We start from the raw sequence: 114,062 nt of genomic DNA, 5'->3' as shown, positions 1-114,062 counted from the left end.
CGTTCCTCGCGATGACGGGCAGCATGACGTTGAGCTCGAAGTTGCCGGCGGCCCCCGCGGCGGCGACCGCGGCGTCATTGCCGGTGACCTGCGCGGCGACCATCAGCACGGCTTCCGGAATGACGGGATTGACCTTGCCCGGCATGATCGAGGATCCGGGCTGGAGGTCGGGCAGGGAGATCTCGGCGAGACCGGTCCGCGGCCCGGAAGCCATCCACCGCAGATCATTCGCGATTTTCGTCAGCCCCACGGCGATGGTGCGCAGCTGCCCGCTCGTCTCCACGATCCCGTCCCGCGCGCCCTGCGCCTCGAAATGGTTGCGGGCCTCGGTGAGCGGCAGCCCCGTGACACGGGCGATCTCCTCGATGACGGCGGCGGAGAAACCGGGCGGCGTGTTGATGCCGGTGCCGACCGCGGTGCCCCCGAGGGGCAGCTCGGCGAGCCGGGGGAGCGAGGCGGCCAGCCGCTCGACCCCGTACCGCACCTGCGCCGCGTACCCCCCGAACTCCTGCCCGAGGGTCACCGGCGTCGCGTCCATGAGATGCGTCCGCCCCGACTTCACCACATCGGCGAACTCCGCGGACTTGCGTTCCAGCGAGGCGGCCAGGTGTTCGAGGGCGGGAACGAGATCGCGGGTGACGGCGGCGGTGGCGGCGATGTGGAGGGACGACGGGAAGACGTCGTTGGAGGACTGGGAGGCGTTGACGTGATCGTTCGGGTGTACGTCCCTGCCGAGCCGTTCACTCGCGAGGGTGGCGATGACCTCGTTGGTGTTCATGTTGGACGAGGTTCCCGACCCCGTCTGGAACACATCGACGGGGAAGTGGGCGTCCCACGCGCCCTCGGCGACCTCCGCAGCCGCGTCCTGGATCGCCTCGGCGACGTCCTTGTCGAGCACCCCGAGCTCGGCGTTCACCTTCGCGGCGGCACCCTTGATCCGCGCCAGCGCCTCGATGTGGGCACGCTCGATGCGCTGCCCGGAGATGGGGAAGTTCTCGACGGCACGCTGAGTCTGCGCCCGCCACTTGGCGTCCGCCGGAACGCGGACCTCACCCATGGAGTCGTGCTCGATCCGGTATTCACTCATGCCGGATACAGCGATCGGACGGGCGGTGTTGTTCCGATCCCTGCTCCGCCCGGGTGCAGGGCTTTCAGGCCGTCGGGTGTTTGGGGCGTGGCTGGGTGAGCAGTTGGGAGGTGGGGGCGGGGACCCGGTTCGTCCGGGGTTGGGGGTGTGGCTGTGCGGGTCGGCGGGGTCTGGGAATTCCAGCCGTCCGGTGCTTGAGGGCGCTGCTGTGCGGGCCGTCGGGGGGTCCGGGAATTCCAGCCCGTCCGGCGTTTGAGGACGAGGCCGTTCAGGCCGAACGGGGGTCCGGGGGGCGGAGCCCCCTGGGGCCGCGGGGGCCGGAGGCCGGGCCAGCTCACCCCCGGCCAGTCGGCCAGCCCCCCAACCGGCGGAGCCCTACGCGAGCCCGGGCCCCCGCACCGGAATCGACGTGAACGTCGGCGCCGGCGCCGGATCCTGGAAGAAGTCGTTGCCCTTGTCGTCGACGACGACGAACGCGGGGAAGTCCTCGACCTCGATCTTCCAGACCGCCTCCATCCCGAGCTCCTCGTACTCGACGACCTCGACCTTCTTGATGCAGTCCTGCGCGAGACGGGCGGCGGGACCACCGATGGAGCCGAGGTAGAAACCGCCGTGGGCGGAACACGCGTCGGTGACCTGCCTGCTGCGGTTCCCCTTCGCCAGCATCACCTTGGAGCCACCCGCCGCCTGGAACTGCTCGACGTACGAGTCCATGCGGCCGGCCGTCGTCGGACCGAACGAACCCGACGCATACCCCTCGGGCGTCTTCGCCGGACCTGCGTAGTACACCGGGTGGTCCTTCAGGTACTGCGGCATCTCCTCACCCGCGTCCAGCCGTTCCTTGATCTTGGCGTGCGCGATGTCCCGGGCCACGACCAGCGGGCCGGAGAGCGAGAGCCGGGTCTTCACCGGGTACTTGGTCAGCTCGGCGAGGATGTCGTCCATCGGCTGGTTGAGGTCGATCCGCACCACGTCGCCCTCGTCGAGGTGGGCGTCCGTCGTGTCCGGCAGGAACCGCGCCGGGTCGGTCTCCAGCTGTTCCAGGAAGACACCCTCCGCCGTGATCTTCGCGACCGCCTGACGGTCGGCCGAGCAGGACACGGCGATGGCGACCGGGCAGGACGCGCCGTGCCGCGGCAGCCGCACCACGCGCACGTCGTGGCAGAAGTACTTGCCGCCGAACTGCGCGCCGATGCCGATCTTCTGCGTCAGCTCGAAGACCTTCTCCTCCAGCTCCTTGTCCCGGAAGCCGTGGCCGAGCGGCGAGCCCTCGGCGGGGATCTCGTCGAGGTAGTGCGCGGAGGCGTACTTCGCGGTCTTCAGGGCGTACTCGGCGCTCGTGCCACCCACCACGATCGCCAGGTGGTACGGCGGACACGCGGCCGTGCCCAGCGAACGGATCTTCTCCTCCAGGAACTTCATCATGGAGGCCTCGTTCAGAACGGCCTTCGTCTCCTGGTAGAGGAACGACTTGTTGGCAGAGCCGCCGCCCTTGGCCATGAACAGGAACTTGTACGCGCCGCCGTCCGCCGCGTACAGCTCGATCTGCGCCGGGAGGTTGGAGCCGGTGTTCTTCTCCTCCCACATGGTGAGCGGAGCCATCTGCGAGTAGCGCAGGTTCAGCTTCGTGTACGCGTCGTAGATACCGCGGGACAGGGCCTGCTCGTCACGCCCCTCGGTGAGGACGTTCTGCCCGCGCTTGCCCATCACGATCGCCGTGCCGGTGTCCTGGCACATCGGGAGCACGCCCGCGGCCGCGATGTTCGCATTCTTCAGCAGGTCGAGGGCGACGAACTTGTCGTTGCTCGACGCCTCGGGGTCGTCGATGATGCGGCGCAGCTGGGCCAGATGGGCCGGGCGCAGATAGTGCTGGATGTCGTGGACGGCCTCCTCGGCCAGCTTGCGCAGCGCCTCCGGCTCCACCTTGAGGAACGTCCGCCCGTCGGCCTCGAAGGTGGAGACACCCTCGGAGGTCACCAGCCGGTACGGGGTGGTGTCCTCTCCCATGGGGAGCAGATCGGTGTACGCGAACTCAGGCATGTCGCCCATTCCTCACTTGACAGACAGCTGCCCGTCCTCCATTGGCGGGCGCCCACCAGCGTAGAACCTGCCACTGACGGCGAACCTGTGAGGTAAGGCTCAGTTCCCCGCACACAGGCACCCGCACCCCCCTAGGGGGTGTCGTTTGGATCATGCCGGCGTCGCGGGGTGTGGTGCGCACATCTGCGGCGTTGTCGTCGGTTGCCAACTCCCCCACTCTCGACTTCGCTCGAGCGGGGGGACCCCCATCGCGTTGACGCCCTCCTCCGCCTTGCAGCTGCACGCACCACACCCCGTTTTTCTCGGCTTGGCTGCAAGGCGCCGCTTCTCACGGCCAGCCTGATCCAAGCGACACCCCCTAGTCGCGATCTATCGCGTTTGGGTACGCTGCTGTCGTGGACCTTCAGAAGCAGACCGCGCCCGCCGTCTCCGAACTCCGCGCCTCGGACGCCGACCGCGACCGCATCGCGGACATCCTCCGTGAGGCCCTCGCCGAGGGCCGCCTGACCGCCGACGAGCACGCCGAGCGCGTCGAGGGGGTGCTGCACGCCAAGACGGTCGGCGAGCTGGAGGTCTTCATACGGGACCTGCCGGCCGCCCACCGCCGGTCCGCGCCGGCCTTCGCCTCGGCCCCCAACCGCCCCGCGGCGGCCCTGCCGGCCGACGCCGACGACAACGTCGTGGCCGTCTTCAGCAGCGCCGTCCGCAGGGGCCGCTGGCGCGCCGGCCGCCGTATCCACGCGTACGCGATCTTCGGCAGCGTCGAGATCGACCTGAGCGAGGCGCTCTTCGAGTACCAGCAGGTCGTGATCAAGGCGATCTCCGTCTTCGGCAGCGTCGAGGTCCGCGTCCCGGAGAACATCTCGCTGCGCGGCACCGGCGGCGGTGTCCTCGGCAACTTCGAGGTGGACACGCTGGATTCGGACGACCCCGAGGCTCCCGTCGTCTATGTCGACGGCTGGGCGGTGCTCGGCAACATCGAGGGCAGGCCCAAGCGGGGCAAGCTCGTGGCGGACATCCTCGACCGCGTCCAGCGCAAGGTCGACAGGGGTATGCGCAAGCATCTGGATCGTTGACGGTTGCGAATTCGACCTTCTCCGAAGGGAATTGGTTCACCCGCGGTCCCTTCGCGGTGTGCTCTCGGTGTGCCGCAACATCCCACGAAACCCAGCGGTTCGGAACTCAGTGCATAGGCACGCGCACAGCGGGTAGGCCTTGCTGCATCGTCTCTCGCTCGCGAAGCCGTCGTCAGGAGTAGACCGTGCTGCAACCGCCGCATTCGTCCCTGCAGGTAGCTGCCGTGCCGGCCCAGCGGGTGCCCGTGCGTGACAGGGACCAAGACGCACCGTGGCACACCGAGGCGGTGTGCCGGCGCGACGAGGCCGGCCTGTTCTTCGCACCTTCCAAGGAACCCACCGCCGCCCGGCTCTCCCGCGAGGAGGCGGCCAAGCGGGTCTGTGCGCGCTGCCCGGTGATGGTCGAATGCCGCGAGCACGCACTCCTGCAACCCGAGCCGTACGGCGTCTGGGGCGGCCTGACCGCAGCGGAACGCCGTGTGGTCCTGGCCCGCCGACGCCGCCGTGACGTAGAACTCCAGAAGGCCGCCCGAGCGACGAACCGCATAGCAAAGGCCGGCTAGTCGGCCCGTTCAGACACAGAAGGGGGCGCCCCCTCCGCACCGGGGACGCCCCACCTTCTATCACGCCGGGTCACCTCTGAGAAGCGGCCGGTTGACGTACCCGTGGGGCACGGGGAACTGCACGACCAGCCACAGACGACCCGCAGCCGCCTGCGCTCCGCAGCTCCCCGCCCCTCAGGCGTCTACTTCCAGTACTTCCAGGCGTCTACTTCGCGCGGTCGAAGTCGATCGCGCTGTACGCCCGCAACTTGCTGAGCCGATGCTCGGAGCTGATCCGGCGCACCGTCCCCGACTTCGACCGCATCACGATCGAGTCGGTCGTGGCCGTCTCCGACCGGTACCGCACGCCCTTCAGCAGCTCCCCGTCCGTGATGCCGGTGGCGACGAAGAAGACGTTCTCGCCGGACACCAGGTCGTCCGTGGTCAGAACGCGGTCGAGGTCGTGCCCCGCGTCGATCGCCCGCTGCCGCTCCTCGTCGTCCTTGGGCCACAGCTTGCCCTGGATGGTGCCGCCGAGGCACTTCACGGCGCAGGCCGAGATGATGCCCTCGGGCGTGCCGCCGACGCCGAGCAGCAGGTCGACGCCCGTGCCCTCGCGCAGCGCGTAGATCGAGCCGGCGACATCGCCGTCGGAGATGAGCTTGATGCGTGCGCCGGCCTCCCGGACCTCCTTGATGAGGCCCTGGTGCCGCGGCCGGTCGAGGATGACGACGGTGACGTCCTCCGGCGCGGACCGCTTGGCCTTGGCGATCCGGCGGATGTTCACGGCCACGGGCGCGTCGATGTCGACGAAGTCGGCGGCCTCGGGGCCCGTGACCAGCTTGTCCATGTAGAACACCGCGGACGGGTCGAACATCGAGCCGCGGTCGGCGGCGGCCAGCACCGCGATCGCGTTCGGCATGCCCTTGGCGGTCAGTGTGGTGCCGTCGATCGGGTCGACCGCGATGTCGCACTCGGGCCCGGTTCCGTCGCCGACGCGCTCTCCGTTGAAGAGCATCGGGGCCTCGTCCTTCTCGCCCTCGCCGATGACGACCACGCCGTTCATCGACACGGTGGAGACGAGGGTGCGCATGGCGCGGACCGCGGCACCGTCGGCGCCGTTCTTGTCGCCACGCCCGACCCAGCGGCCGGCGGCCATCGCCGCGGCTTCGGTCACCCGGACGAGTTCCAGGGCGAGGTTGCGGTCGGGGGCTTCGGAGGGAACTTCCAGCTCGGACGGCAGATGATGATTCTCGGTCATCGGAGCGCACCTTTCTGATACGACGACGGCCGGATGAGGGTATGCGCTCGACTCTATCGCCGGGCGGACAAAATGAGCAGTGGCCCCCACGGATGAGCGGAGCGGTGTACCTGCGACGATAGGGGCGTGGCAGGTTCGAACGGTAAGCAGAAGACGGTCCGGGACATGATCCTTTCCCTGGCCGTGATCGGGATCGCGGCGGCAGTCATCTATGTCTTCGTCCCGCACGACGACTCCGCTCCCGACCTCAAACGGGTCGACTACCGCGTCGAGCTCCTGACGGCACGACGGGCCGCGTCCTACCCGGTGGCCGCGCCGGAAGGATTGTCTCAGAAGTGGAAGGCGACCTCGGTCCGCTTCCGCGGCGACGAGTCCGACGCCTGGCATCTGGGCTTCCACACCCGCGACGGCGAGTACGTGCAGATCGAGCAGTCGGCAGCCCGCAAGCGGTCGGCGTTCATCGAAGAGGCGAGCCAGGGCTCGGAGGCGACGAAGACGACCCAGCGGATAGACGGCCGGACGTGGACGCGCTACTCGGGCGGCCGCTACGACGCCCTGGTGCTCACGGAGAAGGGCGCGACGACGGTCGTGGCCGGCACCGGGTCGTTCGCCCAGCTGACCGAGATGGCACGGGCGCTGAAGATGGCGTGAGCACACGGACGACGGACACGGGAAGGCCCCCGCGCCGGCAGCGCTCGGGCCGCCCGGCATCACCTTAGGTTCTAGTGGTCGTTATCCGGGCCGGCCGTCCCGCCCCTGCTCGGAGCCGTTCTCCCCGTCCTTTTCCTCCTCCGCGAGCGCCGCGTCGAGCCGCTTGCGCGCACCCTCCAGCCAGGTCCGGCACACCTTGGCCAGCTCCTCGCCCCGCTCCCACAGGGCGAGCGACTCCTCCAGCGTCGTACCGCCGGCCTCCAGTCGCCGTACGACCTCGATCAACTCGTCCCGCGCCTGCTCGTACCCGAGCGCTTCGTCCACGTTGCTGCTCATGCCCCCACCTTATGGATCGACCCGGACAGTGAACTCACCCTCGGCGACCCGCGCCCGGAGCGTCTCGTCCGGCGCCACCTCGGACGGGTCGCGGACCACGTGGCCGTCGGCCTTCTGCAGGACCGCGTAGCCCCGCTGCAGGGTCGCCGCGGGGGAGAGGGCCACCACGCGCGCGTGCGTGTGCGTCAGCTCCGAGTCGGCGCGGTCGAGGAGATGGCCGAGCGTGCGGCGCCCCCGGTCGAGCAGCGAGGCGACATGATCGGCCCGCTCGTCGATCATCCGGTGCGGATCCTCTATCGAGGGCCGGGCGAGCGCCTGGGCCAGCCCGCGTTCCTCGCGGTCCACGAACGCCACCATGCAGCGCCGCGCGCGGTCCCGCAGCAGCCGCACCCGCTCGTACTCCTCCCCGACGTCCGGTACGACCTTCTTCGCCGCGTCCGTGGGCGTCGAGGCCCGCAGGTCGGCCACATGGTCGAGGAGCGGGTTGTCCGGCTCGTGCCCGATCGCGGACACGACCGGCGTACGGCAGGCCGCGACCGCCCGCACCAGCTGTTCGTCGGAGAACGGCAGCAGGTCCTCCACGCTCCCGCCCCCGCGCGCAACGACGATCACGTCCACGTCATCCAGGGCGTCGAGCTCCTTGACGGCCTGGACGACCTGCGGCACGGCGTGCACACCCTGCACGGCGACATTGCGCACCTCGAAGCGGACCGCGGGCCAGCGGTGCCGCGCGTTCTCCAGCACGTCCCGCTCCGCCGCGGAAGCGCGGCCGCAGACCAGCCCGATGAGCTGCGGGAGGAACGGCAGGGACTTCTTCCGCTCGGGCGCGAACAGCCCCTCCGCGGCGAGGGACTTCTTCAGCTGCTCCAGTCGCGCGAGGAGTTCCCCGACCCCCACCGGCCGCATCTCGGCGGCCCGCAGGGACAGCTGCCCGCGCGGGGCATACCACTCGGGCTTGGCGAGGACGACGACCCGCGCACCCTCGCTCACCACATCGGCGACCGCGTCGAACACCTGCCGGTAGCAGGTGACGCTCACCGAAATGTCGTACGACGGGTCACGCAGCGTCAGGAACACCACACCCGCGCCCGGCCGCCGGGACAGCTGGGTGATCTGCCCCTCGACCCACACCGCGCCGAGCCGGTCGATCCACCCCCCGATGAGCCGCGACACCTCACCGACGGGCAGGGGGGCTTCTGGGGACGTGTTCACAGCCATGCCGCGAGCGTAACGGCCGCCGCCGACATCACGGCGCGCCCGAACCGGTCGCCGCTCCTGCCGGAACGTGACAGGTGCGCGATCTTCGGCGCCCCGGACGCGGCCTTACGATGGTTCGCATGACTGCTTCGCCTGGCCGCCGTGTCCTGCTCGCCGCCCCCCGGGGCTACTGCGCGGGTGTGGACCGCGCCGTGATCGCCGTCGAGAAGGCCCTGGAGCAGTACGGGGCCCCGATCTATGTCCGGCACGAGATCGTCCACAACAAGTACGTCGTGCAGACCCTGGAGAAGAAGGGCGCCGTCTTCGTCGAACGGACCGAGGAGGTCCCGCCGGGGAACATCGTCATGTTCTCGGCCCACGGTGTCGCTCCCGTCGTGCACGAGGAGGCCGCGCAAGGCCGGCTCGCCACCATCGACGCGACCTGCCCGCTGGTCACCAAGGTCCACAAGGAAGCCGTCCGCTTCGCGGGCGAGGACTACGACATCCTTCTGATCGGCCACGAGGGCCACGAGGAGGTCATCGGCACCTCCGGCGAGGCCCCCGAGCACATCCAGCTCGTCGACGGGCCCGGCGATGTCGCCAAGGTCGAGGTCCGCGACCCCTCCAAGGTCGTGTGGCTGTCGCAGACCACGCTCTCCGTCGACGAGACCATGGAGACCGTCGACGCGCTCCAGGAGAAGTTCCCCCAGCTGATCTCCCCGCCCAGCGACGACATCTGCTACGCCACGCAGAACCGTCAGCTCGCGGTGAAGCAGATGGGCGCCGAGGCCGAGCTGGTGATCGTGGTCGGCTCCCGCAACTCCTCCAACTCCAAGCGGCTCGTCGAGGTCGCCAAGCTGGCGGGCTCCCGCGAGGCCTACCTCGTGGACTTCGCCGACGAGATCGACGAGGCCTGGCTGGAGGGGGTGTCCACGGTCGGCGTGACCTCGGGTGCCTCGGTGCCGGAGGTGCTCGTCGAGCAGGTCCTGGAGTGGCTGGCCCGGCGCGGCTTCGAGGACGTCGAGCTCGTCAAGGCGGCCGAGGAGTCCATCACCTTCTCGCTGCCGAAGGAACTGCGCCGCGACCTGCGCGAGGAGGCCGAGGCTCTGGTCGCCGAGCGCGGCGGTTCCGGCGCCTCCGAGGAGTGACCGGGCCCCTCGGCAGAGTGACTGTCAGTCGTCCGTCGTAACGTAGGGCCATGCAGATCTTCGGCGTGGACATCGGTGGATCCGGGATCAAGGGCGCCCCGGTGGACCTGGACAGGGGCGACCTGGCCAAGGAGCGCTTCAAGGTGCTCACCCCGCGCCCGGCCACCCCCGAGGGCGTGGCCGACGGCGTGCAGCAGGTCGTCGATCACTTCGGGTGGACGGGACCCGTCGGACTCACCTTCCCCGGCGTCGTCACCGGCGGCTCCACGATCCGCACCGCCGCCAACGTCGACAAGAGCTGGATCGACACCGACGCGCGCGCGTTGTTCAGCAGCCGGCTGGGCGGCCTCCCGGTGACGGTCGTCAACGACGCGGACGCGGCCGGCGTCGCCGAGGTGAACTTCGGCGCGGGCCGGGGCCGCCGGGGCACCGTCATCCTGCTCACCTTCGGCACCGGCATCGGCAGCGCCCTGTTCATCGACGGCACCCTCGTCCCCAACACCGAACTGGGCCACCTGGAACTGCACGGCCACGACGCGGAGAAGCGCGCCTCCAGCAAGGTCAAGGACGACGAGGAGCTGACGTGGGAGCACTGGGCCCACCGGGTCCAGAAGTACCTCGACCATGTGGAGATGCTGTTCTCGCCGGAGCTGTTCATCATCGGCGGCGGCGTCAGCCGCAAGTCGCAGAAGTTCCTGCACCTCATCGAGGGCATCAGGGCGGAGATCGTCCCGGCGCAGCTCCAGAACAACGCGGGGATCGTGGGCGCGGCGATGCGGGCGGCCGAGGGGGAGTAGCCGGTCCCGGGGCCGACCGGTGAAGGGGCAGGTCAGACGCGTGAGCGTTGCTGGGCGGCCCGGCGGCTCATCAGGCGGATCTTCCGCACCGTCGCGATGACCCCCGCGACGAGCGTCCCGCCGTAGAGCCACCCGGCCTGCGTCGCGAGCGCCGTGAAAAGGCCCATCAGGCTGCCGAGGAACCCCCCGCCCTCGTCCGCCAGGGGAAGCAGCCCCACGGCGAATGCGATCGGTACCACCACGGGAGCCGTCACGAGATCCCCCCGCCGGATCCAGCAGGCGGTCAGCGCGCACACCGGCAGGAACAGCACCCCGTACACGGTCAGCGACGCCCCGAACAGCACCTGGTCGAGCCACCCGAGCACGACCATCACAGCCCCGCAGAACAGACCGCCGCCCAGCCCGGTCAGCCGCGGATTCGGCAGCCGCCGTACCGTCGGACGGGCCGGGGCGGGCGGGGGTGCGGGCCGCCGTACCGCCGCCGGACGGCGCTGCGCCTGCGCGGGCAGCGGCGGCCTGCCGCGCGGCGGTCGGTACTGCCGGGGTCGCGTCCTGTGTTGCTCCACTGGACCAACCTAGGTCGGTTTATGTGCCCAATCGCCCCTCAGACACGCCGTGGGGCGCAGCCTGGCCATGCGTTCGATACGTCGCCGGGGCGGGTCCCGGCACGCCGTAGACTGGGGGATCGGCCCGCGCATCGAAGAAGGACCGGGCCCCGCCCCAGCCCCAGTCCTCTCACGTACGGGAAGTCGCAACGTGTCGCTCACGATCGGAATCGTCGGTCTGCCGAATGTCGGCAAGTCGACCCTGTTCAACGCCCTGACCAAGAACGACGTGCTGGCGGCCAACTACCCGTTCGCCACGATCGAGCCGAACGTCGGCGTCGTCGGCGTGCCCGACGCCCGCCTGGAGAAACTGGCCGGAATCTTCGGATCCCAGCGCATCCTCCCGGCGACCGTCGACTTCGTCGACATCGCGGGCATCGTGCGCGGCGCCAGCGAGGGCGAGGGCCTGGGCAACAAGTTCCTCGCGAACATCCGCGAGTCCGACGCGATCTGCCAGGTCATCCGCGCCTTCCGGGACGAGAACGTCGTCCATGTCGACGGCAAGGTCTCGCCCAAGGACGACATCGAGACGATCAACACCGAGCTGATCCTCGCCGACCTCCAGACCATCGAGAAGGTCCTGCCGCGGCTCCAGAAGGAGTCCCGGATCAAGAAGGACATCGCCCCGAAGGTGAAGGCCGTCGAGGAGGCGAAGGAGATCCTGGAGAAGGGCGACACGCTCTTCGCCCACGGCATCGTCCAGGGCACCGAGCGCAACGAGCTGCTGCACGACCTGCACCTGCTCACCACCAAGCCCTTCCTCTACGTCTTCAACGTCGACGAGGACGAGCTGACCGACGACACCTTCAAGGACGAGCAGCGTGCCCTGGTCGCCCCCGCCGAGGCGATCTTCCTGAACGCCAAGCTGGAGGCCGACCTCGCCGAACTCGACGAGGAGGACGCGCTGGAACTCCTCCAGTCGGTCGGCGCCGACGAGCCCGGCCTCGCCACCCTCGCGCGCGTCGGCTTCAACACCCTCGGCCTGCAGACCTATCTGACGGCCGGCCCCAAGGAGTCCCGCGCCTGGACCATCAAGAAGGGCGCGACCGCTCCCGAGGCCGCCGGTGTCATCCACACCGACTTCCAGAAGGGCTTCATCAAGGCCGAGGTCATCTCCTTCGCCGACCTGGTCGAGACGGGCTCGGTCGCCGAGGCCCGCGCGAAGGGCAAGGCCCGCATGGAGGGCAAGGACTACGTGATGCAGGACGGGGATGTCGTGGAGTTCCGCTTCAACGTCTGAGCGGATGAAATAACACCACGTTGCTCAACGTGGCAAAAACGCAGGTCAGAAGGGGTCGGACTCGCGAGAGGCCGGCCCCTTCGTCCATCCTGTGCTGGATCGGTGCTGGATCTTCTGACCCGACGTCAGGCGTACTCAGGTGTCGTACACAGTGGAGCGATGCCCGACGTGCACGACCCACACCACCAGCTCGCCGTTGTCGATCGTGTAGATCACGCGGTAGTCGCCCACGCGTAGGCGGCGGCGGTCGGGTTGGGAGACGAGGGCGGTGATGTTGAACCCAAGAGGGTCACTCTCCAGCTCGGTCAACTTGGCCAGAATGCGGAGGGCCATGTCTCGCGGGACCTTGCGGAGTTCGGCCTGAGCCTCGGGCCGGAAGGCGGTGCGGTACTCACTCACTGCGCGCCAGCGTCTCCCTCATGATGTCCTCGATCGGGATGCCGGGCGCCGGATTGGCCATGCGCTCGTCGATGATCCGGTTGATCTCGCGCTCTTCCCACTCCTGGTACTTGCGCAGCACCTCTATGGAGACAACGGCGGCGACCTGCTTGCCGCGTCGGGTGATCACGGTGGGTACGTCGTCCCGGTCGGCCCGCTCCACGACCTCGGCCAGGTGCGCCCGGACATCGCGGATGGACTCTATGGGCAGCGGCTGCGTCATGCACCCAAGCGTACCGAGTGTCTCATGTGTACACAACGCAACGGCTTCGTGATCGCTCGGAGGTGCCGGGTAAACCGCCACCGTGCTGGATCTGTGCTGGATGCGATCGCTTCGACCTCGAACAGGATGTCGGGCATGGCCAAGCCGGCGACCCCGATGACGGTTTGCGTGGGCGGCTTCTCGGCGCCGCCGCTCGCCACGGCCTGGCCGATTGACTTGAGCTTGTCGAAGTCGGGGTTCACCACATACGTCCTGAGCTGGGCGACGTCGGTGAGGTCGAGCCCGTGGGCCGCAAGGGCCGTGCCGAGGTTGCTGAACGCTTGCTGCACCTGCTCGTTGAAGTCGTTCGAGACAACCATGCCGTCCGGGCCCGATCCGTACTGACCCGAGACGAACACCAGCTCCGTGCCGGCCGGGACGCCGGCGGTGTGGCTGTAACCGAACGGGCCCGGGTCGTGCAGACCGTCGGGATTGACGATCGTGTGCGCCATGTGGATTACCTCTCTTGTGGGATGGGTGTTTCCTGCGCAGGCAATCAGCCGGTTGCGGCCGAAGTGTTTCCTGACGATCGACGCGTTCGCTGCTGGTTTTCGCCGTAGTGTCGTCAGTCCTTGGCCCGATTCAGCACCGTCGGGGGCAACAGGTCGGCGGTCGCAGAAGGGGCCCCGGACCTCCAGTCCGACGGCCATCCAAGGAAACATCTCGTCCGGGCGCGTCCCGAGTCGTTTCGAGTGTTGGCGGAGAGCGGAACCAGTCGGTGTGATCCGTATTACAGTTGACCTGTGCCGGTGAAGATTTTCTTCGGGGGGCCGGCACGAGCGCCGCTTTTCTCCCCCGGACAGGTGTGGGGAGGTTGGGTTGGACGCGGATTTCATCCAGTCGGTGGCCCGGGTCGGTGACTCCATCGAGATCGTGATGACCACCGGAGACCGCTTCGAGGGCGTACTGGAAGGGCTCACCCTCAGTCGCCTGAATCTGCGCAAACCCGATGGGCAGGTCATCGCGGTGGCACTGCCGACGGTGGCCTTCGCCCAGCTGAGTCCTGCCGCATCCGCCGTGCCCGTTGCGTCCGGCAGCCCCGAACCCCCGACTCAGGTACCTCCCGCGCAGGAACCGCCCGCGCAGCCGGACCCCGCGCCGGACCACGCCCCGCAACTCCCGTCGCCACGCGGACCGCAGCCGTCCGTGCCCGCGGCGTTACGCGGCGACGATCCGGCCTGGCGCGCGGAAGCGCTCGCCGCCATCGCCCAACTGCCGGTCGCCCCGCTGGACATGGGGATCTACGTCAGTCCGCAGAACCGCAAGGAACTGGAGCGGATCCGGAACTCGTACGAGAACGCGCAGAAGATCGGCGAGCTGGAGCCCCGCTTCGGCCGCGTCGGCCGGCTGTACGGCAGTGCCCGCCACCTGTGGAACGTCGAGCGGGGCAATCCCGAAGTCACGCGCCTGGTGGGCGCCTTGGCGCTGCTCAAGGACGACGCCGAGGCGGCGCATCACTTCCTCACCCAGGCCGCCGAGGCGGACGACGTCGTGGCCCGTCGGCTGATGGCCGTCAGCGCGGCCCACCTCGGCGACGCGGAGACCGCCCGGTTCGCGCTGCTGCGGTACTTCCACGACACGGCCCCCGACGGCGACCCCGAGGCATGGTCGGCACTGCTCGGCTTGCTCGACACGTACGGCGGCCGCGGACAGCTCGGCGAACTCATCGACGCCCCCGCCCACGACGACACCGCACGCGCGGCGGTGCGTGCCGCGCTCGGCGGTGCCGCACCGGCGGCGGCACCCGCTGCCCGGCCGCCGGGCGCCGTTCCCGCGCTGACCGCCCGGCGGGTGGTTCCGCCGGAGCCCGCAGCGCCGAAGAGCAGACCGCGGCCCCTGGCCGGCGACCCCCGGGGCAGGCCCGAGCCGACGGCAGCGCGGTCGTCCGGCGGGCAACGGGGCTGGGAGAACCAGTATCAGAAGGCCAAGTACCTGGAGCACCGCGAGAAGAACCTCGAAGCGGCGAAGGCCGCCTACCGGCTGGCGATCAAACAGAACGTGAAACGGGAGAGCGCGGCCAAGGACCTGGCCTGGCTCACCCGCCGGGTGGACGGCGCCGAAGCCGCGCTCCGTGTCATCGAGCACGAGTGCGCGGGCATGATCCAGCCCGGCCACGCCCTCGACAACATCCTCATCGACTTCTACACCGGGGCCAAACGCTACGCCGAGGCGCTGGAGGTGCTGGACCGTCAGTTCCGCCGTACCGACCTCACCAGCAGCAGGCGCTACCACGTCTGCCATCAGATCGCCTATGTGAAGCTCGCGCACGGCCAGGACTCCACGGACGAATGGCAGACGCTGCTGAAGCTGTCCCCGGACAACCAGAACGCCCAGCGGGGTATGGCGCTGGCCCTGGTGAGACGCGGTACCACGGAGGACCTGGAGGAGGCCGAGAAACTGATCGGCCATCACACCGACGACCGGTCCGTCCGCATCCTGCGCCAGATCGTGGCCCTGCGGCAGAGCGGGGGGACCGGCACCGACTCCGGCTGGGTGGAGCGGCTCCTCGAGGAGGTCCCGAGGTTCGTCGACTCGACCCCGCCGCTCGTCACCTTCGTGATGCAGAACTACTCGGAGCTCGCCGCGCGAAGGAAAGAAGACCGGGAGCGGCCGGTCACCCGAAGAGACCTGAACGTCATCGCGGAGACCGCTCGTCAGATGAGCGGCAAGCAGCCGGTGAACAGCGCCCAGGCGTACATCTCGGCCGCGGTGCTCGCAACGGAGCTGGGCGAGGAAGGAGCGCAGCGCTATCTGTGCCTCGGGCTGACCACACTGGCCGGCATTGTCCTCGACAAGCAGGAATACGAGTCGGCACAGGATCTGTACTGCGCCGCGCTGGCCGTGGCGGACGAGCGGGACGACCGGGAACTGACCCTCGACGTCAGGTCCGCGCTGATCGGCTACTTGCGTTCACCGGACGGCCGCCGGGCCGGGCCCACCCGGCACCGGGACCGCGATGAGGCCACCAGCCTGCGCGACGAGGTCGGCCGGGTGCTGTGGGACGGCATCGGCCGGCGCGAGCCCGGAGTGATCTTCTCGCTGATTCCGCCGCTCTTCGCGGACACCAGTGTGGCCCGTGATCTGGTGCTGGACGCGATGTGCGCCAAGCCCGAACTGCTCGAGGCGGCGGCCAGGCACCTGGGCCTCGCAGAGGCCGACCGATCGCCGGCGGACCAGCGCGCCGTGCGGGAGGCCTGGCAGCAGGCGGGCGACAAGTGGTCGCGGGACCGCCGGCGGCTGGAGCACAGCCTGGCCGAACTCCAGCAGCTGTCGATGTCGGAGAACGATCTGGAGTCGGCGCTCGACCGGCTCCGGGGCCAGGACGCCCTGATCTCCCCGTCCCTGCACGAGGCTCTGGTACGGATCGAGGAGGCCCTGTCCGAGCTGCGCAGGTTCATCAACGAACGCAGCTTCGAGGAGCGGGAGAACTGCCTGCGGCTGGCCGACCAGAAGGCCCGCGCGCTGAGTGCCGACATCCGGCGGGGCCCGACCAGCCTGGCGGTCGGGCTCGTCGAGCCGGTGGCGGCGCGCATCCGGGCACTCGTCGCCGACACGCAGCAGAATCTGCTGGCCACTCAGCAGCCCCAGCCGGAACTGAGCCTGGCGCTGGAGGAGAGCAGCGGCGGACAGAACGGTGTGGTCACCGTGCAGATCAAGGTGGCGAACGCGCTCGGGATGGCACCCCTTGAGTCCCCGGAGCTGACAGTGGGCGCCGACGCCGACCTGTTCTCCGTGGGGGAGCCGAGCGTGCAGCTGCCGACGGCGGTGCGCGGTGGTGAGCACCGGATCGAGCAGGTCAAACTGCGGGTCACCGACAAGGGCTTCGCAGCGGGCGCCTTCACCCTGCCGGTGACGCTGCGGTTCCGGCGGCGCTCCAGTGACGACTACGCCACGTTCGAGGCCACGCTGCCGGTCCGACTGGCACGCCAGGAGGAGTTCGAGCGCATCCCCGACCCGTTCCAGGACGGAGCCACCGGGCGTCCGGTCGTCGACCCCAAGATGTTCTTCGGCCGGGACGACCTGATCGAGCGCATCCGCACCCGGCTGCGGGAGGTCTCCTCCCCGGGCGTGGGAGTGGCGATCTACGGCCAGAAGCGCGCCGGGAAGTCCTCCATCGCCCACCATCTGGCGCGGCGGCTGAACGAGGACGGCCTGCCCGTCGTCGACGTGGGCAACATCGGAGACCTCTCCCCGGAGTCCGACGACCTCACCGGCACGCGTCTGCTGGCCCTGCTCATGTGGCGCGTGCTGGAGGGCGCCCATGACGCGCTCGCCCGGCTCGACGCGGCCGCCGCCACGGCGCCGCTGATTCCCGAAGGACTGACGCGCCAGGAGTTCCTCACCAGCCCCGAACCGGTCCACGACTGTGCCAGGCTCATCGAGCGCCACCGTGAGGGGATGCGGGGCAGCGCGCCGCCGCTGATCGTGCTGATCGACGAGTTTCAGTACATCGACCGGTGGATCAGGATGGGACTGCTGTCGCCGTCCTTCATGCAGGCGTTCAAGGCACTCATCGAACGGCGGCTGTTCCATCTGGTGATCGTCGGCCAGGACGCGCTCGACCGTCTGATCAAGGGGGACCCCAACGTCTTCGGGGTGTTCCACAAGGAGCGCGTGACCTACCTCGCCGAGCCCGACGCCCGCGCCCTCATCGAGAAGCCGATCCGTATCGAGGAGGGGGACCGGCCGACCAGCAGATACCGTGAACACGCGGTGGGCCAGATCATCGAGCTGACCGGCGGCAGCGCCTTCTACATCCAGCGGTTCTGCTCGCATCTCGTCCAGTACATGAACTCCGAGCGGGCGCCGGTGGTGACGGAGGCCGATGTCGAGCGGGTCCGCGACGAATTCCTCGGCACCCTGACCCGCCAGGACTTCGACAACCTCGAATCCCCCGGCTACACCGATCCGGACGCCTTCACCAGCGAGCAGTACCAGCCCGTCCTGCTGGCCGTGGCCCGCGCGTCCCGCAACCAGCCGGCCACGCTGCAGGCGATCCGGGAGGAGTACCGGGGAGAGGGTCTGGAGGAACTCCTCGACGACCTGGTCCTGCGCGATGTGGTGCGGCGCGAGTCCGGCGCCTACCGCATCGTGGTCCGTCTCTACCCGGAATGGCTGCTCAAGTACCTGGGAGCCAGCTCGAAGGCGGGCACGCCGTGACGGCCCCGGCCATCGGTGAGCGACACCCCCCGGCCAATCCGTACCGCCAGGTCGGCCGGGTCGCCGAGGGCGACCGCTTCGTCGGCCGGGACGGACTGGTGCGCCTGATACAGAGTGCGTGGCAGGAGCAGGGCCGCCCCTCGAACGTACGGGTGCTCGGATATCACCGCACCGGCAAGACCAGCCTGGTCCGCCGGGCGCTCCAGGCGTGCCCCGTACGGCGGACCGACCTCGTCAGCGTCTGGCTCGACGTCGGCACGCACGACTCCGGGGCGGACCTGTTCCGGTCGATGACCCGGCAGGTGATGGCGGAGTTCCGCGAGCGCGCCCGTCGCGGTGAGAAGGGTGCCCCGGACGAGCTGGGGGCGATCAACGCCGCGGTCCAGCAGGACGGGAACTGGGGCGATCTGCGGGAATCGGTACGGGACTTCTTCAAGGCCCTGTGCCGGCACGGCCATCATGTCCTCGCCGTGCTGGACGAGTTCGACCGGGCCACGAACACGTTCACCCGCCTCGCGGAGTTCCAGCTGCTGCGCAGTCTCGCGAGCGACCCCCCGTACTCACTGGGGCTGATCACGATCTCGCGCCGGGACATCGAATCCATCGAGGTCGACGCCGCGGGCGGTTCGATCCTCGGCGGTGTCGTGGCGACGCGCCGTCACGTCGGCATGTTCACCGACGAGGAGGCCGATCTGATGCTGGCTCGTGCCGCGGCCGTCGGCATCGGACTGGCCGCTCTGCGCGAGGAGATCATCGCGCGCACCGGGCTCCATCCCTTCCTGCTGGAACTGCTCTGCAACCGGATCGTCGACCTGCACCGGACGACGGGCCGGCTGGACGTACGGGCGGCGTACGAGCAGGAGGCGCCCACCTTCGACACACAGTTCGCCCAACTGCGGCAGAACATCGAGGCGGACAGCGAAGGCCGGGCCACGGCACTGCTCAGAAAGCTCGCGGTGGGCCGTCCCGCGGAGCCCGAGTCCCCGGAGCTGAGCCGTCTGAAGCAGATGGGCGTCGCGTCGTCCGGGCCGGAGCGGGTCACGCTGTTCTCACGGGAGTTCGCCCACTACATCCAGATGTCGGCACTGGACCAGGCGTGAGACGGCGGGGGCAGCGGGGGCAGCAACCGGGACCTGTCCGCCGGGGAAAGCGCTAGGACTCTCGGGCGTCGCCCCGCCGAAGCCACCGCAGCACCCGCTGTGCCGCCTCGCTGCCGGGCGTCGACCGTTCGAGCCGGGCCGCCGGCCCGTAGTGCCCCTCGCGGCGGAGCCGGGTCACGAGGTCCCGGACCGCTTCGGCGTCGCCCGCTTCGGCCAGGCTCAGGCGCAGCTCCTGCGCCTCCTCGTAGCGGCCGGCCCGCAGCAGTTCCTGGATGCGCGGGCGGGCGTGCTCGGCGAGCAGTGCGGGTGGGCGTACGGCCGCCTGTGCGGGCTCGGACACCTGCGTTTCGGCCGGCTTCTGCGGGGCGGTGTTCCTCGCCAGCACCAGCTCCGACCCGGCCCCCGAGGTGGCGAGCTGCGGCCGGGGCCGGTTCTCGCTGCCGAGCCGGTGGGCCAGGCTCCGGTAGAGGGTTGCGACGTCGAGTTCGGCGGGCCCGCCGGGAAGGCCCTCGTCCAGGATCCGCGTCAGGGCTCCGGTGAACGCGGTGCAGTCCTCCCCGGGAGGGGAGAGGGCCTTGGCGGTGGACGCGCAGGCGGTGAGTACGGCGGTGCCCTTGACCGCCGCGGCGGCCGCGAGGTCCTCCGCACCCATCGTGCCCTTCAGGGCCCTGCCGCTCCAGCAGCAGTCGAGGATCACCACCTTCTGCGGCACCGCCGCGGCACGCAGCAACTCGGCCCGTACGTGGTCGTAGTCCAGGGCGAGGTGGGTACCGGCCGGCTCCGGGCTCCTGGGCAGGGCCAGATACAGTCCGTCGCCCGCGAGGGGGTCGATGAGCCCGTGGCCGGCGTAGTAGAAGAGCAGCGACGCCGTTGCCTGCCCGGCAGCCGTCCGCAAGGCGCTGATCACCGAGTCGGCGTCCTCCGGCTGGTGCAGGACCGCGCAGTGCTCCGGGCGCAGACCCCAGATCCGTGGGTCGCCGAGGAGGGCGGCCAGCCGGTGCAGTCCCGCCTCGACCGCCGGCAACTGCCTTTCCGAGGACAGCTCGTGGTACCGGGACACGCCCACGAGCACGGCACGCGAGGTGGCGGCGGGCGGCAGCCGCGAGGGTGTCACGGGGTGGGGGGCGTCACCCCGGAGGACGCCTGGGCGGATCCGAGGGCCTGAGTGAGCTGCCGTACGGCGTCTGTGCCGTCGCCGTCCACGACGACCACCACGTTCGACTGGCTGATGGTCACGTTCGGCGCCGTACCCGTGCTCTGCTGCAGCTGGAGCCGGTAGGTGGCGATCGAGACGACGAGGCTGCCGAGGGCGATCAGGTTGGGGATCACCAGATTGAGGACGTCGAAGCCGATCCCCATCTCGCCGCCGGCCGGATCCATGGCCGCGGGGGTGGCACCGGCCGCGTGGGCGCCGGCCTCGGGGTCCTCCAGAAGCCAGCGGTAGAGATCGGTGCCGGCGCCGTGATCGGTCCGGATGCTCAGTTCCATGTCGCCCCCCGACGTGGTCAAGTGCCCCGGGAACGCGGGCATGTTCGCGGATTGTAGTGGTTCCCGCACCGGGCCTTGTGCAATTCCTTCGCAGGCCTCAATCTTTCGGCTGACACACAGTCAAGGCACAGGCGGCGCACGGATGTACGCACGGATGTGCGCGGTGAAATTGACATGATCGCGTCACTAAGTCGCGCACCAAGCGCACCGCACCAAGCCCACCACCAAGCGCACCAAGCGCACCAAGCAACGCCTGCTCTGTGCACCCCCCACGGCACCGCACCACCCCCCCACCAGCGCACCACCGATCGAGGAGGACCCCTCAGATGGCAGTGATGCGTCACCGAAGACTGGCAGTGACCGTCGCGGCAGCCACGGCCGCGCTCTCCGCGGGCCTCGTCTCCGCGCTCCCCGCCGGTGCGGCCCCCGCCGCCCCCGAAGGCCGTGTCCAGTACGAGGGCGCGGCGAACGCCGTCGCCGGCAGCTACATCGTGACCCTCGAGCCGGCCGAGGCCCGGTCCAGCTCAGCCGAGGGCCGCGCCGTGGCCGCACGCCATGGCGCCACGATCGAGCGGACGTACAAGAAGGCCCTGAACGGCTACGCGGTCAAGGCCACCGCCACCGAGGCGAAACGTCTCGCCGCCGACCGTGCCGTCGCCTCCGTCGTCCAGAACCGCACCTTCCACATCGACGCGACCCAGCCCAACCCGCCCTCCTGGGGCCTGGACCGCATCGACCAGAAGACGCTCCCGCTCAACAGCTCGTACACCTACCCGGACTCGGCCGGGACAGGCGTGACGGCGTATGTCATCGACACCGGCGTCCGCATCACGCACAGCGACTTCGGCGGCCGCGCCTCCTACGGCTACGACGCCATCGACAACGACAACACCGCCCAGGACGGCCACGGCCACGGCACCCATGTCGCGGGCACGGTCGCCGGCACCTCCTACGGCGTCGCCAAGAAGGCGAAGGTCGTCGGTGTCCGTGTGCTGAACAACTCGGGCTCCGGCACCACCGCGCAGGTGGTCGCGGGCATCGACTGGGTCGCCCAGAACGCCGTGAAGCCGGCGGTCGCCAACATGTCCCTCGGCGGCGGGGCGGACTCCGCCCTCGACACCGCCGTCCGCAACGCCATCGCCTCCGGTGTCACCTTCGCGGTCGCGGCCGGCAACGACGGTGCCAACGCGTCGAACTACTCGCCCGCCCGGGTCGCCGAGGCCATCACGGTCGGCGCCACCACGAGCAGCGACGCCCGCGCGAGCTACTCCAACTACGGCTCGATCCTGGACATCTTCGCGCCGGGCTCGTCCATCACGTCCTCCTGGAACTCCGGCGACTCCGCCACGAACACCATTTCCGGTACGTCGATGGCGACTCCGCATGTGACCGGCGCGGCGGCGCTCTACCTGGCCGACAACCCGTCGTCCACGCCCGCCCAGGTGGCATCCGCGCTGGTGAGCGCCTCCTCCACCGGTGTGGTCACCAGCCCGGGCACCGGCTCGCCCAACCGGCTCCTCAACGTGGGCGGCGGCACCACCCCGCCCCCGCCCGGCCGGCGCTTCGAGAACACCGGTGACTACGCGATCAACGACTACTCGACGGTCGAGTCCCCGGTCACCGTGTCCGCGGTCTCCGGCAACGCGCCAGCGGCCCTGCCCGTCGAGGTCCACATCGTCCACACCTACATCGGTGACCTCCGGGTCCAGCTGATCGCCCCCGACGGCACGGCGTACACCCTCAAGTCGTACGGCACCGGCGGCAGTTCGGACAACATCAACACCACGTACTCGGTGAACGCCTCCGCCGAGGCAGCCAACGGCACATGGAAACTGCGGGTCAGCGACAACGCGGGCCTGGACACGGGCCGCATCGACGCCTGGGCGCTGCAGTTCTAGCCGGGGTGCGGTTGTAGTCCGGTTTCAGTAGTGGTCGTCCTCGCGGAAGGGCTTCGGGTCGGTGACCCAGCCCGCCGCGAGGACGAGCCGTGAGTGGCGGTGCAGGGCCAGGAAGGCGAACGGGCGGTCGAAGGTGGCCCTGATGGTGGTGGTCACATGGCGGAAGTCGGGTATGCCCCCGGCCGCCACGGCCCCGAAGGCCGTCACCACACCGGCGCGGAAGCCCTGGTCGCCGAATGCCGCCCTGGTGGCCTGCTGCGCCGAGCCGACGGCCAGCGGGAAGGCGCTGATGCCCGGGAAGTGGCCTTGGCCGGTGTCCATCGCCGTGGTCAGGCCGAACAGACGGTGCAGCTCCAGCAGATCGTGGCGGGCCGTCATGTCGAAGGCCACGGTGGTCACGTCGAGGGTCGGCGGCTGCGGGCGCATGCAGCGTTTCTTCTCGACGCGCAGACCCGGACCCACCTCCCCGTACGGGAGCTGTGGTCCCGGGACGACCGGATGCCGGCGGGCCAGGAGATCGATACCCGCCGTCAGCACCTGACCCGGTGTCATCCGCTCCTCGCCGAGCAGGAGATGGACATCGACGCCGGTGTCGCCCAGCACCTTCAGTTCGGTGACGCAGCCGTCGGGCGTGTCCGCCACGCCGACCCGGTCCAGCAGGGCGCTCTTCCGGTGCAGGCCCTGCAGCGTCCGGCGCTGCCAGGGCCCGTCCTCCGGGCTCAGCGGCCGGTCCCGGAAACGGCTCAGCCACTTCGTCCGCAGGGCGAGTGCGCTCGCCAGCACCAACTCGGTGTCGTCCCGCAGGCGCAGCGGCATACGCTCGACCAGCCCGCCCGTGCGCTTCCGCGCCCACGCGTCCAGAGTCGCCCCGTCGGCAGCCAGGTCCCCGGTGAGCACCCCGTGCGCCTCCGCGGGCAGTCCGGCCTCCCACTCCTCCCGCAGCTCCAGCGTGCGCTTCGTCCACAGCCCGAGGGCCGAGTCCAGGCCCCGTATCTCCGCCATCGAGGCGAGCAGGTCCCGGGCGGCGGCGGCCGACTGCTCCGCGGGCATCCCGAGCGCCTGAGCCAGCTCCGCCCGCGCGGGGCCCGCCGCCCCGTCCGCCAGGAACGCGAGCAGCGGCCAGACGCCCGGCGCCGAGAAGACCGTACCCACGGCCGATTCCCGCGCCCAGCGCGCCGTCAGCCCGTTCACCGCCTGAATCGTCGCATTCGCGACCGTCATTCGTCCCCCGCTCGTCCCACGCTTACCATGCGCCAAGTCGTACGTCAGTTCTGCACCGTCACGTCATCGCCGGCGCCGCCGTCCGAACCAGGAGCACGGTACCCGTGTCCACACCTCCGCCCCCTGGGCCCCACCAGCCCCCGGAGCCGTACTCGCAGGGCCAGTATCCGGTGCATCCGCCGGGGCCGTCCCAGCCGCAAGGGCCGTTCCAGGGAACCCCGTCGGCGCCCTACGGCCCGCCCTACCAGCTCTGGGGGCAGGGCTACAGCCCGTACAACCGCCCGGCCCCCGTCAACGGCGTCGCCATCGCCTCTCTCGTCCTCGGCCTCCTCTGCTTCGTGCCGGCCGCGGGACTGGTCCTGGGGCTGATCGCGCTGGCGCAGATCAAGAAGCGGGGCGAGCGCGGCCGGGGGCTGGCCGTGGCCGGGTCCGTGCTGTCCTCGGTCGGGCTCGCGCTGTGGGCCGTGTCGCTGTCCACGGGCTTCGTCCTCGACGTCTGGGAGGGGGCCAAGAACGCCGCGAAGGACAGCGCCTCGATGAACAAGGGCACCTGCTTCGACTCGCCCAGCGGTCTGGAGGGCGCGGCCTACGACTTCGACGAGGTTCCCTGCGCCGGCGCGCACGACGGCGAAGTGTTCGCGGTCGTCACGCTGCCCAGCGGCGCCTACCCCGGCGACGACGAGGTGACGGACACCGCCGACGACAAGTGCTACGCACTTCAGGCGAGTTACGCCATGGACGCCTGGGCGGTGCCGGAGGACGTGGACGTCTACTACCTCGTGCCGACCCGGCAGAGCTGGCGCCTCGGCGACCACGAGATCACCTGTGTCTTCGGCAACACGGAGGAGGACGCCGGCCTGACCGGGTCGCTGCGCAACGACGAGACGACCCTCGACGCCGACCAGCTCGCCTATCTCAAGGCGGCCAACACCCAGGACGCGGCGCTGGATTCGGCCCCCGACGCCACCCCCGACGACGATCTGTCCGCGAACAAGGAGTGGGCCCGGCGAGTGTCGGACGCGATCAGCGAGGAGGCCACGATGCTGAGCGGGCACCGGTGGCCCGCCAGGGCCAGGAAACCGGTCGCCGCCGTCGCCGGGGAGCTGGAGGCCCTCCGGAAGGCCTGGGCGCAGGCCGCCGGCGCCCAGGACGTGGACACCTTCTACGAGCACTACGACCACGCCGTGACGATCGAGGACCCCGGAACGGCGGTCACCGCCCGCAAGGCTTTGGGCCTGGACACGACCCCGCCGTCGTACGAGGACGACTACGCCGACCCGGGTGCCGGACGGGCGGGCGCCGAAGCGGAGGTGTGACGGCGTCCATAGCGGGGAGAAACCGCCTGCGTAAAGCCCCCTGCGGGCACAAGTCATCACATCGAGTGATTCTCTGGCCCTTGCTTGCACCGGACAACCCACGGTTGCCACGCTGTTGCTGTCTGTACAACCTGATGGGAGCGGCCAGTGACATTCGGTGAGCAGCCGGCGTATCTGCGCGTCGCGGGTGATCTCCGCAAGAAGATCGTCGACGGTTCACTGCCACCGCACACCCGCCTCCCCTCCCAGGCCAGGATCCGCGAGGAGTACGGCGTCTCGGACACCGTCGCCCTCGAAGCGCGCAAGGTGCTGATGGCCGAAGGGCTGGTCGAGGGCCGCTCCGGGTCCGGGACCTATGTGCGCGAGCGGCCCGTGCCCCGGCGCATCTCCCGCTCCGGATACCGGCCCGTCGGCGGTTCCACGCCCTTTCGTCAGGAGCAGTCGGAGGGCGACGCGCGCGGCACCTGGGAGTCCAGCAGCGCCCAGGGCGAGGCGAGCGGGGCCATCGCCGAGCGGCTCGGCATCCGGCCCGGCGACCGCGTGATGTGCACGAAGTACGTCTTCCGGGACGCCGGCGAGGCGATCATGCTCTCCACCTCCTGGGAACCTCTGGCCGTCACGGGCCGTACACCCGTGATGCTGCCCGAGGAGGGCCCGCTCGGCGGGATGGGCGTCGTCGAACGCATGGCGGCCATCGACGTGATCGTCGACAACGTCACCGAGGAGGTCGGCGCCCGCCCCGGCCTCGCCGAGGAACTCCACGCCCTGGGCGGCGTCCCCGGCCATGTCGTCCTGGTCGTCCAGCGCACGTACTACGCCTCCGGCCGTCCGGTGGAGACGGCCGATGTGGTGATCCCCGCCGACCGTTACCGCGTCGCCTATCACCTTCCCGTGAGGTAGCGCACACCGCGCCCCACCACCGCACACGCGCCTGGCAGTTGCCCCGGGCGTTGCCCCCTTCCGCGCCCCTTCACGCTGCGGTGGAATCCGGCCGTTTTCGCAGGTCGCCCCGTGCGTGCACGCCATGCCGCTGACCGGATGCGTCATGGTGGGACGACGGCGCATTCGACGACGTGCGCCCCCGGAGTGCCGGTCCGGCCTGGCTGGTTGCGTACCTCTTTGTGAAAACGCGTATTCGCTGCGTAAAGGTAGGGCGTAGGCTCGGGCATATGCGGATTGCGGTTTCCTTATCGGGCGGGGCGCGGTGCAGACCGCGGGCGGGAAGTGGAGGGGCGCGATGAACGACGGCACGATCACTCTTCCCTGGCTCGTCATTCGACAGGACGACAACGGCAATCGCTACCGCGTGGGCAGGTACGCGACCCGTGCCGAGGCCCAGAAGATCGCGGACAGCCTCGACAGCCGCGGACACAAGCAGATGTACTGGGTCGAGCGGATCGGGCAGAACGGAACGAGCGTCGACGGCTGACCTCCCCCCGTACCCTCTCCCGCGCTCTCCCCTCCGCTCTCCCTCCATGTCGCCGCGCCGCTCCCGTAGGCTCCGGGACATGACGGAACGGATCGTGGTGGTGGGGGCCGCCCTGCGCGAAGACGGCCGGCTGCTCGCCGCGCGCCGCAGCGCACCCCCGGACATGGCCGGCCGCTGGGAACTGCCCGGCGGGAAGATCGAGCCCGGCGAGAGTCCCGAGGCGGCCCTCGTACGCGAACTGCGCGAGGAACTCGGCGTGGAGGCCGAGCCCGTCGAGCGTGTCCCGGGGGAGTGGCCCCTGCGACCGCCGTACGTCCTGCAGGTCTGGACGGCCCGCCTGCTCCCCGGTTCCGGCGACCCCAAGCCCCTTGAGGACCACGACGAACTGCGCTGGCTCGCACCCGATGACATCTGGTCCGTGGACTGGCTGGACCAGGACGTGCCCGCGGTGCAAGCGGCGCTCGCGAGGCTGGAACCGGGGGCTTGAACCGGAGGCGGCAGGCCTCTGGGCCCCCGTGCGACTGGGCGCCGCCCCCGACGGTACTCGCGACTGGATATCGGGTATCTGACCATTAACCCCATGAAACCGGACATGGGTGCGTCGCCTGGCCTGGGAAGTGATCGGCGTGATCGACACCGGAGGCGACCGCGCCGAGTGGACCTTCCCCGCCGAACCCGGCGCCGTCCGTCGCGCCCGCACCGCCGTCCGCACCCGGCTGCGCGAGTGGGACCTCGACAGCCTCGCCGACCTCACGGCCCTGCTGGTCAGTGAACTGGTGACCAACGCGCTGCGGCACGCCACCGGCCCCATAGGCGTCTGCCTGGTCCGCCCGGCAGGCCTGGGCGACGTCCTGCTGGTGGAGGTCTCCGACCCGATCCCGGACCCGCCCCGCGAGCGCGCTCCCCGGCCCGAGGACGAGAGCGGCCGCGGCCTCCAACTCGTCGCCAACTCCTCGCGACGCTGGGGTACCCGCCCCGGCGAGGCGGGCAAGACGGTGTGGTTCGAACTCGCGGTTCCCGGCTGAACCGCGACCGCCGCGGGGGGCCTTGGGCCTGTACGGGCGTGTCCGCGCTGTCGAGCAAGTGGTTCAGGCCAGTGGTGGTTGTCGAAAGACGTGATTCGACGAGGTGTCTCCTGGTTAGAAGACTGTAGGTGTTGTCGCGGGCCGGACCGAAAACCATCGGGACCGTGCTGTGATCGTGAACACCGTGTTGTGCGGCACCGTAGTGCTGGATACTGCGGGCAGCCGCCTTCGGTGACCGGTGCCGGACGCGGTGAGCTGGAGGGGACGGTTCGCGTGAGCGAGATACCAGCGAAGGCCACGGAGTCCGAGGACCCGTCGGGTGGCGCTGGGACGGAGGCCGCGGATGCCGCCGCGGCGGCCATCCGTTCCGGTGAGGCGTCACCCGGTGACGCCCTGTGGCAGAGCAGTCCGCCCGGCTCGATGTACGACTACATCAAGGTCGCGTCCTTCTCCATCGGCCCCGACGGGCTCGTCGACCAGTGGAGCCTGCGGGCCGAGCAACTCTTCGGCGTCCCCGCCGCGCACGCCGTCGGCCTGGACCCCATCGAGGCGTTCATCGACCCGGACCGCCGAGAACAGGGCCAGCGCAAGATGGCCGAGATCCTCGACGGCCGCGAGTGGACCGGCGTGGTGCCCTTCCGGCTGCCGGACACGCCCGACGGCGAACGCGGTGAGGAAGGCCTCGCCGAGGTGTACGTCATGCCGACGCGGACGGAGGAGGGCGAGAAGGCCGCCGTCTGCATCGTCGTCGACGTCCGCACCCTGCGCAGCATCGAGACCGACCTCGCCGCCTCGCAGGCGATATTCGGTCAATCCCCGTTCGGCTTCCTGCTGATCGACCCCGACCTGCGGGTACGGCGTGCCAACCGGCGGTTCGCCTCCATCTTCGGCGGCACACCCGACGACCACCGCGGCCGCGGCGTCCACGACTATCTGCCGCGCCCCGAGGCCGAACGGGTCGCCGCGACCCTGCGCCGGGTGCTGGAGACCGGCGACTCCATCACCGACATGCATGTCACGGGCTTCCTGCCGGGCTCCGAGGAACGCCGGCACTGGTCCATCAACCTCTACCGCGTGCACAGCGGTTCCGGCCGCCCCATCGGCATCGCCTGGCTCGCCACCGACATCACCGCACGCCGCGCCGCCGCCCGCGAGGCCGCCGCGGCACGGCGCAATCTCGCCCTCCTCAACGAGGCCGGGGCCCGCATCGGCAACTCCCTCGACCTGGAGACCACCGCCCGCGAACTCCTGGACGTCGTCGTCCCCGGCTTCTGCGACCTCGCCACCGTCGACCTCTACCAGGGCCTGCTGGTCGGCGACGAGACCCCGCCGGGTCTCGCCGACGGGAGCGCGGAACTGCGCCGGGTCGCCTTCGCCAGCGCCGTCTCCGACGTGCCCTTCGCCGAACCCGGGACGGCCGTGGCGGTCGGCGCCGTCCACCACTTCCCCTTCAACTCGCCGTGCGCGGACGCCCTGCGCACGGCCCGGACCCAGCTCCTCCCCGCCGAGGAGGGCGGACTCGTCCAGTCCACGCTGGCCGTGCCGATGGTCGCCCACGACACCGTCGTAGGACTCGCGCAGTTCGCGCGCACCAAGGGCAGCGAGCCGTTCGGGGACCGTGACCGGGATCTGGCGGTGGAGCTGGCGGCCCGTGCCGCCGTCTGCATCGACAACGCCCGTCTGTACCGGCGCGAACACGAACGCGCCCTGATACTGCAGCGGTCGCTGCTCCCGCCCGGTGACCCGGTGGCCTCCGGCCTGGACATCGCCTGCCGCTATCTGCCCGGGAACTCCTCCGCCGACCGGCCGAGCGAGGTCGGGGGCGACTGGTTCGACGTGATCGAACTTCCGGGCCACCGCACGGCGCTGGTGGTCGGGGACGTGATGGGCCGGGGCCTGCGGGCAGCCGTCGCGATGGGCGAACTCAGGTCCGCCGTACGCACCTTGGCCCTTCTCGACCTCGAACCGGCGGAAGTCCTCTCCGCGCTGGACGAGATCGCGCGCGGCCTCGGTGCGCCCGGCGGCGTCCAGCAGGCCACCCGCGCCGCCCGTCGCCCCCGCGAGGCGGACCTGTCCGAGGTGTACCTCGCGACGTGCGTGTACGCCGTCTACGACTCCGTGACCCGCAGATGCACCTTCGCCAACGCCGGCCACCTGCCGCCCGTCCTGGTCGAACCGGGCGAGGACGCGCTGATGCTCGACGTACCGCCGGGCATGCCGCTCGGCGTGGGGGGCGAACCCTTCGAGGAAGTGGAGGTCGAACTGCCCGAAGGCGCCCTGCTGGCGCTGTACACGGATGGACTGGTCGAATCGCGCGACCATCCACTGGACGAGGGCCTCCAGGCCTTCGTGGGCGCCCTCACGGATCCCTCCAGCCCCCTGGAGGACGTCTGCGACCACGTCCTCAACACCCTTGACACACACCATGGCGAGGACGACATCGCCCTGCTGATGGCGCGGGTCCAGGGTCTGCCCGAGGACTCCGTCGGCGACTGGACGCTGCCGCGCGAGCCGAGAAGCGTGGGCCGCGCCCGCGAGTACGCGCGCGGCCGGCTGCTGTCATGGGACCTGGAACCGCTGGTCGACACGACAGAGCTGCTGGTCAGCGAACTGGTCACCAACGCCCTGCGCTACGGCGAGGGCGAGATCAGACTCCGCCTCCTCCTGGACCGCACCCTGGTGTGCGAGGTCTGGGACGCGGGCCTGGTCCAGCCGCGCCGCCGTCGCGCCCGGGACACCGACGAGGGCGGCCGGGGCCTGCAACTCGTCGGACTGCTCAGCGCGGCGTGGGGCTCGCGGCGCACCCCTCGCGGCAAGACGGTGTGGTTCGAACTCCCCCTGCCGGATGGTGAGCACGGCCTCGCCGACCCCGCGGAGGCGTTGCTGAGCCTGTTCTGAGAGCGGCTACGCGGGGGCCGGGCCGCGCCTCGCCCGGGTGCCCGGGCCGCCGAAACTCGCGGACGGCCCGCCGGCCGGGGCCCCACCGAGGAGGACCCCGCCGAGCACGGCCCCACCGAGCCCGCTCGCGTGCTCGGCCGCGCCCGCGACGGGATTGCCGTGCACCCGCACATCCTGCTCGGCGAGTTCACGAGCCTGCCGGGCGAGGGCGTCGGCCCGGAGGTCTGCCGCGTACGTCCCGCTGCGGAGAAGCCGTTCCGCCTCGGCCAGCCGGGTACGGGCCGCCCCGCCCACGGCACCCCGGTGCGTACCGACGAACCCGTCCGCGAGCGCAACGGCACTCCGCGCGGCAAGCGAGGCAACGGCGCCCATCACCCCGGCCCGCCCGACCCCGAGCGGCGACACGGTCCCGAGGATCCGCCGCAACGCACGGAGCGGGTCGTACGGCCCGGCCGTCAACTCCTCCCGCACGGCGGCCAAGGCGACGTCCGCATGCAGAATCCGAGCCCGCAACTCCCCGGCCGGGAGGGCTGCGGGGGAGAGGGCGCTGGGGGAGCGCGGGGGTGCGTCGGGTGGGGAGGCGGGCGGAGGGTTGCCGGGGGTGGTTGGGGGTGCGCTGTCCGGGGTGGTCGGCGGCGCGTTGCCAGGGGCGCTCGGGGCTGGTGGAGCGTCGTGCGGGGGCTCGTCGGCAGCGGCCGTGTCCTTGGCGTCGTCCGCCGCCTGACCGGCATCCGGCGGCTCCTGACCGGCCTCCGCTCCCGCGGATGTCCGATCGGCGCGGACGACTGCCGCGGACGTCCGGTCGCCTGCGGGCGGCGGCTCTTGACCGGCTTCTCGAGACGCCGGCCCGGCCTCCGCGGATGCACGACCGGCCTCCGCCGTCCCCGCTTCCGCCGCGTGACCTGTCTCTTCGGTCGCTGGGCTGGCTCCCGTGGGAGCTGGGCCGGACTCCGGCGGCGTCTGGTCGGCCTCCGTGAACGCGGGCGCGGCCGCTGTCGTTGCCTGCTCGGCGCTGTCCGGCGCGTGGTCGGCTTCCGTCGTCGTTCGACCGGCCTCGGTCGGCCTCTCTTCGGTTTCCTTCGGCGTCTGGTCGGCTTCGGGCGGCCCCTGGCCGGATTCGCTCTGCCCCCAGCCGGATTCCGTGGACGTCCGACCGGCCTCCGCCGTGCCCTGACCGGCTGCCCTGGGCGCCCATCCGGCCTCCGTCGCCCCCTGCCTGCCTTCCGCCGCCACCCCGCCGGCCCCCGCTGTTCCCTGACCGGCTTCCGCCGTCACCCAGCCGCCCCCCGTTTCCCCCTGGCCCGCCTCCATCGACGCCAGGGCCAGTTCCTTTCGCGCCCCCGCGATCTCCGTCTCTGCCCCCGTCAGCGCCGCCGGGACCAGAGCCGCGGCCGTCGTCAGGGATGTTGCGAGGTGGTCGATGTCGTCGACGAACGCCGCGGCCTGGGTGATCGCGCCCTCGGCGGCTCGTAGATGACGGGCCGCGTTCTCCGGCTCGCCCAAGTCCGTCGCCTGGCGGGTCTGGTTGAGGCGGAACGTGGCGAACACCAACCGGTCCTTGGCCTGTTCGGCGTGGCCCGTGACATCGGCGGTCGCGCCGGAGCCGTACCGTCTGCCGAGATCGGCGAGGGTCGCATCCGTGGCCCCGGTGCGGCCGGTCAGCTCGCGGAAGCGGGCCTCCGCGAGTTCCAGCGCCTCGCCGATGCCCTCCTCCAGGCCACGGAGCCCGTCGAAGCCCGCGGCCTCCGTGTCCAGCCGCCGCCCCGCCTCCTGGCACCGCCCGACGATCCCGGCGAGCGCGTGCTGCCGGGCGGACGGGTCCGCGGGGACACCTTCGTCGTACTGCTGCCGCATCCGGAAGGCGGCCGACAGCTCGGCCTCCGCGTCCCGTACGGCCCGTGCGTACGGGGTTACGGCCGCCGTCCCGAAACGGGCCTCGGCGAAGCCGAGTTCCTCACGACTGGTGCGGACGCAGTCGTCGGCCTCGGCGAGCAGGGCGAGGGACCTGGCGTCCAGCTCCGCGGGCGGCGCAGCCAGCGGCCCGGCGACGGGGGCTCCGGCAGCGGGGTGCGTCGTCCGGGCCCTGGTCCGGGACCGCCGGACATGCCGCACGTATCCGTATCCGGCGACGGCACCCACCGCCGCGACCGCGAGGAGCGGCAGGACGAGGCCGGTGGTGGACGTCTCGTCCTGCTCCTGCGCGGCCGCGACCGGGACCGGCCCCGGCCCGACAGCCGGGGCCGGAGGCTCGGTACTGATCGTGACGCCGGGCAGCACCAGCCATACGACCCCGACCGCGGTCCCCAGCACGGCATGCGCCACCCGCACGGATATGTGCGAGGTCGCGCGCCGCGGCCGGCCCCGGATCAAGGATGACGTCACATTCCGGAGCGTATGAGCAGGAATCCGGCAGCGCGAGCGGGATGGGCCAGGGGTGGGGACGGACGTGCCGTGCCTTCTAGGACCGTCTCCTGATCTTCGAGCCCAGCCAGACCAGTGGGTCGTACTTGCGGTCCACCGCTCGTTCCTTCAAGGGGATCAGTGCGTTGTCCGTGATCTTGATGCCCTCGGGGCAGACCTCCGTGCAGCACTTGGTGATGTTGCAGTAGCCGAGGCCGTGTTCGTCCTGCGCGGTGGTCTTGCGGTCCAGCCCGGACTCCGCGGCCGCGTCCAGCGGGTGCATGTCCAGTTCCGCGACGCGCATCAGGAAACGAGGTCCGGCGAACGCCCGTTTGTTCTCCTCGTGGTCCCGCACCACATGGCAGGTGTCCTGGCACAGGAAGCACTCGATGCACTTGCGGAACTCCTGTGGACGGTCCACGTCCTCCTGCATCATCCGGTACTCGCCGGGGCCGACCCCGGCCGGCGGCACGAAGGAGGGGACCTCCCGGGCCTTTTGGTAGTTGAAGCCGACGTCCGTCACCAGGTCGCGGACCACGGGGAAGGCCCGCAGCGGGGTGACCGTGATCGTCTCCTCCCGGGTGAACACCGACATCCGCGTCATGCACATCAGCCGGGGCCGCCCGTTGATCTCCGCGGAGCACGAGCCGCACTTGCCGGCCTTGCAGTTCCAGCGCACGGCGAGATCGGGGGCCTGGGTGGCCTGGAGGCGGTGGATGATGTCGAGGACCACCTCGCCGTCGTTGACCTCGACCTCGAAGTCCTCCAGGCCGCCGCCCTGCACATCGCCCCGCCACACCTTGAAGCGGGCCTTGTAGCTGCTCACTCGTAGAGCTCCTCTTCGGCGAGGTACTTGACCAGCTCGTCCTTCTCGAAGAGGGCGAGCAGGTCGGGGCGGATGGGGTCGGTGGTCTCACGGGTGAGGCTGATCTGGCCGCGGACCGGGTCAGTCGCCGCCAGCCCGCCCGTCGGGTCGGTGAGCGCGCACAGCAGATTGATACGACGCCATGTGCGGTCCATCGTCGGGTGGTCCTCGCGAGTGTGGCCGCCGCGCGACTCCACGCGCTCCAGCGCTGCCCGGGCCACGCACTCGCTGACCAGCAGCATGTTCCGCAGGTCCAGCGCGAGGTGCCAGCCGGGATTGAACTGCCGGTGGCCCTCGACACCGGCCCGCCGGGCCCGTACGCGCAGGTCCGCCAGTTTCTCCAGCGCCTGCGCCATCTCCCCCTCGCGACGGATGATGCCGACCAGGTCGTTCATCGTCTGCTGGAGTTCCTGGTGGAGCGTGTACGGGTTCTCCGGCGGCCTGGTCCCCTCGTCGTCCGGCGTCGGCCCCTCCGCCGAGAACGGCCGCAGCGCCTCCGCGGCCGCTGCGTCGACCTGGACGTCGTCCACGGGCGGGCGTCCGTCGGAGAGGCCCGCCGCGTACTCGGCCGCGTGCCAGCCCGCCCGCCGGCCGAACACCAGCAGGTCGGAGAGCGAGTTGCCGCCGAGCCGGTTCGAGCCGTGCAGGCCGCCGGCCACCTCACCGGCCGCGAACAGGCCCGGCACCCCACGCGCGGCCTCGGTGTCGGAGTCGACCGCGATGCCGCCCATCACGTAGTGGCAGGTCGGCCCGACCTCCATCGGCTGCGCCGTGATGTCGACGTCCGCCAGCTCCTTGAACTGGTGATACATCGATGGCAGCCGACGCTTGATCACCTCGGCGGGCATACGCGTCGACACGTCCAGGAACACCCCGCCGTGCGGGGATCCGCGGCCCGCCTTCACCTCGGCGTTGATCGCGCGCGCCACCTCGTCGCGGGGGAGCAGCTCGGGCGGACGCCGGTTGTTCTCCTGGTCGTCGTACCAGCGGTCGCCCTCCTCCTCGGACTGGGCGTACTTCTCCTTGAAGACGTCGGGGACGTAGTCGAACATGAACCGCTTGCCCTCGGAGTTCCTGAGCACCCCGCCGTCACCGCGCACCGACTCGGTGACGAGGATGCCCTTCACTGACGGCGGCCAGACCATGCCCGTCGGGTGGAACTGCACGAACTCCATGTTCATCAGGGGCGCCCCGGCCAGCAGCGCCAGCGCGTGCCCGTCACCTGTGTACTCCCACGAGTTCGACGTCACCTTGAAGGACTTGCCGATGCCGCCGGTCGCGATCACCACGGCGGGGGCTTCCAGGACGAAGAAGCGGCCGGACTCACGTTCGTACGCGAAGACTCCCGAGACCCGGTCACCCGCGGCGGAGCCGCTGTCGGGCACAGTCTTGAGGACCCGGGTGACCGTGCACTCCTGGAAGACCTTCAGCCGGGACTCGTAGTCGCCGGTCTCGCGATGGTCCTCCTGCTGCAACGACACGATCTTCTGCTGGAGGGTGCGGATCAGCTCCAGGCCCGTACGGTCGCCGACGTGCGCGAGACGCGGATACTCGTGGCCGCCGAAGTTGCGCTGCGAGATCTTCCCGTCCTTCGTACGGTCGAACAGCGCGCCCCAGGTCTCCAGCTCCCACACCCGGTCCGGTGCCTCCTGGGCGTGCAGCTCGGCCATCCGCCACTGGTTGAGGAACTTCCCGCCGCGCAGGGTGTCGCGGAAGTGGACCTGCCAGTTGTCGTGCTCGTTGACGTTGGCCATCGCCGCCGCGATGCCGCCCTCGGCCATCACGGTGTGCGCCTTGCCGAACAGGGACTTGCAGATCACTGCCGTACGGGCGCCCCGCTCGCGCGCCTCGATCGCGGCGCGCAGTCCGGCGCCGCCCGCGCCGACCACGACGACGTCCCACTCCTGGCGGTCGACCACGGACATCAGAAGGCCTCACTCATCTAGAAGAACCTCGGATCGTCGAAGACCCCGGACGCGACGAGATAGACGTAGAAGTCGGCGAGCGCCACGCTCACCAGCGACGCCCAGGCCAGCTCCATGTGGCGGGCGTTCAGCTTCCCGACGACCTGCCATGCCTTGTAGCGCACGGGATGCCTGGAGAAGTGCTTGAGCTTGCCTCCGACGATGTGCCGGCAGGAGTGGCAGGAGATCGTGTACGCCCAGATCAGCACGATGTTGACCAGGAAGACCAGGGTGCCGAGACCCATGTGGCCCCACGCGTAGTGCTCGTCCCGGAAGGCGAGCACTGTGTCGTAGGTCAGCACCCCGGCGACCAGGATCGCGGCGTAGAAGAAGTACCGGTGGATGTTCTGCAGGATCAGCGGGAAGCGCGTCTCACCGGTGTACTTCCCGTGCGGCTCGGCCACCGCGCAGGCCGGGGGCGACATCCAGAAGCCGCGGTAGTAGGCCTTGCGGTAGTAGTAGCAGGTCAGACGGAAGCCGAGCGGGAAGATCAGGATGATGATCGCGGGGGAGATCGCCCACCAGCTGCCGAAGATCTCCCAGTTGGGCCCGGCGCGCATGGTCTCGCACCGCTCCGCCAGACACGGCGAGTAGAACGGCGAGACATACGGCGCCGCGTAGTAGTCCGTATCGGCGAAGGCCCGCCAGGTCGAGTACACGATGAAGGCGAGCAGGCCCGCCGCGGTGGCGGCCGGCGCCAGCCACCACCGATCGGTGCGCAGATGCGGCGCGTCGATCGCGGCGCGCGTACCGGTGTGTACACCGCCGCGGAGCGTATGGGGTTCTGTGTCCGGTGGTTCCGTACCAGTGGCCAACTCAGTACTCCGGTTTCATGGCTCCGGTCGGGTCAGGGGGCGTGCCGGTCGCGGGCGCCGAGCCCCTCGTCGTCCGTGTCCACCCACAGGCTGTCGTCGTACGGGGTGTCGGGGATGGTGACGAGTTCGGGCTTGCGTGGTGTCGCGGGGCCCGCGGCCGTCTCACGCAGGAGCGCGACGCTCTCGCGCAGGTGGTCGGCGTCGGCGCGGACGCGGCGCATCTCCAGACCGCCGCTGCCGAGCTGCTTCTCCAGGCGGCCCAGGGACCGGGACAGGTCGTCGAGGCAGCGCTGGACCGATGTCAGGTCGTCGTGCACGGACATGACGTGACCTCACTTCCGCGGGCCCTGTGGCCCCTGGGTGGCAACGTTCATGCGCCTGCGAGTGTTGCGCGTCACACCTGCCGATGTGAAGCCATGTGCAGCGATTGGCGGATTGCACTCCTCCAGTGCACGCCCGCACGCGCTCTGTGTGCGCCGGGGGATCGCGTTGCTCCGGACGGGTGACCTTGCGCGACCCTGTCGCCGTGTCGCTCCCGGCGGCCGGACTCTTTCCTCTTCAGTGATGCCGTAGATCTGATCAACACCAAAATACCGCCAAACGTGATCAAAACGCACCCGGGTCACTCCGGCGGCACTGGCTCCTCGGAGGTACCAGAGATGTCCCACGACGGCGTCGGACCGCGCGCGGTCATGCGCTCGGTCGCCTTCCTCACCGCGGGCGCGCTCGCGGTGACAGCGCTGGCCGCCTGCAGCTCCGAGGACAAGGCGGGCAGTCCGCTCGCCGGGCAGGACATCGCGCCCGCCGCCCGCGATCTGATCGCCGACGGCGGCACTCTGCGCTGGGCCGTGGACGCGGTGCCGGAGACCCTGAACACCTTCCAGGCGGACGCCGACGCGACGACCACCCGGGTCGCACAGGCGGTGCTGCCGTCCATGTACCGGCTCGATGTGAACGGTCGGCCGCAGCGCAACGCCGACTATCTGGAGTCCGCGAAGGTCGTCGAGACCGAGCCGAAGCAGGTCGTCCTGTACAAGCTCAACCAGCAGGCCGTGTGGAGCGACGGCCGCGAGATCGGCGCCGCCGACTTCGCCGCCCAGTGGCGTGCCCTGTCCGGCAAGGACTCCGCCTACTGGACCGCCCGCAACGCCGGCTACGACCGCATCCAGAAGATCGAGCGGGGCGCCAATGACCTGGAGGTCAAGGTCACCTTCGCCCGGCCCTACGCCGACTGGCGATCGCTGTTCTCGCCGCTGTACCCGAAGGAGGTCATGGGCACCCCGGACTCCTTCAACGACGGGGCCCGGAGCAAGCTGAAGATCACCGCCGGGCCCTTCGCGGTGAAGAAGGTCGACCACAAGGCGGAGCGGATCACCCTCGTCCGCAATCCGCGCTGGTGGGGCCATGAGCCCAAGCTGTCCGAGATCGTGCTGCGTGCCGTCCCCCGCGACGAACGGGCCGCCGCACTGGCCGCCGGCGCGGTCGACCTGGCCGAGATCGACCCGTCCGCCGCCCGGAGCATCGCTCTCGCGGGCCGCGCCGGGGGCAAGGGTGCCGGCACCCCGCTCCAGGGATCGGGCTCCGACGAGAAGGCGGCCACGCGCGAGGACGCCCTCCAGGGCTACGAGGTCCGTAAGTCCCTGGAGCCCGCTCATACCCAGCTCGCCCTCAACGGATCCACGGGGCCGCTCGCCGACGAGCGGGTCCGCAGGGCCGTCGCCCGGGCCCTGGACCGGGGGGAGCTGGCCCAGGCCGTACTGAAGCCGCTGGGACTGCCCGCGGTGCCGGTCGGCAGCCATCTCGCGCTGTCCGGCCAGGCCGCGTACGCCGACAACAGCGGGGCGCTCGGCGACCAGAACACCGCGGAGGCGCAGGCGCTGCTCGCGGACGCCGGCTGGGTTCCCGGCGGGCCGGTCAAGGAGCAGAAGAAGGCCGAGAAGGCCGCCGGCGCGGGCGGCAAGAAGACCGAGGACAACTCGACGGGCGATTCCACCGGCGACTCCGGCGGCTCCGGCGACGAGGAGGAGACCTACGTCGTCGGTGAGGACGACGAGACGGACGGCAAGGCGCACCACGAGGCCGACCGGGAGCAAATGAAGGACCCCAGGGACCACACCGGTCTGCACCACGAGTCGGCCGGGAGAGCGAGCGGGACGAGCGAGGAGGCCGCGCGGCCGCTCGCGCAGGACGGCAAGCAGTACCTGCAGCCGGGCGGCGCGCCCGGCGCCTACGCCCCCCGGGGCACCGCCGCTCCGGCGGGCGCCGCGGCCGGGCCGCTGGCCAAGGACGGCAAGCCGCTGGCACTGCGCTTCGTGCTCCCCTCGGGCCCCGGCTCTGAGCCGCTGCGCACCGTCGCCGACCGCATCAGCCGGATGCTGGACCGCGTCGGCATCCGCACGGAGATCACCAAGGTCCCGGACGAGAGCTACTTCAAGGACCACATCGCGTCCGGTCTGTACGACCTCGCCCTGTACTCGTGGCCCGCTTCCGCCTTCCCGGCCACCGACGCCCGCCCCATCTACGCCAAGCCGGTCCCGGCCGCCGACGGCTCCTTGAACGTCGAGCAGAACTACACCCGTGTCGGCACCGACCAGGTCGACCAGCTCTTCGACGAGGCGGTGTCCACGCTCGACGAATCCAAGACCCGGAGCCTCATCCGCAAGGCGGACGCCCGCATCTGGGCGGCGGCGGGCTCGATCCCCCTCTACCAGCGCCCCCAGCTGACCGCGGTGCGAAAGAGCCTGGCCAACACGGGCGCCTTCGGCTTCCAGACCCCGGTCTACGAGGACATGGGCTTCCTGAAAAAGGGTGCGAAGCCCGAGGTGAGCCCTTCCGCGAGCCGGTAGGGAGACCCAGGCCACTGGGCCCTGCGGAGGCTACCTCCCGCAGGGCCCCGTACCATGGGGTGAGGCCGTGGCGTGTCCAGCCCGGCAGGGTCCGCGTAACACAGACGTACGCGCAGGCCATCCTCACACTCCGGGAGTACGCCACACCATGCCTGTGACTGCTACGCGTCACGACATCCGCAACGTCGCCATCGTCGCGCACGTCGACCACGGCAAGACGACCATCGTCGACGGCATGCTGAAGCAGGCCGGTGCCTTCGCCGCCCACCAGCTCGACCAGGTCGACGACCGCGTGATGGACTCGAACGACCTGGAGCGTGAGAAGGGCATCACGATCCTCGCCAAGAACACCGCGGTGAAGTACCACCCGAAGGACGGCGGGGACCCGATCACCATCAACATCATCGACACCCCCGGCCACGCCGACTTCGGCGGCGAGGTCGAGCGCGGCCTGTCGATGGTCGACGGCGTGGTGCTGCTCGTCGACGCCTCCGAGGGCCCGCTGCCGCAGACCCGCTTCGTGCTGCGCAAGGCCCTCCAGCAGCGCCTGCCCGTCATCCTGTGCATCAACAAGACGGACCGCCCTGACTCCCGTATCGACGAGGTCGTCAACGAGACCTACGACCTCTTCCTCGACCTGGACGCGGACGAGGAGCAGATCGAGTTCCCGATCGTCTACGCCTGCGGCCGCGACGGCATCGCCTCGCTGACCAAGCCGGAGAACGGCACGGTCCCGGCCGACTCCACCAGCCTGGAGCCGTTCTTCTCCACGATCCTGGAGCACATCCCGGCCCCGGTCTACGACGAGGACGCGCCGCTCCAGGCCCATGTCACCAACCTCGACGCCGACAACTTCCTCGGCCGTATCGCGCTGCTCCGTGTCGAGCAGGGCGAGCTGCGCAAGGGCCAGACGGTCGCGTGGATCAAGCGTGACGGGTCGATCAGCAACGTCCGCATCAGTGAGCTGATGATGACCGAGGCGCTCACCCGCAAGCCCGCCGAGAAGGCCGGCCCCGGTGACATCTGTGCCGTCGCCGGCATCCCGGACATCATGATCGGTGAGACGCTGGCCGACACCGAGAACCCGATTGCGCTCCCGCTGATCACGGTCGACGAGCCCGCGATCTCCATGGTGATCGGCACCAACACCTCCCCGATGGTGGGCCGCGGCGGCTCCGGCAAGGGCGCCGACGCGAAGGCGGCCGTGAAGGACCGCAAGGTCACCGCCCGCCAGGTCAAGGACCGTCTCGACCGCGAGCTGATCGGTAACGTCTCCCTGCGGGTCCTGGACACCGAGCGTCCGGACGCCTGGGAGGTCCAGGGCCGTGGTGAGCTCGCGCTCGCCATCCTCGTCGAGACCATGCGCCGGGAGGGCTACGAGCTCACGGTCGGCAAGCCGCAGGTCGTCACCAAGGACGTCGACGGCAAGGTCTACGAGCCGGTCGAGCGGATGACGGTCGACGTGCCCGAGGAGCACATGGGCGCGGTCACCCAGCTCATGGGTGTGCGCAAGGGCCGTATGGACAACATGTCCAACCACGGTTCCGGCTGGGTGCGCATGGAGTTCGTGGTGCCCTCCCGCGGTCTGATCGGATTCCGGACGGAGTTCCTGACCCAGACCCGCGGCACGGGTATCGGTCACTCCATCCACGAGGGCTTCGAGCCCTGGTTCGGCGCCCTGCAGACGCGTAACAACGGTTCGCTGGTCGCCGACCGCTCCGGTTCTGTCACCGCCTTCGCGATGACGAACCTCCAGGAGCGCGGTGTGCTGTTCGTGGAGCCGGGCACCGAGGTGTACGAGGGCATGATCGTCGGCGAGAACTCCCGCTCCGACGACATGGACGTCAACATCACCAAGGAGAAGAAGCTCACGAACATGCGGTCGTCCACGGCCGATGTGGCGGAGTCGATCGTCCCGCCGCGCAAGCTCTCCCTGGAGCAGTCGCTGGAGTTCTGCCGCGACGACGAGTGCGTGGAGGTCACCCCGGAGGCGGTGCGCATCCGCAAGGTGAACCTGGACGCCCGCGAGCGCGCCCGCGCGGCGAGCCGGGCGAAGCACGGCTGACCGGCCGGGCGGCCACGGCAGCGTTCAACCGAAGAGCCAGGCCCTCTTGTGGGGGGCCTGGCTCGCTGCATGTTCACAGTTCCTGCCTGGCGGAGGCATAGGGATAACCCTCTGATTCGGCCGGCGGGCGCCCGGTGGCCCACGATCGGTACTAGCCTCGGGGCGGCGCGATGTGCAGGCAGGCCCGCGCTGTCGGCCAACTGTAGTGAGGGCGCAGCCCCTTGGCACGTCGGCCCGCGGACAAGTGCACCGAGTGCACCCCCCGCACAGCGGCCACGGTGGCCGCAACTCATTTTCCCTACCGGTGCGTCCGGAATGCGGACACTCGACGCCGATAGATGTGTAACAAGTCCGTTTCGCAGGGATCTTCCCTCTATCCCTTTGTCCGGATTTTGGAAGAAGTTGGCCGCAGGTGTGATCGAACCGAGACCTTGATGGTGTGGTTCGGCGATAGCTCATGCCAGATAGTTAGGCGCGTAGAGCTCGGATCAGACGGGTCGCGCCAACCAGAGGCGCAGGCTCTCGAGCGCTGGGGGCACCGACACAGTTTCACGCGCCGGCAACGGTGTTGTGTCCAGTGCTGTCCCGTGCAGTGAACCTATGGATTCTTGAGGAGGAACCCATGCGCGGTGCCAGGAGTGCCAAGTGGGTTGCGATAGCCGCGGTGGTGGCACTTGGAGCGACCGCCTGCGGTGGTAGCGGCGATGAGGGCAGCGGCGACAGCAAGGCCGCGATCGACCCGAACGGTACGTTCACGGTCGAGTCCGGTGAGCCGCAGAACCCGCTGCAGCCGGCCAACACCATGGAGTCCTACGGCAGCATCGTGATCAAGTCGCTGTTCACCGGCCTGGTGGACTACGACAGCAGCGGCAAGATCGTCATGATGAACGCCGACTCCGTCGACACCACGGACAGCAAGACCTTCACGGTCAAGCTGAAGTCGGGCTGGAAGTTCCACGACGGCACCCCGGTCACCGCCGAGTCCTACGTCAAGGCCTGGAACTGGGCCGCCACCCCGGAGAACAAGCAGACCAACAGCTTCTGGTTCTCCGACATCAAGGGCTACTCCGAGGTCGCCCCGGAGTCGGGCAAGCCCAAGGCCACCGAGCTGTCCGGCCTGAAGGTCGTCGACGACAGCACCTTCACCATCGAGCTGAGCACGGCCATGCCGTACTTCATCTACAAGCTCGGCTACGAGGTCTTCTCGCCGCTGCCCGAGTCCTTCTTCAAGGACCCGGAGGCCGCCGGTCAGAAGCCGATCGGCAACGGCCCCTACAAGTTCGTCAGCTGGGAGCACAAGAAGGCGATCACGGTCGCCAAGAACGCCGACTACAAGGGCTCGAACGCGGCCAAGAACGGCGGCGTGACCTTCAAGAACTACTCCACCCCCGAGACGGCGTACGAGGACCTGAAGTCCGGCAACCTCGACGTCATCACCCAGATCGCTCCCAAGGACCTGCCGGTCTACAAGACCGACCTCGGTGACCGCGCGGTGGACCAGGCGTACTCCGCCGTCCAGTCGATCGTCCCCGCCTTCTACACCAAGCAGTGGAAGGACATCGACCCCAAGGTCCTGCAGGGCCTGTCGATGGCGATCGACCGCAACACCATCACCAAGACCGTGCTCCAGGGCACCCGTGAGCCCGCCACCGGCTGGGTCGCCAAGGGCGTTCTCGGCTACCAGCCGAACGCCGCGGGTGACGTCACCACGTACGACCCGGCCAAGGCCAAGGCGCTCATCAAGGAGGGTGGCGGCGTTCCCGGGAACGAGATCACCATCCAGTTCAACGCGGACGGCGGCCACAAGGAGTGGGTGGAGGCGGTCTGCAACTCCATCACCAACGCCACCGGTGTGAAGTGCGACACCGACTCGAAGGCCGACTTCCAGGCCGACCTCGACGCCCGTGACGCGCACGAGGTCAAGTCCATGTACCGCGGCGGCTGGGTGCTGGACTTCCCCATGAACGCCAACTTCCTCCGCGACCTGTACGGCAGCAAGTCCTCCGGCAACACGAGCGGCTTCTCCAACAAGGACATCGACAAGGAGATCGCCGCCGCCGACAGCGCCACCACGCTGGACGACTCGGTGGCGAAGTACCAGGCGATCGAGAAGCAGCTGGCCGACTACATGCCGAGCATTCCGCTCTGGTACTACAAGGTCAACGCGGGCTACGGGGAGAAGGTCTCGGGCGTGAAGTTCGCCCAGGACGGCGACCCGATCCTGACCGGCGTCCAGGTCAAGAAGTAACCGCAAACAGCCCGTTCCCCCAGGGCGCGACGCAGACGCGCCCCGGGGAGCGGCTGGGGGGCCCTTTTCCCGAGCACCGTCAAACGGTGCTCGGGAAAAGGGCCCGTCGGCTGCCGCTGTGACTTATATGGAGGCACGATGGGGCGCTACGTTGCACGGCGACTGCTCCAGATGATTCCGGTGTTCATCGGAACAACTCTGCTTATTTTTCTCATGGTCTACGCCCTGCCCGGCGACCCGGTGCGGGGGCTGTTCGGCGACAAGGGCGGCAGCCCGCAGGTCGTCGCCGCACTGAGACATGAGTACGGTCTGGACCAGCCGATCCTGGTCCAGTACTGGAACTACATGAAGGACATGATTCTGCACGCCGACTTCGGCACGCAGATCGCCAGTGGCCGCCCTGTCACCGATGTGCTCGGCGACGCGTTCCCGGTGACCCTGCGCCTGGGCGGCTTCGCCTTCGCCATCGAGGTCGTCCTCGGCATCAGCCTCGGCGTCTTCGCGGGCCTGCGCGCCGGACGCTCCGCCGACACCGCGGTCCTGCTGATCACGCTGCTGCTGATCTCGGTTCCGGTGTTCGTCCTTGGCTTCCTGCTCAAGTGGATCTTCGCCGACGAACTGCAGTGGCTGGAACCGAATGTCAACGACCCCTCGAACTACGGGCAGTTGCTGATGCCGGCCATTGTGCTGGCCACCGCGTCACTCGCCTACGTGTCCCGGCTGACCCGTACGTCGATAGCCGAGAACATGCGCGCCGACTACGTCCGCACGGCCATCGCCAAGGGCCTGCCGCGGCGCCGGGTGGTGAGCGTCCACCTGATGCGCAACTCGATGATCCCCGTGGTCACTTACCTGGGCACGGACATCGGCGCGCTGCTCGGCGGCGCCGTCATCACCGAGGGCATCTTCAACATCCAGGGCGTCGGCGGCACGATCTACCAGTCGATCGTCCGCAGGGAAGGCACCACCCTCGTCGGTCTGGTGACCATCCTCGTGCTCGTCTACCTTGTCGCCAGCCTCCTTGTCGACCTGCTTTACGCGGTCCTTGACCCGAGGATTCGCTATGCCTGACATGACCAAATCCGGCACCGTCACCGCCGCCCCGGACGCCGTGGGCGCCGCCGCCCCCGCCCCCCAGCCGCTCAAGGCCGAGAAGGCCCGCGGCCTGTGGGGCGACGCCTGGCAGGATCTGCGGCGCAACAAGATCTTCATCGTCTCCTCGGTTCTGATCCTGCTGCTCCTGACGATCACCTTCTTCCCCAGCTGGTTCACCAGCGCCAACCCGGCCTACGGCGACCTGGCCAAGCACTACCTTCAGAAGCCGCAGCTCGGAAAGGTCTTCTCGGCCGAGTGGCTGGGATACGACCAGCAGGGCCGCAGCGTCTACGCCCGGCTCATCTACGGCGCCCGGGCCTCCATAGCCGTCGGCTTCGGCACCACCATCCTGGTGACGATCGCCGGCGGCCTGGTCGGCATGATCGCCGGCTACTTCGGCGGGGTCGTCGACTCCATCCTGTCCCGGCTCGTGGACGTGTTCTTCGGCATCCCGTTCCTGCTGGGCACCATGGTCGTCCTCAACTCCTTCCCGAAGCGCACCACCTGGGTCGTCATCGGCGCCCTGGGCTTCTTCGGCTGGACCCAGCTGGCCCGTGTGATGCGCGGTGCGGTGATCACCACCAAGCAGGCCGACTACGTCCAGGCGGCCAAGGCGCTGGGCGCGAGCACCACTCGCATCCTGTTCCGACACATCCTGCCGAACACCCTGGCCCCGGTGATCGTCGTCGCGACCATCTCGCTCGGCGTCTACATCGGCGCGGAGGCCACGCTGTCCTTCCTGGGCCTCGGTCTGAACGGCGTCTCCTGGGGCAACGACATCTCCGACGGCGGCGCCCAGATCCGGGTAGCACAGTGGATCATGCTCTACCCGTCGATCATGCTCACCATCACGGTGCTGGCATTCATCATGCTCGGCGAAGCGGTCCGCAACGCCCTCGACCCGAAGACGCGCTGAGGGAGGCGTACGTGACCATCATCGAAGAAGCCTTCGTGCCCTCGCCGCGTGAGGACAACGGCGGCCCGCTCCTCGAAGTGCGCGACCTGCACGTCGAGTTCCGCACCCGTGAGGGTGTCGTACGGGCCGTCAACGGCGTCAACTACAGCGTCAAGGCCGGCGAGACGCTCGCCGTGCTCGGCGAGTCCGGCTCCGGCAAGTCCGTGACCGCGCAGGCGATCATGGGCATCCTCGACATGCCCCCGGCGACGATCCCGCAGGGCGAGATCCTCTTCCGCGGCCAGGACATGCTGAAGATGTCCGGCGAGGAACGCCGCAAGATCCGCGGCCAGCGCATCGCCATGATCTTCCAGGACGCGCTCAGCTCGCTCAACCCGGTGCTCAGCGTCGGCTACCAGCTCGGCGAGATGTTCCGCGTCCACCAGGGCATGTCCAAGAAGGACGCCAAGGCCAAGGCGATCGAGCTGATGGACCGGGTGAAGATCCCGGCCGCCGCGGCCCGGGTGAACGACTACCCGCACCAGTTCTCCGGCGGTATGCGCCAGCGCATCATGATCGCCATGGCGCTGGCCCTGGAGCCGGACCTGATCATCGCCGACGAGCCCACAACGGCTCTCGACGTGACGGTCCAGGCCCAGGTCATGGACCTGCTAGCGGAGCTGCAGCGCGAGTACAACATGGGCCTGATCCTGATCACCCACGACCTCGGCGTGGTCGCCGACGTGGCCGACAAGATCGCCGTGATGTACGCGGGCCGGATCGTGGAGCGGGCCCCGGTCCACGAGCTGTACAAGCGCCCGGCGCACCCGTACACCCGTGGTCTGCTGGACTCGATCCCGCGCCTGGACCAGAAGGGCCAGGAGCTGTACGCGATCAAGGGTCTGCCGCCCAACCTGCTGCGCATCCCGTCCGGTTGCGCCTTCAACCCGCGCTGCCCGAAGGCCGAGGACGTGTGCCGCACCGAGGTCCCGGACCTGCTGGGGGTCACCGAGCAGGACGGCTCCGAGCTGGTCGGCCGTGCCTCGGCGTGCCACTTCCGGAAGGAGACGATCCATGGCTGAGACCGACGAGCCGCAGGACGCCACGCCGAACGTATCCGACGTGGAGGTCGTGGACGCCCATTCCGAGGCGGAGGCGGTCGCCGCGATCGACGCCCCTGTCGAGCGCGGTGAGCCGATCCTGCAGGTGCGCAACCTGGTGAAGCACTTCCCGCTCACCCAGGGCATCCTGTTCAAGCGGCAGATCGGCGCGGTCAAGGCCGTCGACGGCGTCTCCTTCGACCTGTACCAGGGCGAGACCCTGGGCATCGTGGGCGAGTCCGGCTGCGGCAAGTCGACCGTCGCCAAGCTTCTGATGAACCTGGAGCGGGCCACCGCGGGCGAGATCTTCTACAAGGGCCAGGACATCACCAGACTGTCCGGGCGCGCCCTGAAGGCCGTACGCCGCAACATCCAGATGGTGTTCCAGGACCCGTACACCTCGCTCAACCCCCGTATGACGGTAGGCGACATCATCGGGGAGCCCTTCGACATCCACCCCGAGGTGGCCCCGAAGGGCGACCGGCGCCGCAAGGTCCAGGAACTGCTGGACGTCGTGGGCCTCAACCCCGAGTACATCAACCGCTACCCGCACCAGTTCTCGGGCGGTCAGCGCCAGCGCATCGGCATCGCCCGCGGCCTCGCACTCAACCCCGAGATCATCATCTGCGACGAGCCGGTCTCGGCCCTGGACGTGTCCGTCCAGGCCCAGGTCATCAACCTGATGGAGCGACTGCAGGACGAGTTCAACCTCTCCTACATCTTCATCGCGCACGACCTGTCGATCGTCCGGCACATCTCGGACCGTGTGGGGGTGATGTACCTCGGACGGATTGCGGAGATCGGCTCCGACGAGCAGATCTACGACCACCCGACACACCCCTACACCCAGGCGCTGCTCTCCGCGGTGCCCGTGCCGGACCCGGAGGCCCGTGAGCACCGCGAGCGGATCATCCTGACCGGTGACGTGCCCTCGCCGGCCAACCCGCCCTCGGGCTGCCGCTTCCGCACCCGCTGCTGGAAGGCGCAGGACAAGTGCGCCGAGGAGGTCCCGCTCCTCGCGATCCCCGAGAGCTTCAAGGGCTCGGACACCCCGGCGGCCCACGAGTCGGCATGCCACTTCGCCGAGGAGAAGGACGTCGTGCACGTAGCCTGATCCGCCGCATCGGTACGACCACCGGTTCCCGGCACCCCCAACAGGGTGCCGGGAACCGGCATTTCCTTGTGCCGCGGTCACTCCGTGATGGTCGCCCGCGCCCAGTGGCAAGCCACCTGCGCCTCCCCGCCCCCGTCCAGCACCCCGGGATCCTCGTCCCGGCACGCCTCCTCGACCCCGGCCCGTTCCGCCTCTCCGCTCCCCAGAATCTGGCACCGCGCGTGGAAGCGGCAGCCGGAGGGGATGCGGGATGGGTCCGGGGGCTCGCCGGTGAGAACGACAGGGTTTCCGGGGGCCTCCGGCAGGACCGACAACAGGGCCTGCGTGTAGGGGTGCCGGGGTACCGTCAGAACCTGCTCCACATCACCCGTTTCCACGATCCGGCCCAGGTACATCACCGCGACCCGGTCGGCGATGTTCCACGCCAGGCCCAGGTCGTGGGTCACCACCAGCGCGGACAGGCCCAGTTCGGTGCGCAGGCGCAGCAGCAGGGCCAGGATCTCGCCGCGTACGGAGGCGTCCAGGGAGGCCACCGGCTCATCGGCGACGATGAGTTCGGGTTCCAGGACCAACGCGCCCGCGATGACGACTCGTTGGCGCTGACCGCCGGACAACTCGTGCGGGTAGCGGAGAAAGAAGGACTCGGGAGGCCTGAGGCCCGCCCGCGACAGGGCCTCCGCGACCGCCGCCCGCTCATCGCCGCCGTACCCGTGGATCCGCAGACCCTCCGCGACTGCGTCGTACACCGTGTGCCGTGGGTTGAGTGATCCGGTCGGGTCCTGGAGGACCAACTGGACGCGTTTGCGGTACGTCTTCAGGGCCCGAGAGGAGTACTCCAGTGGCCGCCCGCCGAAGCTGACGCGGCCCCGCGTCGGCCGTACCAGACCCAGCAGCGCCCGGGCCAGCGTCGTCTTTCCGCAGCCGGACTCGCCGACCAGGGCCACGATCTCCCCAGCCCCGACGTCGAGTTCGACGCCGTCCACCGCGCATGCTGGCGGGCCGCCGTGCCGGCCGGGGTAGGTGACGTGCAGTCCCACTGCCCTCAACAGCGTCATGTACCGTTCCTCGCGTCCTCGGTCGTCGGCCCCGGCACCGTCGCCGACACGTGCACACAAGCGGCCCGCCGCCCCGGTCCCGCCACCCGCAGAGCCTGGTCGTCCACGGCGCAGGAGTCCAGCGCGACCGGGCAGCGCGGGTGGAAGGCGCAACCGGAGGGCAGCGCGGCCGGGTCGGGCGGGTCGCCGGCCAGGCCGCGCGGGGTGAACCGGGAGGCACGGTCGCCAATGCGCGGGAAGGCAGCCGACAATGCCTTGGCGTAGGGGTGCCGGGCTCCCTCGTGGACCTCTCGGGCAGGCCCCTCCTCGACCACCCGGCCCGCGTACATCACCGCGAGCCGGTCGCAGGTGTCTGCGAGGACCGCGAGATCGTGACTGATCATGATCAGGCCCAGGTTCTGCTCGGCGACGAGCTGTTCGATCAGCCGCAGGATCTGCGCCTGGATCATCACGTCCAGGGCCGTCGTCGGTTCGTCGGCGATGATCAGCCTGGGTGCGCAGGCAAGGGCCATGGCGATCATCACGCGCTGGCGCTGCCCGCCGGAGAGTTCGTGCGGATACGCCGCCGCCCGCGCCACCGGGAGACCCACGTGCTCCAACAGCTCCCCGGCCTGCTGCTTCGCGGCCGCCGGGGTGGCCTTGCGGTGCAGCAGGACCGGCTCGGAGATTTGGTCGCCGACGCGGTGCACGGGGTTCAGCGAGTGCATCGCGCCCTGGAAGACGATCGAGGCGCCCGCCCAGCGGACCGCCCGAACCTGCCCCCACCGCATGGTGAGTATGTCCTCGCCGTCCAGCAGGACCTCCCCGCCGACCCGGGTCCCGGTCGGCAGCAGCCGCAGCAGCGCGAGCGCCAGCGTGGACTTGCCGCAGCCCGATTCGCCCGCGATGCCGAGCTTCTGCCCGGCCGCCAGCAACAGGTCCACGCCCCGCACCGCGGCCGCCCCACTCGGGTAGGTGACGTCGAGGTTCCGGACCTCCAGCAGTGTCAACGGTCCACCCCCAGCCGGGGGTTGAGCACCGACTCCACCGCACGCCCGCACAGCGTGAACGCCAGCGCCACCGCCGCGATCGCGATACCGGGCGGCACCAGATACCACCAGTCGCCAGAACTCACCGCACCTGCCTCCCGCGCCTCCTGGAGCAGCCCGCCCCACGACACCACCGTCGGATCACCGAGCCCCAGGAAGGCAAGCGTCGCCTCGGCGAGGATCGCGCCGGAGACCATCAGGGTCGCCTGCGCCAGCACCAGCGGCATCACATTGGGCAGCACGTGCCGGGCCATGATGTGCCGGTGCCCGCCGCCGAGCGCCTTCGCGCGTTCGATGTACGGCCGCGACTCCACTGCCAGCGTCTGCGCCCGCACCAGCCGGGCTGTCGTCGGCCATGAGGTCACGCCGATCGCCAGGATCACCGTGCCCAGCGAGCGGGACATCACGGTGGCCAGCGCGATGGCGAGCACCAGCGTCGGCATCACCAGGAACCAGTCCGTGACCCGCATCAGCACGGTCGCGTACGCGCCCTTGAAGTGCCCGGCCGTGATGCCCACCAACGTGCCGATCGCCACCGACAGCACCGCCGCCAGCAGCCCCACCAGCAGCGAGACCCGCGACCCCCAGACCAGCAGGCCCAGCAGATCGCGCCCGAACCGGTCGGTGCCCAGCGGGAACTCGCCGCTCGGGCTCTCCATCGGTCGGCCCGGAGCGTCGGTCACCCCGGCCACGTCGGATCCGACAGTCAACGGCGCGGTGAGTGCGACCAGTGCGAACAGGGTGAGCGCGGTCATGCCCACCAGTCCCGCGCGGTGGGTGCGGTACTGCTTCCAGAACCGTACGGCGGAACGCCGGCGGCGCTGCCAGGCGAGGCGGCGCGGGCCCGCCCCGGCCGCCGGGGCGGGGATGTCGGTCTTCACCGGCCCACCCGGGGGTCGAGCAGGGGATAGACCAGGTCAGCAAGAGTGTTCATGATGATCACCGCTGCAGCGAAGAAGAGGAACAGGCCCTGGACCAGGGGCAGGTCCGGCACGCTCAGGGCCTGGTAGAACAGGCCGCCCAGACCCGGCCAGGAGAACACCGTCTCGACGAGGATCACGCCGGCGACCGTCCGGCCGAGGTTGACGAAGACCAGCGTCACGGTCGGCAGCAGCGCGTTCGGCACGGCGTGGCGGCGCCGGACCAGGTCGTCCCTGAGGCCCTTGGCCCGGGCGGTGGTCAGATAGTCGCTGCCCATCTCGTCGAGCAGCGCCGAGCGGGTGACCAGCAGGGTCTGCCCGTACTCGACCGCAACCAGCGTGACCACGGGCAGGATCAGATGGTGGGCGACGTCGAGGACGTACGCGAAGCCCTCCTCGCCGCCCGATTCCATGCCGCCGGTGGGGAACAGCCCGGGGATCGGCCCGGTACCCACCGAGAACACGATGATGAGCAGCAGGCCCAGCCAGAACGACGGCACGGAGTAGAGGGTCAGCGCCAGACCGGTGTGCAGCCGGTCCACGAGCCGGCCGTGGCGCCAGGCCGCACGGGTGCCGAGAAAGATGCCGAGCGCGGTGTAGAGGACGAATGCCGTGCCGGTCAGCAGCAGCGTGTTCGGCAGGGCCTCGCTGATCTTGTCGATGACCGGGGCGCGGAACTGGTACGAGGTGCCGAGGTCGCCGGTGAGTGCCTCACCGCAGTAGTCGGTGAACTGCTGCCACAGCGGCAGGTCGAGCCCGAACTCCTTTCGGTAGGCGACCAATTGCTCGGTGGACACCGGACGGCCACCGGTCATGGTCTTGACCGGGTCGCCCGGGATCAGCCGGAACAGGAAGAAGCCGGTGACGAGCACGGCGAGCAGCGAGACGGCGGCGCCGCCCAGTTTGCCGACGCCGTACCGGAGGTACACGGCGGTGGTGTATGCCCAGGGGCCGTGTGCCGCCGGTCCGGCCGGGGCCGGACCGACGGTCTTCCCGGCTGGTGTGGGTGATGCGTCGGCGGTCATCGGCTATTCACGGTCGTCGACCGTGGACCGGCGGCGCAGAGCGAAGAAGACGCCGGCGCCCACCAGCACCGCGGCTCCCACGACACCGCCGACGATCACGCCGGTCGCTCCGGCGTCGTCGGAGGATCCCGTCCTGTCCGCCGGAACAGCCGACCACCAGCTCCAGTAGCCGTCCTGGCCGTAGATGTTGCCCGCGTCGCTCGGCATCGTCCGGATCGACTTGATCTGGTCGGTCCGATACGCCTCGACGGCGTTCGGGTACGCCATGACGTTCATGTACCCCAGGTCGTACAGCCGCGACTCCATCTGCTTGACTATGGTGGCCCGTTTGGCGGGGTCGTACTCGGAGAGCTGGCGCGTGTACAGGTCGTCGTACTGCTTGTCGCAGACGAAGTTGTCCGTGGCGCCGCTGTCCTTCGGGGTGGCGGGCAGGGCCGCGCAGGTGTGGATCGACAGGACGAAATCGGGGTCCGGGTTGACGGACCAGCCGTCGAAGGCAAGGTCGTAGGTGCCCGCGAGCCACGGGTCGCTCACGTTGTCCAGGCAGTCGAGGGTGACACCGATGCCGAGTCTGCCCCACCACTCCTTGAGGTACTGACCGACCGCCTTGTCGTTCGGGTCGGTGGCATGGCAGAGGATCCGGTACGTGATCGGCTTGCCGTCCTTGCCGAGACGTTTGCCGGAGCTGTTGTTCCTCCGGTAGCCGGCCTCGTCGAGCAGCCGGGCTGCCCGCTGTGGGGCGTAGGCGAGTTCCTGGCTCGCCGATGGCTTCCAGAAGTACTGCGAGAAGCGCGGCGGGATGTAGCCCTGGCCCTGGACTGCGTGGCCCTGGAACACCTTGTCGATGACGGCCTTGCGGTCGACCGCCATGAACAGGGCGTGCCGCACCCGTACGTCCAGCAGGGAGGGGTCGCCGTCGCCGAACTTCTGGCCGTTCCTCGCCTTGGCGCCAGGGTTGATGGCTAGGGCGTAGAACCGGCGGCCGGGAGCGTCGTTGACGTGGATGTCCTTCTCGCTCTCGAGGGAGGCCGCCTGAGCGGGGGTCAGCGAGGGGGAGCCCGCGACGAAGGAGACCTCGCCCTTGCGCAGGGCGGCCACGGCGGCGTCCTGGTCCTTGTAGTAGCGGAAGACCATCTCGTCGAACTTCGGCGTGCCCCGCCAGAAGTCCTTGTTCGCCTTGAGGCGTACGTAGCTGTCGGGCTTGTAGTCGGTGAGGACGAACGGCCCGTTCCCGACGACGGGGAAGCTCTTGTCGTTGTTGAATTCGGAGAAGTCCGTGACCTTCCCCCAGACGTGCTTGGGGACGATCGGCACGTCGAGGGCTGTCATGGTGGCCTGCGGCGTCTTCAGTTCGATGACCAGCTTGGCGGGGCTGAGTGCGGTGACCTTCTTGAAGTTGGTGACGAAGCTGCCGTTGGCGGTGGCGGCGCCCTCGTCGGTCATCATCTTGTTGAACGTCCATGCCGCGTCCTCGGCGGTGGCCTGCTGTCCGTCCGACCACTGGGAGTCGGAGCGGATGGTGTACGTCCAGGTCAGTTTGTCGGGGGACGACTCCCACCTGGTCGCCAGGCCGGGGATGGCGCGGGCGTCCCTGGGGTCGTAGTTGGTCAGGTATTCGTACATCAGCCGGTGGATGCTGGTGCTGAGCAGCCGGGACGCCAGGAACGGGCTCAGCGAGTCCACGCTCTGCGCGACCGCGACGGTCAGGACGCTGTCGCCTTCCGCGGCCGCGGCCCGGTGGGGCGCCGGGTTGAGCGGGGTCGCGAGCCCGGCCGACAACGTCAGGGCGGCTGCCCCGACCGCGGCGAGGAGCCTGCTGGCCCGGGATCGTAATCTCCTCGGGCCCGAGAGCCCATTGCCGTGGACTTGTGTGCTCATAGGTCGTGACCTCGCGTCATCGCTCGCACAGGGACGGCTTGTCGGACTGCTGGACCGGACCGGACGGGGTGTCGCCGACGGGAATGATGAGTGTGTCTACCAGCGCTGCTCCACACCCGTCAACGGTGCGTGAACAGCCTGTGGCCTGCGGAAATGAACCTGAGACGGGAACGAGACAGCCATTGGTCCACACCGGTGAAGCTGCCCTGGTGACGGCCTGACGATGTCCCCCGACCGTATCTGCCCCTCTTGCCGGTGACGGCTCGGACGACCGTGCGGCCGGTGACCCGTACCGCCCGTGCTTGCGTGCATCATGGGCACTCTGTGCTGATATTGGCCGGTAACGGTTCAGTATTCCGGCGCTGGCTGCACTGCGCACTGCACGGGGCACTCACGAGGAGTCACTCCATGCGTGGAGCCAGGCACCCAGAGGGGCCGCATGCGCGGCGGGGTCAGCTACGCGACGCACGGCGAGATCCTGTTCCAGGGACGGAGCTGTGAGATGTTCGTAGTACATCGGGCTTCCGGCGCATCACAGTGCTTCGGCGTTTGAGGCGAGGAGACGGCACGGAACAACATCCACCTTGACATCATTTTGAATGGATGAAAGATAGTTGAAAGACCTGGGAAAGCTCGTTCGGAGAGGGTGTTCCTGAGGTCGGAAATCCCTCGCGGGGTGGCCGACGAGTAAACCGGATGAGGAGAATCTCGATGGCCAAGACGCTTCGTGGCCTGTTTGGGCGCGTTGCCGACAAGCTGCTTCCCCAGACGATTGCAGCGGCGGGCTGTGCACCGGACTGCTTCTACGTATACAACGACTACGGGCCTGTCGGTAAGTGCTGCTACGGGGCGGACTGCAAGGTTCACTGTTAAGCGGGATACAAAGCGGCCGCCGTGGTCCGGAGCGCGGCGGCCGTCTCGCGCATCAGCCAGACACGACTCGGGGAACAATGAAAGCTGTCGAAGCCTTCGGACAGTTGTGCCTGACCGCAGTGTTCTTATGGTCCGGCCTGTCGAAAATCCGAGACATCCATGAATTCCGTCGACATTTGGCGGTGACTATCCCAGGGCTCCTTCGATTCTCGGGTGTGCTGGCGGCAGCGGTTCCCGCAGCTGAACTGTGTATTGCTTCGCTTATTCTGCTGTGTCCACTGCGGTGGATCGGATTTGCTGCGGCCATGCTTCTCCTGTTCGCCTTCACCGCGTATCTGCTGAGCCTCATTTGGTCGCGGTCCGAAGCGTCCTGCGGCTGCGTCGGAGCGAGTGGCACTCCTACATCGGGCGCGCACGTCGTGCGCAACGTTTTCCTGCTGGCCACATGTGCCACCACATGGTGGGCGACCGCTCATTCGGCAAGCCCGGGTCTGTCTCACTATGCCATCATCGCAGCACCCGCAACTGTCGTTGGAATCACGCTTCTCTACCTCGGGGAGCTGTCCTCCCTTTTCCGTACCACGCATGTGAAATGAGAAATGGAGTGCGCATGGGGATCGTGCTTTCCGCCTTCGCTTTGCTGGCGGCCTCGGTAGCGTGCGGTCTTTCCCTGGCCGTTGCGCTGCGTGTGAAGAAGCTCTTGGATCCGTTGACCGAGGAGGGAGTCATGAGTCGCCGTCGGGAAGAGGGTCCACGTGAGGGAGCCGTCGTTCCGCGAACTCCTACCCTGATCGATGCGGATGGGATGGAAGTCGACTTGCCCTTTGCCGGCCCGGATCCCTGGGTTCTCACCTTTCAGGCGGTTGGATGCAGCGGCTGTAAGCTTCAACTTCCGGCTTATAAGAAGTTCCTGCGCGACACGGGAGTCGACAGAGATCGCGTGTTCTCCGTAATTGTCGGAGATGTGGAGGGAGTCTCGTTCTATAATGACGAACTTGGTGAACTCGGTCGTGTCGTTCACGCATCCGGCGACGCTTTCAAGCTCGTACAGGGGCTTGGCGTCTCGGTATTCCCCACATATCTCGTCGTGGACGGTGGCGGAAAGGTGATGGTCTCCTCCCAGAGTTCCTCCCTGCTCGCGGACGTCGGAGTGGCGTCCCTCACCCCGGCTCTCGTGGGCGGTTAGCGGGGTCATGCGCGCAGAGAAGTCATCGCACTGTGCCGTTGAGCCCGATCTGTCGGCAAACGGCTTGGATCGTCTTCGGGCCGCTCTGTCCCTCGGTTTTGAAGCCGCCGCGCCGAAACTGCTTGCTTACGCCGTACTTGATCTGACCAGCGGTGTCGTTCCAGTTGCCATCGGCTGGCTCACCAAGATCGCCCTCGATCGGCTGAGCACTCAGGCCTCGGCGCGCACCCTGGTCCCCCTGGCTGTCGGGTTGGCTCTCGTCGGAATCGTCCAGGCAGTCATCCCCCACGCCCTCAAATACCTCCATGCCGAGCTGGAGCGTGGCACCGGAACCCTCGCCCAGGGCAGGCTGTTCAGTGCCATGGCCCGGTTTGTGGGGCTCGGGCCTTTTGAGGATCCGGCCTTCCTCGACAAGCTACGCCTGGCTAAACAGTCAGGGAGAAACGCACCCGGCTCCGTGGTGAAGGGAACGCTGGGAGCTGTGCGAGCGGGCATCACCATCGTCGGGTTCCTGGGTTCGCTGCTGGCACTGGCCCCGCTGCTGGCTTTGTTCATCTTGGCCTTTGCGTTTCCCGTCCTGGCCGCGGAAATCGTGCTGTCCCGTCACCGGACGGAGATGATGTGGCGCATCAGCCCACGGGAAAGGCGCGAGCTGTTCTTCGACCAGTTGCTCTCCGACGTCCATGCCGCCAAGGAAGTACGCCTGTTCGGTACGGGCGGGTTCCTGCTGAGCCTCATGCAGGAGGAACGTCGGGTAGCGGACGCCGCCCGACGTGGGGTCGACCGCCGAGAGCTCTCCACCCAGTCGCTTCTGGCCCTACTAGCCGCACTAGTTTCCGGGACCGGTCTGATCTGGGCCATCCACGGCGCCCTGTCCGGGGCGCTCACTCTGGGCGACATCGCCATCTTCATCGCCGCCGTTGCGGGGGTTCAGGTGTCGGTCGCGCAGTTGGCGGCGAGCGTTGCCCAGGCACACCAGGCTCTGGTGCTGTTCGGGCACTACCAGGACGTGATCGTTGTCAGGCCGGATCTGGAACGAGCCTCCCACCCGCACCCCATGCCTCCCTTGGAGCGTCGGATCGAACTCCGTGATGTCTGGTTCCGTTACGGCGAGGATCAGCCATGGATTCTCAAGGGCGTCGACCTCGTGATTCCTCACGGGCAGAGCCTGGCCCTGGTCGGGCTGAACGGGGCGGGGAAGTCGACGCTGGTCAAACTCCTCTGCCGGTTCTACGACCCGACACGCGGCGCGATCCTCTGGGACGGCGTCGACATCCGCGAGGTCGCTCCCGAAGAGCTGCGGCTGCGGATGAGTGCGGTGTTCCAGGATTTCATGCACTACGACCTCACCGCACGGGAGAACATCGCACTCGGTGACCTGAGCGCCCGGGAGGATAACTCTCGCCTGATCGAAGCGGCTCGGAAGGCGGGAGTGCACCAGACGATCGCGGACTTCCCGCTCGGGTACGACACGCTGGTCACGCGCATTTTCTTCCCGGACGCTGACGAGAACGACGCGACTACGGGCGTCCTCCTGTCCGGCGGCCAGATGCAACGGCTGGCTTTGGCACGCGCCCTGGTACGCGGTCGGCGTGACTTTCTGATCCTCGATGAACCCACTTCGGGCCTCGACGCCGAGGCCGAGTTCGAACTGCACGCGGGACTCAGGGAGTTCCACTGTGGTCGGACGAGTCTGCTCATCTCCCACCGGCTCGGGTCCATACGGGAGGCGGACCGGATCGTCGTCCTGTCCGAGGGGCGGATCGTGGAAGAGGGGGATCACGGCGCGCTGATGGCACACGGTGGCGTGTATGCACGTCTGTTCGCTCTGCAGGCATCCGGCTACACCGAGGAGCTGGTGCCGCCGTCCGTGGAAGGTGCCGCGTTGTGATCAGCGTCGGTCTTCTGACCGGGATGACCCTCGCCTGCCTCGCCGGCGCGGGGCTCCGGGTCCTGCGCAGACGGCTCGTGTCGGTCACGGTCTTGGGACACAGCATGCTTCCCGCCTACCGGCCCGGTGATCGCGTCTTGGTCCGGCGCGGAAAGGTACCGGAACGCGGGGGTGTGGTCGTCGTGGAACAGCCGAGCACGGAACGTAGAGCCTGGGACCTGCCCCCGGCCGGACTGGGCAGCACCCGACAGCCTGTCACCGAGCGCCAATGGCTCGTCAAGCGGGTCGCCGCCACGGCGGGGGACACGTGGTCGACGGAGGCGGGCGTGATCCACGGTGTTCCCCCAGGTCATCTGCTGCTGCTCGGAGACAACGCCGCCGTCAGTTTCGACTCGCGCCAGATGGGCCCTTTCCCGGTGGACAGGGTCCTCGGCGCCGTGTGGCGACGACTGTGACGCGCGGGAGCGGCGCCGGTCGTCCATGGACTTCCGCATCCGCGGCAGAGAGGTACGGCAAGAGAGGGAGGAGGACCGTGCAGGACAGCACCCACGTCATACAGGACGAGGAACTGGTCGCGTTCGGCGAGGCCGAGGCGACGGGGCAGACCGAGTACATCGAGATCCGTCTGCTCGACAAGATCGAGACCATCCAGAGCAAACAGATCGATTCGTAGTCCGGTCCGTGCCGGTGGGCGACGCGCGCACCGGCACGGACCTCAAGAGGCGAGGTGGTCGTGAGACAACCACGGGTGAAGCCCGAGCACGCAGCCCATCGGTTCGACGACGAAACCATACGGATCGGCGGCGAACTGTACGGAATCGCGGCGGAGATCACGGACCCTCACGGCTGGATCTGGGAAGCGCTGAGCCTGATGGACGGAGCCACCCCGGTCGAGCATGTCGAGGCCGAACTGGCCGAGCGCCATCGGCGGTTGGGCGCCGACGGCGCACATGAGGTGGTGAAGGCGCTGCTGAACTCCGGATACCTTGAGGACGCGGCCGCAGATGGCCGCCCCGAGGGCTTCACCGACGACGAGCTGGAGCGCTACAGCCGCAACCACACCTACTTTCGCCGTGTCGACCTGCGGCCGGGCATCGATCCCTGGGCGCTGCAGCTGCGGCTCAAGAAGGCGTGCGTGGGCATTCTGGGCGTCGGCGGCACCGGCAGCCATGCGGCCTGGGCACTGGCTGCCATGGGTGTCGGCAGTCTGCACCTGGTCGACCCGGACCGTGTCGAGGTGTCCAATCTGACCCGGCAGGTCCTGTATGGCGAAGCCGACCTTGGCCGGCCCAAGGCCCAGGTCGCCGTCGACCGTCTGCGTGCGGTCAACTCGGCGGGCTCGTTCAGCTGCGACATCCGGAAGGTGGACACCGAGGACGCGCTCGCGGAACTCGTATCGCGCTGCGACGTCTTCGCCCTGTGCGCGGACGAACCGCGCAACGATCTCATTGCCAAGATGACCAGCCGGGTGTCTGCCGCCCTGGGCGTTCCCTGGGTGGTCGCCGGATACAACGGCCCGCTGGTGACCGTCGGCGTGTACGGCCCTGAAGGTCCCTGCTTTGAATGCGTCGGAGCGGGGGAGGAGGCGAAACTCAAGCCCGGCTGGCACCCGGACCTGGGGAGCACGGGGGCGCTCGCCCCGGCCGCGGGAATCTCCGGACAACTCATCGCCTACGAGGCGATCTCGCTGCTCACGGGAACGGGCAGGCGCTCACCGGGCTATGTGCGGGGCGTCAATCTGATCGCCCCCGACCACCTGGTCGACGTACGACATCCGGCCCGGCCGGAGTGCTCGCTGTGCAATCCGTGACGGGACGACGAAGGTGACACCGTCCACGAATGACCGAGAGGCGAATGTCGTCCTGCGCGCACTGGAATTCCGCCGTGACAGAGGCGAGTGGATCGTCGGCACGCAGGGCGGCGAGCAGATCGTCGCCCTCCCCGAGATAGGTATGGCCGCCGTTCGACTGCTGGCGGCCGGGCACACGGTCGAGGAGACGAGACGCAGCCTGCGTGCGGACACCGGCCGTGACGTCGACGTCCGCGCCTTCGCGGAGCGGCTCGCGGCGGCCGGACTGGTGGCCTCCATCGGCGACCGGCGGTTCGCGGCGGAGGCCCCGGCCGTGTCCTTCCCCCGGCTGCGCCCGCACCACGTGCGCTGGATCATGAGCCCGGTTCTGCAGGGCTTCGTCCTGCTGGTTCCGGTCGTCGCTCTGCTGACCGCGCTGTCCCGTCCATGGGCGCTTCCGGCCTGGGGAGAACTGCTGTGGACCGAGTACGGCACGTTCACGGTGCTGGTGCAGAGCACGGTCGCCGTGTGTCTGATCGCTCTGCACGAGATGGCCCACCTCATGACAGCCCGTGCCGCGGGTGTGTCCGGGAGGATCCGTCTCGGGACCCGTCTGCAGTTCCTGGTGGCGCAGACGGAGGTGTCGGGGATCTGGCTCAAGAGCCGCAGAGAGCGACTCACGGTCTACCTGTCGGGGCTCGCCCTCGACGGAGTGATCTGGAGTGGTTGTGTCATGGCTCGTTGCTTCGGTGTGAACTGGGTCTTGATTCCCGTGGTCGCGATGACCTTGGTGACAGCGCTGGCGAACCAGTGTCTTGTGTTCATGCGCACTGACCTGTACTTCGTCATCCAGGACCTGACGGGTTGTCGGAATCTGTACGCCGACGCCGGACACTATCTGCGCCACGTCGCAGCGCGCCTGTTCAGGCGCCACCCTAAGCACCCACTTCGTGTGCTGCCAGCGGCCGAGCGTCGTTTCCTCAAGGCGTACGCCCTTGGAACGGTCATGGGTACTGTCATCTGCGTGTTCATCGGCTTCCGGATCCTTATCGACGTCACCTGGCCGTTGTTCCACCGCTCCCTCGCCAATCTGGTGGACGGCGCCGATCCGTGGATCCAGGTAGACGCGCTGGCCACCGCCGTCATTCTGGCCGGACTACAGGTTCTGTGGGCACGCCTGTGGTGGAATCGTCACGCCGACCGGGTACGGCGCGTGGTGCATTCCATACGTACACGGCTTTGTGGAGGCTGAGAGGCCCCTCAATTGTCCTGCCGGGTGACGCTGGTCTACTTTCTGCTAATGCTCACCCCCACACCTCGGTTCCGCCTGCTCGGCCCTCTCGAGGTCCGACTCGACGGACGCGTCGTCGTCCTCACCGCGCGGCAGCGTGCACTATGTGCGGTACTGCTCCTGCACACCAACCACGTCGTGTCCGTCGACCGGCTGGCCCAGGGGCTTTGGGACGAACGCCTGCCCAGCGCTGCGGCGGCCCGGGTTCGCGCGCTCGTCGCCGAAGTCCGCCGCGCTCTCGGACCCGCGGGATCCAGCCTCCTGGCAACTCAGAAGCCTGGTTACGTCCTGCGCGTGATCCCGGCCGAAGTCGACGTGTTCGTCTTCGAGGCCATGGTCAAGGACGGATCGCGATTCGCGGCAAACGGCGGCTGGGCAGAGGCGTATCGTTGCCACGACGACGCCCTCTCACTGTGGCAAGGCGATCCCCTTCCGGACCTCCCGACGATGGAGGCGGAACGTCGACGCCTCACTGAATTGCACATCGCCGCGCTGGAAGGCAGGGCGGAGGCGGACCTGGAACTGGGCCGCCACCGCACCGCCATTGCCGAGCTGGTCCGTCTCACTTCCGAGTACCCGCTCCGTGAGGGCCCGCACGCGTTGCTGATGCGCGCCCTGCAGCGAGATGGCCGCACTCCCGAAGCCCTGGCGGTCTACGCCGCGTTGCGCACACGCATGGTGGACGAACTCGGTGTCGACCCCTCGGACAACCTGGGTGCCCTCCAGCGGCGCCTGCTGAGCGGCGACGGCGCGGCCCAAATAATGGCCCTGCCAAGTACCCCTCAAGACCGCCGAGTTCCCCGCCAGCTTCCCCGAGCTTCCCGCCGCTTCGTCGGCCGGAGCACGGAGCTGCGCCTACTTGACATGTGCCGACAGCAGGCCGAGGCGCTAGCCCTGATCGTGGGCCCGGCGGGAGCCGGAAAAACCGCGCTCGCACTGCACTGGGCCCACCGGATCGCGGGCGACTTCCCCGACGGGCAGCTCTTTCTCGATATGCGTGGCTTCGACGACGCCGAGCCGATGACCCCAGAGGAGGCGCTCCCTCTACTGCTGCAGGGACTTGGATGCGCACCGCGTGACATCCCCCTCGGCCTGGAGGCACAGACTGCGCTCTACCGCACGCTCCTGGCGGAGCGCCGGGTACTCATCGTCCTCGACGACGTGGCCCACGCGTCCTCCGTACGATTCCTGCTCCCTCCCTCCAGCGGTTCGGTGACCCTCGTGACGAGCCGGCACAAGCTGAGCGGGCTGGTGACCATGGACGGGGCTTACCGGGTGTCCTGCGACGTTCTGGAGAGCAGCGAGGCTCTGGAGCTGATCAGCCTGACGGTGGGGGCCGACGCTGTCGCTGCCGACCCGGAGGCTGCGGCCCGCTTGGTCGAGCTATGCGACCATCTGCCGCTGGCGTTGTGCGTGGCCGGCTCCTGGATCGGCGACCGGCCCGGAAGCATCACGGCCTACGTCAACGACCTTGCGGAGCGTGGCCGCTTGGCGCGGCTGCATGTGGAGGGGGAGGAGAGCGTCGCTGTGAGGGCCGCGCTGGACCTGTCGTACGGGACGCTGCCGGAGGAGGCCAGGAGGGTGTTCCGGTTCCTCGGGCTGATGCCGGGCACTGGGCGCTCGGTCGGCGCCGCCGCGGCGGGCGCGAGACTGGACGAGCCGAGGACGGCCGACCTCCTGAGCCTCGCCCAGAGCGTACATCTGCTGCGCGATGTCGAGATCGGACGTCCGATCTGGCACGACCTCGTGCACGAATACGCCAGGGAACGCGTGATCGCGGAGGACACCGAGGCGGAGCGAAGCTCGGCCGTCGAGCGTATCCTCGACCACTATCTGCAGAGCACCGCCAACGCGGCAATCACGTGTGGCCTCTACGCCTCGCAGATGCTCCCGGACACCGTCGACGGGGCAGCTCCCAGGATCTTCGACACACCGGAAGAAGCCTTCGCGTGGTTCGACGGTGAGTGGGACGACATCGCGGCGGCGATCGGGTACGCAGCAGAACATGGCCCCTTCCACTACGCGTGGCAGCTTGTGGACGCTTTGCAGGACCTGCTCCATCACCGGCGCCCGCTCTCTGACTGGATACGGCTCGCCGTACTCGCCCGCAAGGCGGCCGAACGGGGCGACGACCAGATTGGTCGGGCCGCCATGTGCATCTCGCTGGGGCACGCCCGCTGGAGAGACGGGGATCTGAGAGGCGCCCTGGGCGAGTACGAGAACGCGGAACTCCTGGCCCGCCGCACCGGTTGGCTCTTCGGAGAAGCCAAGAGCCTCCAAGGCAAGGGAGTGACCCTGAAGCTCCTGGGCGAGCCCCAAAAGGCGCCCCCTTGCTACCAACGCTCCCTCTCCATCTACCGCATCCTCGGCATGAGCAAGGCCGAAAAGACCATGCTCACCAACACGGCCTCCCTCTTCCTCGCCCTGGGGCGACTCGCCGAGGCCGAGGACGCGGTGACCGGAGCGCTCTCGCTGTACGGCGAGGCAGGGGATCACGGCCACTCGATGGCCCTCGTGAACCTCGCGCTAGTGCGCCAGAAGCAGGCCAGGTTCGGGGAGGCGACGGCCGCCCTGCGGAAGTCCTTATTCGTGTCCCGAGAGGCAGGATCGGTCTATGCGGAGGCCGTGGCGCTGGAGACGCTGGGCCGGGTGCGCGACGACACTGGGCAGGATGCCCGGGCGATCCTCGCCTACGAGGACGCGCTGGTCCTCTCCCAGCGGGTCGGCAACCGCAACTGCGAGGTCGACTCCCTGGTGGGCCTCGCGGGGGTGAGGCTGCGCATGGGCCTAGTGGACGAGGCGGCCGGGAAACTTGACGCCGCTTGGGCCATCGCCCAGCGGACCGGGCACCGCACAGGGCTCGTCGAAATCCTGCTCACTCGGGGTGCTCTGTCTTGCGCGCGCGAGCAATACGGTGACGCGGTCACACACCTGGAGAGAGGCGCCGGACTGGCGGTGAACGGCAATCCCCTTACGCTGCCCCGCATCCGCACTCTCGCTGCCCTGGCCATGCTGGAGAACGGCGAGCCTGACGGAGCTCTGAACGCGGCGGAGGAAGCCGTCGACCTTGCGCGGGACTCGGGCCAACGGCTGGTGCAGGCCAGGGCCCTGACGGCCCTGGCGATGGTCAACGAGACCATCGGTGACCTCCCCCGCGCCCGAGCTTGTCGAGACGAGGCGGATGCCCTTTTCACCGGGCTCGGCATCCCGATCCCTTACAGGACGGCTGCTCTGTGGCACAAGGGAACGGCAGCTCCGGGCTCGGGCCCCCTACGACGACGACCCCGGCCAGAACTGCCCGCCGAGGCGCAGGCCCGTCTCGACCTGTATCTGGCCGAGCATTTCGACGACGTCACCGAAATCTGATCCGCCGTCTCATGATGCCAGGGCGTCCTGCGGAGAATAGTCAGAGCGGATTTTCTCGTCCCTGCGCAGGATCTGCTCGTGCAGAGCGCGGAGATCGTGTCCGGGCTCGTCACCGAGTTCATCAAGCAGTCTGGACCGAATCAGGCGGAAGCATCGCAGCGCCTCGTCCTGACGCCCGCTCCGGTACAGCGCGAGCATCAACAGACCTGTGACCCTTTCGTCGAGCGGGTGCGCACCTGCCAACTGATAGAGGTGCGGTACGTATTCGTCATGGCGTTCCAGGTGCAGACCTATTTCCGCGCTCTTCAGCATTGCTGTCCGCCTTTCATGACGCAGTGTCACGCGTGCGGCATCCGCCCAAGTCGTCTGCATGCCCGACAGCGGGTCGCCATGCCACAAGGACAGTGCCTCGTCATAGAAACTCAGGGCATGTTCGTCTTCTCCCCGAGACGCGGCACTCCTGGCATGGCGAACCAGAAGGCGGAAGCGGAAGGCATCGACAACTTCCTCGTCGATCGCCAGAACGTAGCCGCCTCGTCGCCGGATTACATCGCAGTCGACACCAGTGGTGCCAACGCTCTGCAGAGCCTTGCGCAGCCGGGTAGCGAGCGTGTAAAGCGCGTTGCGCGGGTGAGCCGGCCGTGTTTCGTCCCAGACGCGGTCGATGACGTCCTCGTCGGCCACGAAGGCGTTGGGGGACCAGGCCAGCGCGGCCAGCAGGAGCCCGACCGCCGGGGACATCGACACCCTGTCCCCGACAGCCGTGCGCAGCTCGACACACCCGAGGAGTTGAACGTTCATGCAGGCCCCCGTCGATCTCTTCCCAGTGATGTCCACCACTGTGCGGGCTGAGTGTTCGGGTCCTGCATGGATTACGCATGAACGCTGCTGCTGCTGCGGTGCGTGCGGAAGCGGGAGCGTCGGTTAGCTCGGCTGTCAAGGCTCACAGCGGGCTTAGCAGGAGGGTGTGTAGCAGCAACGGTAGATACAGGGAACGCCCGCTATGGTCCGGTACTGGTACCAGCAGCCCGGTGAACAGGCAGCTGCCGCCGCCGCGCGTGGGAGCAGCGGGTCGGCTATGCGCCTGGCTGTGGTGTGAAGCAGTTTGACCAACACAGCGGTCCTTCCGTGACATGGTCCCTGAGCGAGAGCCGCGGAGCCGCCAGGATGGCGTAGTGGGCTTTCCGGGACCTTTCATTCAGCAAGGACCGGAGGCCTGTCCATTTGCGAAGCCCGGGGTGGTGGCACGCCCTCAGATACGTGTCGTCGTCGGCGATCTCATGTGTGCAACGTCAGAAATTCTCGCGTCGCCCGCTGGAGATCCATTGCGCTGGGTGTCGAAGATCTACTCCGAGGTCCTGTGTGAGTGCATCCGGGTGATGCATCTCGCCGAGGAGCCCGAAAGGGTGGAGTGTGTGTGCGATGAGCCCTTAATGGGTCGATATTGACCGATAAAGGATCAATGCACCGGTGCTGAAGGCCGGCGTCCTCAGGAGGAGGCACTCCATGCGTGGAGCCAGGCATGGCAGATGGGCCGCGGGCGCGGCGGCGGCAGCCCTCGCGGTGACGGCCTGCGGCGGCGGGGGAAGCGGCGGCGGGGACGGCGGCGCGATGCTCAGCTCCTCCTGGGGGGACCCGCAGAACCCGCTGGAGCCGGCCAACACCAACGAGGTGCAGGGCGGCAAGGTCCTCGACATGATCTTCCGGAGCCTGAAGAAGTACAACCCGGGCACCGGCGAGGCCGAGGACATGCTCGCCGAGAAGATCGAGACGACGGACTCGCAGAACTTCACGATCACCATCGAGGACGGCTGGACGTTCAGCAACGGCGAGCCGGTCACCGCCAAATCCTTCGTGGACGCCTGGAACTACGGCGCCAGTCTGAGGAACAACCAGAAGAACGCGTACTTCTTCGGCTATATCGAGGGCTACGACAAGACCCACCCGGAGGACGGCGGCAAGCAGACCGCCGACACCCTCTCCGGCCTCAAGGTCGTCGACGACCGGACCTTCACCGTCAAGCTCAGCCAGAAGTTCTCGACGTTCCCCGACACCCTCGGCTACCCCGCTTTCGCCCCGCTGCCCCGCGCCTTCTTCGACGACCACGACGCCTGGGTCCGCAAGCCGGTCGGCAACGGGCCGTACTCCGTCGACTCGTACACCAAGGGCGCGCAGATGGTCCTGAAGAAGTGGGACGGCTACCCCGGTACGGACAAGGCGCACAACGGCGGGGTGATCCTGAAGGTCTACACCGACAACAACACCGCCTACACCGACCTGATGGCCGGCAACCTCGACCTCGTCGACGACGTACCGGCCGCGCAGCTCAAGAATGTCCAGAGCGATCTGAGCGGCCGGTACATCAACACCCCGGCCGGCATCATGCAGACCCTCGCCTTCCCGTACTACGACGAGGACTGGGGCAAGCCCGGCATGGACAAGGTCCGCAAGGGCCTGTCCATGGCGATCAACCGTGAGCAGATCACGGAGACGATCTTCCAGAAGACCCGCACCCCCGCCACCGACTGGACCTCCCCGGTCCTCGGCCAGGACGGCGGCTTCAAGGCGGGCCTGTGCGGGGACGGCTGCGAGTACGACCCCGAGGAGGCCAAGCGGCTGATCGAGGAGGGCGGCGGGCTGCCCGGCGGACAGGTCAAGATCACGTACAACACGGACGCGGGCTCCCACAAGGCGTGGGTCGACGCGGTCTGCAACTCCATCAACAACGCGCTCGACAACGACAAGGCGTGTGTCGGCAACCCGATCGGCACCTTCGCCGACTTCCGCAACCAGATCACCGAGAGGAAGATGTCCGGGCCGTTCCGGGCGGGGTGGCAGATGGACTACCCCCTCATCCAGAACTTCCTCCAGCCGCTCTACTACACCAACGCCTCCTCCAACGACGGCAAATGGTCCAACGCGGACTTCGACCGGCTCGTCGACACTGCCAACGCCGAGAGCGACACCGCGAAGGCGGTCCAGGCGTTCCAGCAGGCCGAGGACGTCCTCCGCGATGCCATGGCCGCCATTCCGCTCTGGTACCAGAACGGCAGCGCGGGCTACTCGGAGCGGCTGTCGGGCGTCAGACTCAACCCGTTCAGCGTCCCCGTCTACAACGAGATCAAGGTCAGCTGAGCCGCCATGGGACGCTACGTCGTCCGGCGCCTGCTGCAGATGGTCCCGGTCTTCTTCGGTGCCACGCTGCTGATCTTCCTGATGGTGAACGTGATGGGCGACCCCATCGCGGGCCTGTGCGGAGACCGGCAGTGCGACGCGGCCACGGCCGCCCGGCTGAAGCAGGAGTTCGGCCTCGACAAGCCGGTCTGGCAGCAATACCTGACCTACATGGGGAGCGTCTTCACCGGCGACTTCGGCACCGCGTTCAACGGCCAGAAGGTCACCGAGCTGATGGCGACGGCGTTTCCGGTCACCGTCCGGCTGACGATCGTGGCGATCCTCTTCGAGATCGTCATCGGCATCACGCTGGGCGTCGTCACCGGCCTGCGCCGCGGACGGCCCGTCGACACGTCGGTCCTGCTGTGCACCCTCGTCGTGATCTCCGTCCCCACCTTCGTCACCGGTCTGCTGCTCCAGCTTCTGCTCGGCGTCGAGTGGGGCTGGATCAAGCCCTCGGTGTCCACGGAGGCCACGTTCGGCGAACTGCTCGTGCCGGGCCTGGTCCTCGCCTCGGTGTCGCTGGCCTATGTGACCCGGCTGACCCGTACCTCCCTCGCGGAGAACCGGCGGTCCGACTACGTCCGTACGGCCGTCGCCAAGGGGCTGCCGAGACACCGCGTCATCACCCGGCATCTGCTGCGCAACTCGCTGATCCCCGTGGTCACGTTCATCGGAACGGACATCGGCGCCCTGATGGGCGGTGCGATCGTCACCGAGCGGATCTTCAACATCCATGGCGTCGGCTACCAGCTCTACCAGGGCATCCTCCGCCAGAACACCCAGACCGTCGTCGGGTTCGTGACGGTCCTGGTGCTGGTGTTCCTGGTCGCCAACCTGCTCGTGGACCTTCTGTACGCCGTACTCGACCCCAGGATCCGCTATGCCTGAGCAGCCCTACGATCCCGACGGCGCGATCGCCCCGACCGGCATGGGCGGCGGGGTGGACCTCGCCACCAGCGAGGGCGAGACGCTGGAGAAGGCGCCCGGTGGGTGGTACGACACCGGCCCCCAGGACAAGCCCCGCTCCCTGTGGTCCGACGCGTGGCGCGACCTGCGCCGCAACCCCGTCTTCATCGTCTCGGGGATGGTGATCGTCTTCCTCGTCGTCATCTCCCTCTGGCCGTCGCTGATCGCCTCCGGCAACCCCCTCCAGTGCGACCTCGCCAAGGCCCAGGAGGGCTCGCAGCCCGGCCATCCCTTCGGGTTCGACGGCCAGGGCTGCGATGTGTACACCCGCACCGTCTACGGCGCCCGTACGTCCGTCACGGTCGGCGTCTGCGCCACGCTCGGGGTCGCGGTCCTCGGCTCGGTCCTGGGCGGCCTCGCCGGGTTCTTCGGCGGGCTCGCGGACTCGTTCCTGTCCCGCATCACCGACGTGTTCTTCGCGATCCCTGTCGTCCTCGGCGGTCTGGTCCTGCTGTCCGTGGTCACCGGCAACACGGTGTGGCCGGTGATCGGGTTCATGGTGCTGCTCGGCTGGCCGCAGATCTCCCGGATCGCCCGTGGCTCGGTCATCACCGCCCGGCAGAACGACTACGTCCAGGCCGCACGGGCGCTCGGCGCCTCCCACTCCCGGCTGCTGCTCCGCCATATCGCGCCCAACGCGGTCGCCCCGGTGATCGTCGTGGCGACCATCGCGCTCGGCACGTACATCGCGCTGGAGGCGACCCTGTCGTACCTCGGCGTCGGGCTGAAGCCGCCGACGGTCAGCTGGGGCATCGACATCTCCTCGGCGTCCCAGTACATCCGCCAGGCCCCCCACATGCTCCTCTGGCCGGCCGGCGCACTCGCGATCACCGTGCTGGCGTTCATCATGCTCGGCGACGCGGTCCGCGACGCCCTCGATCCGAAGTTGAGGTGAGCGGTCATGCCGGCGCACGTGCGTGGGGCCTCTCCGGCGTGGGGGCGATCACCGCACCCGGGCCCATCCCGCTCGGCGACGCCGTGCGCGACGCCCTCGATCCGAAGGTGAGGTGAGGTGTCGTCATGCTGCTCGAAGTGCGTGATCTGCATGTGGAGTTCCGGACCCGGGACGGTGTCGCCAAGGCCGTCAACGGCGTCAGCTACGGCGTGGACGCGGGCGAGACCCTCGCCGTGCTCGGTGAGTCCGGCTCCGGGAAGTCCGTGACCGCGCAGGCGGTGATGGGGATCCTCGACGTCCCGCCCGGGCGGATCACCCACGGCGAGATCCTGTTCCAGGGCCGGGACCTGCTCCCGCTGAAGGAGGAGGAGCGCAGGAGGATCCGTGGCGCCGGGATGGCCATGATCTTCCAGGACGCGCTGTCGGCCCTGAACCCCGTGCTCTGCGTGGGCGACCAGCTCGGCGAGATGTTCGTGGTGCACCGGGGGATGTCGAGGAAGGACGCGCGGGCGAAGGCCGTCGAGCTGATGGACCGGGTCCGCATCCCCGCCGCGGCCCAGCGGGTGCGCGACTATCCCCACCAGTTCTCCGGCGGCATGCGCCAGCGCATCATGATCGCCATGGCGCTGGCCCTGGAACCGGCGCTGATCATCGCCGACGAACCGACCACGGCCCTCGACGTCACCGTCCAGGCCCAGGTCATGGATCTGCTCGCCGAGTTGCAGCGCGAGCTCGGCATGGGGCTCGTCCTCATCACCCACGATCTCGGCGTGGTCGCCGACGTGGCGGACCGGATCGCGGTGATGTACGCGGGCCGGATCGTGGAGTCGGCCCCGGTCCACGACCTCTACAAGGCGCCCGCCCACCCTTACACGAGGGGGCTGCTGGACTCGATCCCGCGCCTGGACCACAAGGGGCGCGAGCTCCGCGCCATCAAGGGTCTGCCGCCCAGCCTGATGCACATCCCGCCGGGCTGTGCCTTCCACCCCCGCTGTCCGACGGCCCAGGACGTGTGCCGCACCGATGTGCCACCCCCGTACGAGGTGGACGAGGACCGTCGCAGCGCCTGTCACTTCTGGAGGGAGTGTCTGCATGGCTGAACCGATTCTGGAGGTCAGCGGGCTGGTCAAGCACTACCCGCTCACCCGGGGGATCCTGTTCAGGAAGCAGATCGGGTCGGTGAGGGCGGTCGACGGCGTCGACTTCACCCTGGGCCGGGGCGAGACCCTCGGCATTGTCGGCGAGTCCGGCTGCGGCAAGTCGACGGTCGCGAGGATGCTCGTCCACCTGGAGCAGCCGACGGCCGGGACGATCCGGTACAAGGGCGAGGACATCACCGGACTGTCCGGCCGCGCACTGAAATCCGTACGGCGTCGCATCCAGATGGTCTTCCAGGACCCGTACACCTCCCTCAACCCCCGGATGACGGTCGGCGACATCATCCGGGAGCCGTACGACATCCACCCCGAGGCCGCGCCCAAGGGCGACCGCGCGAGGAAGGTCCGGGAACTCCTCGACGTCGTGGGTCTCAACCCCGAGCACATCAACCGCTATCCGCACCAGTTCTCCGGCGGCCAGCGCCAGCGCATCGGCATCGCGCGGGCACTGGCGCTGCGCCCCGAGGTCGTCGTGGCCGACGAGCCCGTCTCCGCGCTCGATGTGTCGGTCCAGGCCCAGGTGATCAACCTGATGGCGGCTCTGCGGGACGAGTTCGACCTGTCGTGCCTCTTCATCGCCCACGATCTGTCGATCGTGCGGCACATCTCGGACCGGGTCGCGGTGATGTATCTCGGGCGGATCGTGGAGACCGGCGGGGACGCCGAGATCTACGACCGTCCCACGCACCCCTACACCCAGGCGCTGCTGTCCGCGGTGCCGGTGCCCGACCCGGAGGCGCGCGAGCACCGGGAGCGGATCATCCTGGCCGGCGATGTGCCGTCCCCGACGGACATCCCCTCCGGCTGCCGTTTCCGCACCCGCTGCTGGAAGGCCCGGGAGCGCTGCGCCTCGGAAGTGCCGGAGCTCGCGGTGCCCGCCGGGTTCCGGTTCGCGGGCGGCCCCGCGGACCATGCCTCCGCCTGCCACTTCGCGGAGGAGAAGCAGATGGTTTCGGCGCAGGACATGACGGACGATCACCCGGCAGGGCTGGTCTGACCCGTGCAAACGCGCGCGAACTGCGTTAACACGCAGGCAACTCGGCCGACCCGGTTCCGATATACGGACGCGTCAGGCTGAACAGCGTACGGCCGTGCGGGTGCCGTGAACGGGCCGGGGCGCTTGCCGCCCCGGCCCGTTGCTTTGCCAGTGCCCCGGCACTAGACCAGCCCCAGCGAACGCTTCAGGAAGTCCACCTGGAGCAGCAGCAGGTTCTCCGCCACCTGCTCCTGCGGGGTCATATGAGTCACCCCGGACAGCGGCAGCACCTCGTGCGGGCGGCCCGCCGCCAGCAGCGCGGAGGAAAGCCGCAGGGCATGGGCGACCACCACGTTGTCGTCGGCCAGGCCGTGCACGATCATCAGCGGGCGGTGGGGCGCGGCGGGCGAGGACAGGCCCTCGTCCGTGACGAGGGAGCTCTTCGCGTACGACTCCGGGTGCGCGGCCGGGTCGCCCAGATACCGCTCCGTGTAGTGCGTGTCGTACAGGCGCCAGTCCGTGACCGGGGCGCCGGCGATGCCCGCGTGGAAGACGTCGGGGCGGCGCAGTACCGCGAGGCCGGCCAGCCAGCCGCCGTAGGACCAGCCGCGGATGGCCACCCTCGACAGGTCGAGAGGGTGGGTCTCGGCCAGAGCCCGCAGGGCCTCGATCTGGTCGTCGAGGGAGACCGTGAAGTCGTGGTGGACGGCCTTCTCCCAGGCGGGTGAGCGGCCGGGGGTGCCGCGTCCGTCGGCGACGACCACCGCGAAGCCCTGGTCCGCGAACCACTGCGAGGTGAGATGCGCGTTGTGTGCGGCGACCACGCGTGGACCGTGCGGGCCGCCGTAGGGATCCATGAGGACCGGGAGGGGCGTGTCACCGGGGTAGTCCTTAGGCATAAGCACGGCGCACGGGATTCGACGTGCGCCCCCCTGGGTGAGGGTCACGCGCGGGGACAAACCGGGATCTTCGGCGTACGAGGTGATGGTGGCCGTCTGCTTGCCGTCGCGCAGCACCTGTGCCTGGGCGCCCGGCCGGTCGAGCGTGGCGGAGACCAGTACCGTCACGCCCCCGGCGCGCACCGCAGAGTGCACGCCCGGCTCCTGCGAAACGCGCTCCACACCGAGCTCGTTCACCCGGTACACATGCACCTCGCCGGTCTCCGGGTCCGCCGCGCGCTTCCCGGCCGACGCCGAGACAAGCACGTCGTCTGTCCCCACGTCCAGCAGGGCGCGGACGTGCAACTGCGGTCCCGTCAGCGGGCGTTCCCCCACCGCGAGCACCCGTGCGCCGCCCTCGTCGGCGATCCGCACGAGCTGTCCGGAGGGGCTCCAGCAGGGCACCCCGGTGAAAAGTTCCAGCCAAACCGGATCTTCGTCGGCATGCACCATCCGGGTGGCACCCGTCTCCGGGTCCACGGCCAGGAACAGCTGGCTGCGCTGATCGCGCGCCTGGACGAGCAGTAGCGGCGCACCCGCGTCCGACCAGTGCACATGTGCCAGATAAGGGAAGCGTGTCCGGTCCCAGAGGACCTCCGTGCGCACCCCGTCCAGGCCGAACACGAACAGCCGTACCTCCGCGTTCGCGGTGCCCGCCGCCGGATAGGCGACGTGTTGTGGCTCACGTTCCGGGTGGGCCGGGTCGGAGATCCACCAGCGCCGCACCGGTGTGTCGTCCACCCGTGCCACCAGCAGCCGGTCCGACTCCGGAGCCCACCAGAAGCCCCGTGACCGGCCCATCTCCTCGGCCGCGATGAACTCGGCCAGGCCATAGGTGACCCCGGTCGATTCCGGCAGGGCGACCGCCCGGTCGTCCTCGCCCTCGGCGCCCGTCACCCGCAGGGCGCCCTCGGCGATGTACGCGATGTGCCGGCCGTCGGGGGACGGGCGAGGGTCGATCACCGGGCCGGGGACGGCGAGTTCACGGGCTGTGCCCGCCCGCAGTTCGGCCGTGAAAAGCCGCCCTGACAAGGCGAAAGAGGCCAGTTCTACGGCCGTGTCGGTGGCGTAGCCGACGATGCCGGCCCCGCCCTCGCGGCTGCGCTCGCGCCGTGCCCGCTCCGCGGGCGGGAGGTGCTCCGCGGCGCCCCCCAGGAGGGCGCGCGGCTCGGCGGCCACGCGCTCCCCGCCCTCCGTCAGATCGAGCACCCACAGGGCGTTCGCCCGGTCCGTGCCCGATGAAGAGCGCAGGAACGCGACACGGGAACCGTCGGGCGCCACGGTGAACGCGCGCGGCGCTCCGAGCGTGAACCGCTGGGTACGGGCATGGCGGCGGGGGAAGGAGTCGGACGTCGTCGTCATGCCCTGACCATATTGGCCATGCGCCCCCTTGTGCGGCCGTGCGCCGACCGATGCGCGAGCGCGGATAGTTATGATCACTAGCGCATAGTGGGTATGAACCCGCTGGCTCCAGTTGTGGATTTATCTGCCCCCTGAGACCGACCCCCCCGCGTCCCTGGGACCTTTGGAGGTGAGCCGCCGTGGCACTCTCGATTTCGGCGGTGGTGCTGCTGGCGATCATCGTCTTCTTGTTGATCAAGAAGTCGGGTCTGAAGGGCGGGCATGCGGTCGTGTGCATGCTCCTCGGCTTCTACCTGGCCTCGTCGACGGTCGCCCCGACGATCAGTGAGCTGACGACGAACATCGCGGGCATGATCGGCAGCATCAAGTTCTGACCCCGCCGGGGACCGCCGCCCTGGCCTCGTAGGGTGGGCACATGACGGAACTGCCCGCCCGTCGTCTGCTGCTGGTGCACGCGCATCCGGACGACGAGTCGATCAACAACGGCGCGACCATGGCCAGGTACGCGGCCGAGGGTGCCCGGGTGACGCTCGTCACCTGCACGCTCGGCGAGCGGGGCGAGGTCATTCCGCCGCGTCTCGCCCATCTGACCGGTGCCGCCCTCGGCGCACACCGCCTGGGCGAACTCAGGGCCGCGATGGGCGAGCTCGGCGTCGAGGACTTCCGTCTGCTCGGCGGCGCGGGCCGCTACGGCGACTCGGGCATGATGGGCCTCGCCGACAACGACGATCCCGGCTGCTTCTGGCAGGCCGATCCCGACGACGCCGCGCGGCTCCTTGCGGAGGTGATCCGCGAGGTACGCCCCCAGGTCCTCGTCACCTACGACCCCGACGGCGGCTACGGCCACCCCGACCACATCCAGGCCCACCGCGTCGCGATGCGCGCCGTGGAGCTGGCCGCCGCGGACGGCTGGGAGATCCCCAAGGTCTACTGGAACCGTGTTCCGCGTTCCGTCGCCGAGGAGGGCTTCGCCCGGCTCCTGAAGGACCTGCCGGACCTTCCCTTCGGCAGGACGGCCACGCTCGACGACGTACCGGGCGTGGTGGACGACGAGCGGATCACCACCGAGATCGACGGCACCGCGCACACCGCCGCCAAGACCGCCGCCATGGGCGCGCACGCCACCCAGATCGAAGTGGCGCCCGGCAGGCCGTACTTCGTGCTCTCCAACGAACTCGCCCAGCCCGTCCTCACTACCGAGTACTACGAGTTGGTCCGCGGCGAGCGCCCCGACGGTGCCCGCGAGACCGACCTGTTCGCCGGCATCGGGGAGGCGTCATGAGCGACCGCGGCTCGATGCTCGCCCAGCCGCTGCGGCGCCCCTCCGGCGTACGGATCGCCGCCTACCTGGGGCTGTTCGTGCTCGGCGCGCTGGTCGGCGTGGCCGGGGCGCTGGTGCAGGCGGGCTGGTTCCCGGGCGGGCTGCTGCTCGCGCTCGCGGGCGAGGCCGGGCTGTGCCTCGGGGCGGCGCGGGCCGCGCGCAGCCGGGGCGGGTCCATCGCGTCCGCGGGCGGCTGGATGCTTGCCGCCATCCTGCTCACCACCAGCCGTCCGGAGGGCGACTTCGTCTTCGCCGCAGGAGTCGGCTCCTACCTCTTCCTGCTCGGAGGCATGGCCGTAGCTGTGATGTGCGCCACGCTTGGGCCGGGGCGGCAACCGGACGGAGACACCGTCCGACTTGGCAAGTGACGTACCACTTCGCCATATCTCGCGCGTGCGAGTCCGGTGCCGGTTTCCCCGGCGGTCATGGGATACGCGCCAGAGGTGGCCAGTATGGTGGTGCGCGCCGCCGAGCCGCCCGACAGAGGTCGAAACGGGCGGTGGAGCCAACCGGGAGAACCTGCCTTGAGTCGTGAAACTGACACTCCGTCCTCCGGGCCCAACGGGCGCGGCGGAGCCGCATACCCCTCGGGGACCCCGCCGTACGGAACCCCCGTGGTTTCCGAGGCCGGTGCGGACGCGGGCCGTCCGGCCGCGCAGCCGGAGGAACGCAAGACCGAGACCACGCTGACGACCCGGATCCGGATCAACATCCCCGGATCGCGGCCCATTCCGCCGGTTGTCGTCCGCAAGCCCGTCGCCGAGGCGGAGGTCTCCGCCGACGACACCACGGAGTCCGAGCCGCCGACGTCCGGTGCCGCCGCGCCCACGGGCGCCGTGGAGCCCCCCGCCGAGCCTGCGGGCACGGCCGAGGAGAAGACGAGCGACTGGTTCGCGCCCCGCAAGTCCTCTCCGGGCAAGGGAAGTCAGGGCGGCGGCGCCACCAACGGGGCCGGTACGCCCGCCGCTTCAGGGACCCCGGGCACCGCGAACGGAGCGGGCACCGCGAACGGTGTGAGCGCTCCCAAGGGTGCGGGTGCTCCCGGTGGTGCGGGTGTCACCGGCGGTGCGCGTCCGAACGCCGGCCGTCCCGGTGGCGTGGTCGGCTCGATGGGCCTGCCGGGCGGGGCCCGCTCGGGCGGCACGAACGGCGCCGGGCTCCCCGGCGCCACCGGTGGGCCCGTGGCCCCCGGACACGGCGGCGGCACCGGCTCCTTCGACGTCACCGAGGCGCTGAACGTGGTCCCGCTCGCGGGCGGCCCACGCCCCGGCACGGGCCCGGGTGCCGGCGAACCGCGCCGCGACGACCTGCCGTACTTCTCGGAGAACGGCGCAGGCGGCCAGGGCGGCATAGGTGACCAGCCCATACAGAACACCCAGAACGGCCAGAACGGATACGGCGGTCAGGGCGGCCCGAACGGCCTCGGCGGCCCGAACGGTCCCCGACCGGGGCCCGCGGGCCCGACCGGCGGCCCCGTCACGGGAGACGGCCCGCTGGCGCCGCCACCGGTCGGCGCCGGACCCAGCACACTGCCCGGCGTACCCGGCACGGTTCCCGGCGGCCCGGGCACGCCCCCCGGCGCCCCCCGCCCCGGCGGTCACGCCGCCGGCGCCCCCGGCGGCGGCCTGAGCGACGACACCGCGATCCTCACTCCGCAGAAGCCCGCCCCCGAGCCCGGTCCCGGCACCCCCGGCTACGGTGCCGCCGCGGACAACGTCTCCGGGCACACCGTCACCAGCGGCATCCCCGTCGTACCGCCGGCCGCCGCTCAGGGCACGCCGTTCGGGCCGGGCGCCCGCGGCGACGGGCCGCTGCCGCACACGCCGCCGAAGCTGCCCGAGCCGGTCTCGCAGAACGTGCCCCCGGCCGCCTCGGCCAAGAAGAAAAAGAAGGGCCGCAACAAGCTGGTGCTGCTCGGCGGCGGCGTGGTCGTCCTCGGCGGTCTCGCCTACGGCGCCGGGCTGCTGATGAACCACTCCGACGTGCCCAAGGGCACCACCGTGCTCGGCGTCGACATCGGCGGCGGCACGCGCGACGACGCGGTCAAGAAGCTCGACGACGCCTTCGGCGACCGGGTGAACAAGGCGCTGAAGCTGTCGGTCGGCGGCGACACCGTCTCGCTCAAGCCGGACCAGGCGGGGCTGCAGTTCGACACCCAGGCAACGGTCCGCGTGGCCGCGGAGAGCGACTACAACCCGGTCTCCGTCATCGGCTCGCTGTTCGGCAACCACCGGGTCGTGGAGCCGGTCATGCCGGTCGACGAGGAGAAGCTGAACGCCGAGCTGGCGGACGCCGCCGGCGGCTCCGGGTCGGTGAAGGACGGCACGATCAAGTTCGAGGCCGGGAAGGCCGTCGCCGTGTACGGCAAGGCGGGCAAGAGCATCGACGTCGACAAGTCGACCCAGGCGGTCGAGGACGCCTACCGCGCCCAGGTGGAGACCGGCACATCCGCGGCGGTACCGGTCGCGACGACCACCAAGCAGCCGGCGGTCTCGAACGCCGAGGTCGACCGGATGATGAAGAAGTTCGCGCAGCCCGCGATGTCCGCCAATGTCACGGTACAGACGGACGCCGCGCACTCGATCGCCTTCAGCCCGCAGAACTCGCTGTGGAAGTTCCTCAGGGTCACGGCCGTCGACGGCAAGCTCGTCGACGACTACGACGAGGCCGCGCTGAAGGGGCTCTACGGCCAGACCTTCGACGATGTGCTGATCACCCGGGCCAACGGCAAGAAGACGGCAGTCACCGTCGAGGACGTGTACGGCGCCCTGCGTCTGGCGCTGATGAGCAAGTCCGACCGGTCCGCGGTCATCGAAACCGACCCGAGCTGACCCGAGCGGGGCTTCGCGGGCGGCGCGGCGTGGTTGTACCGGAAGGACACCGCTGGTCTTCCGGAACATGGGCGCGGGCCCGTTCCCCCGAAGGCCGTCGGCGGCCTGATCGTCGCCCTCGGTGCGCTAGCGACCCTGCTGTGCCTCACGCTCGGCTCGTCCTGGCTCGGCCTCTACTGCTACGTCTCCGTCGCCTGCGGCGCGACCCTCCCGCTGCGGAAGGCCTACTGGGCGATCCCGGGAACCGCCGCTCTGATGCTGCTCGTCGGGCTGCACGTCGGCGAGGACCACGCCCTGAACCTGCTCGTGCTGGTGCTCCTCATCGGCTTCGCAATGAGCGGAGTCGTCCAACTCGTCCGTACGACGGTGGAGTTGCGCGAAGCCCGCGGTGCCGCCGCCCAGCTCGCCGCCAACGAGGAGCGGCTGCGCCTGGCTCTCAGTTCAACATCGCCCGCGCTGCTGACGCCTGCCGCCGCAACTTCTCCGCCGCAGGCTCGTCCACAGCAGCCACCACCTCCGCGTAGGCATCGAGCTCGGCCGCACCCCCGACGTAATCACCCCGCTGCACAAGCAACTGCGCCCGCTCATAGCGCAACCGCGCCGGATGCGAAGGCAGCAGCAGCGACAACTCCACCGCCCACAGCGACACATCCGACCGCTCGGGCCGAATCGCCGCCCACGCGCGGATGTTGTTCAGAATCCGCACGATCACCTCCAACGGCTCCGCGGGACCAAGCATCGAAGGATGCAACGGCGCCCCCGTGGCCCCGGCCACCAGCACCTCCGCGTCGGCCGCGCTGAGCACCCGCCCCCCTTCGAACGGATCGGCGAGCACCTGCTGCTCGTCCGCCCCGAACCCGACGACGAAGTGCCCCGGCAGAGCCACCCCGCACACCGGCGCCCCCGCCCTGCGCGCCACCTCGATCCACACCACCGACAACAGGATCGGCAGCCCCCTGCGCCGCACCAGCACCTGATGCAACAAAGAGGACTCAAGACGCTGATAGTCCGCGGCAGAGCCGCGAAACCCGCAGCGTTCGCCGAGCAGCTCCCGCAGCGCCACCGCCCAGGAGCGCGGCCCGCCGGGCCGGAACGGCAGCCGTCCGGCGAGCTCGTCCAGTGCGATCTGGACGGCGTCCATGCCCGCCTCGTCCAGCGCACCGTCGGCCTCCGCGCCCAGCAGCAGGCACAGCGTGGACAGGTCGGGCCGCTCGGACCGCGCCTCTTCGGCGAACCGCCTGCGCAGCTCGGCGGAGCGTTCGGGCGGCGGGGGATAGGGGGGACGCATAGCAGGCTCGTGCCCTCTCACGGCGATCGGTACCGGCCGACACCGGCATTTCCCCGGACGGCTCCGGCACTTCCCGGTTCGCGGTAGTGGTGGTACGCATGGTGCGCCGCGAAGCCCAGTCGCTCGTACAGCGCGCGCGCTCCCGCATTGTCCTCCTCGACCTGGAGCCATGCGGCCGACGCGCCCTCGTCGAGGGCCTGCCGGGCCAGCGCGGCCATCACGTCGGTGGCCAGCCCCCGCCGCCGCTGCCCCGGATCGACCTCGACCGCGGCGAAGGAGGCCCAGCGCCCGTCGACGACACACCGCCCGATCGCGGCGGGAGCCGCGCCCGGCTCGGCGCCCGGCACGGTCGCGAACCACACCGAGGGCCCTCCCCCACTCTCGGCTTCGCTCGAGCGGGGGGACCCCCCTCCCAGCACCTTCAGGGCCACCTCGCTCACCCCCTTGCGCTGGTAGCGCGCCAGCCACGCCTCGTCCGCCGTCCGCGACAGGGCGACCACGGAGGCGTCACCGGCGTCGGCTGCCGGTGCCAGGGCCCCGATCCACAGCTCGGCGCTCACCTCCCGCACCCACCCGCGCCGCTCCAGCTCCGCGCACAGCAGTTCCTGAGTGCCCTCGGCGCCGGTCGCGGTCTGGATGTAGGCGGGCAGGCCACGGTCGCTGTACCAGCGTCGTACGACGGTCAGCGCTTCGTCGAGGGGCAGGCCGGGGTCGCCGAGCGGCAGCACCGAGTTCGCCCGCCGGGTGAACCCGCCGGCGGCGCGCAGCTCCCACTCGCCCAGCCGCTCACTCTCCACGGGCCGCCAGGCGCGTGCGGCGACCCGCGCCAGCTCCTCGTACGAGGCTGACGGGCCCCGACGACGCGCCGGTGCCGCCGGCACGATCTTGCCCGCGACCAGCACGGATTCCGGAATGCGGACGCTTTCCCCGTCCTTCCGTGTGATCACCAGCACACCGCTGTCCCATGATGTGAGAACACCGACCGTGTCGGTGAACTTCTCACCCGGTGCCGCATGTTCGACCAGGGCCCGGACGGAGACCCGTTTGCCCACGTCAGCAGCGGTGATACGGACTACGAGGCGGCCACTCGCAGAGATTTCCACAGGTCGGTTCACCCCTCCTGTTCGGATCATGCCCAAGAACGGAGATACTAGGGGCGGGCATCGACGACGCCGCGCTCCCGCGCGCCAGGCGGCGGAGCCTGTGGAGGCCCGCCAGCGCCCAATCGAGGAGGAACGACAGCGTGACCTACGTCATCGCGCAGCCTTGTGTCGACGTCAAGGACAAGGCGTGCATCGAGGAGTGCCCGGTCGACTGCATCTACGAGGGCCAGCGGTCCTTGTACATCCACCCGGACGAATGCGTCGACTGCGGTGCCTGTGAGCCGGTCTGCCCGGTCGAGGCGATCTTCTACGAGGACGACGTGCCGGAGGAGTGGAAGGACTACTACAAGGCGAACGTCGAGTTCTTCGACGAGCTCGGCTCTCCCGGCGGTGCGAGCAAGCTGGGGCTGATCGAGCGCGACCACCCCCTCATCGCCGCGCTGCCGCCGCAGGCCGAGTAATCCCAAGCGGCCCGCACATCGTGCCGCCTCGGTCCCGTACGGCCGGATCGCCCTTGATCGCCGTACGGGGCCGAGGCGTTTGCCGTACGAGCACTGCCGTACGAGAAAGTGAGCCTGAACCGTGTCCGCAGTCTCCGACCGTCTCCCCACCTTCCCCTGGGACAAGCTGGTGCCGTACAAGGCGACGGCCACGGCCCACCCGGGCGGCATCGTCGACCTGTCCGTCGGCACCCCGGTCGACCCGGTTCCCGAGCTGGTCCAGAAGGCGCTGATCGCGGCCGCCGACTCGCCGGGCTATCCGACCGTCTGGGGCACGCCGGAGCTGCGCGACGCGATCACCGGCTGGGCGGAGCGCCGTCTCGGCGCCCGCGGGGTGACGCACAAGCACGTCCTGCCGATCGTCGGCTCGAAGGAACTGGTCGCCTGGCTCCCGACCCAGCTGGGCCTGGGCCCCGGCGACCGGGTCGCCTACCCGCGCCTGGCCTACCCGACGTACGAGGTCGGCGCCCGGCTCGCCCGCGCGGACTACGAGGTCTACGACGACCCCACCGGCCTGGACCCCCGGGGGCTGAGGCTCCTCTGGCTGAACTCCCCGTCGAACCCCACGGGCAAGGTCCTGTCCAAGGCGGAACTGACCCGGATCGTGGCCTGGGCCCGCGAGCACGGGGTGCTGCTCTTCTCCGACGAGTGCTACCTGGAGCTGGGCTGGTCGGCGGACCCGGTCTCGGTGCTGCACCCCGAGGTGAACGGTGGCTCCTACGAGGGCATCGTGTCCGTCCACTCGCTGTCCAAGCGCTCCAACCTGGCGGGCTACCGCGCGGCCTTCCTGGCCGGCGACCCGGCGGTCCTCGGCCCCCTGCTGGAGATCCGCAAGCACGGCGGCATGATGGCCTCGGCTCCGACCCAGGCGGCGGCGATCGCGGCCCTCGGCGACGACACGCACGTCCGCGAGCAGCGGGAACGGTACGCCGCCCGCCGTACGGCCCTGCGCGAGGCCCTGCTGAACCACGGCTTCCGCATCGAGCACAGCGAGGCCGGCCTCTATCTGTGGGCCACCAGGGACGAGCCCTGCTGGGCCACGGTCGCCCACCTCGCCGACCTGGGCATCCTGGTCGCCCCGGGCGACTTCTACGGCCCGGCAGGAGAAACCTTCGTACGCGTGGCCATCACAGCAACGGACGAACGGGTGCAGGCAGCCGTGGAGAGGCTGGCCTAGCCGCTGCTGTGGGCAGTCGTTCCGCAGGGCGGAACGGGTGGGCACGGCCTGCAGCGCCGGGCACGGTCCGAACACGGCCCACCCCTGCCCACGCAAGACATCGCCTGCACACACGGCGGCGGGGCCCAGGATGCCCTGGACCCCGCCGCCGTAGCGCTCCGCACTAGCCGACCGGCAACCCGCCCTTGCCCAGCGACCCCGCCGGCAGCGACCCCTTCGTCGCCGACTTCGCCGCATCACCGAGGACATCCCCGGCGGCCCCGGCCGCAGACCCCGCGGCCTTCTGCACCACCGGCGCGGCCTGCTTCGCGACCTTCCCACCGGTCTTGCCCGCGGTCGGCACCGCCTTCTTGACCGCCTTGCCGCCGGCGTCACTCGCGAGACCGGTGACATTCTGCGCCGCGCCGTCGGCCGTGTCGGCGACGTGCGCCCCGTCCAGGGCGGTCAGCCCACCGAGGTTCGGGGCGGCCGACAGGTCCGGCGCCGCGCTCGCGGAGCCGGCCGCACCGACCCCGGCGGCCGCACCAGCAGCGACGAGCAGCGCGGCACGGGCGATCCGGCGGGTCAGGGGGAGGGACATGTTGCTCCTTCGACGGGGAGAGAACGATGAACGGTCTGCCCGCGCCCGGCAGTTGATCGACCGAGGTTGATCGTCCGGGCTCGGACGCAGTGACTACCGCTCGAAGCCCACGAAGGTTGCGGCGCCCCCAGGTAAAGAGTTGGCAATGCGTCGCATTATCGGCTGCGGATGAATGCGGGCAAAAACACCCGGTCCGACAGTCTGCCGAATCCTTACAGCCCTGTGTGCGCAAGGCGTCCCGCGCACGCCGGGGTGACCGCACGAAAACCTGCGCACCCCGCCGCCCGAGCACCGCCCGCACCACCCCTGAGGGTGATCGCCCGCACTACTGCGCGGTCAGGATCCGGACCGCCCCCGCGTCCGACCCGGCCGCCGCCTTCGCCGGCCGCCACTGGCTGTCGGTGTTCCCGGCGGTCCACTGCCGCCCGCCGTACGTGACGCGCTGGATGTGCAGCGCGGAGGCGTTGGCCACCGCCCAGTGCGCCAGCTGCCAGCCGCGCTGCCGCAGGCTGCGGTCCGCGGGATCACCCTTGCCGCCGCCCTTGTCTCCGGTGACGGGCAGGATCACGGTCCGTCCGCCGCTCCCACTCCCGCTTTCGTCCTCGCTCGCGGAGGGTGTGGACGCCGGCGAAGGCGTCGACCCCGCGCCGCTCACCGCCGCGCCGGCCGGCTCCAGCACATCCCGTCCGAAGTCCCGTACGAGCGCGGACCGCACCGCGTCCGGTCCCGCGGCCGATGTGGCGGCCGGGCGGCCGTCGCAGGTCAGTGTGGCCGCCGAGGTGCCGGTCAGGGCGGCGGAGAGCAGCGTGGCGTCCGGCTCGTGCTTCGCGTACGCCGTCGGATAGCCGCTGCGCTGCACACGCTGTGCGGCGACCGTGAGCGGGAGCTTCGTGTAGCCGCGCACCTTGACCAGGTGCTCGTAGAAGATGTCCGCCGCGTACGTCGGGTCCATGATCTGCTTCTCCGTGCCCCAGCCCTGCGAGGGCCGCTGCTGGAACAGCCCGAGCGAGTCACGGTCACCATGGCCGATGTTGCGCAGCCCCGACTCCTGGAGCGAGGTCGCGAGCGCGATCGTGACGGCCCGCTCGGGCAGATCCCGCCCGGTGCCCACGGCCGCGATGGTCGCCGCGTTCGCCGCCTGCTCCGGGGTGAACTCGTACACGGCGTCGTCCGCTCTGCCCGACACGACCTTGCAGCCCCGCGCCCCCGTGCCTCCGGTGATGTACTGCACCGCGAGGTAACCGGCGACGGACAGCAGGACCACGAGGGCCGCCCCGAATCGGAAGAGGCGGCCGCGGCGACGCCCGGGAGAGGCGGGGGACGGCTCTGGCATCCGTACAAGGTACTGGAGAGTATGCGGCCCCGGTGCCGGTCGGGAAAGGACGGCCGTCCTCGCGGGCGTTAGGGTCGACGCCATGGCCGATACCCCGCTTGACCTCACGCTGGACGCTGCGAGGCTCACCGCGCAGCTCGTCGACTTCCCCTCGGAGAGCGGCACCGAGAAGCCGCTCGCGGATGCCATCGAGGCCGCCCTGCGCGCCCTTCCCCACCTGACGGTCGACCGGTACGGCAACAACGTCGTGGCCCGTACGAACCTGGGCCGGACCGAGCGGGTGATTCTGGCCGGGCACATCGACACGGTCCCGGTCGCGGGCAATCTGCCGTCCCGGCTGGACGAGGACGGCGTGCTCTGGGGCTGCGGCACCTGCGACATGAAGTCGGGGGTGGCGGTGCAGCTGCGCCTCGCGGCGACGGTCCCGGCCCCCAACCGCGACCTGACCTTCGTCTTCTACGACAACGAGGAGGTCGCCGCGGACCTGAACGGCCTGAAGCATGTTTCGCAGGCCCATCCGGAGTGGCTGCGGGGCGACTTCGCGGTGCTGCTGGAACCGACGGACGGTCAGGTGGAGGGCGGCTGCCAGGGCACGCTGAGGGTGTTCCTGAAGTTCAGGGGGGAGCGCGCGCACTCCGCGCGTGCGTGGATGGGCTCCAATGCGATCCACGCCGCCGCGCCGGCCCTCGCCAAGCTGGCCGCGTACGAGCCGCGCAAGCCGGTCGTCGACGGCCTTCAGTTCCATGAGGGCCTCAACGCCGTCCGTATCGAGGCGGGCGTGGCCAACAACGTCATCCCCGACGCCTGCACGCTCGTCGTCAACTTCCGCTACGCGCCGGACCGCAGCGAGGAGGAGGCCGAGGCCTTCGTACGCGAGTACTTCGCGGACTGCGGCGTGGACGAGTTCGTCGTCGACGACCACACCGGCGGTGCCCGCCCCGGGCTGACCCACCCGGCCGCGGCGGCCTTCATGGCCTCCGTCGGCGGCGAGGCCCGCCCCAAGTTCGGCTGGACCGACGTCGCCCGCTTCAGCGCGCTGGGGGTGCCGGCGGTGAACTACGGCCCCGGAGCTCAACTCCTGGCCCACAAAGTGGACGAACGGGTCAAAGCGTCCCTCGTCCCCGAGGCGGAGGAGCGGCTGAGGGCCTGGCTGACGGCCTGACGGCGGGGATGTGCCCGCCGCCGCTCCATGGCGGACACACGGGCGTCCCCCCTGCGTAACCGGCGTAGATCTACGCTGAGGTGGAAAGACCCGCGAGCGGAGGGAGCGCACATGGCTACCGGGGACCCCGAGGGCAAGAAGCGGCCACCGGAGGAGCAGCGCCTGGGACCGGTCCTTCGCAGGCGCGGCCAGGTGCAGGCGAGCACGACGGACCAGCGGCTGCTGGACGCGGGCGGCCCGACGGACTGGGTCCACACGGACCCCTGGCGGGTGCTGCGGATCCAGTCGGAGTTCATCGAGGGTTTCGGCACCCTCGCCGAACTCCCGGCCGCGATCAGCGTGTTCGGCTCGGCGCGTACGCCGGTGGACTCGCCCGAGTACGACGCGGGCGTGCGCCTCGGCCGGGGCCTGGTGCAGGCCGGCTTCGCCGTGATCACCGGCGGCGGGCCCGGGGCCATGGAGGCGGCCAACAAGGGTGCGTGCGAGGCGAAGGGCATCTCGGTCGGCCTGGGTATCGAGCTCCCCTTCGAGCAGGGCCTGAACCCTTACGTCGACATCGGCCTCAACTTCCGCTACTTCTTTGTGCGGAAAATGATGTTTGTGAAGTACGCGCAAGGGTTTGTCGTACTTCCTGGCGGTCTGGGCACTCTCGACGAACTCTTCGAGGCCCTCACCCTGGTCCAGACCCAGAAGGTCACCCGCTTCCCCATCGTCCTCTTCGGCAGCGCGTACTGGGGCGGCCTGATCGACTGGCTCAGCAACACGCTCGTGGCCCAGGGCAAGGCCTCGGAGAAGGACCTGCTCCTGTTCCACGTCACGGACGATGTGGACGAAGCCGTGGCGCTGGTGTCGAAGGAGGCGGGCCGCTGAGGCCGTCCTCTCTCTCCCCCAAGGGGCCGGCTCCCGGAATTACGCCAGCCCCCGGCGGGCCACCGCCGGCGGGCGGCGGCCCGCGATCGACGCCACCATGTCCAGCACCTGCCGCGTCTCCGCCACCTCGTGCACCCGGTACACCTGCGCCCCGAGCCACGCGGACACCGCGGTCGTCGCCAGCGTCCCGACGACTCGCTCCTTCACGGGCCGGTCCAGCGTCTCGCCGACGAAGTCCTTGTTGGACAGGGACACCAGCACCGGCCAGCCGGTCGCCACCATCTCGTCCAGCCGCCGCGTCGCCTCCAGGCTGTGCCGGGTGTTCTTCCCGAAGTCGTGTCCGGGGTCGATCAGCACCGACTCCCGGGGCACGCCCAGCGAAACCGCCCGCTCGGCCAGGCCCAGGGTCACCCTCAGGATGTCGGCCATGACGTCGTCGTACGTCACCCGGTGCGGCCGCGTCCTGGGCTCGGCGCCCCCGGCGTGCGTGCACACCAGGCCCGCTCCGTACCGCGCGGCGACCTCCGCGAGACGTGGATCGACGCCGCCCCACGCGTCGTTCAGCAGATCCGCGCCCGCCTCGCACACGGCCTCGCCGACCTCGTGCCGCCAGGTGTCCACGCTGATGACGACCTCGGGGAAGCGCCGCCGCACCTCCGCCACGAACCCGACCGTCCGCCGCGCCTCCTCCTCGGCGCTCACCTCGTCGCCCGGGCCGGCCTTGACCCCGCCGATGTCGATGATGGCCGCGCCCTCCGCCACCGCCTGCTCCACGCGCGCGAGGGCGGGCTCGTCGCGGAAGGTCGCGCCCTGGTCGTAGAAGGAGTCCGGGGTACGGTTCACGATCGCCATGATCACCGGCTCATGCGCCTCGAACGCGCGTCCGCCCAGCCTGAGCATCCCCTGTGACCTCTCCTAGTACGACCTGCGCAAGGCCGGTTCCTCGGCCGCCTGCGACCCTAACTGTCAGACTCGCATGGCACGATCGGAGCCTGACAGTTTCGACTCCGACACATCCGACCGGTGGGGACCTCAGCGATGGTTATGTTCTTGTTCCTGGTCGTCGCGCTCGCCGTGGTCGTCGCCGCGGTGACGCTCGCCGTGGTGGGCGGCGGCGACGGCGACGGCCCGCTGCCGGAGGCCGCCCCCGAGCGGCTTCAGGACCCCTTGCCGCCGGACCGCCCGCTGGACCGCGAGGACATCGACAGGCTGCGCTTCCCGCTCGCCGCCCGCGGCTACCGCATGGCGGACGTCGACGACGCCCTCAGCCGCCTCGGCGCCGAACTCGCCGAGCGCGACGCCCGCATCGCCGACCTGGAGTCCGCGCTGGCCGGCGCGCAGGCCGCACCCCATGTCTCCATGGAGAAGCCCGCCCCCGAGGACCGGCAGTGGCGCCCCCAGGGGGAGCAGCAGTGAGCGACGGCGCCGCCCTCGCCGGTCCGGACGGCGCGCTGCGCTGCCCCTGGGCCCTGTCCACCGCGGAGTATGTGACCTACCACGACGAGGAGTGGGGCCGCCCGGTCCACGGCGACGACGCGCTCTTCGAGCGCCTCAGCCTGGAGGCCTTCCAGTCCGGCCTGTCCTGGATCACGATCCTGCGCCGCCGCCCGGGCTTCCGCGCCGCCTTCGCCGACTTCGAGATCGCCAAGGTCGCCGCCTTCACGGACGACGACCGCGAGCGCCTGCTCACCGATGCCGGCATCATCCGCAATCGAGCCAAGATCGACGCAACGCTCGCCAACGCGCGCGTGCTGGCCGACTGGGCGCCGGGCGAACTGGACGAGCTGATCTGGTCCCACGCACCCACCACGGGACCGGCCCCGAAGACCCTCGCGGACATCCCGGCGGTCACCCCCGAGTCGACGACCCTGTCCAAGGCCCTCAAGAAGCGGGGCCTGCGCTTCGTCGGCCCGACGACGGCATACGCACTGATGCAGGCGTGCGGACTGGTGGACGACCACCTGGATGCGTGCGTGGCGAGAAGCGCCCTTTAGGGGCGCGGGGCTGTGTCGATCTGCGGTTCCGCCGTATGGGCGCGGCCGGCCACGACGGACCCGCAGCCCCCGACGACGCCTCCGCCCCCGACTCAGCGGCCCAAATACTTCGGCTTCTCCTTGTTGACGAAGGCCTGAACCGCGATCGCGTGGTCCTCGGACGCCCCCGCCCGAGTCTGCAGCTCGTCCTCCTTCGCCAGCGTCTCCTCCAGGGAGTGCGACATCCCGAACGCCATCGCCTCCTTGATCGCCCCGTACGCCACCGTCGGCCCCTCGGCCAGCGTCCGTGCCACCTTCTCCGCCTCGCCGTGCAGCTCGGCGGCCGGCACGAGCCGGCTCGCGATCCCCAGCTCGTACGCCTCCTGCGCCTTGATGCTCCGCGGGAACATCAGCAGGTCGGCGGCGCGCCCGGGCCCCACGACCCGCGGCAGCGTCCAGGAGATCCCGGAGTCCGCGCTCAGCGCGACCCCCGCGAACGACGTGTTGAAGGCCGCCGTGTCCGCCACCACCCGGTAGTCCGCGGCCAGCGCGAAGCCGAAGCCGGCCCCCGCCGCGACCCCGTTCACCCCGGCCACCACGGGCTTCCGCATCTCCGTCAGCGCCTTCGCGATCGGGTTGTAGTGCTCCCGCACCGTGGTCATCGTCTGGCCCGTGCCGGCCTCCCGGTCGGCGGCCAGCAGCCCGATGTGCTCCTTGAGGTCCTGCCCGACGCAGAACGCCCGCTCGCCGGCGGCGGTCAGCAGTACCGCCCGTACGGCGTCGTCGGCCGCAGCGGACTGGACCGCGTCCCGGAGGGCGACCTTGGCGGCGACGTTCAGCGCGTTCATCGCCTCGGGGCGGTTCAGCGTGATCGTTGCGAGCCCGTCGCGCACCTCGTAGAGCACGGTGTCGGCCATGGCGTATCCCCTCCGGTGTCGCGGCTCGGCGTACCAGTCGGTACGTCCCTGTCTCCGAAGGACAGCATGGCGGAGATCACCGGCGGCGGACCGGACCGTACGTGTGACCTGCGTCAAAGAATTCCGGACTCCATCCGGCCGGCGGAAGTCGTCGCGGTCGCGCAGTATCGCAGTCACATCGCCGAATTGGGTGGTTTTGCTCGCGTGCGTTGCCCAAGCGATGCCGACTGATGTTGGTCATCGGGTCCTGAGATGCGGGATAATGGCTTGGAAGCAATGTGTTCGATGCCGGTGTCGCGCGTCCCCGCAGGACTCGCGTGCCCACCAGGGCCGTCGGCTTTGACGATGAGCTGGTTTCAGGAAGGGGAACGAGCATGGCGGCCATGAAGCCGCGGACGGGCGACGGCCCGCTCGAGGTGACCAAGGAGGGGCGGGGCATCGTCATGCGCGTTCCGCTCGAAGGCGGCGGTCGGCTCGTCGTCGAGCTGACCCCTGACGAGGCCGACGCGCTCGGCGACGCCCTCAAGAAGGTCGTCGGCTGACGCGGAAGCGACCATACCCTTTCGGTGACCCCGGCATCCCCCGTGGAATGCCGGGGTCGCTGTCTGTCGCCGCCCCTCACCGCTCCGTCAGCGCTTGACCGCGCACAGCAGCCCGTCGCCCACCGGCAGCAGGGACGGCACCAGATCCTGGCTCTCGCGCACCGTGCGCAGCAGTTCCCGCAGCCGGAGTACTTCCGTGGGCTGCGGCCCCGAGCCCACCGTGCGGCCATTGGCGAAGACGCCCTCGAAGACGACCAGGCCACCGGCGCGCAGCAGGCGCAACGATTCAGCGAGATAGTCGAGGAACTCCAGGCGGTCGCCGTCGCAGAACACCAGGTCGTAGCCCGCGTCCGCGAGCCGGGGCAGGACGTCCAGGGCGCGGCCCGGGATGAAGCGGGCCCGGTTGCTGGCGAAACCGGACGCGCGGAACGCCTGACGGGCGAACTGCTGGTGCTCCGGCTCCGGATCCACCGTGGTCAGCACCCCGTCCGGCCGCATGCCGTGCAGCAGATGGATGCCGGAGACGCCGGTGCCGGTGCCGATCTCCGCGACCGCCTTCGCGTCCACGGAGGCGGCCAGCAACCGCAGCGCGGCGCCCGTGCCGGGCGACACCGAGCGCAGCCCTGCCTCACGGGCCCGGTCACGGGCCCAGCGCAGCGCTTCGTCCTCGGCGACATAGGCGTCGGCGAACGCCCAGCTCGTCTGCCGGTTGCCGGTAATGACCCTCTCCTGTCCCCGTGGTTGCCTGGGCGTGACTGTATCCGTTGCTGCCGGGAACCCGCTGATGGGACCGGGCGTTTAGAAGGGTGGAAGACGACACGGGCGGACACGGTTGGATCACGATGACGAGCAAGGGCTCCTGCAAGTGCTGACGCAGCCGCACGAGCCGTATCAGCACAGATCAAATTCTCGTAAAACCGCTTATCCGGAGCTAACGGGCGAGGTGGCTATGGTAGGGGCTCCACTGGACACCACCAGAGCCGACAGGGGAGGTGCGGCTGCGCCTGTGGATCGGGGAGGAGTGCTCCGGCGCTTCCTCGGATCGGCGGGCAGGCCGAAATCCGTGAACGACACCGCTGCTGACCACCGTCACGCCGCTGACGCCCAGACCGCGACTTTCACGACCGACGCGGACGGGCCGGCGTGGACTCCTCCCACCTGGGAGGAGATCGTCAGCACGCACAGCGCCCGGGTCTACCGGCTCGCCTACCGGCTGACCGGCAACCAGCACGACGCGGAGGACCTCACCCAGGAGGTCTTCGTCCGGGTCTTCCGCTCCCTGTCGACGTACTCTCCGGGCACCTTCGAGGGCTGGCTGCACCGCATCACCACCAACCTCTTCCTGGACATGGTCCGCCGCAAGCAGCGCATCCGCTTCGACGCCCTCGGCGAGGACGCGGCCGAGCGCCTGGCCAGCCGCGAGCCCTCCCCGCAGCAGGTCTTCAACGACGCGCACTTCGACGCGGACGTCCAGCAGGCCCTCGACACCCTCGCCCCGGAGTTCCGGGCCGCGGTCGTCCTGTGTGACATCGAGGGGCTGTCGTACGAGGAGATCGCCGCGACCCTGGGCGTCAAGCTCGGCACCGTCCGGTCCCGTATCCACCGCGGCCGCTCCCAGCTGCGCAAGGCCCTCGCGCACCGTTCGCCGGAAGCCCGAGCGGAGCGCCGCTCCTTCATGGCCCGGGTACCCGCTCTGGGAGGAGGGGGCGCGACCGCGTGAGTGGCACACGACCGAATCCCGCAGAGAGGCTCCTGGCCGAGACGCATCTGGGAGACCGGCTTTCCGCCCTGGTGGACGGCGAGCTCGGTCATGACTCACGCGACCGCGTCCTCGCACACCTGGCCACCTGCCCCAAGTGCAAGGCCGAGGCCGACGCTCAGCGCCGACTGAAGAACGTCTTCGCGGAGGCGGCCCCACCCCCGCCCTCCGAGAGCTTCCTGGCGCGCCTTCAGGGGCTCCCCGCAGGGGGTGATCCCGCCGGCGGCGATACGCCGCTGGGCGGGGAAGGCTTCGACGGACTGTCCGGACGCCCCGGGGCCGACGGCGCCCTGGGAGTCTTCGGGCTGAAGCGCGGCGACCGCTTCGAGTTCGGCTACGTCCCCGTCCGGTCGCACGGCTCCGTCCTGCCGGCCGCCGCCTCGGCGGACCCCGGCTTCCGCATCCATGACGTCAGCCGTCACGAGGCGGAGCGGTCGGCCTCGCGCGGCCTGCGTTTCGCGTTCGTCGCCGCCGGGGCCGTGTCCCTGGCCGCGATCGCACTGGGCGGTGTCACGACGGGCGCGACCGTCGACCCGGCCGCGGACTCACGCGGCGGCACGGGCGCCGGAAGCAACATGACCCCGGCCCGCCCCCAGGGCACAGGAGCGGCCACCGCACCCGAGAACCAGCGCCGCCGAGGTGCCGGCCCGCTGCTCGCACAGGGACAGGGCCAGCGGTCCTCCCGCGACACCCCGGTGGCCCCGACCGAGGTGTCCGCACCGGTGCTGCCCGGGATCTCTGCCACCGGCGGGGCCCGGGCCGACAAGGCGGTGCACACGCTGACGACGCCGGTGGTGGCCGGGGCTGCCGCCATGTCCCCATTGATACGTCCGCTCGCCACCTCACCGCTCAGCCTCACCTCGTGGTCCGCACCGGACCTCCCGGCCCCCGGTCTGTTCGCCCCACCCGTCCAAGACGCGACCTCCTCTCCTTCCTCCCCTCCCTCCTCCGCGTCCTCCCGCTGACCGGCCTCTGCGCGGCGGTCCGCGAACCTGGTTGAATCCCAGGGAAGTCGACGAATCGCGGTCACCGCCGATGAGTTGTGCCGTGCCGTGGCCAGCTGTGGGGAGAGCATGAACGAGGGGAAGCCCACGAAGGTGAAGTGGTGGAGCCGTCCTCGGCCGCAGGACCCCCCGGGGCCGGCGGAGGGTGCGGCACCTGCGCCGGACGTGGTGACGCCGGGCGGGGCTGCCGAACTGTCGCCGGGCACTGCATTGCCTGACACCGGGGAACGGCCGCGGGCCGACGGCGACGACGGCCATGACGACGGCGACTACGAACTCGAGCGACCGAAACCGGCACAACCGGCACAACTGGCGGAAGCGGCACAACCGGCGGAAGCGGTGCCGCTGCCTGCCCACTCCACCGGGGCACTGCGCGGCGAGGCTCCCGTGGAGCGGCGGGCCACGCCCGCCACGCCCACTGCCGAGCGCCCCGCGCCCCTGCACGCCCCCGACCCCTACAGCACCCCGCCGTACGGCCGGCCGGGCCCCTGGGCGCCCGCTCCGCCAGTACAGCACCCGGCGGCCACACCCCCTCAGGGCACGGCGCTGCCGCCGCCGCAGGCACCGGCTCCGCCCCCGTCGCCCCTCAGCACCCCGTGGCAGAACTACGACCCCTGGGCCCCCGTCCCCGCCCCCCTCCAGCAGAACGGGGCGGCCGTCGCCACCCGGGACCAGCGGCGGGGGCGGGTCAGAAAGGCGCTCATCGGCGGGGCCGTGCTGCTCGCGCTCGTCTCCGGGGGCGTCGGCGGGATCACCGGGGCGTATCTGGAGCGCAACGGCGGACTCGGGGACGTGGAGCTGCCGCAGGCCGGCGCGGAGCCCATCGGTCGCGCTCCGGACAGCGTGGCCGGCATCGCGGCCCGGGCGCTGCCCAGCGTGGTGACCCTGCATGTCTCCGGCACCGCGGAGTCGGGCACCGGCACCGGCTTCGTCCTCGACGACCGGGGCCACATCCTCACCAACAACCATGTCGTGGAGCCCGCCGGCGCCGACGGCGACATATCGGTGACCTTCCACAGCGGGGACACGGCCAAGGCCACGGTGGTCGGCCGGGACAGCGGCTACGACCTCGCCGTCGTCAAGGTCACCGGCGTCACCGGCCTCAAGCCCATGACGCTCGGCAACTCCGACAACGTCCAGGTCGGCGACCCCGTCGTCGCCATCGGCGCCCCCTTCGACCTGGAGGGCACCGTCACCTCCGGCATCATCAGCGCCAAACAGCGGCCGATCACCGCCGGAGGCGACAGCGACGGCAGCGACGTCTCGTACGTGGACGCGCTGCAGACCGACGCCCCGATCAACCCGGGCAACTCCGGCGGACCCCTCCTCGATGCCCAGGCCCGGGTCATCGGCATCAACTCCGCCATCCGCTCCGCCGCGGGCGGCTCGGACCCGGACAGCGGGCAGGCCGGTTCCATCGGGCTCGGCTTCGCCATCCCCGTCAACCAGGCCAGACGTGTCGCCGAGGAGCTGATCAACACCGGCAGGGCGACCCACCCGGTCATCGGTGTCACCCTCGACATGGACTACACGGGCGACGGCGCGCGCGTGGGCACGAAGGGCGGGGACGGCGGCCCCGCGGTCACCGAGGGCGGCCCCGGCGACAAGGCCGGGATCGAGCCCGGCGACGTGATCACCGAGGTCGACGGCCGCCGTGTCCACTCGGGCGAGGAGCTGATCGTCAAGACCCGCGCCCACCGCCCGGGCGACCGGCTGGAGCTGACCCTGGAGCGCGACGGCAAGGAGAGGAAGATCTCGCTGGTGCTCGGTTCCTCCGACGGAAACCGGTGAATCACTCCACGTTCACAGCGGGGCCGCTTCGACCGCCGAGCACCCGGTCCCACAAGGCGAACAACCGGGAAATCCCGCCGCGGACGCGCACTCGGAGCGCTCGGGACAGTACCGGTCGTAGGCGATCGCCGGGTACCGTGGAGGCGGCCCGGACCACGGACGACAGCACAGACCACCGAGGGCCGAGGACCGAGGACATCGCAAGGAGCTTCAGGTGTTCAATGACATAGGACCGCTCGAGGTTGTCACGCTCGTCGTCCTCGCCGTGCTCGTCTTCGGTCCGGACAAGCTCCCGAAGGTCATCCAGGACGTGATGCGGACGGTGCGCAAGATCCGCGAGTTCTCGGAGAGCGCCAAGCACGACATCCGGCAGGAACTCGGCCCGGAGTACAAGGACTTCGAGTTCGAGGACCTCAACCCCAAGACGTTCATCCGCAAGCAGCTGGACAACGACGAGCTGGGGCTCAAGGAGATCCGCAACGGCTTCGACCTGAAGAAGGAGATGGCCGAGGTCACGGACGCGGTCCACGCGCGCGACACCGACTCGTCCTCGTCCACCTCTTCGTCTTCTTCGTCGTCTTCTTCGTCCTCCTCCTCGTCCCCCGGCGGCGGTCCGAACATGACCAAGAAGCCCGAAAGCGGCGACGACCGCCCGCCCTTCGACGCGGACGCCACCTGAACCACGGTCACTCACCCGGTGTGACGTGACGCGTTTCATACTCCGGCCGGAGCCTCCTACGGCCTGAACCCACCCCCCAGAGCGACCCACGAGCCCGTTGGTTTCCCGGCTGCCGCGAGCGGGGTGGCTATGCTGCCAAGTTGTTGCGCGGACCGTACGCAAACGAGCGACGCCGCCCGAAGGGGGGCGGGCCCTCCGGTCCGACGAGAGCGAGGAGGCGTCCGGGCACATGGAGACCACGAGTCAGGCAGTCGCGCAGGCGCCGGCCGCGGAGGGCGCACAGCAGGTCCCCTCCGCCCGGCGCACGGTCGACGGCTACCTGCTGGCGCCCTTCCCGTGGTACGGCCTCGACGAGGCCTTCACGGGGCCGCGCTGGCTGATGCAGGTGGGTACGGCGGCCGACGGGGCCGTCGAGCACGGTTCGATCGGGCACGGCGACGAACCCTCCGTACGCACGGAGGGCACGGAGGAGCGGGAGAAGTTCGCCGTCGTGGTCACCGTCGCCGCCAACCCCGTACGCCGCAGCGCGGACGGCACCGGCCTTCTGGAGGCCACCTCGGTGTCGTCGGCGGCCTGGCTCGCGGGGGTGGGGCTGCTGTCCTTCACCTGGCCCGGCCAGATGGACCACTCGCTGCGCGACGACTGGCTGGAGCAGCAGACCGAGACCGCCTGGGCGCTCGCCGACGATCTCGACGGCCCGGCCTGGTCCACGCTGTCCCTGCCGGTCGACGGCGTGCCGACGCCCTTCCACTACCGGGAGTCCGAGTTCGGCTGGGTGCTGGCGGGGTCGACTCAGGAAGGCGTGCACGTGGGGGCGTACGGGAGAGGGATGAGCGCCTACGGCCTCGGCTTCGCGATGATCAAGGACATCTCCGTGTACGCGTGACGGGCGCGAAGGCGGAAGCCCCGCCACCGCCGACGAAGGGTTGACGCCGGGGAATCGGCACTGTCACGATTCCGGCGGCGGTGGATCCGTGTCCTTTTCCGGATCGCCTGCACCCCTCGACGAAACCACTGAACCGCGCGGCGGACCTCATCAGGTCCGCCGCGCGGTCTTTCGTTATGCGCCGGTGCGCGCGGCAAGCCTAAGGAGACGATCGTGACCGTCCACGTCCACGCATCTGCACCGAAGAAGGCCGGACAGCGCCGTCTGTCCGGCCTTCCGTCCCTGACGGGACTGCGGTTCCTCGCCGCGACGGCGGTGTTCCTCTACCACGTGACAGGGCCTCAGCTGACGCCGTTCGGCGGCGAGACCGCCCAGCGGGGCGCCCGGTTCTTCGGCGTCGCCGGCGGCCTCGGCGTCGCGTTCTTCTTCGTCCTCAGCGGCTTCATCCTGACCTGGTCGGCCCGCCCCGGCGACGGCGCCGGCCGTTTCCTGCGCCGCCGTCTGGTCAAGCTCTTCCCCAACCACCTCGTGACGTTCGGCGTGGCCCTGCTGGCGTTCGCCGCGGCCACCACCACGAGCTGGCAGCAGTGGCTGCCCAATCTGCTGCTCGTGCAGACCTGGTCCTGGGACCCGGCGATCTCCTTCGGCGTCAACGCACCCAGCTGGTCGCTCGGCTGCGAGCTTGTCTTCTACCTGTGCTTCCCGCTGCTGCACCGCGCCGTCAGGAAGATCGACGCGACGCGTCTGTGGGGCTGGGTCCTGGCGCTCGTCGCCGCCGTCTGGGCCGTCCCGGCCTTCGCCTACGCCGTACTGCCGGGCGAGATCGGCATACCCGGCTGGCAGGCGAGCACCGTTCAGAACTGGTTCGTCTACCAGCTGCCGCCGGTGCGGATGCTGGAGTTCGTGCTCGGCATGCTGCTGGCCCGGATCGTGCTCACCGACCGGTGGATCGGCGTCAGGCTGCCCACGGCGATCGCCCTGTGCGCCGTCGCCTACGCCGTGGCGCTCCAGATCCCGTATCTGTACGCCCTGACCGCCGTCTGGGTCGTCCCGATCGGCCTGCTGGTGCCCGCCGCCGCGGTTGCCGACCTGCGGGGCAGCCGGTCGCCGTTCCGCGGCCGGACGATGACATGGCTCGGCGAGATCTCCTTCGCCTTCTATCTGCTGCAGGCCAGTGTGCTCGTGGGCGGCAGCCGGTACCTGGTGGGCCACAAGCCGTTCGGCTGGGCGGCCGGTCTCGGCCTGTGCGTGCTCGCCTGGGCGCTCACCCTGGCCCTCGCCACCGTCCTGTACCGGTGCGTCGAGCGCCCCGCGATGAAGCACTGGAGCAGGCCCCGGGCCGCGGCCGGCCCCGTTTCGGTGACGGACCGTCCGGCGAGTCCGGTGCAGTGACGCACGGAAAACCCCGGGGCGATTGCCCCGGGGTTTTCCGTGCGCGTCGCCTAGAACTTGTTCTTCGGCGTGATTCCGAGCGACAGCCCGGACAGACCGCGCTGCCTCCCGCCGAGCTTCCCCGCGATCGCCCGCAGCGCGGACCCCGCCGCGGAGTCCGGGTCGGTCAGGACGACCGGCTTGCCCTCGTCGCCGCCCTCGCGCAGACGGACGTCGATGGGGATGCTGCCGAGCACCGGGACATTGGTGCCCGTGGTCCTGCTGAGGCCGTCGGCGACCAACTGGCCGCCGCCCGTGCCGAAGACGTCGACCATCTCGCCGCAGTGCGGGCAGGGCAGGCCGGACATGTTCTCGACCACACCCACGATCTTCTGATGGGTCTGGACGGCGATGGAGCCGGCCCGCTCCGCGACCTCCGCGGCCGCCTGCTGCGGAGTGGTGACGACCAGGATCTCGGCGTTCGGGACCAGCTGGGCCACGGAGATGGCGATGTCGCCCGTGCCCGGCGGCAGGTCGAGCAGAAGCACGTCCAGGTCGCCCCAGAACACGTCCGCCAGGAACTGCTGCAGCGCACGGTGGAGCATCGGGCCGCGCCAGACGACCGGCGCGTTGCCCGGGGTGAACATGCCGATCGAGATGACCTTCACACCGTTCGCGGACGGCGGCATGATCATGTTCTCGACCTGGGTCGGACGGCCGTCGGCACCCAGCATGCGCGGCACCGAGTGGCCGTAGATGTCGGCGTCGACGACCCCCACCTTCAGACCGTCGGCCGCCATCGCCGCCGCCAGGTTCACCGTCACCGACGACTTGCCGACGCCGCCCTTGCCGGAGGCGACCGCGTACACGCGGGTCAGCGAGCCCGGCTTGGCGAAGGGGACCTCGCGCTCGGCCTGGCCGCCGCGCAGCGCGGTCGCCAGTTCCTTGCGCTGCTCGTCGCTCATCACGTCGAGCTCGACGTCGACGCGGGTGACGCCCTCGACCCGGGAGACCGCCTCCGTCACGCGCTGCGTGATCGTGTCGCGCATCGGACAGCCGGAGACCGTCAGGTACACGGCGACCGCGACCGTTCCGTCCGCGCCGATCTCCACCGATTTGACCATCCCCAGCTCGGTGATGGGCCGCTGGATCTCGGGGTCGTTCACCGTCGCCAGCGCTTCGCGCACCGCGTCTTCCGTAACCATAAGGACGATGGTACGGCGCCGCACACGGCCCCCGGAAAGCCTGTCAGCGGTCGTCTACGTCACGTCCGTGCGGCCGTTCTGCCGGGAATACGACATGGCCCTCGTGACCGTGATGACCGTCACGCCGTCCGTCGACCTCCTTGACCAGGTCCTGGAGCTCGGAGCGGATCCAGTCTCGGGTGGCGACCTCCCCGAGGCCGATCCGCAGCGCGGCGACCTCGCGGGTCAGATACTCGGTGTCCGCGATCGACCGCTCATTCTGTTTGCGGTCCTGTTCGAGGTTGACCCGGTCGCGGTCGTCCTGCCGGTTCTGCGCGAGCAGGATCAGCGGGGCCGCGTAGGAGGCCTGAAGCGACAGCATCAGCGTCAGGAAGATGAACGGATAGTTGTCGAAGCGCAGGTCACGCGGGGCAAAGACGTTCCACAGCACCCACACGATGATGACGACCGTCATCCAGACGAGGAACCGGCCGGTGCCGATGAAACGGGCCACCCGCTCGGACAGCCGCCCGAAGGCCTCCGGGTCCCACTCCGGCAGCAGCCGGCGCCGCGGGGGCCGCGGCTGGTCGAGCCGGAGGCGGGGCCGGGTGGCGGCGGTGGCGCCCATGGGCGTCCGCTCGCGGGGCGTGTCGTGAACCTTGTCATGAGACCGCTCATGGGGCATGCGGAGCCACCCCCTCGTCCCCGTCGAGATGGAACTCCGTCTCCCGCCAGTCCTCCGGCAGCAGGTGGTCCAGCACATCGTCCACGGTCACCGCGCCCAGCAACGACCCGGACTCGTCCACGACCGGGGCGGCGACCATGTCGTACGTCGCGAAGAACCCGGCGACGACCGGCAGCGCCGCGTCCGGCTCCAGCGTCTGCAGGTCGTCGTCGATGATCGCGCTGACCAGGGTGTACGGCGGGTCGCGCAGCAGACGCTGGAAGTGCACGGTGCCGAGGTACTTGCCGGTCGGGGTCTCGTCGGGCGGGCGGCAGACATAGATCTGCGCGGCGAGGGCGGGCGACAGGTCGCGGTTGCGGACGCGGGCGAGCGCGTCGGCGACGGTGGCGTCCGGCCGCAGGACGATCGGCTCGGTGGTCATCAGCCCGCCGGCGGTCTTCTCCTCGTACGCCATGAGCCGGCGCACATCGGCGGCCTCGTCCGGCTCCATCAGCATCAGCAGTCGCTCCTGTTCCTCCTCCGGGAGCTCGGCGAGCAGGTCCGCGGCGTCGTCCGGGTCCATCGCCTCCAGGACGTCGGCGGCGCGCTCCTCCTTCAGCTTGCCGAGGATCTCGATCTGGTCGTCCTCCGGGAGTTCCTCCAGGACGTCGGCGAGGCGGTCGTCGTCCAGGGCGGCGGCGACCTCGGCGCGCCGCTTGGCGGAGAGATGGTGCAGGACGTTCGCGAGGTCGGCGGGGCGCAGCTGCTCGAAGGTGGCGAGCAGGCTCTCGGCGCCCTGCCCGTGCTCCTCCAGGGAGAAGCCGGTGATGGCGGACCACTCGGCGGTCAGTGTCTCGCCCTTGCGCCGGAACGCGCCGCCCTTGCCTCCCTTGCGTACGAAGACCCGGTCGATCTCCCACTCCCGGCGGGCCGGCCGCTGCTGCACCGACACATCGAGGACCGTGACCTCCTGGCCGGTCTCGACGAGAGTGACGCGCCGGTCGAGCAGTTCGCCGAAGACGAGCCGCTCGGTGGGCCGTTGCTCGAAGCGGCGGACGTTGAGCACGCCGGTGGTGATCACCTGGCCGGACTCGATGCTCGTCACCCGCGTCATGGGCAGGAAGATGCGGCGCCGGGTGGAGAGTTCGACGACCAGTCCGAGCACCCGGGGGGGCTTCCGCCCGACCCGCAGCATGACGACCAGATCCCGCACGCGGCCCACCTGGTCGCCGTTCGGATCGAAGACGGCGACGCCGGCGAGGTGCGAGACGAAGATCCGGGGGGCGCCCGCTGCCATGGCTGCGCCTCCTTTGCGTACGGGGTTCGAACCGGGGTTACGTAGGGTGCTTCGTTTCCGAATTGCCCGCTCGGGTGGGCTTCAGGCTAGCCCGTCCTGTTCGGATACGCCCTGGTGGTCGGTCCGGACGGACTGGCTCCGCTCAGCCGCCGGGGCCCCGGTACGCTGCGGTACGCCGCTCCGGACCCCCGTCAGAAAGGCAGCCCCAACTGTGACTGCGATTCCCCGGCGCCGTACCCGCAGGGCCGCCCTGGCGGGTGCGGTGTGCGTCCTTGCCGTGACGGGAACGGGGCTGACGGGATGCAGTGACGACCCGGACGCCGGCACCAACGGGGTCGGCAAACTCCCGGCCGACCGGATCCAGTCCAGGACCCGTACGGCCGCCGAGGCAGCCGAGGCGGTACGGCTGTCCGGAACCGTGGTCACCAGCGGGCGCACCTACCGAATCGACATGCGGCTCAAGGCCGACGGCGGCAGCGGTTCGGTCACCTCGGACGGGGTGGCCTTCCGGCTGCTGCGGGTCGGTGATCAGCTGTATCTGAAGGCGGACGCGAGCTTCTGGAGCCAGGCGGGCGACGACGCGGAACCGGGGGCCGCCGACAAGCTCGACGGCAAGTTCGTGAAGGTGCCGCAGGGCGACCCCGCGTACCAGAAGTTCAGCGGTTTCACGGACAAGGACGTCCTCCTCGACAGTCTGCTGACGCTGCACGGCAAGCTGGCGACGGACGGCCGCCACGAGCGGGCTGGCGTCCGCACCGTCCGCATCACCGGCGACGAGGGCTCCGGCGGCACCCTCGACGTCTCCCTGGAAGGCACGCCGTATCCGCTGCGCCTGGTACGGGCGGGCAGCGCCGGAACGCTCAGCTTCTCGGACTGGGGCAAGGACTTCACGGTGAAGGAACCGGCGAAGAACGAGACGGTGGACTACGGCAAGCAGCTCCCGACGTCCTGAATCTCCTCCTGCCTTCTCCTTTCCTTCTACTTCCGCTTCTTCTTCAGCAGCAGCCGGTGCAGACCCGCCGGGATCGGCTGACGCGTCGTCGCCGGCGACGGCAGCGGCGCCTCGGCCAGGCTGCCGTCGGGCAACGGCGCCCGCACTCCCGTCGGCTCCAGGCGGAGCACCCTGCACTCGCGCTGCCAGCGCGCCGTCATGGCCTCGCCGTCAGGGGCGTTCAGGCGCTTGCCCTTCAGCTCGGCGACCGTCGCCTCCCACTCGGGCGAGCCCGGCGTCAGCTCCACGGCCTTCGCCGCCCACGACACCAGCCGGCCGCCCTTGTCCTTGCTGCGGACCGTCACCTCGGCGCCCGCCCCGTCGGCCAGACCCGGCAGCGGCTGCTCACCGGGCCCGTCGCCGACCAGGCACGCCGCACCCTCGTGCCAGACGTGCCACAGCGCCCGGGCCGGGCCCACGGGCCCCTTGACCCAGATGAGGCCGGACTTCTTCGTGGCCTCCTCGACGAGGGCCTGGTCGAGCAGCTCGCGTGTCATGGTCCCAGCCTATCCAGGCGCCTTCACAGCCAGCCGTTCCGCTTCAGGGTGCGGTGGATGCCCAGGCACAGCATCACCGTGACGCCCAGGACCAGCGGATAGCCGTAACGCCAGTGCAGTTCCGGCATGTGCTCGAAGTTCATGCCGTACACCCCGCACACCATCGTGGGCACGGCGATGATCGCGGCCCAGGAGGTGATCTTCCGCATGTCCTCGTTCTGGGCCACGGACGCCTGCGCGAGGTTGGCCTGGAGGATCGAGTTCAGCAGCTCGTCGAAGCCGATGACCTGCTCCTGCACCCGGGCCACGTGGTCGGCGACGTCCCGGAAGTACTTCTGGATGTCCGGGTCGATCAGCCGCATCGGCCGCTCGCTCAGCAGCTGCATGGGCCGCAGCAGCGGCGAGACCGCCCGCTTGAACTCCAGCACCTCGCGCTTGAGCTGGTAGATCCGCGCCGAGTCCACACCGCGCGAGACCCCGCCCCTGCGCCCCGGCGAGAACACCTCCGTCTCGACCTCGTCGATGTCGTCCTGCACCGCGTCGGCGACCGCGATATAGCCGTCGACGACATGGTCGGCGATCGCGTGCAGCACGGCCGAGGGGCCCTTGGCGAGCAGTTCGGGGTCGTCCTGGAGCCGGTGCCTGAGCGCCCGCAGCGAGCCCTGCCCGCCGTGCCGGACGGTGATGAAGAAGTCCCGTCCGGTGAAGCACATGACCTCGCCGGTCTCGACGACCTCGCTGTTGGCCGTGAGCTGGTCGTGCTCGACGTAGTGGATGGTCTTGAAGACGGTGAAGAGCGAGTCGTCGTACCGCTCCAGCTTGGGCCGCTGGTGGGCCTGGACCGCGTCCTCCACGGCCAGCGGGTGAAGCCCGAACTCGCCGGCGATACCGGAGAATTCGGCCTCGGTCGGCTCGTGCAGACCGATCCACACGAACCCGCCTTCCCGGCGCACCTGGCGCATCGCCTCGTGCGGGGTCAGCGGCTTCGGTGTCGTGACGCGGGCGCCGTCGCGGTAGACGGCACAGTCGACCACGGCGGAGGGTGTCGAGGGGTCGCGGGTGGTGTCGTAGGCGCTGTTGTCCTTGCGCAGCGAGACGCGGGACGGGCGGACGACGGCACGCAGGTCACGGATCATCGACATGGCAGGCTCCTTCGCAACGGGCAACGAAAGGCCGCTACGACGGGTGGAACTACCCGGAATGGGGACGTCCTGACTGCGGATGTTTGGCACGTCCACAAAGCGGGGAGCACCGCACCGTCGCGGTGGCGCGCTTCGTCACTGACTCAGATCAGGCAAAACGAAACGAAGTGCTCTTCCGTGTGAAGACGCGAACGCGAGAGGTGGCAGCCGGCTAGAGCAAGAGCAGCTACATCAGCGGCCGGAAGAGCGGGTGGTACTGCACGGCCGACTTCGGTCCATCGCAGCCCCACCTCCTCCGGCCGGTCCCCCGTAGGGGAGTCTCATCGGCGTCGGGACCCGATCGCGACGCTTCTGCGTGCTGCCCCGAACCACCGGGCAAGAGTATCAGCCGACAGAAGTGTCAAGGCGCTGCTTTGCCCGGTACTGACGAGTTCTATGCTCGCGGCATGGCTGATGTTCTCCCTCTGGTCGAGGCCCGGTTGTGCTCCGCGCTGGGCGAACCGAACGCCCGCGCCGCCGTCACCTTCCTCGGCACGGAACGGATCGAGGTGCTGCGCTTCCAGGACACCGGCCCGGAGGGACCCGTCGTCCGCTACGCCACCCTCGGCATGTCCGCACAGCCGATGAGCGACCCCACCGCGATGCTGGCCGACCCGGTCGCGGGACCTCGCGCCGAGCTGATCCTGTCCGTACGGGGCGGCCTCGCGGAGACCGACAAGGTACTGCGCCCGCTCGCCGTTCTGGCCGCGTCCCCGCAGGTCGAAGGTGTGGTGGTGGCTCCCGGCGCCTCCCTCGACGTCGGTGAACCCCTGTGGCCCTCGGCCCCGTTCACCTCGGTGCTGGTCGCCGAGCCGGGCGGTCTGGTCGAGGACCTGGAACTCGACGAGCCCCTCGATCCCGTACGGTTCCTGCCGCTGCTGCCGATGACCCCGAACGAGGCGGCCTGGAAGCGCGTGCACGGCGCTGAGGCGCTTCAGGAACGCTGGCTTGCGAACGGGACGGATCTGCGGGATCCGTCGCGCCGGCCGGTTCCGCTGGACTGACGGGGAAAGTGAGCAAGCTCACCAACGGGGGGCCGGAAAGCGTCAGTTGGCAAAGACGGTGAGCTGCCCGTTCCGTCGTAGGGACATGACCGGCGGGCCGTCCTCGGACGCGGAGGACACACAGTAAGTCGGTCCGGACGGGTGATCGTCCTTGACGTGGCGCAGCAGGGGTAGGACCGTGGGGCCCTATGAGGGGCGAACCCAGTTGCCCGAAGTGTGGTGGCCGGGTCAGGGCTCCCGGACTCTTCGCCGACACCTGGCAGTGCGATGTGCACGGGACCGTGCATCCGGTGCAGCCCGTGATCCCGCCCAGCGTCGAGGCTCTCACGGTCGTCGTGCACCGTACGAAGGTGCCGGTGTGGATGCCGTGGCCGCTGCCGGTGGGCTGGCTGTTCACGGGCGTGGCCTGCGCGGGCGACGACCGCAGCGGCGGCCGTGCCACGGCGGTGGCCTGCTCCGGGCCCGGTCCGCTCGGCGGCATGGGGGAACTGATCCTCGTGGCCGAGGAGCTCGGCGTCGGCCTCGGCGCGCGGTACGCGGGCATCGACGGCCCGGACCCGGGGCCGTATCTGAACGTCGAGAAGCCGCCCCAGGCCAAGGTGCTGGCGGCCGGCCGGCCCACCCCGCTCTGGCTTGTCACCGGGAGTCCGGACGACCGTGCCGTCTTCGCGGGGGAGGCGCTCGGGCTGTGGCTGTGGGCGGTCGTATGGCCCGAGCAGTCCGGGCTGCTGATGTACGACGAGCTGGTGCTCACGGACCTGAGAGACGCAGGCGCCGAGGTGGAACTCGTGCCGTGCGGTGCCCTGTCCCCCCGGCTGCTCGAACCCTGAGAGCCTGTGACACGGGCCGGGGCTGTAGGGGGCGCTGAGCGGTTGCGGGTGTGACAGAGGGGCTCCGGATTCCCGTTATGCTGGAGCGTCCCCTTCCGCCCCGTCACCGCCTGGAGTCCGCGTCGTGCGCATCGATCTGCACTGCCACTCCACGGCCTCCGACGGTACGGACACCCCGGCCGAGCTGGTCCGCAACGCCGCCGCGGCCGGTCTGGACGTCGTCGCCCTCACGGACCACGACACCACCCGGGGTCACGCCGAGGCGATCGCCGCGCTGCCCGCCGGGCTCACCCTGGTCACCGGTGCCGAGCTGTCCTGCCGTATCGACGGCATCAGCATGCACATGCTGGCCTACCTCTTCGACCCCGAGGAGCCCGCACTGCTCGCCGAGCGCGAGCTGGTGCGGGACGACCGGGTGCCGCGGGCACGGGCCATGGTCGCCCGGATCCAGGAGCTCGGTGTGCCCGTCACCTGGGAACAGGTGGCCCGGATCGCGGGCGACGGGTCGGTCGGCCGCCCGCATGTCGCGACCGCGCTCGTCGAACTCGGTGTCGTGCCCACGGTGAGCGACGCATTCACCCCGGACTGGCTGGCCGACGGCGGCCGGGCCTTCGTGGAGAAGCACGAGACCGACCCCTTCGAGGCGATCAGGCTGATCAAGGGCGCGGGCGGCGTCGCCGTCTTCGCGCATCCGGCCGCGAGCAAGCGGGGCCGGACCGTGCCGGAGTCCGCGATCGCGAAGATGGCCGCGGCGGGGCTCGACGGCCTCGAGGTCGACCACATGGACCACGACCCGGACACCCGGGTGAGGCTGCGCGGCCTGGCCGGGGAGCTGGGGCTGCTGGCGACCGGGTCCAGCGACTACCACGGCAGCCGGAAGACGGTCGCGCTCGGCGAGTACACGACGGACCCCGAGGTGTACGGGGAGATCACCCGGCGCGCGACGGGAGCGTTTCCCGTCCCGGGGACCGGCGGGGCCTGAGGCTCACCACCTCACGTCCACCTCCGTTTTCTGTCCAGTTCTGTCCAGCAAGGCTCTTCGCTCACTCATGTTCGATGTCGCCGTCTTCGGCTCCCTGTTTCTGACCCTTTTTGTGATCATGGATCCCCCGGGGATCACCCCGATCTTCCTCGCGCTGACCGCCGGCCGGCCCCGCAAGGTGCAGAAGCGGATGGCGTTCCAGGCCGTCTGCGTGGCCGGCGGGGTGATCGCCGTCTTCGGACTCCTCGGCAACCAGATCCTCGACTACCTGCATGTCTCGGTGCCCGCGCTGATGATCGCGGGCGGGCTGCTGCTCCTGCTGATCGCGCTGGACCTGCTCACCGGCAAGACGGACGAGCCGAAGCAGACGAAGGACGTCAATGTCGCCCTCGTACCGCTGGGCATGCCGCTGCTGGCCGGACCCGGCGCGATCGTCTCCGTCATCCTCGCGGTGCAGAAGGCCGGCAGCGTCGCCTCGCAGGTGTCGGTGTGGGCGGCGATCGTCGCCATTCATGTGGTGCTGTGGCTGGTGATGCGGTACTCGCTGCTGATCATCCGGGTCATCAAGGACGGCGGCGTGGTCCTGGTGACGCGTCTCGCGGGCATGATGCTCTCCGCGATCGCCGTGCAGCAGATCATCAACGGGGTCACACAGGTGATCCAGGGGAGCTGAGGCTCCCTTGCGCCTGCGGCCAGCGCAGAGCCCCCGTACGGCGTCGGAGTCGATGCCGTACGGGGGCTCTGAAACCTGTGACGGGACCCGGCGTTACGAGACCGTGGTCCCGGCCGGCCGGATCCACAGCCGCTGTCCGATCGAGGCAGCCTGCTGAACGATACGGTTGACGGAGGCGGCGTCCACGACGGTGCTGTCCACGGGGGTACCGTCGACATCGTCGAGTCGCATGATTTCGAAGCGCATGGCTTCTCCCTTCGTCTGGTCATCCTCCTGAGGAGAACTACTGGTGGACGGCCACGGAGCACCGATGCGCCGTGTTCCATACGGATTCAACGAGCTGCGTGTTACAAACATTCCCTACGCTAAAGAAATTTTTCGAACGGCTAACTACTGACCGGTAAGGCATGTGTGCGGGACTGACCGGGACCGGTTGTGTTCGCAGCGTGACCGCCGGGACAATGGTGGCGATGAACGACGACCTCGCGGCCCTGAGCGCCCGCATCGACCGCACCAATGAGCTGCTCCAGCGCATGCTCGCCGAGGTGGCGAAGACGCCCTCGACCCATGCGATCTTCGTCGACGCGGGCTATCTCTACGCGGCCGCGGGACGTCTCATCGCCGGCACGGAGGACCGGCGCGCCTTCGACCTGGACGCCGAGGGACTCATCGAGGCGCTCATCGACCGGGCCCGCACGATCTTCGCGGACAGCCGGCTGCTGCGGGTCTACTGGTACGACGGGGCGCGCCGCCGCATCCACACCGCGGAGCAGCAGTCCATCGCCGAACTCCCCGACGTGAAGGTCCGGTTGGGCAATCTCAACGCCAACAACCAGCAGAAGGGCGTCGACTCGCTCATCCGGACGGACCTGGAGTCACTGGCCCGGCACCGGGCGATCAGTGACGCGGCTCTGCTGGGCGGCGACGAGGACCTGGTCTCCGCGGTGGAGGCGGCGCAGGGGTACGGGGCACGGGTGCACCTGTGGGGCATCGAGGCGCCGGAGGGCCGCAACCAGGCGGAACCGCTGCTGTGGGAGGTCGACAGCCAGCGCACCTTCGACCTCGAGTTCTTCAAGCCCTACGTGGCACGGCGGACGGCGCCGGCCTTCGAGGCGACCACGACCCGGCCCACCCGCGAGGACGTCCGCTTCGTCGGCGCACAGATCGCGGCGAAGTGGCTGGCGGCACGGGGCCGGGAGTCCCTGGTGGAACTGCTGCCCGGACACCCGTATCTGCCGGGTTCGGTGGACCAGGACCTGCTGGTGGAGGCGGAGATCCTGCTCCAGTACTCGCTCCGCGGCCAGGCGGACCTGCGGCGCGCGCTGCGGGACGGCTTCTGGGAGCATCTGCAGACGCTGTGCTGACTAGGGGATGTCGTCTCCCGTGCTGTCCCAGAAGTCCGCGAGGGCCCGGGCTGTCGGGAGGGGCTGGTCCGCGTTGGGCGAGTGCTCGGCTCCCGGGACGACCGTCCGGCGCGCCCCCAGCCGTACGGCCATGTCGTCGAGCAGCGTCACCGGCCAGGTGTCGTCGCTGGCCCCCGACAGAACATGGAACGGGAGCGGAACGGCGGCGAGTTCCGCCACACGGTCCGGTTCGGAGCACAACTGACGTCCGGTGGCGAGGAGTTGGGCAGGCTTGTTGCCCAGCCAGCGGCGCCGCAGCAGCACGGGGTCACCGATACCGCTGGCGGGCCCGCCGACTTCCTCCGGCGGGCCCATGGCCTGGATGGCCTCCCACACTTCGGCCATGTTCATCACCGCGAGCGCGTCCCGCAGCAGCTTCACACGCGCCTGCTGGGACTCGGAGATCTGCGCCGGGCCCGACGCCATGAGCGTGAGCGAGACGAAGGGGGAGTGGTCGAGGAGGACGGCAGCGCGCGAGATCTGACCACCGAGGGAGTGGCCGAGCAGGTGCACGGCAGTGCCGAGAGCCTCGACCTGTGCAAGCAGGTCCTGTGCCAACTCCGCTTGCGCGTAGGCCGATTCGTCGTCGTGAGGGCCGTCGGACTCGTACTGCCCCCGCCCGTCCACGGCGACGGTACGGTACCCGCGCGCCGCGAGCGGCTCGTGCATCAGCGTGAAGTCCTCCTTGCTCCCGGTGAACCCGGGAACCAGCAGGGCAACGCCCTTCTGCTCGACACCGGGCGCGACAGGGGAATCCACGACGGCGAAGTCACCACGAGCAGTCCGCAGAGGATACGAACGGGCACTGGGCGGCGGGGTGAAGGAGACTTGGCTGCTCACGGGGAGAGGGTAGCGGGTACTCAACCGCACCGGCGTTCGAGGTTCTTTCAGCCCCTCCGGACACCGACGGCCCGGCCCCATGCAGTGGGACCGGGCCGTCGGCGAGGAGATCAGCTCTCCACAGGCTCCGTTGCAGCCGTGGCCTTGCGAGTCCGCCGCCGCGGCGCGGCCTCCGGCTCGGCAGTGGCCTGCGCGGGGATACCGGCATCGACGCTGTCGGCGGCCTTGCGGGTACGACGCCGCGGCTTGGTCTCCACAGCTTCCGCGGTGTCGACGGCCGTCTCGGCCGCGGCAGCGGTCTTCCGGGTGCGGCGGGGTTTGGTCTCCGCGCCCTCGGCGGTGTCGACGGCGGCGGTCGCTGCGGTCTTGCGGGTCCGCCGCGGCTTGGTCTCCACAGCTTCCACGGCCTCCGCGGTGTCGACGGCCGTGTCGGCCGCGGCCGCGGTCTTCCGGGTGCGGCGAGGCTTGGTCTCGGCGGTGTCCGGGGTTGTTGCGGTCAGGGCAGTTGTGGTGGTCTTGCGGGTGCGGCGGGGTTTGGTCTCCGCGCCCTCGGCGGTGTCGACGGCGGCGGTTGCCGCGGTCTTGCGGGTCCGCCGCGGCTTGGTCTCCACAGCTTCCACGGCCTCCGCGGTGTCGACGGCCGTCTCGGCCGCAGCCGCGGCCTTCCGCGTCCGCCGCGGCTTCACCTCGGTGGTCTCCGGCTCCTGGGCCACCGCCTGCACCGGGACCTCAGCGCCGGCGGCAGGAGCGGCCTCAGCGACCTTGCGCGTACGACGGCGCGGCTTGGCCTCCACGGCCTCGGCCGTGTCAACGGCGGCCTCGGCCGCCGCCTTGCGCGTGCGACGGCGCGGCTTGGCGGCGGCACCCTCGGGCTCCGCGGACTCCACAGCCTCGGGGGCCGGCGAAACCTCCGCAACCGGCGCCGGCTCCGAAGCCTGCACGGCCTCCATCACACTCTCCGCCGAAGTGACCGTCGCCTCAGCGGACTTGCGGGTCCGGCGGCGACGCGGCTTCGCGGGGGCCTCGGCGGCGGGATCCGCGTCCAGCGTGGGGCCCTCCGCCGTCGTCACGGCGGCTTCCGCCGCCGGCACCGACTCCGCCGCCCCGCCACGGGTGCGGCGACGCCGGCGCAGGGTGCGCGGCGCGGTGGCGTCCTCCGCTGCCGTGCCGCTGTCGGCCACGACCGCCGCGGACGTGTCCTCCGCCGTCGTATCCGCGGCAGCCGGGTCCGCCTGCAGCGATGTCCCGCCACGCGTGCGACGGCGTCGGCGCGGCGTACGGGCCGGACGCTCACGCTCGGCGGACCGGGACTCGTCACGGCCGCCGCGACGGTCACCACGACCGCGGGCACCACGGCCGCCGGTCTCGCCCAGGTCCTCCAGCTCCTCCGCGTCGAGCCCGGCGCGCGTGCGCTCCGAGCGCGGCAGGACACCCTTGGTGCCCGCGGGGATGCTCAGCTCCTCGAAGAGGTGGGGGGAGGTGGAGTACGTCTCCGGCGGGTCGTTGAAGTTCAGCTCCAGCGCCTTGTTGATCAGCTGCCAGCGCGGGATGTCGTCCCAGTCCACGAGCGTGATCGCCGTACCCGACGCGCCCGCGCGGCCCGTACGGCCGATGCGGTGCAGGTAGGTCTTCTCGTCCTCGGGGGACTGGTAGTTGATGACATGCGTCACACCCTCGACGTCGATGCCGCGGGCGGCGACGTCGGTGCAGACGAGCACATCCACCTTGCCGTTGCGGAACGCACGCAGCGCCTGCTCACGGGCGCCCTGGCCGAGGTCGCCGTGGACCGCCCCGGAGGCGAAGCCGCGACGCTGGAGCTGCTCGGCGATGTCGGCGGCCGTGCGCTTGGTGCGGCAGAAGATCATCGCCAGGCCCCGGCCCTCGGCCTGGAGGATACGGGCGACCATCTCCGGCTTGTCCATGGAGTGCGCGCGGTACACGTGCTGCGCGATGTTCGCCACGGTCGCGCCCTCGTCGTCCGGCGCCGTGGCGCGGATGTGCGTGGGCTGCGACATGTAGCGGCGGGCCAGTCCGATGACCGCGCCCGGCATGGTCGCCGAGAACAGCATGGTCTGGCGCCTGGCCGGCAGCATGTCGATGATCTTCTCGACGTCGGGCAGGAAGCCCAGGTCGAGCATCTCGTCGGCCTCGTCGAGGACGAGCGACTTGATGTGCCTCAGGTCGAGCTTCTTCTGGCCCGCGAGGTCGAGCAGCCGGCCCGGGGTGCCGACGACGACGTCGACGCCCTTCTTGAGGGCCTCGACCTGCGGCTCGTACGCCCGGCCGCCGTAAATGGCGAGAACGCGTACATTGCGCACCTTGCCCGCGGTCAGCAGGTCGTTGGTGACCTGGGTGCACAGCTCGCGCGTGGGAACGACGACGAGCGCCTGCGGGGCGTCGGTGAGGTCCTCGGGCTCGGCGCGCCCGGCCTCGACGTCGACGGGGACGGTGACGCGCTCGAGGAGCGGGAGGCCGAAGCCCAGCGTCTTGCCGGTGCCGGTCTTGGCCTGGCCGATGACGTCGGTGCCCGAGAGGGCGACGGGGAGCGTCATCTCCTGGATGGGGAAGGGGTTCACGATGCCGACGGCTTCGAGGGCCTCGGCGGTCTCGGGAAGGATCCCGAGCTCTCGGAAAGTGGTAGTCAGGGTGCTGCCTCTTCTGTGTGTGCGGCGCGAGGCGAGCGCGGGGGTCGTGTCAGACCGTGCCGGGGACGTCGGCTGCCTTACGGGCAAGCCGTAGGACACGGGACCACGCCGACGCTCTAGCGCTCGTACCGCTGAGGGTCCCTCCGGACTCCGTACGCACACTGTCGTACGGACGAGGAGGGCTGTCGGGTCGGAGCCGATCGGGCCACCGACCGGGCATCCTCATTCGTGCGGCCCGTCGAATACTCGGCGGGCGCATTACCACTGTACCCCGGAAACGCGCACATGCGATGGCCGATTTGGTCACGTAGTCGTCGTCACAGTGATTGACCAGGGACTTCCGCCGTGCGGCGGGCGGGCTATTGTGCGCTTCATGACGACGCCTGACAACACCTCTGACGCCCCGGCGGAAGCCTCGGACACGGTCACCGGAGTCGCGGCCCAGGACTGGGCGCGGGCCTCCGCCGACCCGCAGTACCGGGCCGCCGTCGTGGATCTGCTCGGCGCTCTCGCGTACGGCGAGCTCGCGGCCTTCGAGCGGCTCGCGGAGGACGCCAAACTGGCGCCGACGCTGACGGACAAGGCGGAGCTGGCGAAGATGGCGTCGGCGGAGTTCCACCACTACGAGAAGCTGCGGGACCGGCTCACCGAGATCGGCGCGGAACCGACCGAGGCGATGGAGCCGTTCGTCGCCGCGCTCGACGGCTTCCACAAGCAGACGGCGCCCTCGGACTGGCTGGAAGGGCTCGTCAAGGCGTACGTCGGCGACTCGATCGCCAGCGACTTCTACCGGGAGGTCGCCGCCCGCCTCGACTCGGACACCCGCGAGCTCGTCCTGGCCGTCCTCGACGACACCGGGCACGCCGGCTTCGCCGTCGAGAAGGTGCGCGCGGCGATCGACGCGGACCCTCGGGTGGGCGGGCGGCTCGCGCTGTGGGCGCGCCGGCTGATGGGCGAGGCGCTGTCCCAGTCTCAGCGGGTGGTCGCCGAGCGGGACGCACTGTCGACGATGCTCGTGGGCGGGGTCGCGGACGGCTTCGACCTCGCGGAGGTCGGCCGCATGTTCTCCCGCATCACCGAGGCGCACACAAAGCGAATGGCGGCACTGGGGCTTGCCGCCTAGCCAGTGCCCCAACAGGCACTAGCGACGGTCTCGTAGCCGGTGACGGTCTCGTCGCCAGTGACGGTCTCGTCGCCAGTGACGGTCTCGCGGTGACGCCGACGCTCCCGGGCCGCGGTCACGCCGGCGCTGATCGTCGCCGCAGTCTCCCGGCCGGGCGCAGCAGCAGGGACAGCGAGGCCGCGGAGACGACCGCCGCGCCGACGAGGATCAGCAGGAAGTGGCCGGGGCCGAGTGCGCTGTGCGTGAGGAACGCGCCGAACAGGGCGCCCGCCACGCCGGTCGCCAGCACCATGGAGCGGGACGGAAGGCGGTGGGACAGCCGGTGGACCGCCGCCCACGCCAGGACGAGACCGAGCAGCGCGGAGCCGAGCGCTTCCAAGAACATGATGTGAGTCCCTCCCACGGCCGGCCTGCCCGTTGCGGTCGTAGCCCGTCTTACCCGTGACCTGCGGAATGCAACCCTCATCCGGGGCCGAGGTGTGCTGCATCCGTGGGACGGATTCCGCGCGGAAGAACGAGTGCGGAGGAACGGGAGAGGGGCCCGGCGACCTGATGCCGCCGGGCCCCTCTCGTCGTGTCTTTGTTACAGCGCGCCGAAGCCCACCTTGCGCGGCGCAGGCTCGCCCAGCTCCACGTAGGCGAGGCGGTCGGCCGGGACCAGGACCTTGCGGCCGTGCTCGTCCGTGAGGCTCAGCAGCTGCGTCTTTCCGGCCAGTGCCTCGGACACCACGCGCTCGACCTCCTCGGCATTCTGGCCGCTCTCCAGAACGATCTCGCGGGGCGCGTGCTGCACGCCGATCTTGACCTCCACGGCTATGTCCCTCCGACGGTCAGTGAAGTGCGCGACCTTCCGCGCCGTACCCAGCACACATTAGCCCGGTGAGGGGACGTACACGCTCCGTCCGAGCACGCCAGGAGCGAACAGCGGGCGGGAACAGACGCCCGGGGCTCCGTGTCAGTGCGGCTCGGTGCCGTGCAGCGGGAAACCGGCGATGCCGCGCCAGGCCAGCGAGGTCAGCAGCTGGACCGCCTCCTCACGGGGGACGCTGCGGTCGCTGTGCAGCCACGAGCGGGCCACCACCTGGGCGAGGCCGCCGAGGCCGGAGGCCAGCAGCATCGACTCCGCGCGCGAGAGGCCCGTGTCCTCCGCGATGACGTCACAGATCGCCTCGGCGCACTCGACGGTGACCTTGTCGACGCGCTCGCGCACCGCGGGCTCGTTCGTCAGGTCCGACTCGAAGACCAGACGGAAGGCGCCGCCGTCGTCCTCGACGTACGCGAAATAGGCGTCCATGGTCGCCCGTACGCGCTGCTTGTTGTCGGTCGTCGACGCCAGTGCGCCCCGTACGGCCTGGATCAGTGACTCGCAGTGCTGGTCCAGCAGTGCGAGGTAGAGGTCGAGCTTGCCCGGGAAGTGCTGATAGAGCACGGGCTTGCTGACACCGGCCCGCTCGGCGATGTCGTCCATCGCGGCCGCGTGGTAGCCCTGCGCCACGAACACTTCCTGGGCGGCGCCCAGCAGCTGGTTCCGTCGGGCACGTCGCGGCAGGCGCGTCCCTCGCGGGCGGGCCGCCTCTGTCTGCTCGATGGCTGTCACGCCGCCTCCCAATGTCGTCCACATGCGGTGTGCGCCGCGCCGCCATCGTACTTTTCGGTAACCGTGGTGTGCGCGGTGAGAGCGCAGAATTTCACGGACCGGACAGCGACGAAAGCCGCGCAGAGTGTTTCAGACGGGGATGGTGCGGGCATTGGGCGCCCCACCCCTGCTCAGTGGCGCCCTTTCGGACACGTCTGGATACGTCACCCTGCCGCCCTGCGTCACCGGTAGTCGTCCTCGTCGATGGAGACGACGCGGGCCTGTTCGATGAGGTCGGCCTCGTTGGCCCGGTCCGCGTCCACACCGGTCAGCGGGTCGTCCCGGTCCGGCCTGACGTCCGCCCGCTGCTCCGCGGCGTCGCCCTCGGGGGCCTCGACGTCGGACTCGGGGACTTCCTGCGTGTTGTCGTTCTCGAACGTCTCGGGATCGGTGGGGTCGACGCTCATGGCGGGCTCCCTTCCTAGAACGTCCCTGGGCGAAACAGGGGGCCACATGCGGGTGCCCTGCGTACGAGCCTAGGAGACAGGCGATCCGGACGCTATCGATCCGCACGTCTTCTGTGACGGCCAACACACGGGTCCGGGTGTGATCGTCTCGTAACATTGCGGCATGTCTTCGACCGAGCTGCCGTCCGTGTCGGCCTCCAACGTGCTCCCGGTCGTGGCGCCC

At 69.9% G+C, this 114,062-nt stretch carries 104 protein-coding genes and 1 pseudogene (2 of these 105 running past the window's edge); 62 read left to right on the top strand and 43 right to left on the bottom strand.

Annotated features, from left to right (window positions below; genetic code table 11):
• Both F7R91_RS11520 and F7R91_RS11510 read right to left on the bottom strand, forming a co-directional pair.
• Positions 1-1,087, bottom strand: the 5' portion of a protein-coding gene (locus F7R91_RS11520; RefSeq protein ID WP_150947279.1) for a class II fumarate hydratase. It extends 299 nt beyond the left edge of the window; the window shows 1,087 of its 1,386 coding nt (coding positions 1-1,087); it begins with the start codon at positions 1,085-1,087; its stop codon lies beyond the left edge, outside the window.
• A gap of 375 nt (positions 1,088-1,462) precedes the next feature.
• On the bottom strand, positions 1,463-3,127 hold the full coding sequence (locus tag F7R91_RS11510; RefSeq protein WP_191971444.1) for a fumarate hydratase: 1,665 nt from the start codon (positions 3,125-3,127) through the stop codon (positions 1,463-1,465).
• A 395-nt stretch (positions 3,128-3,522) separates the two neighbouring features.
• Between F7R91_RS11510 and F7R91_RS11500 the strand changes: the two genes are divergently transcribed.
• Together F7R91_RS11500 and F7R91_RS11495 are read left to right on the top strand one after the other, a co-directional pair.
• Positions 3,523-4,203, top strand: a complete 681-nt coding sequence (locus F7R91_RS11500) for a DUF1707 SHOCT-like domain-containing protein (protein ID WP_150947273.1) — start codon at positions 3,523-3,525, stop codon at positions 4,201-4,203.
• A gap of 185 nt (positions 4,204-4,388) precedes the next feature.
• The gene (locus F7R91_RS11495; RefSeq protein ID WP_150947271.1) at positions 4,389-4,766 is read left to right on the top strand and encodes a WhiB family transcriptional regulator; all 378 of its coding nucleotides are present in this window, start codon (positions 4,389-4,391) and stop codon (positions 4,764-4,766) included.
• 205 nt (positions 4,767-4,971) lie between these two features.
• On the opposite strand, the gene glpX is transcribed toward F7R91_RS11495, so the two are convergent.
• Positions 4,972-6,006 (bottom strand): class II fructose-bisphosphatase, encoded by a 1,035-nt coding sequence (gene glpX / locus F7R91_RS11490; protein ID WP_150947269.1) that lies wholly within the window; start codon positions 6,004-6,006, stop codon positions 4,972-4,974.
• Between the two features lie 126 nt (positions 6,007-6,132).
• Between glpX and F7R91_RS11485 the strand changes: the two genes are divergently transcribed.
• Complete coding sequence (locus tag F7R91_RS11485; protein WP_150947267.1) at positions 6,133-6,657, top strand: DUF4245 domain-containing protein; 525 nt, start codon at positions 6,133-6,135, stop codon at positions 6,655-6,657.
• Positions 6,658-6,738: 81 nt separating this feature from the next.
• Here F7R91_RS11485 and F7R91_RS11480 read toward each other — a convergent pair whose 3' ends face one another.
• Both F7R91_RS11480 and xseA read right to left on the bottom strand, forming a co-directional pair.
• A complete protein-coding gene (locus tag F7R91_RS11480) occupies positions 6,739-6,993 on the bottom strand; it encodes an exodeoxyribonuclease VII small subunit (protein ID WP_150947265.1) in 255 nt (84 codons plus the stop codon).
• A gap of 9 nt (positions 6,994-7,002) precedes the next feature.
• Complete coding sequence (xseA, locus tag F7R91_RS11475; RefSeq protein WP_150947263.1) at positions 7,003-8,211, bottom strand: exodeoxyribonuclease VII large subunit; 1,209 nt, start codon at positions 8,209-8,211, stop codon at positions 7,003-7,005.
• 110 nt (positions 8,212-8,321) lie between these two features.
• Between xseA and F7R91_RS11470 the strand changes: the two genes are divergently transcribed.
• A complete protein-coding gene (locus F7R91_RS11470; RefSeq protein WP_150947261.1) occupies positions 8,322-9,338 on the top strand; it encodes a 4-hydroxy-3-methylbut-2-enyl diphosphate reductase in 1,017 nt (338 codons plus the stop codon).
• A 50-nt stretch (positions 9,339-9,388) separates the two neighbouring features.
• Positions 9,389-10,135, top strand: coding sequence for a polyphosphate--glucose phosphotransferase (ppgK, locus tag F7R91_RS11465; protein ID WP_150947259.1), 747 nt, complete (start codon positions 9,389-9,391; stop codon positions 10,133-10,135).
• A 32-nt stretch (positions 10,136-10,167) separates the two neighbouring features.
• Here the strand turns inward: ppgK and F7R91_RS11460 are convergent, their stop codons facing one another.
• Positions 10,168-10,701 carry a DUF6542 domain-containing protein gene (locus F7R91_RS11460; protein ID WP_150947257.1) on the bottom strand — a complete coding sequence of 178 codons (534 nt, stop codon included), beginning with the start codon at positions 10,699-10,701 and terminating at the stop codon, positions 10,168-10,170.
• Between the two features lie 190 nt (positions 10,702-10,891).
• On the opposite strand from F7R91_RS11460, the gene ychF reads away from it, so the two are divergent.
• The gene (gene ychF, locus F7R91_RS11455; protein WP_150947255.1) at positions 10,892-11,980 is read left to right on the top strand and encodes a redox-regulated ATPase YchF; all 1,089 of its coding nucleotides are present in this window, start codon (positions 10,892-10,894) and stop codon (positions 11,978-11,980) included.
• 135 nt (positions 11,981-12,115) lie between these two features.
• Here ychF and F7R91_RS11450 read toward each other — a convergent pair whose 3' ends face one another.
• From F7R91_RS11450 to F7R91_RS11440, 3 genes are read right to left on the bottom strand one after another with little or no spacing between them, the layout of a single operon-like run.
• Positions 12,116-12,379 carry a type II toxin-antitoxin system RelE family toxin gene (locus F7R91_RS11450; protein ID WP_150947253.1) on the bottom strand — a complete coding sequence of 88 codons (264 nt, stop codon included), beginning with the start codon at positions 12,377-12,379 and terminating at the stop codon, positions 12,116-12,118.
• On the bottom strand, positions 12,372-12,641 hold the full coding sequence (locus tag F7R91_RS11445; RefSeq protein ID WP_100828042.1) for a type II toxin-antitoxin system Phd/YefM family antitoxin: 270 nt from the start codon (positions 12,639-12,641) through the stop codon (positions 12,372-12,374). Before F7R91_RS11445 ends, F7R91_RS11450 begins: the two co-directional genes overlap by 8 nt.
• Positions 12,638-13,330, bottom strand: coding sequence for a RidA family protein (locus tag F7R91_RS11440; protein WP_225320604.1), 693 nt, complete (start codon positions 13,328-13,330; stop codon positions 12,638-12,640). Before F7R91_RS11440 ends, F7R91_RS11445 begins: the two co-directional genes overlap by 4 nt.
• Positions 13,331-13,499: 169 nt before the next feature.
• Between F7R91_RS11440 and F7R91_RS11435 the strand changes: the two genes are divergently transcribed.
• Complete coding sequence (locus F7R91_RS11435; RefSeq protein WP_150947251.1) at positions 13,500-17,840, top strand: AAA family ATPase; 4,341 nt, start codon at positions 13,500-13,502, stop codon at positions 17,838-17,840.
• Complete coding sequence (locus F7R91_RS11430; protein WP_191971443.1) at positions 17,837-18,940, top strand: ATP-binding protein; 1,104 nt, start codon at positions 17,837-17,839, stop codon at positions 18,938-18,940. The genes F7R91_RS11435 and F7R91_RS11430 overlap by 4 nt, the downstream gene beginning before the upstream one ends.
• A gap of 52 nt (positions 18,941-18,992) precedes the next feature.
• Here F7R91_RS11430 and F7R91_RS11425 read toward each other — a convergent pair whose 3' ends face one another.
• Both F7R91_RS11425 and F7R91_RS41965 read right to left on the bottom strand, forming a co-directional pair.
• Positions 18,993-20,054 (bottom strand): caspase family protein, encoded by a 1,062-nt coding sequence (locus F7R91_RS11425; protein WP_191971442.1) that lies wholly within the window; start codon positions 20,052-20,054, stop codon positions 18,993-18,995.
• A complete protein-coding gene (locus F7R91_RS41965) occupies positions 20,051-20,470 on the bottom strand; it encodes an effector-associated constant component EACC1 (RefSeq protein WP_191971441.1) in 420 nt (139 codons plus the stop codon). The genes F7R91_RS11425 and F7R91_RS41965 overlap by 4 nt, the downstream gene beginning before the upstream one ends.
• Positions 20,471-20,754: 284 nt before the next feature.
• Here F7R91_RS41965 and F7R91_RS11420 point away from each other — a divergent pair, with 284 nt between their 5' ends.
• Positions 20,755-22,326 carry a S8 family peptidase gene (locus tag F7R91_RS11420; RefSeq protein ID WP_150947245.1) on the top strand — a complete coding sequence of 524 codons (1,572 nt, stop codon included), beginning with the start codon at positions 20,755-20,757 and terminating at the stop codon, positions 22,324-22,326.
• A 24-nt stretch (positions 22,327-22,350) separates the two neighbouring features.
• On the opposite strand, the gene F7R91_RS11415 is transcribed toward F7R91_RS11420, so the two are convergent.
• Entirely contained in the window at positions 22,351-23,547 is a 1,197-nt protein-coding gene (locus F7R91_RS11415) for a serpin family protein (RefSeq protein ID WP_150947243.1), read from the bottom strand.
• Between the two features lie 104 nt (positions 23,548-23,651).
• Here F7R91_RS11415 and F7R91_RS11410 point away from each other — a divergent pair, with 104 nt between their 5' ends.
• The 6 genes from F7R91_RS11410 to F7R91_RS11385 all read left to right on the top strand — a co-directional run bounded on the left by F7R91_RS11410 (position 23,652) and on the right by F7R91_RS11385 (position 30,215).
• Positions 23,652-24,863, top strand: coding sequence for a DUF4190 domain-containing protein (locus tag F7R91_RS11410; protein ID WP_150947242.1), 1,212 nt, complete (start codon positions 23,652-23,654; stop codon positions 24,861-24,863).
• Between the two features lie 147 nt (positions 24,864-25,010).
• Positions 25,011-25,763: a GntR family transcriptional regulator gene (locus tag F7R91_RS11405; protein ID WP_150947239.1), complete on the top strand. Its 753-nt coding sequence runs from the start codon at positions 25,011-25,013 to the stop codon at positions 25,761-25,763.
• Positions 25,764-26,100: 337 nt separating this feature from the next.
• Positions 26,101-26,292: an SPOR domain-containing protein gene (locus tag F7R91_RS11400; RefSeq protein ID WP_150947238.1), complete on the top strand. Its 192-nt coding sequence runs from the start codon at positions 26,101-26,103 to the stop codon at positions 26,290-26,292.
• A gap of 79 nt (positions 26,293-26,371) precedes the next feature.
• A complete protein-coding gene (locus F7R91_RS11395; protein WP_150947236.1) occupies positions 26,372-26,779 on the top strand; it encodes a (deoxy)nucleoside triphosphate pyrophosphohydrolase in 408 nt (135 codons plus the stop codon).
• 109 nt (positions 26,780-26,888) lie between these two features.
• Complete coding sequence (locus tag F7R91_RS11390) at positions 26,889-27,317, top strand: ATP-binding protein (RefSeq protein ID WP_150947234.1); 429 nt, start codon at positions 26,889-26,891, stop codon at positions 27,315-27,317.
• Between the two features lie 273 nt (positions 27,318-27,590).
• Positions 27,591-30,215, top strand: coding sequence for a SpoIIE family protein phosphatase (locus F7R91_RS11385; protein ID WP_150947232.1), 2,625 nt, complete (start codon positions 27,591-27,593; stop codon positions 30,213-30,215).
• Positions 30,216-30,221: 6 nt separating this feature from the next.
• On the opposite strand, the gene F7R91_RS11380 is transcribed toward F7R91_RS11385, so the two are convergent.
• From F7R91_RS11380 to F7R91_RS11360, 5 genes are all read right to left on the bottom strand, one after another.
• Positions 30,222-32,597, bottom strand: coding sequence for a hypothetical protein (locus F7R91_RS11380; RefSeq protein WP_150947230.1), 2,376 nt, complete (start codon positions 32,595-32,597; stop codon positions 30,222-30,224).
• 76 nt (positions 32,598-32,673) lie between these two features.
• A complete protein-coding gene (locus F7R91_RS11375; RefSeq protein WP_150947228.1) occupies positions 32,674-33,441 on the bottom strand; it encodes a succinate dehydrogenase/fumarate reductase iron-sulfur subunit in 768 nt (255 codons plus the stop codon).
• Positions 33,438-35,405, bottom strand: a complete 1,968-nt coding sequence (locus tag F7R91_RS11370; protein ID WP_150947226.1) for a fumarate reductase/succinate dehydrogenase flavoprotein subunit — start codon at positions 35,403-35,405, stop codon at positions 33,438-33,440. The genes F7R91_RS11375 and F7R91_RS11370 overlap by 4 nt, the downstream gene beginning before the upstream one ends.
• A gap of 17 nt (positions 35,406-35,422) precedes the next feature.
• Entirely contained in the window at positions 35,423-36,259 is an 837-nt protein-coding gene (locus F7R91_RS11365) for a hypothetical protein (protein ID WP_150947224.1), read from the bottom strand.
• A gap of 32 nt (positions 36,260-36,291) precedes the next feature.
• Positions 36,292-36,582: a hypothetical protein gene (locus tag F7R91_RS11360; RefSeq protein WP_150947222.1), complete on the bottom strand. Its 291-nt coding sequence runs from the start codon at positions 36,580-36,582 to the stop codon at positions 36,292-36,294.
• A gap of 336 nt (positions 36,583-36,918) precedes the next feature.
• Between F7R91_RS11360 and F7R91_RS11355 the strand changes: the two genes are divergently transcribed.
• From F7R91_RS11355 to F7R91_RS11325, 7 genes are all read left to right on the top strand, one after another.
• On the top strand, positions 36,919-39,105 hold the full coding sequence (locus F7R91_RS11355; RefSeq protein ID WP_150947220.1) for an ABC transporter family substrate-binding protein: 2,187 nt from the start codon (positions 36,919-36,921) through the stop codon (positions 39,103-39,105).
• Between the two features lie 148 nt (positions 39,106-39,253).
• On the top strand, positions 39,254-41,170 hold the full coding sequence (typA, locus tag F7R91_RS11350; RefSeq protein ID WP_150947218.1) for a translational GTPase TypA: 1,917 nt from the start codon (positions 39,254-39,256) through the stop codon (positions 41,168-41,170).
• 622 nt (positions 41,171-41,792) lie between these two features.
• A complete protein-coding gene (locus F7R91_RS11345) occupies positions 41,793-43,418 on the top strand; it encodes a peptide ABC transporter substrate-binding protein (protein WP_150947216.1) in 1,626 nt (541 codons plus the stop codon).
• A 138-nt stretch (positions 43,419-43,556) separates the two neighbouring features.
• Positions 43,557-44,489 carry an ABC transporter permease gene (locus tag F7R91_RS11340; RefSeq protein ID WP_150947214.1) on the top strand — a complete coding sequence of 311 codons (933 nt, stop codon included), beginning with the start codon at positions 43,557-43,559 and terminating at the stop codon, positions 44,487-44,489.
• Positions 44,482-45,429: an ABC transporter permease gene (locus F7R91_RS11335; protein ID WP_150947212.1), complete on the top strand. Its 948-nt coding sequence runs from the start codon at positions 44,482-44,484 to the stop codon at positions 45,427-45,429. Before F7R91_RS11340 ends, F7R91_RS11335 begins: the two co-directional genes overlap by 8 nt.
• An 11-nt stretch (positions 45,430-45,440) precedes the next feature.
• The gene (locus F7R91_RS11330) at positions 45,441-46,490 is read left to right on the top strand and encodes an ABC transporter ATP-binding protein (RefSeq protein ID WP_150947210.1); all 1,050 of its coding nucleotides are present in this window, start codon (positions 45,441-45,443) and stop codon (positions 46,488-46,490) included.
• Complete coding sequence (locus tag F7R91_RS11325; protein WP_150947208.1) at positions 46,483-47,622, top strand: ABC transporter ATP-binding protein; 1,140 nt, start codon at positions 46,483-46,485, stop codon at positions 47,620-47,622. The genes F7R91_RS11330 and F7R91_RS11325 overlap by 8 nt, the downstream gene beginning before the upstream one ends.
• Positions 47,623-47,699: 77 nt before the next feature.
• Here F7R91_RS11325 and F7R91_RS11320 read toward each other — a convergent pair whose 3' ends face one another.
• Genes F7R91_RS11320 through F7R91_RS11300 form a run of 5 tightly spaced genes read right to left on the bottom strand, consistent with a single transcriptional unit; the run spans position 47,700 to position 53,528 of the window.
• Positions 47,700-48,677 carry an ABC transporter ATP-binding protein gene (locus F7R91_RS11320; RefSeq protein ID WP_150947206.1) on the bottom strand — a complete coding sequence of 326 codons (978 nt, stop codon included), beginning with the start codon at positions 48,675-48,677 and terminating at the stop codon, positions 47,700-47,702.
• A complete protein-coding gene (locus F7R91_RS11315) occupies positions 48,674-49,666 on the bottom strand; it encodes an ABC transporter ATP-binding protein (RefSeq protein WP_150947205.1) in 993 nt (330 codons plus the stop codon). Before F7R91_RS11315 ends, F7R91_RS11320 begins: the two co-directional genes overlap by 4 nt.
• Positions 49,663-50,586, bottom strand: coding sequence for an ABC transporter permease (locus F7R91_RS11310; protein WP_150947195.1), 924 nt, complete (start codon positions 50,584-50,586; stop codon positions 49,663-49,665). The genes F7R91_RS11315 and F7R91_RS11310 overlap by 4 nt, the downstream gene beginning before the upstream one ends.
• Positions 50,583-51,650: an ABC transporter permease gene (locus F7R91_RS11305; protein WP_150947193.1), complete on the bottom strand. Its 1,068-nt coding sequence runs from the start codon at positions 51,648-51,650 to the stop codon at positions 50,583-50,585. The genes F7R91_RS11310 and F7R91_RS11305 overlap by 4 nt, the downstream gene beginning before the upstream one ends.
• 3 nt (positions 51,651-51,653) lie before the next feature.
• A complete protein-coding gene (locus tag F7R91_RS11300) occupies positions 51,654-53,528 on the bottom strand; it encodes an ABC transporter substrate-binding protein (protein ID WP_150947192.1) in 1,875 nt (624 codons plus the stop codon).
• Between the two features lie 950 nt (positions 53,529-54,478).
• Here F7R91_RS11300 and F7R91_RS11295 point away from each other — a divergent pair.
• The 8 genes from F7R91_RS11295 (at position 54,479) to F7R91_RS11265 (ending at position 63,924) form a co-directional block, all read left to right on the top strand.
• On the top strand, positions 54,479-54,997 hold the full coding sequence (locus F7R91_RS11295; protein WP_150947190.1) for a MauE/DoxX family redox-associated membrane protein: 519 nt from the start codon (positions 54,479-54,481) through the stop codon (positions 54,995-54,997).
• Positions 54,998-55,011: 14 nt separating this feature from the next.
• Positions 55,012-55,587: a TlpA family protein disulfide reductase gene (locus F7R91_RS11290; RefSeq protein WP_150947188.1), complete on the top strand. Its 576-nt coding sequence runs from the start codon at positions 55,012-55,014 to the stop codon at positions 55,585-55,587.
• A gap of 7 nt (positions 55,588-55,594) precedes the next feature.
• Entirely contained in the window at positions 55,595-57,478 is a 1,884-nt protein-coding gene (locus tag F7R91_RS11285; protein ID WP_191971440.1) for an ABC transporter ATP-binding protein, read from the top strand.
• Positions 57,475-57,933 (top strand): S26 family signal peptidase, encoded by a 459-nt coding sequence (locus F7R91_RS11280; protein WP_225320603.1) that lies wholly within the window; start codon positions 57,475-57,477, stop codon positions 57,931-57,933. Before F7R91_RS11285 ends, F7R91_RS11280 begins: the two co-directional genes overlap by 4 nt.
• 77 nt (positions 57,934-58,010) lie before the next feature.
• Positions 58,011-58,151 (top strand): hypothetical protein, encoded by a 141-nt coding sequence (locus tag F7R91_RS41960; protein WP_191971439.1) that lies wholly within the window; start codon positions 58,011-58,013, stop codon positions 58,149-58,151.
• Positions 58,152-58,211: 60 nt separating this feature from the next.
• Positions 58,212-59,288 (top strand): HesA/MoeB/ThiF family protein, encoded by a 1,077-nt coding sequence (locus tag F7R91_RS11275; RefSeq protein WP_150947186.1) that lies wholly within the window; start codon positions 58,212-58,214, stop codon positions 59,286-59,288.
• 13 nt (positions 59,289-59,301) lie between these two features.
• Positions 59,302-60,519 (top strand): hypothetical protein, encoded by a 1,218-nt coding sequence (locus tag F7R91_RS11270; RefSeq protein ID WP_150947185.1) that lies wholly within the window; start codon positions 59,302-59,304, stop codon positions 60,517-60,519.
• Positions 60,520-60,567: 48 nt separating this feature from the next.
• Positions 60,568-63,924, top strand: a complete 3,357-nt coding sequence (locus tag F7R91_RS11265) for an AfsR/SARP family transcriptional regulator (protein WP_150947183.1) — start codon at positions 60,568-60,570, stop codon at positions 63,922-63,924.
• A gap of 9 nt (positions 63,925-63,933) precedes the next feature.
• Here F7R91_RS11265 and F7R91_RS11260 read toward each other — a convergent pair whose 3' ends face one another.
• Positions 63,934-64,725, bottom strand: a complete 792-nt coding sequence (locus F7R91_RS11260; RefSeq protein WP_150947181.1) for an AfsR/SARP family transcriptional regulator — start codon at positions 64,723-64,725, stop codon at positions 63,934-63,936.
• A 705-nt stretch (positions 64,726-65,430) separates the two neighbouring features.
• Between F7R91_RS11260 and F7R91_RS11255 the strand changes: the two genes are divergently transcribed.
• The 5 genes from F7R91_RS11255 (at position 65,431) to F7R91_RS11235 (ending at position 71,116) form a co-directional block, all read left to right on the top strand.
• Positions 65,431-67,059: a peptide ABC transporter substrate-binding protein gene (locus F7R91_RS11255; RefSeq protein WP_150947178.1), complete on the top strand. Its 1,629-nt coding sequence runs from the start codon at positions 65,431-65,433 to the stop codon at positions 67,057-67,059.
• Between the two features lie 6 nt (positions 67,060-67,065).
• Positions 67,066-67,989, top strand: a complete 924-nt coding sequence (locus tag F7R91_RS11250; RefSeq protein WP_150947176.1) for an ABC transporter permease — start codon at positions 67,066-67,068, stop codon at positions 67,987-67,989.
• Positions 67,982-68,962 (top strand): ABC transporter permease, encoded by a 981-nt coding sequence (locus F7R91_RS11245; protein ID WP_150947174.1) that lies wholly within the window; start codon positions 67,982-67,984, stop codon positions 68,960-68,962. Before F7R91_RS11250 ends, F7R91_RS11245 begins: the two co-directional genes overlap by 8 nt.
• A 125-nt stretch (positions 68,963-69,087) precedes the next feature.
• Entirely contained in the window at positions 69,088-70,062 is a 975-nt protein-coding gene (locus tag F7R91_RS11240; RefSeq protein WP_150947172.1) for an ABC transporter ATP-binding protein, read from the top strand.
• Positions 70,055-71,116 (top strand): ABC transporter ATP-binding protein, encoded by a 1,062-nt coding sequence (locus tag F7R91_RS11235; RefSeq protein ID WP_150947170.1) that lies wholly within the window; start codon positions 70,055-70,057, stop codon positions 71,114-71,116. Before F7R91_RS11240 ends, F7R91_RS11235 begins: the two co-directional genes overlap by 8 nt.
• 161 nt (positions 71,117-71,277) lie before the next feature.
• Here the strand turns inward: F7R91_RS11235 and F7R91_RS11230 are convergent, their stop codons facing one another.
• Positions 71,278-73,395: a S9 family peptidase gene (locus F7R91_RS11230; protein ID WP_150947168.1), complete on the bottom strand. Its 2,118-nt coding sequence runs from the start codon at positions 73,393-73,395 to the stop codon at positions 71,278-71,280.
• Between the two features lie 179 nt (positions 73,396-73,574).
• On the opposite strand from F7R91_RS11230, the gene F7R91_RS11225 reads away from it, so the two are divergent.
• From F7R91_RS11225 to F7R91_RS42625, 5 genes and pseudogenes are all read left to right on the top strand, one after another.
• Positions 73,575-73,769 (top strand): hypothetical protein, encoded by a 195-nt coding sequence (locus F7R91_RS11225; RefSeq protein ID WP_150947166.1) that lies wholly within the window; start codon positions 73,575-73,577, stop codon positions 73,767-73,769.
• A gap of 41 nt (positions 73,770-73,810) precedes the next feature.
• Positions 73,811-74,677: an N-acetyl-1-D-myo-inositol-2-amino-2-deoxy-alpha-D-glucopyranoside deacetylase gene (gene mshB / locus F7R91_RS11220; protein ID WP_150947164.1), complete on the top strand. Its 867-nt coding sequence runs from the start codon at positions 73,811-73,813 to the stop codon at positions 74,675-74,677.
• Positions 74,674-75,084, top strand: coding sequence for a DUF6113 family protein (locus tag F7R91_RS11215; protein WP_150947162.1), 411 nt, complete (start codon positions 74,674-74,676; stop codon positions 75,082-75,084). Before mshB ends, F7R91_RS11215 begins: the two co-directional genes overlap by 4 nt.
• A 156-nt stretch (positions 75,085-75,240) precedes the next feature.
• The gene (locus tag F7R91_RS11205) at positions 75,241-77,547 is read left to right on the top strand and encodes a hypothetical protein (protein WP_191971438.1); all 2,307 of its coding nucleotides are present in this window, start codon (positions 75,241-75,243) and stop codon (positions 77,545-77,547) included.
• 52 nt (positions 77,548-77,599) lie between these two features.
• Positions 77,600-77,982 (top strand): annotated as a pseudogene (locus tag F7R91_RS42625) (sensor histidine kinase); the annotation flags it as partial.
• A 1-nt stretch (position 77,983) separates the two neighbouring features.
• Here the strand turns inward: F7R91_RS42625 and F7R91_RS11195 are convergent.
• Together F7R91_RS11195 and F7R91_RS11190 are read right to left on the bottom strand one after the other, a co-directional pair.
• The gene (locus F7R91_RS11195; protein ID WP_150947156.1) at positions 77,984-78,835 is read right to left on the bottom strand and encodes a transglutaminase family protein; all 852 of its coding nucleotides are present in this window, start codon (positions 78,833-78,835) and stop codon (positions 77,984-77,986) included.
• Between the two features lie 17 nt (positions 78,836-78,852).
• Entirely contained in the window at positions 78,853-79,938 is a 1,086-nt protein-coding gene (locus F7R91_RS11190; RefSeq protein WP_150947154.1) for a GNAT family N-acetyltransferase, read from the bottom strand.
• Positions 79,939-80,078: 140 nt separating this feature from the next.
• Between F7R91_RS11190 and fdxA the strand changes: the two genes are divergently transcribed.
• Positions 80,079-80,399 (top strand): ferredoxin, encoded by a 321-nt coding sequence (gene fdxA / locus F7R91_RS11185; RefSeq protein ID WP_150947152.1) that lies wholly within the window; start codon positions 80,079-80,081, stop codon positions 80,397-80,399.
• Between the two features lie 121 nt (positions 80,400-80,520).
• Positions 80,521-81,615 (top strand): bifunctional succinyldiaminopimelate transaminase/glutamate-prephenate aminotransferase, encoded by a 1,095-nt coding sequence (locus F7R91_RS11180; RefSeq protein WP_150947150.1) that lies wholly within the window; start codon positions 80,521-80,523, stop codon positions 81,613-81,615.
• 163 nt (positions 81,616-81,778) lie between these two features.
• Here the strand turns inward: F7R91_RS11180 and F7R91_RS11175 are convergent, their stop codons facing one another.
• Both F7R91_RS11175 and F7R91_RS11170 read right to left on the bottom strand, forming a co-directional pair.
• Entirely contained in the window at positions 81,779-82,195 is a 417-nt protein-coding gene (locus F7R91_RS11175) for an ATP-binding protein (protein WP_150947148.1), read from the bottom strand.
• Between the two features lie 325 nt (positions 82,196-82,520).
• Positions 82,521-83,528, bottom strand: a complete 1,008-nt coding sequence (locus F7R91_RS11170) for a heavy metal transporter (RefSeq protein ID WP_150947146.1) — start codon at positions 83,526-83,528, stop codon at positions 82,521-82,523.
• An 82-nt stretch (positions 83,529-83,610) separates the two neighbouring features.
• Here F7R91_RS11170 and dapE point away from each other — a divergent pair, with 82 nt between their 5' ends.
• Both dapE and F7R91_RS11160 read left to right on the top strand, forming a co-directional pair.
• Positions 83,611-84,690 (top strand): succinyl-diaminopimelate desuccinylase, encoded by a 1,080-nt coding sequence (gene dapE, locus F7R91_RS11165; RefSeq protein ID WP_150947145.1) that lies wholly within the window; start codon positions 83,611-83,613, stop codon positions 84,688-84,690.
• 111 nt (positions 84,691-84,801) lie between these two features.
• Positions 84,802-85,560, top strand: a complete 759-nt coding sequence (locus F7R91_RS11160; protein WP_150947142.1) for an LOG family protein — start codon at positions 84,802-84,804, stop codon at positions 85,558-85,560.
• A 39-nt stretch (positions 85,561-85,599) separates the two neighbouring features.
• Here F7R91_RS11160 and folP read toward each other — a convergent pair whose 3' ends face one another.
• A complete protein-coding gene (folP, locus tag F7R91_RS11155; RefSeq protein ID WP_150947140.1) occupies positions 85,600-86,460 on the bottom strand; it encodes a dihydropteroate synthase in 861 nt (286 codons plus the stop codon).
• 144 nt (positions 86,461-86,604) lie between these two features.
• Between folP and F7R91_RS11150 the strand changes: the two genes are divergently transcribed.
• Both F7R91_RS11150 and F7R91_RS11145 read left to right on the top strand, forming a co-directional pair.
• The gene (locus F7R91_RS11150; RefSeq protein ID WP_150947500.1) at positions 86,605-86,976 is read left to right on the top strand and encodes a DivIVA domain-containing protein; all 372 of its coding nucleotides are present in this window, start codon (positions 86,605-86,607) and stop codon (positions 86,974-86,976) included.
• Positions 86,973-87,554, top strand: a complete 582-nt coding sequence (locus tag F7R91_RS11145) for a DNA-3-methyladenine glycosylase I (RefSeq protein WP_150947139.1) — start codon at positions 86,973-86,975, stop codon at positions 87,552-87,554. Before F7R91_RS11150 ends, F7R91_RS11145 begins: the two co-directional genes overlap by 4 nt.
• 92 nt (positions 87,555-87,646) lie before the next feature.
• Here the strand turns inward: F7R91_RS11145 and chcB are convergent, their stop codons facing one another.
• Positions 87,647-88,450, bottom strand: a complete 804-nt coding sequence (gene chcB / locus F7R91_RS11140; RefSeq protein ID WP_150947137.1) for a 2-cyclohexenylcarbonyl CoA isomerase — start codon at positions 88,448-88,450, stop codon at positions 87,647-87,649.
• 66 nt (positions 88,451-88,516) lie between these two features.
• Between chcB and F7R91_RS41955 the strand changes: the two genes are divergently transcribed.
• Together F7R91_RS41955 and F7R91_RS11135 are read left to right on the top strand one after the other, a co-directional pair.
• A complete protein-coding gene (locus tag F7R91_RS41955) occupies positions 88,517-88,681 on the top strand; it encodes a hypothetical protein (protein ID WP_161066389.1) in 165 nt (54 codons plus the stop codon).
• Positions 88,682-88,824: 143 nt separating this feature from the next.
• Complete coding sequence (locus F7R91_RS11135) at positions 88,825-88,992, top strand: DUF3117 domain-containing protein (RefSeq protein ID WP_003966491.1); 168 nt, start codon at positions 88,825-88,827, stop codon at positions 88,990-88,992.
• Positions 88,993-89,079: 87 nt separating this feature from the next.
• On the opposite strand, the gene F7R91_RS11130 is transcribed toward F7R91_RS11135, so the two are convergent.
• Positions 89,080-89,778, bottom strand: a complete 699-nt coding sequence (locus F7R91_RS11130; protein WP_150947133.1) for an O-methyltransferase — start codon at positions 89,776-89,778, stop codon at positions 89,080-89,082.
• 235 nt (positions 89,779-90,013) lie between these two features.
• Between F7R91_RS11130 and sigE the strand changes: the two genes are divergently transcribed.
• From sigE to F7R91_RS11100, 6 genes are all read left to right on the top strand, one after another.
• Complete coding sequence (sigE, locus tag F7R91_RS11125; protein ID WP_150947131.1) at positions 90,014-90,712, top strand: RNA polymerase sigma factor SigE; 699 nt, start codon at positions 90,014-90,016, stop codon at positions 90,710-90,712.
• Positions 90,709-91,716 (top strand): anti-sigma factor family protein, encoded by a 1,008-nt coding sequence (locus F7R91_RS11120; RefSeq protein WP_150947129.1) that lies wholly within the window; start codon positions 90,709-90,711, stop codon positions 91,714-91,716. Before sigE ends, F7R91_RS11120 begins: the two co-directional genes overlap by 4 nt.
• A gap of 108 nt (positions 91,717-91,824) precedes the next feature.
• Positions 91,825-93,546 carry a trypsin-like peptidase domain-containing protein gene (locus F7R91_RS11115; protein WP_150947127.1) on the top strand — a complete coding sequence of 574 codons (1,722 nt, stop codon included), beginning with the start codon at positions 91,825-91,827 and terminating at the stop codon, positions 93,544-93,546.
• A 214-nt stretch (positions 93,547-93,760) separates the two neighbouring features.
• Complete coding sequence (locus F7R91_RS11110) at positions 93,761-94,225, top strand: sec-independent translocase (RefSeq protein WP_150947125.1); 465 nt, start codon at positions 93,761-93,763, stop codon at positions 94,223-94,225.
• 229 nt (positions 94,226-94,454) lie between these two features.
• Positions 94,455-95,111 carry a hypothetical protein gene (locus tag F7R91_RS11105; RefSeq protein WP_150947123.1) on the top strand — a complete coding sequence of 219 codons (657 nt, stop codon included), beginning with the start codon at positions 94,455-94,457 and terminating at the stop codon, positions 95,109-95,111.
• Positions 95,112-95,324: 213 nt separating this feature from the next.
• A complete protein-coding gene (locus F7R91_RS11100; RefSeq protein WP_150947121.1) occupies positions 95,325-96,503 on the top strand; it encodes an acyltransferase family protein in 1,179 nt (392 codons plus the stop codon).
• Positions 96,504-96,553: 50 nt separating this feature from the next.
• Here F7R91_RS11100 and F7R91_RS11095 read toward each other — a convergent pair whose 3' ends face one another.
• From F7R91_RS11095 to F7R91_RS11085, 3 genes are read right to left on the bottom strand one after another with little or no spacing between them, the layout of a single operon-like run.
• Positions 96,554-97,687, bottom strand: a complete 1,134-nt coding sequence (locus F7R91_RS11095) for an Mrp/NBP35 family ATP-binding protein (protein ID WP_150947119.1) — start codon at positions 97,685-97,687, stop codon at positions 96,554-96,556.
• Between the two features lie 43 nt (positions 97,688-97,730).
• Positions 97,731-98,351: a DUF1003 domain-containing protein gene (locus tag F7R91_RS11090; RefSeq protein ID WP_150947117.1), complete on the bottom strand. Its 621-nt coding sequence runs from the start codon at positions 98,349-98,351 to the stop codon at positions 97,731-97,733.
• Positions 98,341-99,627 carry a magnesium transporter MgtE N-terminal domain-containing protein gene (locus tag F7R91_RS11085; protein WP_150947116.1) on the bottom strand — a complete coding sequence of 429 codons (1,287 nt, stop codon included), beginning with the start codon at positions 99,625-99,627 and terminating at the stop codon, positions 98,341-98,343. The genes F7R91_RS11090 and F7R91_RS11085 overlap by 11 nt, the downstream gene beginning before the upstream one ends.
• Before the next feature lie 211 nt (positions 99,628-99,838).
• Between F7R91_RS11085 and F7R91_RS11080 the strand changes: the two genes are divergently transcribed.
• Complete coding sequence (locus F7R91_RS11080) at positions 99,839-100,579, top strand: hypothetical protein (RefSeq protein ID WP_191971436.1); 741 nt, start codon at positions 99,839-99,841, stop codon at positions 100,577-100,579.
• Between the two features lie 26 nt (positions 100,580-100,605).
• On the opposite strand, the gene F7R91_RS11075 is transcribed toward F7R91_RS11080, so the two are convergent.
• The gene (locus F7R91_RS11075; protein ID WP_150947114.1) at positions 100,606-101,115 is read right to left on the bottom strand and encodes a hypothetical protein; all 510 of its coding nucleotides are present in this window, start codon (positions 101,113-101,115) and stop codon (positions 100,606-100,608) included.
• Between the two features lie 23 nt (positions 101,116-101,138).
• On the bottom strand, positions 101,139-102,257 hold the full coding sequence (locus tag F7R91_RS11070) for a magnesium and cobalt transport protein CorA (protein ID WP_150947112.1): 1,119 nt from the start codon (positions 102,255-102,257) through the stop codon (positions 101,139-101,141).
• Between the two features lie 446 nt (positions 102,258-102,703).
• On the opposite strand from F7R91_RS11070, the gene F7R91_RS11065 reads away from it, so the two are divergent.
• The 4 genes from F7R91_RS11065 to F7R91_RS11050 all read left to right on the top strand — a co-directional run bounded on the left by F7R91_RS11065 (position 102,704) and on the right by F7R91_RS11050 (position 105,785).
• The gene (locus F7R91_RS11065) at positions 102,704-103,300 is read left to right on the top strand and encodes a suppressor of fused domain protein (protein WP_150947110.1); all 597 of its coding nucleotides are present in this window, start codon (positions 102,704-102,706) and stop codon (positions 103,298-103,300) included.
• A gap of 188 nt (positions 103,301-103,488) precedes the next feature.
• Positions 103,489-104,130 carry a DUF6758 family protein gene (locus F7R91_RS11060; RefSeq protein ID WP_150947108.1) on the top strand — a complete coding sequence of 214 codons (642 nt, stop codon included), beginning with the start codon at positions 103,489-103,491 and terminating at the stop codon, positions 104,128-104,130.
• 124 nt (positions 104,131-104,254) lie between these two features.
• Positions 104,255-105,112 carry a PHP domain-containing protein gene (locus tag F7R91_RS11055; RefSeq protein ID WP_150947106.1) on the top strand — a complete coding sequence of 286 codons (858 nt, stop codon included), beginning with the start codon at positions 104,255-104,257 and terminating at the stop codon, positions 105,110-105,112.
• 67 nt (positions 105,113-105,179) lie between these two features.
• Entirely contained in the window at positions 105,180-105,785 is a 606-nt protein-coding gene (locus F7R91_RS11050) for a MarC family protein (protein WP_150947104.1), read from the top strand.
• Between the two features lie 93 nt (positions 105,786-105,878).
• On the opposite strand, the gene F7R91_RS11045 is transcribed toward F7R91_RS11050, so the two are convergent.
• On the bottom strand, positions 105,879-106,031 hold the full coding sequence (locus tag F7R91_RS11045; protein ID WP_150947102.1) for a hypothetical protein: 153 nt from the start codon (positions 106,029-106,031) through the stop codon (positions 105,879-105,881).
• Between the two features lie 224 nt (positions 106,032-106,255).
• On the opposite strand from F7R91_RS11045, the gene F7R91_RS11040 reads away from it, so the two are divergent.
• Positions 106,256-107,149 (top strand): NYN domain-containing protein, encoded by an 894-nt coding sequence (locus F7R91_RS11040; RefSeq protein WP_191971435.1) that lies wholly within the window; start codon positions 106,256-106,258, stop codon positions 107,147-107,149.
• On the opposite strand, the gene F7R91_RS11035 is transcribed toward F7R91_RS11040, so the two are convergent.
• Together F7R91_RS11035 and F7R91_RS11030 are read right to left on the bottom strand one after the other, a co-directional pair.
• The gene (locus F7R91_RS11035) at positions 107,150-108,028 is read right to left on the bottom strand and encodes an alpha/beta fold hydrolase (RefSeq protein ID WP_150947100.1); all 879 of its coding nucleotides are present in this window, start codon (positions 108,026-108,028) and stop codon (positions 107,150-107,152) included. It abuts the gene before it with no gap.
• Between the two features lie 110 nt (positions 108,029-108,138).
• Positions 108,139-110,580, bottom strand: coding sequence for a DEAD/DEAH box helicase (locus F7R91_RS11030; protein WP_150947097.1), 2,442 nt, complete (start codon positions 110,578-110,580; stop codon positions 108,139-108,141).
• 466 nt (positions 110,581-111,046) lie between these two features.
• Between F7R91_RS11030 and F7R91_RS11020 the strand changes: the two genes are divergently transcribed.
• A complete protein-coding gene (locus F7R91_RS11020) occupies positions 111,047-111,796 on the top strand; it encodes a ferritin-like fold-containing protein (RefSeq protein WP_191971433.1) in 750 nt (249 codons plus the stop codon).
• Between the two features lie 115 nt (positions 111,797-111,911).
• On the opposite strand, the gene F7R91_RS11015 is transcribed toward F7R91_RS11020, so the two are convergent.
• The 4 genes from F7R91_RS11015 to F7R91_RS11000 all read right to left on the bottom strand — a co-directional run bounded on the left by F7R91_RS11015 (position 111,912) and on the right by F7R91_RS11000 (position 113,839).
• Complete coding sequence (locus F7R91_RS11015; protein ID WP_150947092.1) at positions 111,912-112,181, bottom strand: hypothetical protein; 270 nt, start codon at positions 112,179-112,181, stop codon at positions 111,912-111,914.
• Positions 112,182-112,379: 198 nt separating this feature from the next.
• Positions 112,380-112,607, bottom strand: coding sequence for a DUF3107 domain-containing protein (locus tag F7R91_RS11010; RefSeq protein ID WP_150947090.1), 228 nt, complete (start codon positions 112,605-112,607; stop codon positions 112,380-112,382).
• Between the two features lie 144 nt (positions 112,608-112,751).
• On the bottom strand, positions 112,752-113,393 hold the full coding sequence (locus F7R91_RS11005; RefSeq protein ID WP_150947088.1) for a TetR/AcrR family transcriptional regulator: 642 nt from the start codon (positions 113,391-113,393) through the stop codon (positions 112,752-112,754).
• A gap of 221 nt (positions 113,394-113,614) precedes the next feature.
• Positions 113,615-113,839, bottom strand: a complete 225-nt coding sequence (locus tag F7R91_RS11000) for a hypothetical protein (RefSeq protein ID WP_150947086.1) — start codon at positions 113,837-113,839, stop codon at positions 113,615-113,617.
• Positions 113,840-114,002: 163 nt separating this feature from the next.
• Here F7R91_RS11000 and F7R91_RS10995 point away from each other — a divergent pair, with 163 nt between their 5' ends.
• Positions 114,003-114,062, top strand: the start of a protein-coding gene (locus F7R91_RS10995; RefSeq protein WP_150947085.1) for an alpha/beta fold hydrolase. The gene runs 972 nt beyond the window's last position; only the first 60 of its 1,032 coding nucleotides appear in the window; its start codon is at positions 114,003-114,005; its stop codon lies beyond the right edge, outside the window.

It is taken from the genome of Streptomyces luteolifulvus, from assembly GCF_008806595.1.
Lineage (GTDB): Bacteria > Actinomycetota > Actinomycetes > Streptomycetales > Streptomycetaceae > Streptomyces > Streptomyces luteolifulvus.
The sequence above is the reverse complement of the archived record's forward strand: the minus strand, read 5'-3'. Positions and strand labels throughout refer to the sequence as shown.

Bases quoted from the DNA above. Each gene is read 5' to 3' on its own strand.
- F7R91_RS11320 (WP_150947206.1), bottom strand. From the start codon at position 48,677: ATGACGCTGTTGAGGGCAGTGGGACTGCACGTCACCTACCCCGGCCGG.
- F7R91_RS11285 (WP_191971440.1), top strand. From the start codon at position 55,595: ATGCGCGCAGAGAAGTCATCGCACTGTGCCGTTGAGCCCGATCTGTCG.
- F7R91_RS11445 (WP_100828042.1), bottom strand. From the start codon at position 12,641: ATGACGCAGCCGCTGCCCATAGAGTCCATCCGCGATGTCCGGGCGCAC.
- F7R91_RS11045 (WP_150947102.1), bottom strand. From the start codon at position 106,031: ATGCGCTTCGAAATCATGCGACTCGACGATGTCGACGGTACCCCCGTG.
- F7R91_RS11260 (WP_150947181.1), bottom strand. From the start codon at position 64,725: ATGAACGTTCAACTCCTCGGGTGTGTCGAGCTGCGCACGGCTGTCGGG.
- F7R91_RS11290 (WP_150947188.1), top strand. From the start codon at position 55,012: ATGGGGATCGTGCTTTCCGCCTTCGCTTTGCTGGCGGCCTCGGTAGCG.
- F7R91_RS11115 (WP_150947127.1), top strand. From the start codon at position 91,825: ATGAACGAGGGGAAGCCCACGAAGGTGAAGTGGTGGAGCCGTCCTCGG.
- F7R91_RS11230 (WP_150947168.1), bottom strand. From the start codon at position 73,395: ATGACGACGACGTCCGACTCCTTCCCCCGCCGCCATGCCCGTACCCAG.
- mshB (WP_150947164.1), top strand. From the start codon at position 73,811: ATGACGGAACTGCCCGCCCGTCGTCTGCTGCTGGTGCACGCGCATCCG.
- F7R91_RS11175 (WP_150947148.1), bottom strand. From the start codon at position 82,195: ATGTCCCTCCCCCTGACCCGCCGGATCGCCCGTGCCGCGCTGCTCGTC.
- F7R91_RS11195 (WP_150947156.1), bottom strand. From the start codon at position 78,835: ATGCGTCCCCCCTATCCCCCGCCGCCCGAACGCTCCGCCGAGCTGCGC.
- F7R91_RS11480 (WP_150947265.1), bottom strand. From the start codon at position 6,993: ATGAGCAGCAACGTGGACGAAGCGCTCGGGTACGAGCAGGCGCGGGAC.
- F7R91_RS11070 (WP_150947112.1), bottom strand. From the start codon at position 102,257: ATGTCGATGATCCGTGACCTGCGTGCCGTCGTCCGCCCGTCCCGCGTC.
- F7R91_RS11360 (WP_150947222.1), bottom strand. From the start codon at position 36,582: ATGTCCGTGCACGACGACCTGACATCGGTCCAGCGCTGCCTCGACGAC.
- F7R91_RS11000 (WP_150947086.1), bottom strand. From the start codon at position 113,839: ATGAGCGTCGACCCCACCGATCCCGAGACGTTCGAGAACGACAACACG.
- F7R91_RS11355 (WP_150947220.1), top strand. From the start codon at position 36,919: ATGTCCCACGACGGCGTCGGACCGCGCGCGGTCATGCGCTCGGTCGCC.
- F7R91_RS11170 (WP_150947146.1), bottom strand. From the start codon at position 83,528: ATGCCAGAGCCGTCCCCCGCCTCTCCCGGGCGTCGCCGCGGCCGCCTC.
- F7R91_RS11240 (WP_150947172.1), top strand. From the start codon at position 69,088: ATGCTGCTCGAAGTGCGTGATCTGCATGTGGAGTTCCGGACCCGGGAC.
- F7R91_RS11345 (WP_150947216.1), top strand. From the start codon at position 41,793: ATGCGCGGTGCCAGGAGTGCCAAGTGGGTTGCGATAGCCGCGGTGGTG.
- F7R91_RS11135 (WP_003966491.1), top strand. From the start codon at position 88,825: ATGGCGGCCATGAAGCCGCGGACGGGCGACGGCCCGCTCGAGGTGACC.
- F7R91_RS11395 (WP_150947236.1), top strand. From the start codon at position 26,372: ATGACGGAACGGATCGTGGTGGTGGGGGCCGCCCTGCGCGAAGACGGC.
- F7R91_RS41955 (WP_161066389.1), top strand. From the start codon at position 88,517: ATGGCGGAGATCACCGGCGGCGGACCGGACCGTACGTGTGACCTGCGT.
- F7R91_RS41965 (WP_191971441.1), bottom strand. From the start codon at position 20,470: ATGCCCGCGTTCCCGGGGCACTTGACCACGTCGGGGGGCGACATGGAA.
- F7R91_RS11400 (WP_150947238.1), top strand. From the start codon at position 26,101: ATGAACGACGGCACGATCACTCTTCCCTGGCTCGTCATTCGACAGGAC.
- F7R91_RS11470 (WP_150947261.1), top strand. From the start codon at position 8,322: ATGGTTCGCATGACTGCTTCGCCTGGCCGCCGTGTCCTGCTCGCCGCC.
- F7R91_RS11015 (WP_150947092.1), bottom strand. From the start codon at position 112,181: ATGTTCTTGGAAGCGCTCGGCTCCGCGCTGCTCGGTCTCGTCCTGGCG.
- F7R91_RS11300 (WP_150947192.1), bottom strand. From the start codon at position 53,528: ATGAGCACACAAGTCCACGGCAATGGGCTCTCGGGCCCGAGGAGATTA.
- F7R91_RS11030 (WP_150947097.1), bottom strand. From the start codon at position 110,580: ATGACGCTCCCCGTCGCCCTCTCGGGCACCGACGTCATCGGCCAGGCC.
- F7R91_RS11090 (WP_150947117.1), bottom strand. From the start codon at position 98,351: ATGCCCCATGAGCGGTCTCATGACAAGGTTCACGACACGCCCCGCGAG.
- typA (WP_150947218.1), top strand. From the start codon at position 39,254: ATGCCTGTGACTGCTACGCGTCACGACATCCGCAACGTCGCCATCGTC.
- xseA (WP_150947263.1), bottom strand. From the start codon at position 8,211: ATGGCTGTGAACACGTCCCCAGAAGCCCCCCTGCCCGTCGGTGAGGTG.
- F7R91_RS11060 (WP_150947108.1), top strand. From the start codon at position 103,489: ATGAGGGGCGAACCCAGTTGCCCGAAGTGTGGTGGCCGGGTCAGGGCT.
- F7R91_RS11250 (WP_150947176.1), top strand. From the start codon at position 67,066: ATGGGACGCTACGTCGTCCGGCGCCTGCTGCAGATGGTCCCGGTCTTC.
- F7R91_RS11215 (WP_150947162.1), top strand. From the start codon at position 74,674: ATGAGCGACCGCGGCTCGATGCTCGCCCAGCCGCTGCGGCGCCCCTCC.
- chcB (WP_150947137.1), bottom strand. From the start codon at position 88,450: ATGGCCGACACCGTGCTCTACGAGGTGCGCGACGGGCTCGCAACGATC.
- F7R91_RS11105 (WP_150947123.1), top strand. From the start codon at position 94,455: ATGGAGACCACGAGTCAGGCAGTCGCGCAGGCGCCGGCCGCGGAGGGC.
- F7R91_RS11065 (WP_150947110.1), top strand. From the start codon at position 102,704: ATGGCTGATGTTCTCCCTCTGGTCGAGGCCCGGTTGTGCTCCGCGCTG.
- F7R91_RS11160 (WP_150947142.1), top strand. From the start codon at position 84,802: ATGGCTACCGGGGACCCCGAGGGCAAGAAGCGGCCACCGGAGGAGCAG.
- F7R91_RS11095 (WP_150947119.1), bottom strand. From the start codon at position 97,687: ATGGTTACGGAAGACGCGGTGCGCGAAGCGCTGGCGACGGTGAACGAC.
- F7R91_RS11420 (WP_150947245.1), top strand. From the start codon at position 20,755: ATGGCAGTGATGCGTCACCGAAGACTGGCAGTGACCGTCGCGGCAGCC.
- glpX (WP_150947269.1), bottom strand. From the start codon at position 6,006: ATGACCGAGAATCATCATCTGCCGTCCGAGCTGGAAGTTCCCTCCGAA.
- F7R91_RS11255 (WP_150947178.1), top strand. From the start codon at position 65,431: ATGCGTGGAGCCAGGCATGGCAGATGGGCCGCGGGCGCGGCGGCGGCA.
- F7R91_RS11305 (WP_150947193.1), bottom strand. From the start codon at position 51,650: ATGACCGCCGACGCATCACCCACACCAGCCGGGAAGACCGTCGGTCCG.
- F7R91_RS11085 (WP_150947116.1), bottom strand. From the start codon at position 99,627: ATGGCAGCGGGCGCCCCCCGGATCTTCGTCTCGCACCTCGCCGGCGTC.
- ppgK (WP_150947259.1), top strand. From the start codon at position 9,389: ATGCAGATCTTCGGCGTGGACATCGGTGGATCCGGGATCAAGGGCGCC.
- F7R91_RS11415 (WP_150947243.1), bottom strand. From the start codon at position 23,547: ATGACGGTCGCGAATGCGACGATTCAGGCGGTGAACGGGCTGACGGCG.
- F7R91_RS11440 (WP_225320604.1), bottom strand. From the start codon at position 13,330: ATGGCCGTCGGACTGGAGGTCCGGGGCCCCTTCTGCGACCGCCGACCT.
- F7R91_RS11340 (WP_150947214.1), top strand. From the start codon at position 43,557: ATGGGGCGCTACGTTGCACGGCGACTGCTCCAGATGATTCCGGTGTTC.
- F7R91_RS11370 (WP_150947226.1), bottom strand. From the start codon at position 35,405: ATGTCCGTGGTCGACCGCCAGGAGTGGGACGTCGTCGTGGTCGGCGCG.
- F7R91_RS11335 (WP_150947212.1), top strand. From the start codon at position 44,482: ATGCCTGACATGACCAAATCCGGCACCGTCACCGCCGCCCCGGACGCC.
- folP (WP_150947140.1), bottom strand. From the start codon at position 86,460: ATGCTCAGGCTGGGCGGACGCGCGTTCGAGGCGCATGAGCCGGTGATC.
- F7R91_RS11245 (WP_150947174.1), top strand. From the start codon at position 67,982: ATGCCTGAGCAGCCCTACGATCCCGACGGCGCGATCGCCCCGACCGGC.
- F7R91_RS11020 (WP_191971433.1), top strand. From the start codon at position 111,047: ATGACGACGCCTGACAACACCTCTGACGCCCCGGCGGAAGCCTCGGAC.
- dapE (WP_150947145.1), top strand. From the start codon at position 83,611: ATGGCCGATACCCCGCTTGACCTCACGCTGGACGCTGCGAGGCTCACC.
- F7R91_RS11265 (WP_150947183.1), top strand. From the start codon at position 60,568: ATGCTCACCCCCACACCTCGGTTCCGCCTGCTCGGCCCTCTCGAGGTC.
- F7R91_RS11075 (WP_150947114.1), bottom strand. From the start codon at position 101,115: ATGACACGCGAGCTGCTCGACCAGGCCCTCGTCGAGGAGGCCACGAAG.
- F7R91_RS11235 (WP_150947170.1), top strand. From the start codon at position 70,055: ATGGCTGAACCGATTCTGGAGGTCAGCGGGCTGGTCAAGCACTACCCG.
- F7R91_RS11325 (WP_150947208.1), top strand. From the start codon at position 46,483: ATGGCTGAGACCGACGAGCCGCAGGACGCCACGCCGAACGTATCCGAC.
- F7R91_RS11050 (WP_150947104.1), top strand. From the start codon at position 105,180: ATGTTCGATGTCGCCGTCTTCGGCTCCCTGTTTCTGACCCTTTTTGTG.
- F7R91_RS11295 (WP_150947190.1), top strand. From the start codon at position 54,479: ATGAAAGCTGTCGAAGCCTTCGGACAGTTGTGCCTGACCGCAGTGTTC.
- F7R91_RS11040 (WP_191971435.1), top strand. From the start codon at position 106,256: ATGAACGACGACCTCGCGGCCCTGAGCGCCCGCATCGACCGCACCAAT.
- F7R91_RS11510 (WP_191971444.1), bottom strand. From the start codon at position 3,127: ATGCCTGAGTTCGCGTACACCGATCTGCTCCCCATGGGAGAGGACACC.
- F7R91_RS11150 (WP_150947500.1), top strand. From the start codon at position 86,605: ATGTTCTTGTTCCTGGTCGTCGCGCTCGCCGTGGTCGTCGCCGCGGTG.